Annotated in this window: 112 protein-coding genes (1 of these 112 running past the window's edge); 65 read left to right on the top strand and 47 right to left on the bottom strand. The window is 66.4% G+C overall.

The features are described from left to right. The 8 genes in view from BLV60_RS19305 to BLV60_RS19270 are tightly spaced (at most 43 nt apart) and all read left to right on the top strand, a layout consistent with a single transcriptional unit that may run on beyond the window. A protein-coding gene (locus tag BLV60_RS19305) for an acyl-CoA dehydrogenase (RefSeq protein ID WP_093056888.1) crosses the window boundary here: on the top strand, positions 1 to 1544 show its 3' portion. The gene continues 310 nt to the left of window position 1, outside the view; the window shows 1544 of its 1854 coding nt (coding positions 311–1854); its start codon lies off the left edge, out of view; it ends in the stop codon at positions 1542 to 1544. Then, entirely contained in the window at positions 1544 to 1801 is a 258-nt protein-coding gene (locus tag BLV60_RS19300) for a hypothetical protein (RefSeq protein WP_093056887.1), read from the top strand. Before BLV60_RS19305 ends, BLV60_RS19300 begins: the two co-directional genes overlap by 1 nt. An 11-nt stretch (positions 1802 to 1812) precedes the next feature. Further along, complete coding sequence (locus BLV60_RS19295) at positions 1813 to 2115, top strand: Dabb family protein (RefSeq protein WP_093056886.1); 303 nt, start codon at positions 1813 to 1815, stop codon at positions 2113 to 2115. Between the two features lie 28 nt (positions 2116 to 2143). Next, positions 2144 to 2941 carry an SDR family oxidoreductase gene (locus BLV60_RS19290; protein ID WP_093056885.1) on the top strand — a complete coding sequence of 266 codons (798 nt, stop codon included), beginning with the start codon at positions 2144 to 2146 and terminating at the stop codon, positions 2939 to 2941. Position 2942: 1 nt separating this feature from the next. Then, positions 2943 to 3407 carry a PaaI family thioesterase gene (locus tag BLV60_RS19285; RefSeq protein ID WP_093056884.1) on the top strand — a complete coding sequence of 155 codons (465 nt, stop codon included), beginning with the start codon at positions 2943 to 2945 and terminating at the stop codon, positions 3405 to 3407. 43 nt (positions 3408 to 3450) lie between these two features. Beyond that, on the top strand, positions 3451 to 4467 hold the full coding sequence (locus BLV60_RS19280; RefSeq protein WP_093056883.1) for an NADP-dependent oxidoreductase: 1017 nt from the start codon (positions 3451 to 3453) through the stop codon (positions 4465 to 4467). Between the two features lie 39 nt (positions 4468 to 4506). After that, positions 4507 to 6147, top strand: coding sequence for an isovaleryl-CoA dehydrogenase (locus BLV60_RS19275; RefSeq protein WP_093056882.1), 1641 nt, complete (start codon positions 4507 to 4509; stop codon positions 6145 to 6147). A 37-nt stretch (positions 6148 to 6184) separates the two neighbouring features. Next, the gene (locus tag BLV60_RS19270; RefSeq protein ID WP_093056881.1) at positions 6185 to 7123 is read left to right on the top strand and encodes a glutathione S-transferase family protein; all 939 of its coding nucleotides are present in this window, start codon (positions 6185 to 6187) and stop codon (positions 7121 to 7123) included. A 28-nt stretch (positions 7124 to 7151) separates the two neighbouring features. Here the strand turns inward: BLV60_RS19270 and BLV60_RS19265 are convergent, their stop codons facing one another. Further along, positions 7152 to 7619, bottom strand: a complete 468-nt coding sequence (locus BLV60_RS19265; RefSeq protein ID WP_093056880.1) for a hypothetical protein — start codon at positions 7617 to 7619, stop codon at positions 7152 to 7154. Continuing rightward, positions 7616 to 8596, bottom strand: a complete 981-nt coding sequence (locus tag BLV60_RS19260; RefSeq protein ID WP_093056879.1) for a M35 family metalloendopeptidase — start codon at positions 8594 to 8596, stop codon at positions 7616 to 7618. Before BLV60_RS19260 ends, BLV60_RS19265 begins: the two co-directional genes overlap by 4 nt. A gap of 237 nt (positions 8597 to 8833) precedes the next feature. On the opposite strand from BLV60_RS19260, the gene BLV60_RS19255 reads away from it, so the two are divergent. Beyond that, positions 8834 to 9739: an SDR family oxidoreductase gene (locus BLV60_RS19255; protein WP_093056878.1), complete on the top strand. Its 906-nt coding sequence runs from the start codon at positions 8834 to 8836 to the stop codon at positions 9737 to 9739. Positions 9740 to 9757: 18 nt separating this feature from the next. Here the strand turns inward: BLV60_RS19255 and BLV60_RS19250 are convergent, their stop codons facing one another. Next, entirely contained in the window at positions 9758 to 10426 is a 669-nt protein-coding gene (locus BLV60_RS19250) for an FMN-dependent NADH-azoreductase (protein WP_093056877.1), read from the bottom strand. Positions 10427 to 10561: 135 nt separating this feature from the next. On the opposite strand from BLV60_RS19250, the gene BLV60_RS19245 reads away from it, so the two are divergent. The 4 genes from BLV60_RS19245 to BLV60_RS19230 all read left to right on the top strand — a co-directional run bounded on the left by BLV60_RS19245 (position 10562) and on the right by BLV60_RS19230 (position 12540). Continuing rightward, entirely contained in the window at positions 10562 to 11458 is an 897-nt protein-coding gene (locus tag BLV60_RS19245) for a LysR substrate-binding domain-containing protein (protein WP_093056876.1), read from the top strand. A gap of 133 nt (positions 11459 to 11591) precedes the next feature. Continuing rightward, entirely contained in the window at positions 11592 to 11759 is a 168-nt protein-coding gene (locus BLV60_RS34440; RefSeq protein ID WP_176928836.1) for a hypothetical protein, read from the top strand. Positions 11760 to 12009: 250 nt separating this feature from the next. Next, positions 12010 to 12255 (top strand): hypothetical protein, encoded by a 246-nt coding sequence (locus tag BLV60_RS19235; RefSeq protein ID WP_093056874.1) that lies wholly within the window; start codon positions 12010 to 12012, stop codon positions 12253 to 12255. After that, on the top strand, positions 12256 to 12540 hold the full coding sequence (locus tag BLV60_RS19230) for a general secretion pathway protein GspL (protein ID WP_256329330.1): 285 nt from the start codon (positions 12256 to 12258) through the stop codon (positions 12538 to 12540). 7 nt (positions 12541 to 12547) lie between these two features. Here BLV60_RS19230 and BLV60_RS19225 read toward each other — a convergent pair whose 3' ends face one another. Next, positions 12548 to 13288 carry a hypothetical protein gene (locus tag BLV60_RS19225; RefSeq protein ID WP_093056873.1) on the bottom strand — a complete coding sequence of 247 codons (741 nt, stop codon included), beginning with the start codon at positions 13286 to 13288 and terminating at the stop codon, positions 12548 to 12550. Positions 13289 to 13352: 64 nt separating this feature from the next. Between BLV60_RS19225 and BLV60_RS19220 the strand changes: the two genes are divergently transcribed. Together BLV60_RS19220 and BLV60_RS19215 are read left to right on the top strand one after the other, a co-directional pair. Further along, positions 13353 to 13550: an alpha/beta fold hydrolase gene (locus BLV60_RS19220; protein WP_093056872.1), complete on the top strand. Its 198-nt coding sequence runs from the start codon at positions 13353 to 13355 to the stop codon at positions 13548 to 13550. Between the two features lie 78 nt (positions 13551 to 13628). Then, positions 13629 to 13832 (top strand): hypothetical protein, encoded by a 204-nt coding sequence (locus BLV60_RS19215; protein ID WP_093056871.1) that lies wholly within the window; start codon positions 13629 to 13631, stop codon positions 13830 to 13832. Between the two features lie 127 nt (positions 13833 to 13959). Here the strand turns inward: BLV60_RS19215 and BLV60_RS19210 are convergent, their stop codons facing one another. Next, positions 13960 to 14886 carry a LysR substrate-binding domain-containing protein gene (locus BLV60_RS19210; protein ID WP_093056870.1) on the bottom strand — a complete coding sequence of 309 codons (927 nt, stop codon included), beginning with the start codon at positions 14884 to 14886 and terminating at the stop codon, positions 13960 to 13962. Positions 14887 to 14994: 108 nt separating this feature from the next. Here BLV60_RS19210 and BLV60_RS19205 point away from each other — a divergent pair, with 108 nt between their 5' ends. Together BLV60_RS19205 and BLV60_RS19200 are read left to right on the top strand one after the other, a co-directional pair. Further along, positions 14995 to 15696, top strand: a complete 702-nt coding sequence (locus BLV60_RS19205) for an FMN-dependent NADH-azoreductase (RefSeq protein WP_093056869.1) — start codon at positions 14995 to 14997, stop codon at positions 15694 to 15696. A 30-nt stretch (positions 15697 to 15726) separates the two neighbouring features. Next, a complete protein-coding gene (locus BLV60_RS19200) occupies positions 15727 to 16134 on the top strand; it encodes a PaaI family thioesterase (RefSeq protein WP_093056868.1) in 408 nt (135 codons plus the stop codon). Between the two features lie 4 nt (positions 16135 to 16138). On the opposite strand, the gene ubiG is transcribed toward BLV60_RS19200, so the two are convergent. Next, positions 16139 to 16846, bottom strand: coding sequence for a bifunctional 2-polyprenyl-6-hydroxyphenol methylase/3-demethylubiquinol 3-O-methyltransferase UbiG (gene ubiG / locus BLV60_RS19195; protein WP_093056867.1), 708 nt, complete (start codon positions 16844 to 16846; stop codon positions 16139 to 16141). Positions 16847 to 16862: 16 nt separating this feature from the next. Next, complete coding sequence (locus tag BLV60_RS19190; protein WP_176928835.1) at positions 16863 to 17246, bottom strand: thiol-disulfide oxidoreductase DCC family protein; 384 nt, start codon at positions 17244 to 17246, stop codon at positions 16863 to 16865. Between the two features lie 96 nt (positions 17247 to 17342). On the opposite strand from BLV60_RS19190, the gene BLV60_RS19185 reads away from it, so the two are divergent. Both BLV60_RS19185 and BLV60_RS19180 read left to right on the top strand, forming a co-directional pair. Then, complete coding sequence (locus BLV60_RS19185) at positions 17343 to 17669, top strand: metalloregulator ArsR/SmtB family transcription factor (RefSeq protein WP_093056865.1); 327 nt, start codon at positions 17343 to 17345, stop codon at positions 17667 to 17669. Between the two features lie 181 nt (positions 17670 to 17850). Beyond that, complete coding sequence (locus tag BLV60_RS19180) at positions 17851 to 20628, top strand: sensor domain-containing diguanylate cyclase (RefSeq protein ID WP_093056864.1); 2778 nt, start codon at positions 17851 to 17853, stop codon at positions 20626 to 20628. Positions 20629 to 20644: 16 nt separating this feature from the next. Here BLV60_RS19180 and BLV60_RS19175 read toward each other — a convergent pair whose 3' ends face one another. Beyond that, positions 20645 to 21166, bottom strand: coding sequence for a GNAT family N-acetyltransferase (locus tag BLV60_RS19175; protein ID WP_256329325.1), 522 nt, complete (start codon positions 21164 to 21166; stop codon positions 20645 to 20647). A 44-nt stretch (positions 21167 to 21210) separates the two neighbouring features. Then, positions 21211 to 22401: an MFS transporter gene (locus BLV60_RS19170; RefSeq protein WP_093056863.1), complete on the bottom strand. Its 1191-nt coding sequence runs from the start codon at positions 22399 to 22401 to the stop codon at positions 21211 to 21213. Positions 22402 to 22495: 94 nt separating this feature from the next. Here BLV60_RS19170 and BLV60_RS19165 point away from each other — a divergent pair, with 94 nt between their 5' ends. Beyond that, positions 22496 to 23458, top strand: coding sequence for a LysR family transcriptional regulator (locus tag BLV60_RS19165; protein ID WP_093056862.1), 963 nt, complete (start codon positions 22496 to 22498; stop codon positions 23456 to 23458). Here BLV60_RS19165 and BLV60_RS19160 read toward each other — a convergent pair. The 3 genes from BLV60_RS19160 to BLV60_RS19150 form a co-directional block, all read right to left on the bottom strand. Further along, complete coding sequence (locus tag BLV60_RS19160; protein ID WP_093056861.1) at positions 23407 to 24177, bottom strand: fumarylacetoacetate hydrolase family protein; 771 nt, start codon at positions 24175 to 24177, stop codon at positions 23407 to 23409. The genes BLV60_RS19165 and BLV60_RS19160 overlap by 52 nt on opposite strands. A 151-nt stretch (positions 24178 to 24328) precedes the next feature. Continuing rightward, entirely contained in the window at positions 24329 to 25306 is a 978-nt protein-coding gene (locus tag BLV60_RS19155; protein ID WP_093056860.1) for a Bug family tripartite tricarboxylate transporter substrate binding protein, read from the bottom strand. A gap of 60 nt (positions 25307 to 25366) precedes the next feature. After that, a complete protein-coding gene (locus BLV60_RS19150) occupies positions 25367 to 26608 on the bottom strand; it encodes a pyridoxal-phosphate-dependent aminotransferase family protein (protein WP_093056859.1) in 1242 nt (413 codons plus the stop codon). Between the two features lie 121 nt (positions 26609 to 26729). On the opposite strand from BLV60_RS19150, the gene BLV60_RS19145 reads away from it, so the two are divergent. The 5 genes from BLV60_RS19145 (at position 26730) to BLV60_RS19125 (ending at position 34661) form a co-directional block, all read left to right on the top strand. Continuing rightward, positions 26730 to 27422, top strand: coding sequence for a GntR family transcriptional regulator (locus BLV60_RS19145; protein ID WP_093056858.1), 693 nt, complete (start codon positions 26730 to 26732; stop codon positions 27420 to 27422). Positions 27423 to 27455: 33 nt separating this feature from the next. Beyond that, positions 27456 to 30533 carry an FAD-binding and (Fe-S)-binding domain-containing protein gene (locus BLV60_RS19140; RefSeq protein ID WP_093056857.1) on the top strand — a complete coding sequence of 1026 codons (3078 nt, stop codon included), beginning with the start codon at positions 27456 to 27458 and terminating at the stop codon, positions 30531 to 30533. A gap of 59 nt (positions 30534 to 30592) precedes the next feature. Next, complete coding sequence (locus BLV60_RS19135) at positions 30593 to 31819, top strand: YbfB/YjiJ family MFS transporter (RefSeq protein ID WP_093056856.1); 1227 nt, start codon at positions 30593 to 30595, stop codon at positions 31817 to 31819. Further along, a complete protein-coding gene (locus BLV60_RS19130) occupies positions 31816 to 32352 on the top strand; it encodes a methylated-DNA--[protein]-cysteine S-methyltransferase (protein WP_093056855.1) in 537 nt (178 codons plus the stop codon). The genes BLV60_RS19135 and BLV60_RS19130 overlap by 4 nt, the downstream gene beginning before the upstream one ends. A gap of 86 nt (positions 32353 to 32438) precedes the next feature. Further along, positions 32439 to 34661 carry a DNA/RNA non-specific endonuclease gene (locus BLV60_RS19125; RefSeq protein WP_093056854.1) on the top strand — a complete coding sequence of 741 codons (2223 nt, stop codon included), beginning with the start codon at positions 32439 to 32441 and terminating at the stop codon, positions 34659 to 34661. 7 nt (positions 34662 to 34668) lie between these two features. Here the strand turns inward: BLV60_RS19125 and BLV60_RS19120 are convergent, their stop codons facing one another. After that, on the bottom strand, positions 34669 to 35913 hold the full coding sequence (locus BLV60_RS19120) for an MFS transporter (protein WP_093056853.1): 1245 nt from the start codon (positions 35911 to 35913) through the stop codon (positions 34669 to 34671). A 57-nt stretch (positions 35914 to 35970) separates the two neighbouring features. Further along, positions 35971 to 36903 carry a LysR family transcriptional regulator gene (locus tag BLV60_RS19115; RefSeq protein WP_093056852.1) on the bottom strand — a complete coding sequence of 311 codons (933 nt, stop codon included), beginning with the start codon at positions 36901 to 36903 and terminating at the stop codon, positions 35971 to 35973. 111 nt (positions 36904 to 37014) lie between these two features. On the opposite strand from BLV60_RS19115, the gene BLV60_RS19110 reads away from it, so the two are divergent. Then, positions 37015 to 37872 carry an NmrA family NAD(P)-binding protein gene (locus tag BLV60_RS19110; protein WP_093056851.1) on the top strand — a complete coding sequence of 286 codons (858 nt, stop codon included), beginning with the start codon at positions 37015 to 37017 and terminating at the stop codon, positions 37870 to 37872. A gap of 271 nt (positions 37873 to 38143) precedes the next feature. Here the strand turns inward: BLV60_RS19110 and BLV60_RS19105 are convergent, their stop codons facing one another. Then, complete coding sequence (locus BLV60_RS19105; protein WP_093056850.1) at positions 38144 to 39031, bottom strand: LysR substrate-binding domain-containing protein; 888 nt, start codon at positions 39029 to 39031, stop codon at positions 38144 to 38146. Positions 39032 to 39109: 78 nt separating this feature from the next. On the opposite strand from BLV60_RS19105, the gene BLV60_RS19100 reads away from it, so the two are divergent. Further along, positions 39110 to 40276 carry an MFS transporter gene (locus tag BLV60_RS19100; RefSeq protein WP_093056849.1) on the top strand — a complete coding sequence of 389 codons (1167 nt, stop codon included), beginning with the start codon at positions 39110 to 39112 and terminating at the stop codon, positions 40274 to 40276. A 32-nt stretch (positions 40277 to 40308) separates the two neighbouring features. Beyond that, complete coding sequence (locus BLV60_RS19095) at positions 40309 to 40932, top strand: pyridoxamine 5'-phosphate oxidase family protein (RefSeq protein WP_093056848.1); 624 nt, start codon at positions 40309 to 40311, stop codon at positions 40930 to 40932. Between the two features lie 76 nt (positions 40933 to 41008). On the opposite strand, the gene BLV60_RS34435 is transcribed toward BLV60_RS19095, so the two are convergent. From BLV60_RS34435 to BLV60_RS19085, 3 genes are all read right to left on the bottom strand, one after another. Beyond that, on the bottom strand, positions 41009 to 41170 hold the full coding sequence (locus tag BLV60_RS34435) for an HHHH-motif protein (RefSeq protein ID WP_165403270.1): 162 nt from the start codon (positions 41168 to 41170) through the stop codon (positions 41009 to 41011). Positions 41171 to 41329: 159 nt separating this feature from the next. Then, positions 41330 to 42625, bottom strand: a complete 1296-nt coding sequence (locus BLV60_RS19090; protein ID WP_093056847.1) for an MFS transporter — start codon at positions 42623 to 42625, stop codon at positions 41330 to 41332. A gap of 75 nt (positions 42626 to 42700) precedes the next feature. Further along, on the bottom strand, positions 42701 to 44563 hold the full coding sequence (locus tag BLV60_RS19085) for a M48 family metallopeptidase (RefSeq protein ID WP_093056846.1): 1863 nt from the start codon (positions 44561 to 44563) through the stop codon (positions 42701 to 42703). A 197-nt stretch (positions 44564 to 44760) separates the two neighbouring features. Between BLV60_RS19085 and BLV60_RS19080 the strand changes: the two genes are divergently transcribed. The 11 genes from BLV60_RS19080 (at position 44761) to BLV60_RS19030 (ending at position 56906) form a co-directional block, all read left to right on the top strand. Beyond that, a complete protein-coding gene (locus tag BLV60_RS19080) occupies positions 44761 to 45558 on the top strand; it encodes an SDR family NAD(P)-dependent oxidoreductase (RefSeq protein ID WP_093056845.1) in 798 nt (265 codons plus the stop codon). A gap of 13 nt (positions 45559 to 45571) precedes the next feature. Then, positions 45572 to 46432 carry a CmcJ/NvfI family oxidoreductase gene (locus tag BLV60_RS19075; RefSeq protein WP_093056844.1) on the top strand — a complete coding sequence of 287 codons (861 nt, stop codon included), beginning with the start codon at positions 45572 to 45574 and terminating at the stop codon, positions 46430 to 46432. A gap of 128 nt (positions 46433 to 46560) precedes the next feature. After that, the gene (locus BLV60_RS19070) at positions 46561 to 47784 is read left to right on the top strand and encodes a multidrug effflux MFS transporter (protein WP_176928834.1); all 1224 of its coding nucleotides are present in this window, start codon (positions 46561 to 46563) and stop codon (positions 47782 to 47784) included. Next, entirely contained in the window at positions 47784 to 49244 is a 1461-nt protein-coding gene (locus tag BLV60_RS19065) for an MFS transporter (RefSeq protein WP_176928833.1), read from the top strand. Before BLV60_RS19070 ends, BLV60_RS19065 begins: the two co-directional genes overlap by 1 nt. Positions 49245 to 49264: 20 nt before the next feature. Then, a complete protein-coding gene (locus BLV60_RS19060) occupies positions 49265 to 49909 on the top strand; it encodes a paraquat-inducible protein A (protein WP_093056842.1) in 645 nt (214 codons plus the stop codon). Beyond that, positions 49906 to 50628, top strand: a complete 723-nt coding sequence (locus BLV60_RS19055) for a paraquat-inducible protein A (protein WP_093056841.1) — start codon at positions 49906 to 49908, stop codon at positions 50626 to 50628. The genes BLV60_RS19060 and BLV60_RS19055 overlap by 4 nt, the downstream gene beginning before the upstream one ends. After that, entirely contained in the window at positions 50625 to 52274 is a 1650-nt protein-coding gene (locus BLV60_RS19050) for a PqiB family protein (RefSeq protein WP_093056840.1), read from the top strand. Before BLV60_RS19055 ends, BLV60_RS19050 begins: the two co-directional genes overlap by 4 nt. Next, positions 52271 to 52906, top strand: coding sequence for a PqiC family protein (locus BLV60_RS19045; RefSeq protein WP_093056839.1), 636 nt, complete (start codon positions 52271 to 52273; stop codon positions 52904 to 52906). Before BLV60_RS19050 ends, BLV60_RS19045 begins: the two co-directional genes overlap by 4 nt. A 57-nt stretch (positions 52907 to 52963) precedes the next feature. After that, on the top strand, positions 52964 to 54568 hold the full coding sequence (locus BLV60_RS19040; RefSeq protein WP_093056838.1) for an MFS transporter: 1605 nt from the start codon (positions 52964 to 52966) through the stop codon (positions 54566 to 54568). A 12-nt stretch (positions 54569 to 54580) separates the two neighbouring features. Continuing rightward, positions 54581 to 56065, top strand: coding sequence for a flavin-containing monooxygenase (locus BLV60_RS19035; protein WP_093056837.1), 1485 nt, complete (start codon positions 54581 to 54583; stop codon positions 56063 to 56065). A gap of 91 nt (positions 56066 to 56156) precedes the next feature. Beyond that, positions 56157 to 56906 carry a hypothetical protein gene (locus BLV60_RS19030; RefSeq protein ID WP_093056836.1) on the top strand — a complete coding sequence of 250 codons (750 nt, stop codon included), beginning with the start codon at positions 56157 to 56159 and terminating at the stop codon, positions 56904 to 56906. 33 nt (positions 56907 to 56939) lie between these two features. Here BLV60_RS19030 and BLV60_RS19025 read toward each other — a convergent pair whose 3' ends face one another. Then, positions 56940 to 57461 carry an HD domain-containing protein gene (locus BLV60_RS19025; RefSeq protein WP_093056835.1) on the bottom strand — a complete coding sequence of 174 codons (522 nt, stop codon included), beginning with the start codon at positions 57459 to 57461 and terminating at the stop codon, positions 56940 to 56942. A 166-nt stretch (positions 57462 to 57627) separates the two neighbouring features. Between BLV60_RS19025 and BLV60_RS19020 the strand changes: the two genes are divergently transcribed. Genes BLV60_RS19020 through BLV60_RS19000 form a run of 5 tightly spaced genes read left to right on the top strand, consistent with a single transcriptional unit; the run spans position 57628 to position 63535 of the window. Beyond that, on the top strand, positions 57628 to 58662 hold the full coding sequence (locus BLV60_RS19020; protein WP_093056834.1) for a TRAP transporter substrate-binding protein: 1035 nt from the start codon (positions 57628 to 57630) through the stop codon (positions 58660 to 58662). 15 nt (positions 58663 to 58677) lie between these two features. After that, entirely contained in the window at positions 58678 to 60549 is a 1872-nt protein-coding gene (locus tag BLV60_RS19015) for a TRAP transporter large permease (protein ID WP_371127385.1), read from the top strand. Between the two features lie 45 nt (positions 60550 to 60594). Then, the gene (locus BLV60_RS19010; RefSeq protein ID WP_093056832.1) at positions 60595 to 61644 is read left to right on the top strand and encodes a LacI family DNA-binding transcriptional regulator; all 1050 of its coding nucleotides are present in this window, start codon (positions 60595 to 60597) and stop codon (positions 61642 to 61644) included. A 33-nt stretch (positions 61645 to 61677) separates the two neighbouring features. After that, positions 61678 to 62679 carry an NAD(P)-dependent oxidoreductase gene (locus tag BLV60_RS19005; RefSeq protein WP_093056831.1) on the top strand — a complete coding sequence of 334 codons (1002 nt, stop codon included), beginning with the start codon at positions 61678 to 61680 and terminating at the stop codon, positions 62677 to 62679. A 34-nt stretch (positions 62680 to 62713) separates the two neighbouring features. Next, a complete protein-coding gene (locus BLV60_RS19000) occupies positions 62714 to 63535 on the top strand; it encodes an amidohydrolase family protein (RefSeq protein ID WP_093056830.1) in 822 nt (273 codons plus the stop codon). Here the strand turns inward: BLV60_RS19000 and soxR are convergent. After that, positions 63532 to 64005, bottom strand: a complete 474-nt coding sequence (soxR, locus tag BLV60_RS18995) for a redox-sensitive transcriptional activator SoxR (RefSeq protein WP_093056829.1) — start codon at positions 64003 to 64005, stop codon at positions 63532 to 63534. The genes BLV60_RS19000 and soxR overlap by 4 nt on opposite strands. A gap of 99 nt (positions 64006 to 64104) precedes the next feature. Between soxR and BLV60_RS18990 the strand changes: the two genes are divergently transcribed. Continuing rightward, positions 64105 to 64443, top strand: a complete 339-nt coding sequence (locus tag BLV60_RS18990; RefSeq protein WP_093056828.1) for an antibiotic biosynthesis monooxygenase — start codon at positions 64105 to 64107, stop codon at positions 64441 to 64443. Positions 64444 to 64561: 118 nt separating this feature from the next. Then, on the top strand, positions 64562 to 65038 hold the full coding sequence (locus BLV60_RS18985) for a VOC family protein (RefSeq protein WP_093056827.1): 477 nt from the start codon (positions 64562 to 64564) through the stop codon (positions 65036 to 65038). Between the two features lie 30 nt (positions 65039 to 65068). On the opposite strand, the gene BLV60_RS18980 is transcribed toward BLV60_RS18985, so the two are convergent. The 7 genes from BLV60_RS18980 to BLV60_RS18950 all read right to left on the bottom strand — a co-directional run bounded on the left by BLV60_RS18980 (position 65069) and on the right by BLV60_RS18950 (position 70099). Next, complete coding sequence (locus BLV60_RS18980) at positions 65069 to 66496, bottom strand: MATE family efflux transporter (protein ID WP_093056826.1); 1428 nt, start codon at positions 66494 to 66496, stop codon at positions 65069 to 65071. Then, a complete protein-coding gene (locus BLV60_RS18975; protein WP_093056825.1) occupies positions 66493 to 67062 on the bottom strand; it encodes a DUF2239 family protein in 570 nt (189 codons plus the stop codon). Before BLV60_RS18975 ends, BLV60_RS18980 begins: the two co-directional genes overlap by 4 nt. Positions 67063 to 67166: 104 nt before the next feature. Beyond that, positions 67167 to 67529: a GIY-YIG nuclease family protein gene (locus BLV60_RS18970; RefSeq protein ID WP_093056824.1), complete on the bottom strand. Its 363-nt coding sequence runs from the start codon at positions 67527 to 67529 to the stop codon at positions 67167 to 67169. Positions 67530 to 67590: 61 nt separating this feature from the next. After that, positions 67591 to 68106 carry a hypothetical protein gene (locus BLV60_RS18965; protein ID WP_093056823.1) on the bottom strand — a complete coding sequence of 172 codons (516 nt, stop codon included), beginning with the start codon at positions 68104 to 68106 and terminating at the stop codon, positions 67591 to 67593. Between the two features lie 58 nt (positions 68107 to 68164). Then, the gene (locus BLV60_RS18960; RefSeq protein WP_093056822.1) at positions 68165 to 68494 is read right to left on the bottom strand and encodes a hypothetical protein; all 330 of its coding nucleotides are present in this window, start codon (positions 68492 to 68494) and stop codon (positions 68165 to 68167) included. Positions 68495 to 68510: 16 nt separating this feature from the next. Further along, the gene (locus tag BLV60_RS18955) at positions 68511 to 69332 is read right to left on the bottom strand and encodes a hypothetical protein (RefSeq protein WP_093056821.1); all 822 of its coding nucleotides are present in this window, start codon (positions 69330 to 69332) and stop codon (positions 68511 to 68513) included. Between the two features lie 77 nt (positions 69333 to 69409). Then, positions 69410 to 70099 carry a hypothetical protein gene (locus tag BLV60_RS18950; protein WP_093056820.1) on the bottom strand — a complete coding sequence of 230 codons (690 nt, stop codon included), beginning with the start codon at positions 70097 to 70099 and terminating at the stop codon, positions 69410 to 69412. A 381-nt stretch (positions 70100 to 70480) separates the two neighbouring features. Here BLV60_RS18950 and BLV60_RS18945 point away from each other — a divergent pair, with 381 nt between their 5' ends. The 6 genes from BLV60_RS18945 to BLV60_RS18920 all read left to right on the top strand — a co-directional run bounded on the left by BLV60_RS18945 (position 70481) and on the right by BLV60_RS18920 (position 76517). Next, a complete protein-coding gene (locus BLV60_RS18945; protein ID WP_093056819.1) occupies positions 70481 to 71275 on the top strand; it encodes a LuxR C-terminal-related transcriptional regulator in 795 nt (264 codons plus the stop codon). An 8-nt stretch (positions 71276 to 71283) separates the two neighbouring features. Then, positions 71284 to 72258: a sensor histidine kinase gene (locus BLV60_RS18940; protein WP_093056818.1), complete on the top strand. Its 975-nt coding sequence runs from the start codon at positions 71284 to 71286 to the stop codon at positions 72256 to 72258. 80 nt (positions 72259 to 72338) lie between these two features. Continuing rightward, a complete protein-coding gene (locus tag BLV60_RS18935) occupies positions 72339 to 74714 on the top strand; it encodes a Tex family protein (RefSeq protein ID WP_093056817.1) in 2376 nt (791 codons plus the stop codon). 54 nt (positions 74715 to 74768) lie between these two features. After that, positions 74769 to 75026: a type II toxin-antitoxin system Phd/YefM family antitoxin gene (locus BLV60_RS18930; RefSeq protein ID WP_093056816.1), complete on the top strand. Its 258-nt coding sequence runs from the start codon at positions 74769 to 74771 to the stop codon at positions 75024 to 75026. Between the two features lie 7 nt (positions 75027 to 75033). Continuing rightward, a complete protein-coding gene (locus BLV60_RS18925) occupies positions 75034 to 75447 on the top strand; it encodes a type II toxin-antitoxin system VapC family toxin (protein WP_093056815.1) in 414 nt (137 codons plus the stop codon). Then, complete coding sequence (locus BLV60_RS18920; RefSeq protein ID WP_093056814.1) at positions 75444 to 76517, top strand: patatin-like phospholipase domain-containing protein; 1074 nt, start codon at positions 75444 to 75446, stop codon at positions 76515 to 76517. Before BLV60_RS18925 ends, BLV60_RS18920 begins: the two co-directional genes overlap by 4 nt. Here BLV60_RS18920 and BLV60_RS18915 read toward each other — a convergent pair. The 5 genes from BLV60_RS18915 to BLV60_RS18895 are packed head-to-tail and all read right to left on the bottom strand — an operon-like array spanning position 76481 to position 82985. Beyond that, positions 76481 to 76831 (bottom strand): hypothetical protein, encoded by a 351-nt coding sequence (locus BLV60_RS18915; RefSeq protein WP_256329311.1) that lies wholly within the window; start codon positions 76829 to 76831, stop codon positions 76481 to 76483. The genes BLV60_RS18920 and BLV60_RS18915 overlap by 37 nt on opposite strands. A gap of 14 nt (positions 76832 to 76845) precedes the next feature. Continuing rightward, positions 76846 to 77217, bottom strand: a complete 372-nt coding sequence (locus BLV60_RS18910; RefSeq protein WP_093056812.1) for a RidA family protein — start codon at positions 77215 to 77217, stop codon at positions 76846 to 76848. Then, the gene (locus BLV60_RS18905) at positions 77214 to 78722 is read right to left on the bottom strand and encodes an efflux transporter outer membrane subunit (protein ID WP_093056811.1); all 1509 of its coding nucleotides are present in this window, start codon (positions 78720 to 78722) and stop codon (positions 77214 to 77216) included. Before BLV60_RS18905 ends, BLV60_RS18910 begins: the two co-directional genes overlap by 4 nt. A 20-nt stretch (positions 78723 to 78742) precedes the next feature. Next, the gene (locus tag BLV60_RS18900; RefSeq protein WP_093056810.1) at positions 78743 to 81838 is read right to left on the bottom strand and encodes an efflux RND transporter permease subunit; all 3096 of its coding nucleotides are present in this window, start codon (positions 81836 to 81838) and stop codon (positions 78743 to 78745) included. Then, on the bottom strand, positions 81831 to 82985 hold the full coding sequence (locus tag BLV60_RS18895) for an efflux RND transporter periplasmic adaptor subunit (protein WP_093056978.1): 1155 nt from the start codon (positions 82983 to 82985) through the stop codon (positions 81831 to 81833). Before BLV60_RS18895 ends, BLV60_RS18900 begins: the two co-directional genes overlap by 8 nt. A gap of 208 nt (positions 82986 to 83193) precedes the next feature. On the opposite strand from BLV60_RS18895, the gene BLV60_RS18890 reads away from it, so the two are divergent. The 3 genes from BLV60_RS18890 to BLV60_RS18880 all read left to right on the top strand — a co-directional run bounded on the left by BLV60_RS18890 (position 83194) and on the right by BLV60_RS18880 (position 86364). Further along, on the top strand, positions 83194 to 83889 hold the full coding sequence (locus BLV60_RS18890; protein ID WP_093056809.1) for a response regulator transcription factor: 696 nt from the start codon (positions 83194 to 83196) through the stop codon (positions 83887 to 83889). Next, a complete protein-coding gene (locus tag BLV60_RS18885; protein ID WP_093056808.1) occupies positions 83882 to 85294 on the top strand; it encodes a sensor histidine kinase in 1413 nt (470 codons plus the stop codon). The genes BLV60_RS18890 and BLV60_RS18885 overlap by 8 nt, the downstream gene beginning before the upstream one ends. A gap of 89 nt (positions 85295 to 85383) precedes the next feature. Continuing rightward, a complete protein-coding gene (locus tag BLV60_RS18880; protein ID WP_093056807.1) occupies positions 85384 to 86364 on the top strand; it encodes a tripartite tricarboxylate transporter substrate binding protein in 981 nt (326 codons plus the stop codon). A gap of 9 nt (positions 86365 to 86373) precedes the next feature. Here BLV60_RS18880 and BLV60_RS18875 read toward each other — a convergent pair whose 3' ends face one another. The 7 genes from BLV60_RS18875 to BLV60_RS18845 form a co-directional block, all read right to left on the bottom strand. Further along, a complete protein-coding gene (locus tag BLV60_RS18875; RefSeq protein ID WP_093056806.1) occupies positions 86374 to 86760 on the bottom strand; it encodes a DUF4150 domain-containing protein in 387 nt (128 codons plus the stop codon). Between the two features lie 26 nt (positions 86761 to 86786). Next, positions 86787 to 87455: a DUF3540 domain-containing protein gene (locus tag BLV60_RS18870; RefSeq protein ID WP_093056805.1), complete on the bottom strand. Its 669-nt coding sequence runs from the start codon at positions 87453 to 87455 to the stop codon at positions 86787 to 86789. Next, entirely contained in the window at positions 87452 to 88453 is a 1002-nt protein-coding gene (locus tag BLV60_RS18865) for a pentapeptide repeat-containing protein (protein ID WP_176928832.1), read from the bottom strand. The genes BLV60_RS18870 and BLV60_RS18865 overlap by 4 nt, the downstream gene beginning before the upstream one ends. An 80-nt stretch (positions 88454 to 88533) precedes the next feature. Next, on the bottom strand, positions 88534 to 91197 hold the full coding sequence (locus BLV60_RS18860; protein ID WP_093056803.1) for a DUF2169 family type VI secretion system accessory protein: 2664 nt from the start codon (positions 91195 to 91197) through the stop codon (positions 88534 to 88536). A gap of 22 nt (positions 91198 to 91219) precedes the next feature. After that, positions 91220 to 91609 (bottom strand): hypothetical protein, encoded by a 390-nt coding sequence (locus BLV60_RS18855; protein ID WP_093056802.1) that lies wholly within the window; start codon positions 91607 to 91609, stop codon positions 91220 to 91222. A gap of 5 nt (positions 91610 to 91614) precedes the next feature. Beyond that, positions 91615 to 93951, bottom strand: coding sequence for a type VI secretion system Vgr family protein (locus BLV60_RS18850; protein ID WP_093056801.1), 2337 nt, complete (start codon positions 93949 to 93951; stop codon positions 91615 to 91617). A gap of 138 nt (positions 93952 to 94089) precedes the next feature. Further along, on the bottom strand, positions 94090 to 95226 hold the full coding sequence (locus BLV60_RS18845; protein WP_093056800.1) for an iron-containing alcohol dehydrogenase: 1137 nt from the start codon (positions 95224 to 95226) through the stop codon (positions 94090 to 94092). Positions 95227 to 95367: 141 nt separating this feature from the next. On the opposite strand from BLV60_RS18845, the gene BLV60_RS18840 reads away from it, so the two are divergent. Then, positions 95368 to 96282 (top strand): alpha/beta hydrolase, encoded by a 915-nt coding sequence (locus BLV60_RS18840; RefSeq protein WP_256329308.1) that lies wholly within the window; start codon positions 95368 to 95370, stop codon positions 96280 to 96282. After that, on the top strand, positions 96279 to 97169 hold the full coding sequence (locus tag BLV60_RS18835) for a YbgC/FadM family acyl-CoA thioesterase (protein ID WP_093056798.1): 891 nt from the start codon (positions 96279 to 96281) through the stop codon (positions 97167 to 97169). Before BLV60_RS18840 ends, BLV60_RS18835 begins: the two co-directional genes overlap by 4 nt. Positions 97170 to 97171: 2 nt before the next feature. Here the strand turns inward: BLV60_RS18835 and BLV60_RS18830 are convergent, their stop codons facing one another. Then, positions 97172 to 98089 carry a hypothetical protein gene (locus BLV60_RS18830; protein WP_093056797.1) on the bottom strand — a complete coding sequence of 306 codons (918 nt, stop codon included), beginning with the start codon at positions 98087 to 98089 and terminating at the stop codon, positions 97172 to 97174. 147 nt (positions 98090 to 98236) lie between these two features. Next, positions 98237 to 99163: a CAF17-like 4Fe-4S cluster assembly/insertion protein YgfZ gene (locus BLV60_RS18825; protein ID WP_371127382.1), complete on the bottom strand. Its 927-nt coding sequence runs from the start codon at positions 99161 to 99163 to the stop codon at positions 98237 to 98239. A gap of 125 nt (positions 99164 to 99288) precedes the next feature. On the opposite strand from BLV60_RS18825, the gene mltG reads away from it, so the two are divergent. From mltG to BLV60_RS18790, 7 genes are all read left to right on the top strand, one after another. Beyond that, on the top strand, positions 99289 to 100311 hold the full coding sequence (gene mltG / locus BLV60_RS18820) for an endolytic transglycosylase MltG (RefSeq protein WP_093056795.1): 1023 nt from the start codon (positions 99289 to 99291) through the stop codon (positions 100309 to 100311). Continuing rightward, complete coding sequence (gene tmk / locus BLV60_RS18815) at positions 100308 to 100964, top strand: dTMP kinase (protein ID WP_093056794.1); 657 nt, start codon at positions 100308 to 100310, stop codon at positions 100962 to 100964. The genes mltG and tmk overlap by 4 nt, the downstream gene beginning before the upstream one ends. After that, positions 100961 to 101974 carry a DNA polymerase III subunit delta' gene (locus tag BLV60_RS18810; RefSeq protein ID WP_093056793.1) on the top strand — a complete coding sequence of 338 codons (1014 nt, stop codon included), beginning with the start codon at positions 100961 to 100963 and terminating at the stop codon, positions 101972 to 101974. The genes tmk and BLV60_RS18810 overlap by 4 nt, the downstream gene beginning before the upstream one ends. Beyond that, entirely contained in the window at positions 101971 to 102348 is a 378-nt protein-coding gene (locus BLV60_RS18805; RefSeq protein ID WP_093056792.1) for a PilZ domain-containing protein, read from the top strand. The genes BLV60_RS18810 and BLV60_RS18805 overlap by 4 nt, the downstream gene beginning before the upstream one ends. A gap of 74 nt (positions 102349 to 102422) precedes the next feature. Further along, positions 102423 to 103229, top strand: coding sequence for a TatD family hydrolase (locus tag BLV60_RS18800; RefSeq protein WP_093056977.1), 807 nt, complete (start codon positions 102423 to 102425; stop codon positions 103227 to 103229). Further along, positions 103226 to 103906, top strand: coding sequence for an ankyrin repeat domain-containing protein (locus BLV60_RS18795; protein WP_093056791.1), 681 nt, complete (start codon positions 103226 to 103228; stop codon positions 103904 to 103906). The genes BLV60_RS18800 and BLV60_RS18795 overlap by 4 nt, the downstream gene beginning before the upstream one ends. Then, positions 103900 to 104115, top strand: a complete 216-nt coding sequence (locus BLV60_RS18790) for a DUF4124 domain-containing protein (protein ID WP_256329306.1) — start codon at positions 103900 to 103902, stop codon at positions 104113 to 104115. The genes BLV60_RS18795 and BLV60_RS18790 overlap by 7 nt, the downstream gene beginning before the upstream one ends. Positions 104116 to 105065: 950 nt before the next feature. Here BLV60_RS18790 and BLV60_RS18785 read toward each other — a convergent pair. Beyond that, on the bottom strand, positions 105066 to 105578 hold the full coding sequence (locus BLV60_RS18785) for a VC1465 family Xer recombination activation factor (RefSeq protein WP_093056790.1): 513 nt from the start codon (positions 105576 to 105578) through the stop codon (positions 105066 to 105068). Positions 105579 to 106593: 1015 nt separating this feature from the next. Next, complete coding sequence (locus BLV60_RS18780) at positions 106594 to 107106, bottom strand: VC1465 family Xer recombination activation factor (protein ID WP_093056790.1); 513 nt, start codon at positions 107104 to 107106, stop codon at positions 106594 to 106596. 220 nt (positions 107107 to 107326) lie between these two features. On the opposite strand from BLV60_RS18780, the gene BLV60_RS18775 reads away from it, so the two are divergent. Further along, positions 107327 to 107656: a tannase/feruloyl esterase family alpha/beta hydrolase gene (locus BLV60_RS18775; protein WP_176928831.1), complete on the top strand. Its 330-nt coding sequence runs from the start codon at positions 107327 to 107329 to the stop codon at positions 107654 to 107656. A 138-nt stretch (positions 107657 to 107794) separates the two neighbouring features. On the opposite strand, the gene BLV60_RS18770 is transcribed toward BLV60_RS18775, so the two are convergent. The 4 genes from BLV60_RS18770 to BLV60_RS18760 form a co-directional block, all read right to left on the bottom strand. Continuing rightward, positions 107795 to 108100 (bottom strand): high-potential iron-sulfur protein, encoded by a 306-nt coding sequence (locus tag BLV60_RS18770; protein WP_176928830.1) that lies wholly within the window; start codon positions 108098 to 108100, stop codon positions 107795 to 107797. After that, positions 108097 to 108255, bottom strand: coding sequence for a hypothetical protein (locus tag BLV60_RS34430; RefSeq protein ID WP_176928829.1), 159 nt, complete (start codon positions 108253 to 108255; stop codon positions 108097 to 108099). Before BLV60_RS34430 ends, BLV60_RS18770 begins: the two co-directional genes overlap by 4 nt. Before the next feature lie 84 nt (positions 108256 to 108339). Further along, positions 108340 to 109782 carry a trypsin-like peptidase domain-containing protein gene (locus BLV60_RS18765; protein ID WP_093056788.1) on the bottom strand — a complete coding sequence of 481 codons (1443 nt, stop codon included), beginning with the start codon at positions 109780 to 109782 and terminating at the stop codon, positions 108340 to 108342. Beyond that, positions 109783 to 109982: universal stress protein (locus BLV60_RS18760; RefSeq protein ID WP_143042605.1), on the bottom strand; the 200-nt coding region annotated here is incomplete at its 5' end.

The following is a 109982-nucleotide window of genomic DNA, read 5'->3' as shown; positions in this document are numbered from 1 at the left end:
TCTCTGCCGCGGCCAACAGCTTCTTCGCGATGGCCTCTGTGAGCATCGGCTCCAACATGCTCACGAGCGGCAACGCCAACCTGCTGATGGTGCACGGCACCGAGATGCAGAAAGAGGTGTTCGCCAAGAACGAGTTCTCGGGTCGCTGGGCCGGCACCATGTGCCTGTCGGAGCCGCAAGCCGGTTCGTCGCTGAGCGACGTGGCCACGCGCGCAGTGCCCGACGGCGTTGACTTTCAGGACGACCCGCTGGGCCCGCGCTATCGCCTCACGGGCAACAAGATGTGGATCTCGTCGGGCGACCACGAGCTGACCGAGAACATCGTGCACATCGTGCTCGCCAAGATCCCCGACGAGAACGGCAAGCTGGTGCCGGGCACGCGCGGCATTTCGCTGTTCATCGTGCCCAAGCGCATGGTCGATACCAAGGGCGAGCTGACGGGCCAGCGCAACGACGTTGCGCTCGCGGGCCTGAACCACAAGTTGGGCTGGCGCGGCACCACCAACACACTGCTGAACTTCGGCGAGGGCAAGTACCCGGTCGATGGCAAGGCCGGTGCCGTGGGCTACCTGGTCGGCGCGCCCGGCAAGGGCCTGCACTGCATGTTCCACATGATGAACGAGGCGCGCATCGGCGTCGGCACGGCTGCCACCATGCTCGGCATGGCGGGCTACCACGCCTCGCTCGAATACGCCAAGAGCCGCCCGCAGGGGCGGCTGGTGAAGAAGCCGGATGCAGCAGGGGCCGCAGTCGCCAAGGACTCGGCCGCGCCGCAGGTGCGCATCATCGAGCACGCCGACGTGCGGCGCATGCTGCTGGCCCAGAAAGCGTATTGCGAAGGCGCTCTGGCGCTGGAGCTGTACTGCGCCCGGCTGGTCGACGAGCAGAAGACCGGCGACGCGCAGGCCGCCGACGACGCGCGCCTGCTGCTCGAAGTGCTCACGCCCATCGCCAAGAGCTGGCCCAGCGAGTGGTGCCTGGAGGCCAATTCGCTGGCCATCCAGGTGCATGGCGGCTACGGCTACACGCGCGACTTTCCGGTGGAGCAGTACTGGCGCGACAACCGCCTGAACATGATTCACGAGGGCACCCACGGCATCCAGGCGGCCGACCTGCTGGGGCGCAAGGTGCTGATGGAAAAGGGCCGTGGCCTGCAACTGCTGGCCGGGCGCATGACCGACACCATCGGGCGCGCCGCCAAGGTGCCGGCATTGGCCGCTCATGCCAAGGCGCTGGGCGTCGCGCTGCAGCGCATCGGCAGCGCCACCGAGGCCGCATGGTCCACCGGCGACCCGGCCGACGCGCTGGCCAACGCCGTGCCGTACATGCAGGCCTTCGGCCACACGGTGCTGGCGTGGATCTGGCTCGACGTGGCCCAAAGGGCCCTGCAGACCGACGGTGAAAAGGCGAGGGCGGTAACAGCTGGCAAGATCGGCGCCACGGACTACTTCTTCCACTACGAGCTGCCGAAAATCGGCGCATGGCTCAACGTGGTCGAAACCCGCGACCCGACCTGTACAGCTTTGCCCGAGGACGCCTTCTGATGGCCACTACCGATTCGCCGAACGCCAACCCCAACAACACTCCCGCCGTCAAACCTCCCAAGCCGCACGCGCGGCTCGAGAAGTGGATCTGGATCCTGATCTACGGCGGCCTGTTCGTCGTGATCCTGGGCATTGCCACCGGCCGCACCGACGCCGCGCTGGGCTGGTCCCTCGCAGTGCCTGGCGGTGTCGTGGCGCTGGTCGGCTTCGTGCTGATCTACGTGCGCTCGCGGCTGCCCAACACCCCTACCAAGTAAAGAGGCCCGCCATGCTCAAGCACATCGTGATGTGGAAGTTCAAGGAACACGCCGAGGGCTCCGACAAGGCGACCAACCTGCTGAAGGCCAAGGCGCTGCTCGACGCCTGCGCCAAGCTGTCGCCCGGCACGCTGCGCTTCGAGGTGGCCATTGCCCAGCCCGGGCTGGAAGCCACCTACGACCTGGTCCTGTACTCGGAATTCACCGACTCCGCCGCGCTCGCGGCCTATTCGGACCACCCGCAACACGTGGCCCTGAAGCCTTTCATCGGCGCCGTGCGTGAAGCCCGCCAGTGCATGGACTACGAGATCTGAGCCTGACATTCAAAACCGGAGACACCTCATGACGCCCCGCAACATCAAGCAGCTGTTCGACCTCACCGGCAAGACCGCACTCATCACCGGCGGCTCGCGCGGCCTGGGCCTGCAGATGGCCCACGCGCTGGGCGAAGCCGGCGCGAAGATCATGCTGAGCTCGCGCAAGGCCGACGACCTGGAGCAGGCCGCCGCCGAGCTGCAAGCCGCCGGCATCGACGCGCGCTGGATCGCCGCCGACTGCTCGAAGGAAGAAGACACCCGCCGCCTGGCCGACGAGACGCTGCAGCGCATGGGCGCAGTCGACATCCTCATCAACAACGCGGGCGCCAGCTGGGGTTCGCCGGCCGAGAGCCACCCGGTCGAGGCCTGGGACAAGGTGATGAACCTCAACGTGCGCGGCTATTTCATCTTGTCGCAGCAGATCGCCAACGGCTACATGATTCCGAAGAAGACCGGCCGCATCATCAACATCGCCTCGATCGCCGGGCTGAACGGCAACCCGCCCGAAATGCAGACGCTGGCCTACAACACCTCCAAGACCGCGGTCATCGGCTTCACCCGCACGCTGGCCGCCGAATGGGGCCGCTACGGCATCAATGTGAACGCGATCTGTCCCGGCTTCTTCATGACGAAGATGGCCGCCGGCCTCATCAAGTCGCTGGGCGAGGAAAAGATGGCCGCGCAGGCCCCGCTCGGCCGCCTGGGCGACGAGGAAGACCTGAAGGGCCTGACGCTGCTCTTCGCGAGCGATGCAGGCAAGCACATCACCGGCCAGTGGCTGGCGGTGGACGGCGGCGTCAGCGTGGTGCTGGGTGCGGCCTGACATGTCTTCTTCAGATTCCAGCGACATCAACATCCGCTCGTACACGAGCCAGATCCCGTTCGCGCGCCACCTGGGCTTCGAGTTGACGAAGTTCGAGGGCGGCGAGTCGGAGATCATCTATACCGCGAAGCCCGAGCACCTGAACACCTTCGACGTGACGCACGGCGGCGCCTGCATGACGCTGCTCGACATCACCATGGCAGCAGCCGCGCGCAGCGTGGCGCCAGAGACGGGCGTGGTCACCATCGAGATGAAGACCAGCTTCATGCAGCCTTCGGTTGGCCCGCTGCACGCACGCGGCACGCTCATTCACAGGACGGCGACGCTGGCTTTCACCGAGGCCAAAATCTACGATGAACAGGAACGCGTGTGCGCCCACGCCACCGGCACCTTCAAGTACGTGAAGCGCCGGCTGCCGACCGGCCCCGCCAGCGCCAACGAGATGCGCCCGCCGTCGACCGACTGACTGACTGACTGACTGACTGACTGACACTTTCCTGGAGACATTCATGCCGATCAACAAGCAGATCCACCTCGACAATCGCCCCGACGGCGAGGCCGTGGCCGGCAACTTCAAGCTCGTGTCCGCCGAGACCCCCGCGCTCAAGGACAACCAGGTGCTCGTGCGCCACCACTACATGAGCCTCGACCCGTACATGCGCGGCCGCATGAACGACGCCAAGAGCTACGCGCAGCCCCAGCCGCTGGGCCAGACGATGCAGGGCGGCACGGTCGGCGAAGTGGTCGAGAGCAAGCACCCCAAGTACGCCGTGGGCGACAAGGTGGTCGGCTTCGGCGGCTGGCAGGAATACAGCGTGGTCGACGCCTCGCAGCCCGGAGCGCTGAAGAAGGTCGACACCACGCACGTGCCGCTGTCGCACTACCTCGGCGCGGTCGGCATGCCCGGCGTCACGGCCTGGTACGGGCTGGTGAAGATCATTGCGCCCAAGGCCGGTGAAACGGTGGTCATCACCGCCGCCAGCGGCGCCGTGGGCAGCGCCTTCGGTGCGCTGGCCAAGGCGCGCGGCTGCCGTGTGGTCGGCATTGCCGGTGGCCCCGACAAGTGCAAGTACGTGACCGACGAGCTGGGCTTCGACGCCTGCATCGACTATCGCGTGCACGCCGACGTCAAGTCGATGAGCGCGGCGCTGAAGGAAGCCTGCCCGAACGGCATCGACGGCTACTTCGAGAACGTCGGCGGCTACATCTTCGACGCGGTGCTGCTGCGCGCCAACGCCTTTGCCCGCGTGGCGCTGTGCGGAATGATCGCGGGCTACGACGGCCAGCCGCTGCCGCTGGCCAACCCGGCGCTGATCCTCATCAACCGCATGAAGATCGAAGGCTTCATCGTCAGCGAGCACATGGAAGTGTGGCCCGAGGCGCTGACCGAGCTGGGCACGCTGGTGGCCACGGGCAAGCTGAAGCCGCGCGAGTCGATTGCGCAAGGCATCGAAGCGGCGCCTGAAGCCTTCCTGGGCCTGCTCAAGGGCAGGAACTTCGGCAAGCAACTCGTCAAGCTGATCTGATGCACTGGATGAACTGAACGCACGGCAAGGAGGCCGGTCATGGAAACCACGCACGAGGTGTTCAACCAGCCCACGCCGCTGGTGGACTACAACCTCTTCGACACCAACCGGCCCTTGCGCGATGCGCTGAAGCTCAACGCGCCCGCGTTGCAGACGACGCAGCTGCACGAGCTCGGCGCCACCCTCGGCACGGCCGGCATGCAGGCGCATGCGCGGCTCGCCAACATCCACACGCCCGAGCTGCATACGCACGACCGCTTCGGGCGGCGCATCGACGAGGTGGAGTTCCATCCGAGCTACCACGCGCTGATGACCGCCGCCGTGGGGGCCGGGCTGCACGGCACGCCCTGGACGGGCACTTCGGCCTCGCCGCATGTGCTGCGCGCAGCAGGCTTCATGCTCTTCACCGAGCTGGAGCCATCCATTCTTTGCCCCATCTCCATGACCTACGCGGTCACGCCCGCGCTGCGCGGCAATGCGGCCGTATACGCCGACTGGGGCCCGAAGCTCGGCAGCCTCTGGTACGACCCGGCCCTGAAGCTTTTCAGCGGCAAGCCCGGCGTGACCATGGGCATGGGCATGACCGAGAAGCAGGGCGGCTCCGACGTGCGGGCCAACACCACGCAAGCCGTGCGCGACGGCAGCGATGCCTGGGGCGAGCGCTATGCCATCACCGGCCACAAGTGGTTCTTCTCGGCGCCGATGTGCGATGCATTCCTGGTGCTGGCACAGGCGCCCGCAGGGCTCTCGTGCTTCTTCCTGCCGCGTGTGCTGCCCGATGGTTCACGCAACGCCATCCAGATCCAGCGGCTGAAAGACAAGCTCGGCAACAAGGCCAACGCAAGTTCCGAGGTCGAGTTCCAGGGCGCCAGCGCGTGGCTCGTGGGCGAGGAGGGCCGCGGCATCCCGCAGATCCTCGAGATGGGCACGATGACGCGGCTCGACTGCGCACTGGGCACCAGCGGGCTGATGCGCCAGTCGCTGGGCATCGCGCTCAACCATGCGACGCAGCGCAAGGCCTTTGGCAAGCCGCTGATCGAACAGCCCTTGATGAAGAACGTGCTCGCCGATCTCGCGCTAGAAAGCGAAGCGGCCACCGCGCTCGCCATTCGCCTGGCCCGCGCCTTCGACAATCAGGCCGACGAGCACGAACGCCTGATGGCCCGCCTGCTCACGCCGGTCGCCAAGTTCTGGATCTGCAAGCGCGGCAGCGCCTTCGCGCAGGAGGCCATGGAATGCCTCGGCGGCAACGGCTACGTGGAAGAGGGCGGTGAGGGCGTCATGGCGCGCATCTACCGCGAGATGCCGCTCAACTCCATCTGGGAAGGCGCGGGCAACATCATGGCGCTCGACTTGCTGCGCGGCCTGCGCAAGGGCGATGCAGTGGCCGCGCTGACGAAGGAGCTGGCGCCTGCGCGTGGCCAGCACGCAGCGCTCGACCGGCTGGCCGACGCGCTGCCGGCTCGCATCGAGGCGATGGCCTCCGAGGCCGAGGCCCGTCGCCTCGCGCAGGACGTTGCGCTCGCCGTGCAGGCTGCACTGCTCGTACAGACCGCGCCGACCGCCATTGCTGGCGCGTTCTGCGCCTCGCGCCTGGGTGGCGACTGGGGCAATGCCTTTGGCACGCTGGCCGCGGGCACCGATTTCGATTCGATCATCCAGCGCGCGCAACCCCGTTGAAGCGCGCCGAACCCACCACAGAAGAAAGACCCCACCCATGGCCGACCTGATCCTTCACCACTACCTGACCTCCCCGTTCTCGGAGAAGGTGCGCCTGATCCTCGGTGCCAAGAAGCTGCCGTGGAAGTCGGTCTTCATCCCGCCGATCATGCCCAAGCCCGACGTGGAGGTGCTCACCGGCGGCTACCGCAAGACGCCGTTCCTGCAGATCGGCGCCGACATGTACTGCGACAGCGCGCTCATCGCCGACGTGCTCGAACACCTGCAGCCCGAACCCACGCTCTACCCCGAGCCTGAAAAGGGCATGTCGCGCATCCTCGCCCAGTGGGCCGACACCACGCTCTTCTGGGCCGCCATGGCCTGGAACCTGCAGCCCAGGGGCGCGGCCGAGGTATTCGCCAAGGCCCCGCCAGAAGCCGCAAAAGCCTTCGGCGAAGACCGCGGCAAGATGAGCGCCGGCAACATGACCCGCCTGCGCCCGGCCGACGCCACCAGCGCCTACAAGTCGTACCTGCGCCGCCTGTCGGACATGCTCGACGAGAAACCCTTCCTGCTCGGCGAGGTGCCCAGCATTGCAGACTTCTCGGCCTACCACCCGCTCTGGTACACGCGGCGCATCGAGTCGGTTCGCACCATCCTCGACCTGACGCCCGCGGTGATCGACTGGCTCGACCGCATGGCCGCCATCGGCCACGGCGTTCCCGAGAAGTTCACGAGCGACGAGGCCATTGCAGTAGCCAAGGCCGCGACGCCGCACACGCTGCTGACCGACAGCACCTTCCAGGACGACCACGGCATTCCGCTGGGTAGCGCCGTCACCGTGCGCGCCGAGAGCTTCGGCCTCGAAGAGACGCCCGGCACGCTGATCGCGGCTACGCGCACGCACTACACGCTGGAGCGCAGCAGCGAGCGGACGGGCACGGTGCATGTGCACTTTCCGCGGATCGGGTATGTGCTGAAGAAGGCTGAGGGTTGAGAGGGCTGCGGCCGGTGATCGCCGTGCATCAACGCTTGAACCCGGGGATCGGAACCGGGTTGCAGTCGGGCAACTTCAGCGCCTCGTAGTCGGGGTGAAACTGCACCACGACAAAATCGTTGCTCGCTTCCCTCGACATCTTGTTGTCTTCGTAGATGCTTGACGTCGTTTCCAGCTTGATCTCGGTCGGCTGGAGCTGCTTGTACGCTCGGGTCACGTTTTCGGCGCGCCGTCTTGCCAACTGTCTGGCTTCAGCAGGTGTTCTGCCTTGCACCTTGACGGCGGCGCCTCCGTCGATTGAAACCTCAAGGTACTTCGGAAACGCCGAGTTTGCCCGGTCAATGAACTCCGCCAGCTTCGCTATCTGTGTTGGCTCGAGGTTTGCGGCACCTTCGGCAAAGGTCAGCCTTGTTACCACGATGGGCTTGCAAGCCATGGCGCTGCAACCTGTCAGCGTGGCAGCAATGACGAGGAAGGCCCTGATCGTGCATTTCATTTGGATGCTTTCGCAACAACGCCAAGAATGTACGCAGCGATGCTGTCGGCGTTGACACGAGACCGAGGATCTTCTGCATGATCCCTCGCGTGCTTCGTTCCATACCAGGGATCGAATGAACTGAAGGTGTCGTCGAAGTGCGTGACCTCGTGAATCAATGTCAGGAGCTTCGAGTCCCCGTCGCGAATGATGTTCGTATCGTAGATGAGCATGTTCTCCGGGAGGTCACAAAAACTCAGCCCGATGGCAATGGTGCGGGTCGCAGTGTCTGGTTTGCAAACTGCCGCTACTGTCACGACCGGGTCGCTTGAGAAGATGCAGCCGAGATTCTTCTTGCTTGCTTCCGAGTACCGGATGAAGTTCTCGCATCCCAGTCCCTCGAGCACTCGCTTGCACGCAGCCAGTCCTTTCTGGAGATGCTCCCGCATAGATTGGTCGGCCACGCCAAACCATTCCCGCACTCGTGCCTGCGCATCTTTGTCCCAGCGCTCGAGTTCCGGGAGGCGCTGCTTCGCAATGAACACTACGGCCTGATCGCGCAGCTTGAGCACCATCGCGCAAAACTCCTTGTTCGTCATGTTCGGGCAGATCCTTTCGGTCAGTTCCGTCCCAGGTGGGTGGGTCACATTCTTGTCTACCGTTTTCTTGAATGCCGCCAATTCATCCTCGGCTCCAACGGCATGCCAAGCCTCGTCCTCGTATGTTGCCCATCGCTGCAGGGTGGAAAGTATGGGCTGTGGCACCGGGCAGTGGCAGACCACCACGTCTCCTTCCAGCGCTGCCTCCGATATGAATTGAGGGCGCCGTGGCCCTCCGGCCTTCGCGATGACACCCACGCTGTTGCAGCCTTCGCAGTAGGCCCTGCCGCCGATCAACGCGACTCGGTGTCCATACAAATCGAGCATGGGGCCGTCGTAAGGCAATACCTGTCCGCCAGACGCTGGCGGATCGCCGACTACAAGAATTTTTCGCTCCATTCGCTACGCTCCCCGTTGATGACGGGGCGTTGTATGCGGCAGCAATTGCTAACACTGTTGTCTATGGTCAACCGCTTGGTTCTTTATCACGAAGGAGTGGGTTTTCGGTCTGTAGTGTGTTGGGGGAGGTCGGTGCCAGCCTGAGCCGGCTGCAGGCACGCGTCACACGAACGACAGTCAACCATGCTGCAAAGCGTTCCAATAGACGGCGCAGAGCCAACCACAGGAAAGAATTCAATGATTCAAGACTTCAAGGGCAAGACCGCCGTACTCACCGGCGCGGGCTCGGGCTTCGGCCTGGAGTGCGCGCGCATCGGCGCCGCCCGCGGCATGAACCTCGTGCTGGTCGACGTGCAGCAGGACGCACTCGACAAGGCCCAGGCAGAAATGGAAGCAGCCGGTGCTCAGGTGCTGGCGCGCAAGGTCGACGTGTCGAACGCGGCGCAGATGGAAGCCCTGGCCGCTGCCGTGAAGGAACGCTTCGGCGCGCCGCACTTCGTGTTCAACAACGCGGGCGTGGGCGCCGGTGGACTGGTGTGGGAGAACACCGTGGCCGACTGGGAGTGGGTGCTGGGCGTAGACCTGTGGGGCGTGATTCACGGCGTGCGCCTCTTCACGCCGATGATGCTGGAGGCGGCCGCGAAAGACCCGGCCTACCGGGGCCACATCACCAACACCGCCAGCATGGCGGGCCTGCTCACGCCGCCCAACATGGGCATCTACAACGCCGCGAAGGCAGCGGTCGTGAGCCTCACCGAGACGATGTACCAGGACCTGAACCTCGTCACCGACCAGATCGGCGCGAGCCTGCTGTGCCCGTACTTCGTGCCCACCGGCATCACCAGCAGTGAGCGCAACCGACCGAATGCGCCGAAGGAAACCGAGCTCACCAAGAGCCAGCTCATCGGCCAGGCCATGAGCAACAAGGCTGTGAGCAGCGGCAAGATCACGGCCGCAGAAGTCGCGGCCAAGGTGTTCGACGCCATCACCGCCAACCAGTTCTACGTGTTCAGCCACCCGAAGGCGCTGGGCAACGTGCGCAGCCGCATGGAGAACATCGTCTCCATCACCAACCCGGCCGACCCCTTCCTGGAGCGGCCAGAGATCGGGCAGAAGCTGCGCGAGCAGCTGCGCTCGGCCTGAGCAGTTTTTTCCCAGTCATCAGGAGGCCTGCAGCTCGCCCACCAGCGCCTCGACGCGGGCGAGCGCGCTGGCGATGGAGCGGTCCAGCAGGTCCCCATGGTCTTCGGCGTGCTCGACGGCCACGCTGTGCACTTCGTTGAGACCGAGCAGGGCCAGCGGGCTCGTGATGCCGGGCGTGAGCAGGTCGAGATGTGCCTGGAACCCGCCCGGCCCGTAGCCGCTGCTGCCGCACGAGGTCAGCAGCACCGTGCGGCGGTTGCGCTCGGCCAGGAGTGGCACATACGGGTTCTCGCGGCTGCGGTCGAAGTCGAAGGTGGCTCCGACGCGCACGATGTTGTCGATCCATGACTTGAGCGGTGCCGGCATGCTGAAGTTGTACATCGGCACGCCGATCACCAGCACGTCGGCGCGGCGGATCTCGGCAATCAGCGCATCGCTTTCGGCCAGTACGGCGTGCATCCACGGTTCGCGTTCCGCGGCGGGCGTGTAGCCCGACGCGATCCATTCGCCAGTGACGTTGCTCGGCGGCGCGGTGCCGATGTCGCGATAGATCACCTCGGTGCCCGGCTGCGTCGCGAGCCAGCTCGACACGAAGTGATGGCTCAGCCGGCGCGAATGCGAGCCGTGAACGTGGGTGCCGGAACGGCCGGGGCGGGCGCTGGCGTCGATGTGGAGCAGTGTGGTCATGGCGTGGTCCTCGTTGACGTGAAAGGTGGGATGAAGAGAATTCAGCTGTCTGCTTGACATGGTTCTCAATTTATCCAGGTACCACTAGCGCGACAAACGACGATTTCTTTGCGCTGCTGAAAAATTAATTCATCCATGGCCAACCTTCGCCAACTCCCTCCGCTGGCGGCGCTGCGCGCCTTCGAGGCGGCCGCGCGGCATTGCAGCGCCAAGCTCGCGGCCAATGAGCTTTCGGTCACGCCTACCGCCATCAGCCACCAGGTGCGGCAGCTCGAAGACTCACTCGGCGTGCCGCTGTTCATCCGCCAACCGCGGCAACTGGTACTCACGCCGCAGGGCAGGGAACTGCAGGCGGTGCTGAGCGAATCGTTCAATGCCATGGCGAATGCGGTGGCGCGGCTGCGTGCGCCGCCCGAGCGCAGCGCCATCACCTTGTCGGCCACGCCGGCCGTCGCGGCGCGCTGGCTGCTGCCGCGCGTGAGCACTTTGCGCGCGCTGCACCCGAGGCTCGACCTGCGCATTCATGCATCGCACGAAGCGGTTGCGCTCGACGGTGTCACGGCTGACATCGCCATCCGCTACGGCAAGGGACGGTGGCCGGGCATGGTGGCCGAGAAGCTGTTCGACAACGTCTTCGCGCCGGCCTGCAGCCCCGCGCTCAAGCTGCGCCGGCGCAGTGACCTGACGCGGCACACGCTGCTGCACTTCGCGGTCCCCGGCAACAAGAGCCAGCCCGGCACCTGGGCCGAGTGGCAGCAGCAGGCGCAGGTGCCCGGCCTCGACGTATCGGCCGGGCCGGTGTTCTCGGACGAAACGCACACCGTGTCTGCCGCGCTGCAGGGGCAAGGCGTGGCGTTGATGGGCCTTGCGCTGATTGCCGACGAATTGCGCGCGGGCAATCTGGTGCAGCCCTTCGGTCCGGAGTTGCCTGGGCTGCCGTTCTATCTGGTGTGCCTCGAGTCGCGGCGTTCGGAGCCGGCCGTCGCTGCGGTGTTCGAGTGGGTGAGGGGGCTTCAGCCGCTGAGTGCCTGAGCGCGTGACTTTCGACACTGGTGGTCGCTCGTTCGCAGTCCTAGAGTCCGACCGTGAGTCGCTTGCGCGGCTCATCTCGGGTTGCAGGAGCGAGATGTCCTGCGTTCAGAAGTACCAATGGAGGGAAGAAATCATGAAACGTGCAACCGCAATCAAGGCTGGCGCCGTGGCCGCGATCTTGTCGTCGCTGGCTCTGGCTGCCCCGGCTGTCGCAGGGCCGTTCACCCAGTGCAGCGACCACTGGCTGTTCTGGAGTGGCTATCAGCTGATCATGGAAGCGATCTTCGACCTCTGCGGCTGAGAGGTGCCCGCGCTGCGCAATGTTTGACATTTGTCAAATATTGCGCAGGTTCACTGGCTTTCTGCACCGAACCCGCTCTCATGTGCGGTGCGCGCGAATTAATCCCTTAGCCCGATCGGCTGTTCTTCTTAACCTTCCCGTACTTTTTTGACGAAGGTCAGGAAAGGTTGCGCGCAGTCCATGCTGCCTCGCACCTGCCTGCACCGGCTACCGAATTACACGCGACATCTTGCGAAGAGGGAGGCTATTCATGCGCACACCGTTCCAACCCGAAACCAGCCCGGACGAGCCTTTGGCGGCCGGGCGCGGGCCAGCGTACATGGCATGGTTGTCCGTGCTCCTGTGCATCGTGGCAGCCGTGGCCTTTGTGGTCGTGGCCATCCTTGTTCCGAACATCATTGCGGCATCGATGTTCACGACGGCAGCCATCATGTTCCTGGGCGCTGGCCTGATCCTCGGCTTGAGCATGTGGGTCTTTCCGGACCTTCCCCGCTAGATGGCTTCGCAGGAACCCATGGCGGGCAAATCCGCAGCATCCATCTTTCGCGTTCAGGGCTGGCGGGTGACCTTGGTCGCAGCCTTGATCGGCTTGCTGATCGTACTGGCCATGCTCATGAAGTGGATCGTCGAATTCCAGGTCGAGGCCGCGCGGGAGCGGCGCTTGAGCGAAGCCGTTGCGCGCGAGGCGGTAGCGCGTTGCCACGAGAAGGCACCGCTCCAGGCGGTCAACGCCTGTCTGGGCGAACTGGCTGCTGCCAGGGCTCTTCCATCCAATCGCTGACGATCAGTCAGTCGGCGCTGCGCCATCGTCCGGACTCCGGGCACACGATGGCCCGTGCGCCGTTCAGCCAGACTTGCTCTTCATCCAGCTGCGGTGAGGTCGAAAGATCGATGTCGAAGGCGACTCCCAGTGCGTGCCCGACATGGACATCCTCGATGGGCAACTCCCAGGTCAGGAACACTTGGCTGCAATCCCGCCCGGGCGCGAAGTCGGCCGCATCGAAGCCGCTGCTGCCGTGTTGAATGACGGCGTGAGGCTGGCAGGTATCGAAGATCACTGCCGTGCCCCGGGTCAGCGGGATCCGGAGATCTGCAAAGGGGAAGTGCAGGTCCAGCCCCTTGTCCTCGCTCATGAAGAGATTGCAGAAGGCCGCGCCGCCGTACTGCGCACCGTCGTGGTGGTACTTCGCGCCGCGGCAGGCCATGAGGGCCACGTCGCTGGAGGCAAGCACATCGGACAGCCCAAGCGTGCGCATCCAGTCGGACACCGCCTGCACGCAGTGTTTGTAGTCAGGCCAGCGCGTACGCGCCCGGGCCAGGGGCAATGGTTCGACGTCTCCGGGTTCCAGGAACAGGCGCGAAGAAATCTCGCTCTCCCAATCTGCAAGCAGGCGCGCAGGGGGTGCAGGCACGTCGACCGTGGCAGACAACACGACATTGCTCACGCTTCGGCTGCGGATGACGTCGCCGCTCCAGAAGTAGGAAGCCAGGATGTCTCGCGCGCGCTGCGGTCGAGGAGGGGTGTTCATCGGAGGGCAGTGTAGTGAGCGTCACGGCGGCGTCGGCCTGCGCGCCATCCGCGCACCCACACTGTTGTTGATCGGCGACGCGGAAAAGCTTTACGAACCCCAGGCGATGCTGAAGCTGGCGCAGCGCCGGATGCCGGGCTTGGAGACTGCGATCGTGCCGGGCGCAGACCACATCGCGGCCATGTCGCAGCCTGAGGATGTCAATGGCCAGATCATCCGATTCCTGCAAAAGGGAGGGGCGGACAAGAATGGCGGCCGTTGACGCTCAGAAAATACCCTGAGGCATATTTGAGTACCAAAGAGTTAACATTTGGGCTGTCAGGCAGACAAGGAGGATCCCATGGAAACGTACCCAACCCTAAGACAGGCCACCGGCGTGGCCCGCACCCTCAGCAAGCACTCGTCGTGCACCATGGTGGTCTATCGCGTGACAGAGGAAAAATTCGTGGCTGCGCATGCCGCCGACCGCGTGCAGGGAAGCATCGAGGCCGTGTACCGCGACGGTTATCTCGTGCCGACTCTCCTGAGCAAGCGCGTCGAATGAAGAGAAAGCCCGGGCCCCGCCTGGAACCCGGTCAGCGCAGGCCTCCTTCGGGAGGCCTTTTCACTCCTAGGACGAACTGGGCACGGCCTGCATCAGCAGCGTCAGCGCCTTTCGCAGGCTCGTGGCCTTAGCCTGCGGCGGCCTGCGACGCAATCCACTCCCACACGGCACGGATGGCCGGCTCGTTCTCCCTCCCGTTCGCAACCGCAAGAAAGTAGCTGCCGGTTTCGAGCGCGGGCCCGAAGGGCTGCACCAGTGCACCACTGCGAAGCTCTTCGGCCGACAGCGTGAGGCTCAGCAATGCAACGCCGTGGCCCGCGAGCGCGGCCAGCATCGCATGCGTCTCGTCGGAAAACGACAGGCCCGAGGCCTTCATCGCACGCCCCCTCGGCGGTGCGATGCCGGCTTCACGAAACCAGCGCGGCCACACGGCGGGTGCGAGCGCCTGTGGCTGCCAGTCGCAATGGATCAGCTGATGCTTCGGCAGGTCTGCCGCGCGCTTCAAGCCCAGCATCGGGCTGCACAACGGCGCATAGCGCTCGGGCATCAGTTCGCGCGACACCAGCCCCGGCCAGTTGCCACGGCCTGAGCGCACAGCAATGTCGGCATCGCCGCGCGCCAGATCGACCAGGGTGTCGCTCGCATGCAGCCGCAGCTCCACCCCAGGGCTGGCCTTGCGGAACGCCTCCATGCGCGGCAGCACCCAGCGCGCGGCGAAGGCGGTGTTGGTGGTGAGGGTGACGGCCTGCGATGCGGCGGGGCGGCGCAGCTTGTCCACACCGGCTTCGAGCACGTCGAAGCCCATGCGCAGGTCGTCGAACAGTCGCTGGCCCGCGGGTGTCAGCGCGAGCTGCCGCGTGAGCCGGCGAAAGAGCGGCTGGCCCAGCGTGTCTTCGAGCGCGCGCACCTGGTGGCTGATGGCCGAGGGCGTAACCGAGAGTTCGAGCGCCGCGCGCTGAAAGCTCAGGTGTGCGGCCGCTGCCTCGAAGGCACGCAGCGACAGCAGCGGAGGCAGCCGTCGGGGAGGCCGGATAGATGAGCCAATCTCGTTCATAAGCGGAGAAATCGTCGTTTGTGATGGCAGGCCTGCATCCATAGATTCAAGGCCTGCGCGCCATTCTGGCAGCGCGGAATGAAAGACATCCATTCATCCATAAAGGCCATGACCATGAACCTCCTTCACATCGACGCCAGTGCCCGTCCGGGCCGTTCCGACACCGATCTCCACGGCTCGCACACGCGCCGTCTCTCCGCGCGTTTTGTCGAGCGCTGGCGCAAGGCGCGGCCCGACGACCGCATCGACTACCTCGACGTGGGACAGCGGCCGCCCGCGCACGTCGACAGCCGCTGGATCCATGCGGCCTTCACACCGTCGGCCGCGCGCGAGCCGTGGATGGCCGACGTGCTTGCCGAGAGCGACCGGCTGGTCGATCAGCTCATTGCGGCCGACGTGGTCGTGATCGGCCTGCCGATGTACAACTTCAGCGTGCCCGCGCAGTTCAAGGCCTGGATCGACAACATCGTGCGCGTGGGCCGCACCTTCGGCTTCGACCGTTCGCGCGGCGCGGTGCCGTACTGGCCGCTGCTGGCGGAAGCGGGCAAGCGCGTGGTGCTGCTCGGCGCGCGCGGCGACCACGGCTACGACGCGGGCGGGCGCATCGCGCATCTCAACCACACCGAGGGCAGCGTACGTTCGGTGCTCGGCTACATCGGCATCACCGATGTGTTCGAAGCGGCGGTGGAGTCCGACGAGTTCGGCGGGGAGCAGCTCGCGCAGTCGATGCGGCGTGCGGAGCAGCGCGTGGACGAGCTCGTCGATGTGTTGGCAGCTACTGACACCACGCTGTCAGCAGCGGCGGCATAGGATTTTTCGCTCCACTTCCTGAGCGAAAAAATGAAGCCCGACGTTTTGCTTGAGCGCTTTCCCCGCCCGCCCACCGCCGAGCTTTTCAGTCAGCGCGTGCTCGATTTCGACAAGGCCAAAGGGTCGATCCGCCTGAGCTTCATGGCCACCGATGCGTTTCTCAACCCCACGGGCGCGGTGCAGGGCGGCATCCTCGTCGCGATGCTCGACGACACGATGGGGCCGGCGTTGTGGGTCATGAATGGCGAAGAGACTTACTCCGTCACCATCGACCTCAGCGTGTCTTTTCTGGCGGCCGCGAAGCCCGGCCTGTTGTATGGCGAAGGCAGGGTCGTGCAGCGCGGCAAGACCATCGCTTTTCTCGAGGCACAACTGAGCGATCCGGACGGCCGCGTTGTGGCGCGCTCCACGGCCAGCGCGCGGGTCGTGAAGGCCTGACGACTCAATCCTTCTTCTGCATGGCAAGCAGGTAGCCCACGCTCAGCGAACGGTGGAGCCTGAAGTTGCGGGTGAGCAGGTTGTAGCCCAGGCCGCGCTGGTCCCGCAGCGCGAGGCCGGCATTGGCGGCCGCGCTCTTGAGTTCGTCAGGGCGGATGAGCTTGCGGTAGTCGTGCGTGCCGCGTGGCAGGATGCGCAGCACCTGCTCCGCGCCGAAGATCGCGATCAGCCATGCCCACGGCGTGCGGTTGATGGTGGAGAAAAAGACCCAGCCTCCGGGCTTCGCCATGCGGGCGCAGGCCTCGATCACAGCCGTTGGCGACGGTACGTGTTCGAGCATCTCCATGCATGTGACGACATCGAACTTCGCCTCGTTGTCAGCGGCCAGGTCTTCGGCGGAAATGGCCTGGTAGGTCACGTTCGCCGCGCTGCTGCGTGCATGAAGCGTTGCGACCTTCAGCGGCTTGTCGGCGAGGTCGATGCCGAGCACGTCCGCGCCGCGGTGCGCCATCGACTCGGCCAGGATGCCGCCGCCGCAACCGACGTCGAGCACCTTGCGGCCGTTCAGCGCGGCGAGCTTGTCGATCCAGTCCAGCCGCAGCGGATTGATCTCGTGCAGGGGGCGGAATTCGGACTGCGGGTCCCACCAGCGGTCGGCCAGGGCCTGGAATCTGGCCAGTTCGGCGGGGTCGAAGTTGGATGCTGCGCTCATGGTTCTTCTCCTTGGTTTACCAATGACCCCGCGACCGGTTCCAGCGGTAGAGCTGATGCGCGAAGAGGTTGTAGAGCCAGGCGCCGAGCGTTCGCAGCCCGGGCCACTGAAGCGGTCTTGCCAGCCAGCGCCATCGCGGAGCAAGGGCCAGCACGCCGGCGATGGCATCGGCACCGATGCGCGTGGCGCCCGAGGTGTCGACGAGGTGCAGGCGTTCGCGCACGTCCTCCAGTTGCAGGCCCAGCGGTTCGAGCACTTCCGGGCGGGTGTGCACGTCGATCCACTCGACGCTTGCGTCCGGTGTTTTCTCGCGCATGGCGCAGACGCCGGCATCACAGACGGGACAAGCGCTGTTGTAGTAGACAACCGTGCGCGGGGAGGGGGCGGTGGGTGCTTGCATGTCGTCGGCTCCTGTTCGGGCCATTCTGCCATTCATTTAGCTAAATGGCTAAATAACTAATTAGAGAATTGCCTACTCGCGAGCTAAACTGAACCGATGGAAAAAGTTTTCGAAGCGCTTGCCTCCACGCCGCGGCGCAAGATCCTGGCGTACCTGTCGGAGACCGAACTGTCGGCCGGCGACATCGCCTCGCGCTTCGACATGACCAAGCCTTCGCTCTCCAAGCACCTGAAGATCCTCGAAGGCGCGGGGCTGGTAAAGGCCGAGAAGCGCGGCCAGTTCGTGTTCTACAGCCTGCAGCGCGAGAGCCTGGCCAACACGCTGACCGGCTTCGTACAGGCGGTCTGCCCGGTGTCGAAGGCGCTGAAGAAAGAAAGCCGCGCCCTGGCCAGCAAGCGCTCGGCGGATTCCTCGGGCACCTGACGCAGCGCCCCGCGCTTTTTCCTTCCCGGAAGGCGAAAAGTACGGCAAAGGAATTCATTTTTCCGCCGTGCCACGCGGTTCACCGGAGCCTGTGTCCCTGAGTCTTTCTCCGCACGCGGAACGCACCGATACTCTGCCCGGAAACTCCCCGCCGGCAACGTACCGGCTCCGAACAAGTTCAATGACTCCAACAGGCTTCTCGAAAATCCGCTTCGGTTTGCACACGCGCCTGAGCCTCGGCGTGGCAGCAGTGGTTCTGCTGACCACTTTCGCAATCGCCACCTTCGCCCTGCATCTGGTCAAGAGCAACATGCGCGCCTCGATCGCGACCGAGGAGGTCGCCCGCGTGGGTGCCATCGCGGATGCGATCGACCAGAAATTCGGCAGCCGCCGGATCCTGCTGCAGACCTTTGGCGGCAGCGTGGAAGCGCAGGACCTCCAGGGCGCTGCGCTGCAGGCCTTTCTCGAGAAGCATGGCTCGCTGCGCAAGGCTTTCGACAACGTTGCATTCGTCGACATGGACGGCAACCTGGTAGCCAACCTGAACGGCGTGCAGGCGATCGGCAAGGTGAACGTGAAGGATCGCCCCTACTTCCAGCAGACGGTCGCTTCCAAGGCCGGCCTCGTGTCCGAGCCTTACCGCAACCGCCTCAACGGACTGGCGCAGGTGGCCATCACCGAGCCGGTGCTCGACAACGCGGGGCAGGTGAGGTTCGTGATCTCCGGCGCCATCAACCTGAAGGACCGGAACATCCTGGGCACGCTCGGCGACGTCAGGTTCGGTAAGACCGGCTACCTGTTCGTGACGACCGTGGACGGCATCGTGGTCGACCATCCGCAGACTTCGCGCATCCTGAACCAGGTCCAGGCGGATGGCCGCGGCAATGCCGAGATCCTGCGCGCGATGGCCGGTTTCCAGGGCTCGAGCGAGGGCATCAACGATGCCGGCGTGCCTGCCCTCTATGCCTTCGACCGCACCGAGCAGACCAACTGGATCGTCGGCGCCATGTATCCGCGCAGCGAGGCCTTCGCGAGCATCGACGCTATCGAGCGCGGTGCATTGTTCGGGGCGATGGCGCTCGCGCTGTTCGCGGGCGCACTGGCCCTGGGCGTGGCGCGCCGGCAGCTGAAGCCGCTGTCGGAGCTGCATCGGCACATGCAGTCCACGAAGGAGGCACCCGCAGCCGCCGCCGAGCCGCGCAGCAGTTACGCCCCCGACGAGATCGGCGACCTTTCGCGCACCTTCGACGAGCTGATGGCGCAGCGGCGTGCCATCGAGCTCAGCCTCGCGCGCAGCGAGGCGCAGGTGCGCACCATTGCCGACAACATTCCGGCGATGGTTTCGCATGTAGATGCATCGCTGCGCTACACCTTCGTCAATGCACACGTGCGGGCCCTGCACAACAACTCAGCGCTGGTGGGGCGCCTGATGCCCGAGGTGCGCGGCGCCGCAGACTTTGCGCTCGTGGAGCCGCACTTCATGCGCGCGCTGGCCGGCGAGACGGTGATCCTCGAGAAGTCGGGAGACCCGGCCCTGGGCATCGGCAACCGCACCTTCAAGGCCCACTACATTCCCGACGTCGATGCCGACGGCGTGGTGTGCGGCGTGTTCTCGATGACCTTCGACATCACCGAAGAAGTGAACATCCGCCGGGCCCTGACCGAGCAGGAAAAGCTGCTGCGCGACGTGACCGACAGCATTCCGGCGCTGGTCGGCTATTTCGACCGCGAGCAGAACTGCCTGTTCGCCAACATCCGGGCGCGGCAGATGGCGGGCCTGAGCGAAGGTGCACCGCTGCAGGGCACGACCATGCGCTCTGCCCTCGGCAGGGCGGTGTACGCGCAGCACAAGCCCTACCTTCCCGTGCTGTTCTCCGGCAAGAAAGTGCGCTTTCCGGTGCGTGCACCCATCCACGGCAGGGAGGGGTACTTCCAGGTCAACCTGATACCGGACAAGAACCTGCGCGGCGAGGTCGTGGGCTTCTACCTGATGTCCTTCAACATCACGGCGCTGAAAGAAGCAGAGCTGCGCCAGGCCGAGAGCGAACTGCGTCTGCGCGCCATCACCGACAACATGCCGGCGCTGATCACCTACATCGACCGCGAGGAGAAGATCACCTTCGCCAACGCCACCAGCCGCGAGTGGCTCGGGCTCGATCCGGTCCAGGTGCTGGGGCGCCACGTGCAGGAGGTGTCGGGCCGCGATGTGTACCTGTCGCGCCAGCCGATGCTCGCCCGGGCGCTGTCCGGCGAGCGTGTGGAGTTCGAGACCAGCACGCAGCGCGCGGGGTTCGACCGCGTCACGCAGGTGATCTACGTGCCCGACGTGCGCGCCGACGGGGCGACGCACGGCATCTTCTCGCTGGCGCTCGACATCACGGCGCTGAAGGTGGTGGAGCACAAGCTCATCGAGCTGGCGCGGCTCGACACGCTCACCGGCCTGCCCAACCGGCTGGCTTTCAACGAGTACCTGCCCGAAGCCGTGTTGCGCGGGCGGCTCACCGGCCATGCAATGGCGCTGATGTTCCTAGACATCGACCACTTCAAGGCCATCAACGACACCATGGGCCACGCGGTGGGCGATGCGGTGCTGGCCGAATACGCGCGGCGGCTGCTGGGTTGCGTGCGCGGCACCGACATGGTGGCCCGGCTGGCTGGCGACGAGTTCGTGCTGGTGCTCGAAGGCCTGAACGCGCCGGGCACCGCGGCCACGGTGGCGGCCAAGGTTGTGGAAAGCATCCGCACGCCGCCCTTCGTGGTGGACGGCCAGCGCATCGAGGTGACGACCAGCATCGGCATCGCGTATCACCGCGCGGCCGATTCCTCCGTGACAGCCGAAGAACTGCTGGCGCGGGCCGACGTCGCGCTCTACAACGCCAAGGCGGCGGGGCGCAACCGGTTCGAGTTCTTCATGCCGATGGAAGAGGCGCGTAGCGATTCGCCCACGCGGCAGCACTGATCATTCCGGCGGCCACTCATGGCCGGCCCAGCACGTGGTTCTCGTGGCGGCCTTCGCCCAGTGCGAACCAGGTCGTGCCTTTTCGGGCGAACCCGTGCTTCTCGTAGAAGCGGCACGCCCGCTGGTTCTGGACGTTGACCGTCAGCCACAGCGCATCGTTGCCTGTCCGGTCGCGGACCGTGGCACGGGCCTTGTCGAGTAGCGTGGAGCCCACGCCCGATCGGGTGAACGGCTCCTGCACGTAGAGCGTGCAGAGCTCGGTGCTGGCTGAGGGAACGAGGGCCTGCCGCGCACCGAAGCGCAGGCGCGCGTAGCCGACGAGATGGGCATCGGCCTCGGCGACGATCAAGGCGGTGTCTGCGTCGTTCGTCCACGCGATGAATGCGGCCGGCGTGAACTCGTCGAGCACGTAGCGCGCGAGCAGGTCGTTCACGCCCTCGGTCGCGTAGGTGGCGAGCCAGACCTGGATCGACAACGCCGCCAGCGCAGGAGCGTCGGCGGCGATGGCGGGGCGGGTGATGAGGGGAGCGTTGCGCATGCGGGATTCTGCAATCCCCAATCTCTTCACCCCCTGGAAGAGGATCAGACCCGCGCCGAAGCGCAATCCCCCAGCGCATTGCGCGGTTCGCGCCGGTCGAGCGAGCGGCTCCACAGCGCGATGGCCAGCCCCACCAGCGTGAGCAGCGCCGCCACCCAACCCAGTGCGCGCAGCCCCGGGCCATGGTCGATCACCACACCGCCAACCCAGGCGCCGAGCGCATTGCCAAGGTTGAAGGCCGCGATGTTCAGGCTCGACGCGAGGTTCTGGCCCGCGCCCGAGGCCTTCTCCAGCACCCGCAACTGCATGGGCGCCACGGTGGCGAACGAGGCCACGCCGAGCAGGCCGACGAAGACCACCGCGGTGAACGGCGTGCCGATGGTGAACTGCATCGCGCCGAGCACCACCGCCAGAGCCACCAGCGTGCCGAGCACGGCTGCCATCGGCGCACGGTCGGCCAGCTTGCCGCCGAGGATGTTGCCGACCGCAAGGCCGCCGCCGAACACCAGAAGGATCGGCGACACAGCCGACTCCGAAAGACCGGTGACCTGCGTGAGCAGCGGCTGGATGTAGGTGAACACCACGAACACGCCGGCAAAGCCGAGCACCGTCATCGCCAGGCCGAGCAGCACCTGCGGGCGCGCCAGCACAGCCAGTTCCTCGCGCAGCGGCGCAGGCTTTGCCTCGCCCTTTACGCGCGGCACGAACACCGCGAGCACCGTGAAGGCCAGCACGCCGATCAGCGTTACGGCCCAGAAGGCCGAGCGCCAGCCGAACTGCAGGCCCAGCCACGCGCCGGCCGGCACGCCGAGCAGCGTTGCGGCGGTCAGGCCGGTGAACATGATCGCGATGGCCGAGGCGCGGCGTTCGGGCGCCACCAGGCCGGTGGCCACCACCGAGCCGACGCCGAAGAAAGTGCCGTGCGCCAGCGAGGTGATGACGCGCGCGGCCATCAGCATTTCGTAGTTGGGCGCCACGGCACAGGCGAGGTTGCCGAGCGTGAAGATCGCCATGAGCGCCAGCAGCACGGTCTTGCGCGGCAGCTTGCGGGTGGCAATGGTGAGCACCGGCGCGCCGACCGCGACCCCGAGCGCGTAGCCCGAGATCAGCAGGCCGGCGGCCGTGATGGAGACATGAAGATCCGTCGATACCTGCAGCAGCAGGCCCATGATGACGAACTCGGTGGTGCCTATACCGAAGGCACCGGCGGTGAGGGCGAGTAGAGCGATTGGCATGATGCCCTGTACTGTGCGGACGAAAGCCTTCGATGACTAGAATGCCGCCGGTACACATACTTGTGAGTTGAACTCACAGATTGGAAGAAGAGCCATGCCGCGCATCGACGTCAACCGCTCCGGCGAAATGGAGGCCTTCGTGCAGGTGGTCGAGTCAGGCGGTTTCTCGGCGGCGGCGCGTCTGCTGGGCATGACGCCCTCGGCCGTGAGCAAGCTGGTGGCGCGGCTCGAATTGCGCCTGGGCATCCAGCTGGTGCACCGCTCCACGCGCAAGCTGCAGCTCACGCCCGAAGGCACGGAGTTCTACGAACGCAGCCTGCGCGTGCTGGCCGACATGGACGAGGCCGAGCGCTGCGCGGCGGCCGGCGCGGCGCCACGTGGGCGGGTGAGCATCAACGCCAGCGTCTCGTTCGGCCATCACAAGCTGGTGCCTCTGGTGCCGCGCCTGCTCGAACTACATCCGCAGATCACGCTCGACATTGCGCTGACCGACCGCATCGTCGACCTGATGGATGAACGCGCCGACATCGCGATCCGCTGGGGCCAGCTGCCATCGTCCGACCTCGTGGCGCGGCGGCTGGGCGAAACCAGCCAGGCCATCGTTGCCGCGCCGGACTACCTTGCGAAGTACGGTACGCCGCGCACTCCGCAGGAACTGGAGGCGCACAACCGCCTTGGCTGGAGTTACCGGCGCAACTCACCCGACTGGCCGCTGCGTGTGGACGGCCGCATGGTGTGGCTGCCCGTGGCCGGCCCGGTGCGCGCCGGCGACGGCGAAACGCTGCGGCAGTTGGCCATCGCGGGGGCGGGGGTGGCACGGCTGTCGCTGTATCACATACAGCACGACATCGACGCTGGCCGGCTGGTACCTCTGCTCGATGAATTCAACGCCGGTGAGATCGAGCCGATTCACGCGGTGTACATCGGCAAGGCGGGCACGCTGCCCGCGCGGGTGCGGGCGGTGCTCGACTTTCTGGTGGCTTGCTCGGGCGTGGGCGGCGGGCGCTACACGCTCAAGCGGACAGCGCCGATGCCGGGGAATTCCGCCGTCACCTGATCTCCGCGCCGGCAGGGCAGGATGCCGACCCACGAACCGGTGGTGACCACCGTGCCGGCGGGCACGGTCTGCCCGTGGCGCGTGAGGTGGCGCAGCCAGATCGGCAGCAGCCAGGTGGGGTCGGCCAGCGGATGCGTGCCTTCGCGCACCACCGTCTCAGCGTCGCCGATCTTCGCTTCGCAGTGCTGCGAGGCCCAGTCGATGGCGGCGTAGGGCTTCCACTCGCCGAGCACCAGTGCGCCGTGCACTTGCGAATCGGCCAAGCGGAGCAGGGCAGGTGTCGAGGCGAGGTCTTGCCAGCGCGTGTCGACTACCTCGACGGAGACGGTCATGGCATCGACGAGTGAGACGGCGCTTGCGTGATCGAGCTTCGCTGCCTGCGCGGGCGTGACGTCCTGGCCGAGCCGCAAGGCGATTTCGGCCTCGATGCCGGGCGTGTTGAACACGAGGTCGCTGAAGTTCGCGGGGCTCTGGCGCACGCCGGAAGGCGGCAGCGGCGCATGCGTGAGCGTCGCGCTGCGGGAGCCGCCACCGGACTTCCATGCGCCCGGTACTGGGCGACCGTCGAACCAGCCGAGTGCAGCCGCGACGGCGTCTTGCACCTCATAGGCTTGCGTGTCGGTTTCGAGCGTGCCGAGCCAGGGCGTGGCGTCGAGGGTGCGATTGCCGCGGCGTGCGGCCACGAGTGCGTCGGTGAGGGCAGTCTGGGATGGGGTCATTTTTCGGATCTTCTCAGCAAAACCTGGCTGGTGTCGGCGTCCTTTCGTGGAACACCGAGGAACCGGCTTTGCCGGGCCTCCGGTGTTGCCCCCGGAAGGGGGTTGGCGCAGCGACACGAAGTGCGCGAAGCCTGGGGGTGAGACTGGTTCTTCAGCTTTCGACGTGAACGTTGCCGTCCTTGACAACCTTCGCCCACTTCGCAATCTCGGTGCTGATGAACTGCCTGAACTTGTCCTGCGAACCACCGCCGTCTTCCGCGCCATAGGTGTCCATTCGCTCCTGCACATCAGGCATTGCCAGCACCGTATTCACGTCGCGATTCACCTTCTGCGCAATCGACGCCGGCAGCTTGCCCGGCCCGGCGAGCCCGTACCACGTGGTTGCCTCGAAGCCGGCAAAGCCTTGCTCCTGCATCGTCGGCACGTTGGGATGGCCCTTGGCGCGCTTGGTGCGTGTCTGCGCCACGGCGATGACGCGGCCGTTCTTCACGTGCGGCGTGGCGGCCGTCATGGTCTCGAAGCTGTACTGGATCTGCCCGCCCATGAGGTCGGCCAGCAGCGGGCCGCTGCCCTTGTAGGGCACGTGCAGCGCATCGACGCCGCCCTGCAGCTTGAACATCTCCAGCGCCAGGTGCTGCGCCGAGCCCGCGCCGGCCGAGCCGAAGCTGATGGTGCCGGGAGCGGCCTTGCAGGCGGACACGATGTCTTTCACCGTCAGCGCCTTCTGTCCCGGGTTGGCGATCAGCAGGTTGGGCGTGACGCCCACCAGCACGATCGGCACGAAGTCGCGCTCCACGTTGTAGCGCAGCTTGGGCTGCAGGCTGGGTGCGAGCGCATGGCTGTTGATGTGGGCCATCAGCAGCGTGCTGCCGTCGCTCGGCTGCTGCGCCACGTAGTCGGCCGCGAGCACGCCGGCCACGCCGCCCTTGTTCTCGACGATGACCTGCTGCCCCCACATGATGGTGAGCTTCTGCGCGACCACGCGGGCCAGCGCATCGGTGCCGCCGCCCGGCGGAAAGCCGACCACGATGCGCACCGGCCCCGAGGGCCATTCCTGCGCGAAGAGCCGGGGCACGCCCAGTGTGGCGGCCGCGGCGCCCGCGGCCTGGATCAACGAACGTCTCTGCATCTTCTTGGTCTCCGTCGTGGGTGGGAATGGTCCGATGCGCGCCGGGGCGGCCCCGTGTGCCTATGCGGCTTTTTGCAGCGCGGCCGGTGCCGTGTGGTTCGCGAAATGGTCCATCGCCGCATGCACGCCGCTGCCGGCCAGCTTGATGCCCGAGAGCTTCATGCCCATCTCGACGCCCGCGACCATCGCTACCAGCGTCAGGTCATTGCTGTCGCCCAGATGGCCCATGCGGAACATGCGGCCCTTGAGTTTGCCCAGGCCGGTGCCCAGCGAAAGATCGAAGCGCTGGTGGATCAGGCGGCGCAGCGCGTCGGCATCGATGCCTTCGGGCGTGATCACGCCGGTGAGCACGGGCGAGTACACGGCCGGGTCTGCGCACTGGATCGGCAGACCCCACGCATTGACCGCTGCACGCACGCCGGCGGCCCAGCGCTGGTGGCGCGCGAACACGTTGTCGAGCCCTTCGCCGAGCAGCATGTCCAGCGATTCGGAAAGGCCGTAGAGCAGGTTGGTATTGGGCGTATAGGGCCAATAGCCGTCCTTGTTCATCTCGACGATCTCGTCCCAGGCCCAGAAGGCGCGCGGCAGCTTCGCGCTCTTCGCGGCCTCGAGAGCGCGCGGCGAGAGCGCGTTGAAGCTGATGCCCGGCGGCAGCATCAGGCCCTTCTGCGAGCCGCTGATGGTCACGTCCACGCCCCATTCGTCATGACGGAAATCGGCGCTGGCCAGGCCCGAGATGCTGTCGACCATCAGCAGGGCGGGGTGGCCCGCAGCGTCGATGGCCTTGCGCACCGAGGCGATGTCGGAGGTGACGCCGGTGGAAGTCTCGTTGTGCACCACGCACACGGCCTTGATCTTCTTTTCGGTGTCCTTGCGCAGGCGGGCTTCGATGAGTTCGGCCTGCACGCCACGGCGCCAGCTGGGGGCGTTGGGCAATTGCGCATCGGTGCCCGACCACGAGAGGAACTCCGTCGATAGGCCGAGGCGCGTGGCCATCTTCTGCCACAGCGAGGCGAAGTGGCCGGTCTCGTACATGAGCACGTGGTCGCCGGGGCTGAGCGTGTTGGCGAGCGCGGCCTCCCAGGCGCCGGTGCCCGAGGCGGGGTAGATAGCGACCGGGTGCTTCGTCTTGAAGATCTGCTTGATGCCGCCGAGCACCTTCAGGCCCAGCGTGCCGAATTCGGGCCCGCGGTGGTCGATGGTGGGCAGGCTCATGGCCCGCAGGATGCGGTCGGGCACCGGGCTGGGGCCGGGAATCTGGAGGAAGTGGCGGCCGGTGGGATGGATGTCGAGTTGCAGCATGGACTGTCCTTTCGCATTCAGTTTTGCATTCAAAATGCTTTTTTGTTTGATGGTTTACCCTTATTCACTTAGGTTGTGAGCCTTCTTTTTTGCATTCAAAATGCAATCAAGAGGCAAAGCCATGACAGCCGACATCATCGAAATCTCCAGACTCTCCCTGCACGACCAGGTGGCCGCGCGCCTGCGCACCATGCTGGTCGAAGGGCTCATCGCACCTGGCGCCAAGCTCAACGAGCGCGAGCTGTGCCTGCAATTGCGCGTGTCGCGCACGCCGCTGCGCGAGGCCATCAAGCTGCTCGCGGCCGAAGGGCTGGTCGACCTGCTGCCCAACCGAGGCGCGGTGGCGGTGAAGCTCACCGAGGCCGACGTGCTCGACACCTTCGAGGTGCTGGCGATGCTCGAAGGCATGTCGGGCGAACTGGCCGCCAAGCGCATCACCGACGAAGAGCTGGCCGAAGTGCGCGCGCTGCACTACGAAATGCTGGCCTGCTTCTCGCGGCGCGACCTCTCGGGCTACTACCGCCTGAATGCACGCATCCACACCGCCATCAACGAGGCGGCCGCGAACCCGGTGCTGTCGAACACCTACCGCTCCATCAACGCCCGCGTGCAGTCGCTGCGCTTTCGCACCAACCAGAACGAGACGAAGTGGAAGCACGCCGTCGAAGAGCACGAACAGATGATCGATGCGCTGGCCAAACGCGACTCAGCGGCCATGCGCAAGGTGCTCGTGGCGCACGTGCTGCGCAAGCGCGACACCGTGCTGGAGTTGCTGCGCGCCGGCGAAATCTATCCCTCGGCCAAGTCGAGCTGAGCTTCTGACCTGCCAAAAGAAAAACGACCCACCATGCGCATCGATCCCGCCAGCCACATGCAGCCAGCCGGAACCGTTCTTCCGCCCAACGACACCTGCGAACTGCTTGCGCGCCGCCTGCGCTCCGACACGCAGGGCGAGGTGCTGTTCGACGACGGTTCGCGCGGGCGCTACGCCACCGACGCGTCGATCTACCAGATCACGCCCGTCGGCGCCTTCGTGCCGACGAACGAGGGCGACATTGCAACCGCCATCGACATCGCCCGCGACCTGAAGGTGCCGGTGCTCGCGCGCGGCGGCGGCACCAGCCAGTGCGGGCAGACGACCGGCGCGGCGCTGGTGATCGACAACAGCAAGCACTTTCGCCGCGTGCTCGAAGTGAACGTGGAAGAGGGCACGGCCACGGTCGAGCCCGGCCTCGTGCTCGACCACCTGAACGCGCAGCTGAAGCCGCACGGCCTGTGGTATCCGGTGGATGTGTCGACCAGTGCGCAGGCCACGCTGGGCGGCATGGCGGGCAACAACTCCTGCGGCTCGCGCTCCATCGCCTACGGCAACATGGTGCACAACGTGCTGGGTGCGAGTGCATGGTTGTCGAGTGGCGAACTGGTGGAGTTCGGAACGGTCGGCACGATGGGCGTGCGCGCGGCCGGCATCGCGCAGTTCTTGCGCGGGCTTGCACGCCAGCACCGCGAGCAGATCACCGAGCACTGGCCCAAGGTGATGCGCCGCGTGGCGGGCTACAACCTCGACATCTTCGACAACCAGAGCGAGCGGCCCTACACGGCAGACGGCAGCGTGAACCTCGCGCACCTGCTGATCGGCTCCGAAGGCACGCTGGCCTACACGAAGAACCTGAAGCTCAAGCTCGCGCCGCTGCCGCGCGCCAAGGTGCTGGGCATCGTCAACTTCCCGACCTTCCACGCGGCGATGGACGCGGCGCAGCACATCGTGAAGCTGGGGCCGACGGCGGTGGAGTTGGTCGACCGCACGATGATCGAGCTGAGCCTTGCCAACCCGGCCTTCAAGCCGACGGTCGAGACTGCGTTGATCGGCAAGCCGGCGGCCATCCTGCTGGTGGAGTTTTCCGGTTCGAACAAGGCCGCGTTGCTGCCGCAGCTCAAGCAGCTCGTCGAGCTGATGGGCGACCTCGGCCTGCCCGGCAGCGTGGTCGAGATGCCCGACGACGCGCGGCAGAAGAACCTGTGGGAAGTGCGCAAGGCCGGCCTCAACATCATGATGAGCCTCAAGGGCGACGGCAAACCCGTGAGCTTCATCGAAGACTGCGCCGTGCCGCTCGAACACCTGGCCGAATACACCGACGCGCTGACCGAGGTGTTCGCCCGGCACGGCAGCCGTGGCACCTGGTACGCGCATGCCTCGGTCGGCACGCTGCATGTGCGGCCGATTCTCGACATGCGCGCGGACGGCGCCGCCAAGATGCGCTCCATTGCCGAAGAGGCGAGCGCGCTGGTGCGCAAGTACAAGGGTGCGTTCAGCGGCGAGCACGGCGACGGCCTGTGCCGCGGCGAGTGGATTGAATGGCAGTTCGGCCCGGCCATCAACGAGGCGTTTCGCGCCATCAAGCGCAAGCTCGACCCGATCGGCCTGTTCAACCCCGGCAAGATCATCGACCCACCGCGCATGGACGATGGCGCGCTGTTCCGTTTCGCGCCGCCGACCGCGCCCAAGCCCTACCGCCGCATCGAACTGAAGCCCGTGCTCGACTGGTCGGGCTGGAACGTCAACGCCGACCCGGTGACCGAGGCGACGACCGCACCCGGCACCGGCGGCGACAGCACCGGCGGCCTCGCCAAGGCCGTGGAAATGTGCAACAACAACGGCCACTGCAGAAAGTTCGATGCCGGCACCATGTGCCCCAGCTACCGCGTGACGCGTGACGAGCAACACCTGACACGCGGCCGTGCCAACACGCTGCGACTGGCGCTGTCAGGGCAACTCGGCCCCGATGCCTTCACCAGCGAGGCCATGCACGACACCATGGACCTGTGCGTCGGCTGCAAGGGCTGCAAGCGCGATTGCCCCACGGGCGTGGACATGGCGAAGATGAAGGTCGAGTTTCTCGACCACTACAAGAAGCGCCACGGCCACACGCTGAAAGACAGGCTGGTAGCAAACCTGCCCGACTACGCGCACAAGGCCAGTCGCATGCCGTGGCTGCTGAACCTGCGCAACAGCGTGCCCGGCGCCGCATGGCTTGGTGAGAAGCTGCTGGGCTTCTCGGCCAAGCGCTCGCTGCCCGAATGGCGCAGCGACACCTTCTGGCGCGGCAAGGCCAACGAGCCCGGCCTGTTCGTCGAACGCGACGTGGCGCTGTCGATTGCGCGGCGCGGCGGCAAGGCGGCGGTGCTGTTCGTCGACACTTTCAACGGCACCTTCGAGAGCGAGAACGCCTTTGCAGCAGCGCGCGTGCTGCAGGCTGCGGGCTATGTGCTGCACACGGTCGAGAAGCGCGGCGGGCACCATTGCTGCGGACGCACCTTCCTGGCGAGCGGCATGGTCGCGCAGGCCAAGGAAAAGGCCGAGGCGCTGATCGACGCGCTGGTGCCGCTGGCGCGCGCCAGCGTGCCCATCGTCGGGCTGGAGCCATCGTGCCTGCTCACGCTGCGCGACGAAACGCTGGTGATGGGTTTCGGCGAAAAGGCCGAGATGGTGGCGAAGCGCGCGTTGCTGTTCGAGGAGTTCATCGCGCGCGAAATCAAGCTGGGCCGCTTCGAGCTGGCACTGAAGCCGGCCGAGGCGCCTATCCTGCTGCACGGACACTGCCACCAGAAAGCCTTCGGCGCGGTGAGCCCGGTGATGGAGGTGCTGAAGCTCATTCCTGGCGCGCAGCCCGAGCTCATCGAAAGCTCGTGCTGCGGCATGGCCGGCAGCTTCGGCTACGAGGCCAGCCATTTCGAGGTGTCGATGAAGATGGCCGAAGCCAGCCTGCTGCCGGCCATCCGCGCGAAGCCCGGCGCCATCGTGGTGGCCGACGGCACCAGCTGCCGCCACCAGATCGAGGACGGCGCGCAGCGCGAAGCGGTGCATGTGGCGGTGCTGCTGGAGCGGCATCTGCTGCACACCGACCCGGTGGTCGACGCGGGTTGACCGGGTGGGCGCGGGCAGGGCGGCGGCGCCTGCCGCAAAATGGCCAGCCGCCCGCTCCCATGTCGACAACGCTCACTTCTTCAGCCGCCCCTGCGCAGCCCACGCTGCGTCTTGCATTTGCGCTGTCGATGGGCGCGGCGGTTTCGCTCGGCATCACCCGCTTCGCATACGCATTGCTGCTACCGCCCATGCGCGCGGACCTTGGCTGGAGCTATGCGCTGGCCGGCGGCATGAACACGGCGAATGCGGTCGGCTACCTGGTCGGTGCGCTGATCACGCCGATGCTGATGCGGCGCTTCGGCACGACGCGGCTGCTGGTGGTCGGCGCGGTGTTGGCCAGCGTGTTCATGGCGGGCAGCGGTTTCGTGACCGACGCGCCGGCCTTGCTGCTTCAGCGCCTGCTGGCCGGGGTGGCCAGCGCATGGGTGTTCGTGGCGGGAGGGTTGCTTGCAGCGCGGCTCGGCGAGGCAGGTTCATCACGTGGCGGCCTGCTGCTTGGCATCTATTACGGCGGCACCGGCTTCGGCATCCTGCTGTCGGCGCTGCTCGTGCCGCAGGTGTTGCGGGCGGCATCGGGCGTGCCGCACGGATGGGCCTGGGCGTGGTGGGCGCTGGCGTTGGCGAGTGCAGCCGCCACCTGCCTGCTGGCCTGGGCTGGCCGCGCGATGCCTGACAGGCCAGCGCCAGCGGCAGCCGCCGCTTCGGCGGACGCTGCGCCGCCGGTCGCACTGCATCGCTTCGGCTGGGCGCTCGCCGGGTATGCCTTGTTCGGCATGGGCTACATCGGCTACATGACTTTCGTGATCGCGCTGCTGCGCGAGCAGGGGGCGAGCGCTTCTTTCGTCACGCTGTTCTATTCCTTGCTGGGCATTGCCTGCGTGGCGTCGTCGCGGCTGTGGGCCGGGCTGCTCGACCGTTACCGCGGCGGGCAGCCGCAGGCACTGCTGAACGGGCTGCTCGGCGTGGCGACGCTGCTGCCGGTGCTGAGTGCGTCGGCGCCGGTGGCGCTGGTTTCGGGCGTGCTGTTCGGTGGGGTGTTCCTGTCGGTGGTGGCTTCGACCACTGCGCTGGTGCGCCACAACCTGCCGCCGTCGCGCTGGGCGCAGGGCATCAGCATGTTCACCATCATCTTTGCGCTGGGGCAGATCGTCGGGCCGACTGTCACTGGATGGATTTCCGACGGCCCTGGTGGGCTGGCGCGGGGCCTGGTGGCTTCGGCAATGGCCCTTTGGCTCGGCGCTGTGCTTGCGTCGCGCCAGCATTCGCTGTCACAGGAGACGCCATGACGGGCTTTGCCTTGTTCGAAACTTCCATTGGCATGTGCGCCCTGGCATGGGGACCGCGCGGATTGGTCGGCGTGCAGCTGCCCGCCGACAACGGCGAGGCAGCCACGCGTGCGCGCATGAAGCAACGCTTTCCGGACCTGAATGAAAGCTCGCCGAGCGAAGCAGCGCAACGCGCCATCGCCGCTATCCAGGGCCTCCTGCAAGGCGTGCACGACGACCTGGGCCACATCGAGCTCGACATGCGTGGCGTGTCGGAATTTCACCAGCGCATCTACGCGATCGCGCGCCGCATTCCGCCGGGGCAGACGCGCACCTACGGCGAGATCGCCGAAGAGCTGGGCGACAAGGGCCTGTCGCGCGCCGTGGGTCAGGCCATGGGCCACAACCCGTTCGCGCCGGTGGTGCCTTGCCATCGCGTGCTGGCGGCGGGCAACAAGCCCGGCGGCTTCTCGGCCGGCGGCGGGGCGTTGACCAAGCTGCGCATGCTCGACATCGAGGACGCGCGGCCCAACGGAATGGCGTCGCTTTTCTAGTACGTACGGCATCCCTCGAATGGGGGATGTAGAAGCGTCGGCAAACACGCACAGTTGCAACCCTCACGGGACGAGGGAGGCGCGGCGTGCAACTCTGGCTTGAGCAAATCGAGAAGGCGCGGGAGCGAAGCGAAGGCATCGACCTGCGATCTCTTGCCGACTATGCGAGAGACAAGACCCCGCGCGAACTGAGCACGCCGAAGCAGCTCGATGACCGCAGGAGCTTCTTGCGCGAAAGCCTGGGCGACGATGAAAAATCTGCCGTCGCGTATGAGCGAATCATCTCCGGCAGCGAGATACAGGACGTCAACTACCTGGCTCGTGGCGCGCGAGCCGCAAAGGCGGTCAGTCGCATCCTGATCAGGGACACGGCAGGGCGGCTTGTGGCTTACGGCACCGGATTCCTGATAGCGCCGAACGTGCTCATCACGAACAACCACGTTCTGCCATCCATCGAGTCCTGTCGTCGCTCGGAAGCCCAGTTCGAATTCGAACTCGACATCGACGGTGCCGCACTCAACCCCACGACCTACAGCCTTCAGGCACAGGAACTCTTCTTCACTTCGAAAGACCTCGACTTCACCGTCGTGGCCGTCACCTCCAGTTCGACAGTGGGAGATGGCCAGCTCGAACACTATGGGTTCCTGCCGCTCGTAGGTGCCACCGGCAAGGCATCGGACGGTGAGTGGCTCACCATCATCCAGCACCCCAACGGCGACCGCAAACAGGTGTGCGTGCGCGAGAACAAGCTTCTCAAGCGCACGGACGACGTGCTCTGGTATTCGACCGACACGCTCGGGGGATCTTCAGGCTCCCCGGTTTTCAGCAACGACTGGTATGTCGTGGCACTTCACCACAGCGGCGTACCGGATGAAAGAGATGGCCGTACGCAAACCATCTCAGGCCGCGACTACGACCCCGCAAAAGACGGCGAGCAGGACATCAAGTGGATTGCCAACGAGGGCATCCGCGTCTCCCGCATCGTCGAGACGCTTCATGCAGCCCTTCCCGCGCATCCGTTGCTCCAGCCGGTCTTCGGCGCCACGCCGGAAAACTCGCGGCTGATGCTTCCTTCCGTCGACCTGCTGCAGTCAACGGCGACCCATGCTGCCGGGAGCTTGCCGCTTCCCGGTCCGCTCATTCAACAAACCCCAACCCGGAAGACGACCATGAACGACATGCAATCTGGTGGAAGAAGGACCCTCACGGTGACGCTCGGCATCGAATCGGATGGAAGCGTCTCCGTCCTCCGATCCGGTCCCGCTGCCCGCGAGTCGCAAAGCGTTTTCGAAGAAGCCGCACGTGCCAAGGCGAAGAAACCAGCCCCCGCCATCGACGTGCCCTTCAATGCGAAGTACGACGATCGCAAAGGCTTCGAAGCCGGGTTCCTCGCGCCGGGCAAGCCCGAGATGTCGGTGCATCTGCCGCTGCTTGGCAAGGCTCTTGCGAAGGAGACGGTAGAACTGGTCGACGGCCCCCCGGGCGAGAACGTGCTGAACTATCACGGCTACAGCCTCGTGATGCACAAGGCGAGGCGGCTGGCTCTCTACTCGGCAGCCAACGTCGACTTCAGCGGCCGGTTCGAACTGGCCCGGCCGGCGGACGTGTGGAGGCAGGACCCGCGGATTCCCGCAAGCGCACAGCTGACCAACTTCTACTACGAGAACAACCAGTTCGACCGTGGCCATCTGACGCGCCGTGAAGACATGGAATACGGAGCCACCCGCCTGGCTGCGCTCACCACTGCGGCAGATACCTGCCACTGGAGCAACTGCACGCCCCAGCATTCCAAGTTCAATCAGAACAAGGAGCTCTGGCAGGGCATCGAACGCCACATCTTCGAGGACGCGATCAAGCTCGACAAGTTCAGGGCGCAGGTCATCACGGGCCCCATCCTCGAAGAAAGCGACCCGGTCTGGGACAAGTACCCGAAGATCCAGTATCCGGTTCGCTTCTGGAAAGTCGTCGCGGCGATCACGGCTAGCGGCAAGCTGTTTGCCACGGCCTACATCCTCGATCAGTCGGGTGTGATCGAGGAATTTGGCATCGAGGCTGCACGCGAGATTCCTTTCGATGCCTACAAGACCTTCCAGGTCCAGATCAATGAAGTCGAGCGGCTCACCGGGCTCAGTTTCACGGGCGGTCCGGTCAGGAGGGTGTTCTCGCTTTCCACTGTCGATCCGCTGGCCAAGAAGCCTGTAAGAAAGCCCACCAGAGTTCGTGCGCAGGAGTCCGCTCTGGTTGACGTACCGGATGGCTGGCTGCCGCTCGATTCTCTGGAGTCGATGGTGCTTCCCGACCTGGAGTAAACGAAGCTCAGGTGGCCGGCACAGGCAACCGGTGCAGCCCCGCGATGCGCGACGCGAAGATGATCGCCGCCTGCAGAACGAACCCGGCCAGCGCCAGCAGCAGGCACGCCGGCTCGCCCCAGGCCGCACCAACCAGGCCGCCGAGCGCCGCGCCGATGGGGCGCGCTCCCGCATTGATCGTGAGGAACACGGCCGACACCCGGCCCAGCATGGTCGAAGCCGTCACGCTCTGGCGTAGCGTGGTCGAGGTGATGACCCAGACCATCGGCCCCGCGCCGAACAGGAAGAACGAGAGCGCGGCCAGCGCGGCGGTCGGCACCAGGAGCGTGGCTGCCATCGTCGCTGCTGCAACAACCGCGACCGCGGGGCCGACCTGGATCGCGCGGCCGAAGGGCAGGCGCGCCACAACGCGCGGCGTGAGCAGCGCGCCAACGACCATGCCCGCGCCGTACATCGCCAGCGTGAAGCCGACCGCCTGCGCGCCGAGGCCGAGCACCCGCACTGCATAGGGCACATACCCGGCCTGCAGCACGAACCATGAGATGTTGAACACCGCGCCGGTCATCAGCATCGGGCGCAGCATGTCGTGCTGCCAGACAAAGCGCGCGCCGTCGCGCACTTCGAGCAGCGGATGCCGTCCGGAGGCGGGTGCGCGCGGTGCTTCGGTCAATCGCAGCAGCAGGCCCACGGCCGCCACCGACAGCACTGCTGCCAGCACGAACGCAGCAGGAGCACCGGCCCACGCCACCAGTGCACCCGCGAGTGCGGGACCGGCGGTGAACGCGGCACTGCGCGCCAGTTCGAGTCGCCCGTTGGCCGTTGCCAGCGCTTCGCGCGGCACGAGCGCCGGCACCAGCGCGGGCGCCGCGACGCTGAAGCCCACGGTGCCGACAGCACCCAGGAAACCGAGTACCGCCAGCCAGCCGACGCTGAGCTTCGACGCGAACACCATCGCCAGCAGCACCAGCAGCGAGACCGCCCGCAGCCCCTCGGCCCAAACCATCAGCTGTCGCCGCGACATGCGGTCGGCGAGCAGGCCCATGGGCATCGAGACCAGCAGGAAGGGCAGCGTCTGCACCGCCGCGAGAAAACCGATTTCGCCCGGCCCTGCGCCGAGTGCCAGCACGGCGACCAGCGGCACGGCCGCAAGGCTCAGTTGCTCGGCGGACTGCGCGGCGAGGTTGGACCACGCGAGGTTCAGGAAGGAAGGGGGGAGCGGTGTTGTGAGTGTTGTGAGTGTTGTATGGGTCATGCCCTCATCGTGCGATCGGAGGGCTCATGTCGCTGGCCGTTTCCGGACGCGCGAGCATCAGCGCCGCGGCTTCGGCTTCGATGCAGGCGCAGGCGCGACGACCTCCATCACGAAATCGATGAACGCACGTACCTTCGCGGCCGGCAGGTGGCGCGACGGATAGAGCGCATAGAGCGGAAGCCGCTCATCGGGCCAATCAGGAAACAGATCGACCAGCTCGCCGCCGTCGAGCTGCGGCTGAATGCCCACGGCCTTGATCTGCGCCACACAGATGCCGGCGAGCACCGTCTCCAGCACGGTGCCCGGGTCGGTGAGCAGCAGTCGTCCGGTGGCTGGCACCTTCACGAGTTTGCGGCCGCGCTGGAACTCCCACGTATAGGGCTGCCCCGTGGCCGGGTTGCGTACCTGCAGGCAGGCATGGCCGACAAGGTCTGCTGGCTTGGCAGGGTGGCCGTGCCGCGCCAGGTAGGCCGGCGTGGCCACGGTAACCACGCGCGAGTCCATCAGCTTGCGGGCCACCAGCGACGACGACGGAGGCTCGCCGAAGCGCACGGCGATGTCGAAGCCCTCGGCCACCAGGTCGCCGAGCTGGTCGCGGGCGATCAGCTCCAGCGTGAGCTCGGGGTACAGCGCAAGAAAGCGCGGCAGGTGCCGCGCCAGCAGCAGGCGAGAGGTGAATGCGTCGGTGTTGACGCGCAGGCGCCCGCGCACCGCGCCGGATGCACCTGACGCGATCGTCACCGCGTCCTCGATGCCGAGCACCAGCGGATTGATGTTGGCGTAGAGCAGCCGGCCCTCGTCGGTGAGGTTCAGCGAGCGGGTCGTGCGGTCGAACAGCCGCACGCCGATGCGGCCCTCGAGCCGGGCAATGGCGCGGCTCACACCGGAGGGCGTGAGGCCGAGTGCGTTGGCGGCGCTGGCGAAGCTGCCGCCTTCGACCACGGCGGCCAGCACGCTGACGTTGGAGAGAAGGCGTCCGTCGAGAGTCATTTTTTATTCGTGATCAGTTGTCATGAATGATATGCCTTGAGGTCGCTTTACTCAAAGATGAGGCGTTTCTACGATTCGCTCCATCGCAATCAAGTGAAGAAAGAAAGTCTCATGTACGCAATTACCGGAATCACGGGCCAGGTCGGCGGCGCCGTCGCGCGCGCTTTGCTGGCCCAGGGCAAGCCCGTTCGCGCGGTCGTCCGCGACGAAGCCAAGGGCCGTGTCTGGGCGGAGCTCGGCTGCGAGGTCGCCATCGCAGCGATGGACGATGCCGCGGCATTGGCGCGGGCCTTCGCGGGTACGGCCGGCGTCTTCGTGCTGCCGCCGCCGAACTTCGACCCCGAGCCGGGTTTTCCAGAGGCCAGGGCCGAGAACGCCGCGGTGCGCCAGGCACTCGACACCGCCCGGCCGCCGCGCGTGGTGTGCCTGTCGACCGTCGGCGCACAGGCCGCGCAGCCCAATCTGCTGAGCCAGCGCACGTTGATGGAAGAAGCGCTGCGCACGCTGCCGTTTCCGGTCACGTTCCTGCGGCCGGCGTGGTTCCTTGAGAACCTGCGCTGGGACATTACTCAGGCCAGCGAGCAGGGTGTGCTGTCGAGCTACCTGCAGCCGCTGGAGCGGGCCGTGCCGATGGTGGCCACGGCCGATGTGGGTAGCGTTGCCGCCGAACTCCTTGTGCAAGAAGGCGAGGCGCCGCGCATCGTCGAACTCGAAGGCCCCGAGCGGCTGACGCAGCACGCGATTGCAGCTGCGCTCTCGCAGGTATTGGGCCGCCCGGTGCACGCGGAGGTGGTGCCGCGTGAGACCTGGGGCGCGATCTTCCGCGCGCAGGGCATGCGCGACCCGGTGCCGCGCATCCAGATGCTCGACGGCTTCAACGAAGGATGGATTCGCTTCGAGGGAAGCGATGCGAGCGTGCGCAGAGGCAAGGTGGGCGTGTCGGAGGTGATTCGCTCGCTCGTCGGCTGATTGGCTAGGGCCTGCTCACACTATTTCCGGGGTCGCGTTGGTGGGCCAAGGGGCTGGATGCAAGGCGCACGGGCGCAGCAAGGCTGAAGCCTTGCAAGCGCGGGCAACGCCGCAGACAGCCCCTTGGCCCGCCAACCCTGCGGGAAGGTCAGCCAGCGAGGGCCACTCGGCGTTGCGTTCCTTGCGCGTGCGCATGCACGCGCGGCGTCACGCGCCTTGATTGGCCCTCGCTGGCTGACCTTCGCGACCCCGGAAATAGTGTGAGCAGGCCCTAGGCGCTCCCGGCCTGCATTTCCTCGAACCACTCGGCCACGTACGCCGCCTCCGATGCGGCGTCGGGCGCCAGGCCGTAGTAATAGCGCTCCAGCGTCATGCGCAGCGCGGGCAGCGGCGATTGCAGGCGGCCCGAGGCCAGGTCGTGCGACACCAGCGAGGTCGGCGCCAGCGCAACGCCCAGTCCGTCGACCGCGGCCTGGAGTACGAAGTGCAGGTGGTCGAACTGCAGCCGGCCCGCCGGACGGGTGCGCGGGGCGCCGACCTGCTTCTTCCAGGCGTCCCAGTCGTCCTTGCGCGTCTTGGCCGACAGCAGCACGTGCGAGGCGAGGGCGCGCAGGTCGGGCAACGGATGCGTCTCGAACAACGCGGGCGCGCCGACCACCAGCACCTCGTCTTCGAGAAAGGGCTGCACTTCGATCGAAGGCGGCCAACCGTCGAGTCCGCGGCGCACCGCGATGTCGAAGCTGTCGATGGCCTGTTCAGGCATGACGGTACTGGTGACAACCTGCGGCTCGATGTCGGGATAGCGCTCGACGAAGGAAGGCAGGCGCGGAATGAGCCAGCGCACTGCGAAAGAAGGGCGCACGTTGATCCGCACCGCCCGGGCGGGCCCCTGCAATTGCAGCGAGCGCGCCGCCGCGCCGATCTGCGCAAGCGCCGGCTCCACCTCCGCGAAGAACTGCTGCCCCTCGGCAGTCAGCGCGACCTGGCGGATGCGTCGTTCGAACAGCGCGACGCCAAGGAACTCTTCCAGGCTCTTGATCTGCCGGCTCACCGCGCTGTGCGTGACATGCAGTTCGAGCGCTGCGCGAGTGAAACTGAGGTGGCGCGCCGCGGCGGCAAAGGCCCGCACGGCGTTGAGGGGAGGCTCTCGAAGCGGCATGCGTGCGATTTTCTCACGCATGGCGGGCGTTAATGTCGTTTGTCGGGGTGGCATGTGGCGGCGCACCATCAGGGCTCGATGTCACGAATACCCCTCGCTTCCAACCCCACCCCCACTGACCTGAATTCCCGCCACGCGGCGATGGCGCTCGGTCTTTCGCTGCCGGCCGACGTCGTGCTCTACCTGCTGCTGCCGATGTATGCCAGCGAGTTCGGCGTGACGCTGGCCGAAGCCGGCATGCTGCTCGCGGCCAACCGGCTGGTGCGCATTGCCGGCTATGGATTCGTTGCACGCTTCTACGCCCGCAACGGCGACCGGCTGACCTGCACGATCGCCGTCCTGGCAGCGGCAGTGTGCGGACTCGGCTACGCCACGCTCTCGGGCTTCTGGGCGCTGCTGCCGCTGCGGCTGATGTGGGGCCTGTGCTTCGCGGCGCTGAACCTGTCGACACAGGCGCTGGCCACGGCCGACCCGGTGGGTGCGGCTCGGCGCAACGGGCGCTCGCGCGCCTTCATCGCGGTAGGGCCGGTGCTGGCGCTGCCGCTGGGTGCGCTGCTGGCGCACTGGAGCGGGCCGCGCACGGTCTTCGGCATCCTCGCGGTGTTTTCGCTGCTTGCGTGGTTCGTTACTCGGCGGCTGCCGGCGGTGCCGCATCCTGGGGCCAAGCCGAGGCGGCGCTTCAGCCGGCCCAACAGCCTGGACAGCTGGTCGTTCATGGAAGGGCTGACGCTCGACGGGCTCTTCATCGTCGGCCTCTCGTACCTCGGCAAGGACCTGCTGCCGGGTGGCGCGGTGATCGTGGCCGGTGTGCTGATGGCGCTGCGCTACCTGGCGGAGATTTTGCTGAGCCCGGTCGGCGGCCACATGGCCGAGCGCTTCGGCGCTGAGCGTTTGCTGGTGGGCCTGTCGCTCGTCACGGCCATTGCGCTCGTGGGCTTCGGCCTTGGCTGGCTGTGGAGCTGCGCGGCGCTGATCGTGGTGCTGCGCGCCTTGCAACTGCCCTTGCTGCCGCCCATCGTGGCCCGGCGCACGCCCGGTCCGGAGCGCGTGCAGGCGCTGGCCGCGCGCTCGGTGTGGCGCGACATCGGCGCCGGCACCGGGCCGCTGATTGCGGGCCTGCTGCTGCCGGTTGCGTCACCGCCTTGGATCTACGGCGTGGCTGCAGCGCTTCTTGCGCTGGCGGCGCTGGCCTGCGGCTGGAGCGCGTCATCGCCCGCAGCCGATGCTGCGCGCACGGCCGGCTGAACCGTCACACTATTCACCCGGGAATCATCGCCATGACCACGACACCGCATGCCATCGACACCGTGACGAAGCTCGAAGCCCTGTTCGGCGAAGCCGGCGAGGCCTCGCTCAAGAAAGAGGTTCCGTACCTGCACCCGGCCTACCAGGCGCTGATTGCCGCGTCGCCCTTTGCCGTGCTCGCCACCACCGGCCCCGGCGGCCTCGACGCCTCGCCGCGCGGCGATCCGCCGGGCTTTGTCGTTGTGCAGGACGAGAAGACGCTGCTCATGCCCGAGCGCCGCGGCAACAACCGCATCGACAGCCTGCGCAACATCGTGGCCGACCCGCGCGTGGCGCTGCTGTTCCTCATTCCCGGGGTGGGCGAGACGCTGAGGGTGAACGGCAGGGCGCACATCACGGTCGAGCCAGCGCTGCTCGAACGCCTCGCAATGGACGGCAAGCCGCCGCAATGCGTGATCCGGATCACCGTCGACACGGTGTTCTTCCAGTGCGCCCGGGCGATCCAGCGGTCGAAGCTGTGGACGCCGGTGCCGGCGGATGCGAAGCGCGAGGTGCCGACGCCGGGGGCGATTCTTTCGGCGCTGACCGCGTCGGAGTTCGATGGGGAGACGTATGACCGGGAGCTGCCGGCGCGGCAGCGGGCGACGCTGTATTGACTTGAAAGCCTGTTTCAGTCGCCCATGAAAAAAGCCCGCATCAGCGGGCTTTTTCAAGCGGTTTGCACCGGGGGAATCAACGCACCCAGTGGCAAACACGGTGGTGATGACGCGCGTCCCACTTGCACACCTTGTGCTTCTTGGGGTGGTACGGCGCGGCCGAGGCGATGCTCGGTGCCAGCATGGCAAGGCCGGCGAACGCGAGGATGCTGGAGAGGATGAGCTGCTTGGTCTTCATGGGGTTCTTTCTAAGCAAAGACATCGATCAAAGGAATGCGTCGTTCAACGGGCGCCCTTGCAGAACGCCCTGGCGCCACATTTAGATGACATTTGGTAGCGGTTGTGGCGTGAAAAATTGCACGAGGCGCAGGGCCGGGGGCGTTGGGGCTAACCCGAATCAGGCCCGCCCAGGCGCAGCCTGCTCGGTGCGCGAGTCGTGCCCGATGATCAGCACCAGCCCGAACGCCACCGCCGACAGCAGCGCCAGGAAGATCACGGCGTAGATGTCGTTGCCCATCCGGTCCTTCAGCGCGCCGAAGATCGTCGGGCCGATGTAGCCGCCCAGGTTGCCGATGGAGTTGATCCACGCAATGCCCGCCGCGGCCGCGGTGCCGCTCAGGATGGCGGTGGGCAGCGTCCAGAAGGTGGGCAGCGCGCTGAAGATGCCGAAGGCGGCCAGCGTCACGGCGGCCATCTTCGGGATGGGCGCGCTGGTCTGGGCGGCCAGCACCAGGCCAACGAAGATGCAGGCCAGCGGAATCAGCAGGAACCACTTGCGCTCCTTGCGCGCGTCCGACGCTCGCGTCCAGAACAGCATCGCGATGGCGCCCACCAGGTAAGGAAAGGCGTTGATGAAGCCGATCTCCACGTTGCTCAGCCCACCGAAGCCCTTGATGATCTGCGGCAGGAAGAAGCTCAGGCCGTACAGCGGCACGGTGATGCCCATGTAGACAAAGCCCAGCCCGATCACGCGCGGGTTCAGCAGCGATTGCTTCCACGAGATCTTGTTGATCGACTCGCGGTTGCGGCGCTCCGAGTCGAGCGTCTGCTCCAGCCAACTGCGCTCTTCGGTGGTGAGCCACTTGGCGTCCTTCGGGCCGTCGGGCAGGTACATCAGCACGAAGAAGGTCAGGATCAGCGAGGGAATCGCCTCGAGGATGAACAGCCACTGCCAGCCGTGCATGCCGCCGACGCCGTCCATGTTGAGGATGTAGCCCGAGATCGGCGAGCCGATGACGGTCGAGATGGGAATGGCGAACATGAACCAGCCCACGATGCGCGCGCGGTACGCCGCCGGAAACCACAGCGTGATGTAGAAGATCACGCCCGGGAAGAATCCGGCCTCGGCAATGCCCAAGAGGAACCGCACTATGTTGAAGCTGGTCGAGCCGCCCACCCAGGCCTGGGCCGCCGAGAGGATGCCCCAGCTGAACATGATGCGAGCGATCCAGCGGCGCGCACCGAAGCGCTCCAGCGCCATGTTGCTCGGCACCTCGAACAGGAAGTAGGCAAGGAAGAAGATGCCGGCGGCGCTGCCGAACACGGCGGCGGTGAAGCCCAGGTCCTTGGACATGGCCGCGCCGGCAAAGCCGAGGTTCACGCGGTCGAGGTAGGCGATGAAGTAGCTGACCATGAGCAGCGGCAGGAGCCGCCAGCTGATCTTGGAGATGGTTCTTTGTTCGACGGGGTTCACGGTTGGTTGTCTCCGGTGTTGGATGGTTTTATGGAGCTTGTCGGGAAGGGGGAGGGGCGGCGGTGCCGCCGGGTGTCATGACTGCTGTTGTTGCCGTTGTTGTTGTGCCCTCATGATCTGGTGCCGTTGCCAGTAGTGCCCGACGGCGGCCTTGAAGTTTTCTTTCTGCTTGCCAAGGCCCGCGAGCTTCACCTTGGTGGTGCGCGCGCCCAGCATGCCCTTGTCGTGGTGGGTGACGATGAGGGTGTCGCCGAAGCTGCTGTCCTTGTAGGTCAGGCCCTTGACTTCGTCCCACCCGATCGTCGAGCCTCCATCGGCACCGGGGTGCAAGCCGGCGTAAGTGATGTCGATGCGCTCGCCGTTCTTCAGCGCGAAGCTCACCGGCGGAAAGTGCCGCAGCACCACTGCGCGCTCTTCCTCGGTGGCCGGCTCGTAGCGGTAGGCCAGGCTCAGCTCGTGGTTCTGCACGAAGCGCTGCTCGTACTCGCTCCACAGGCGCTGCTCGATGGCGGGGGCGGTTTCGATGTCGTCGGCCCATGAGGCCTCAGGTGCGGTCGCGACGATGGCGCCGTAGGCGCTCTCGGGCACGTGATGGCCGACGTTGCGCATGCGCTCCAGCAGCGGCGGATGACTGTCGTAGGGATGCGGCACGTCGGCCGTTTTCATCGCCTCGATGAAAACGTCTGAGTTTGCATAAGGCGGCAGGCCATCCGCGACGAAGCGGGCGATGCCCAGCGCGCCGTCATGCTCGCGGTTCTGCGCGAACAGCTTGCGCTCGACGTCGTTGCGGTAGCTCGCGTAGGCCGAGATCTTGATGAGCGATTGCACGATGGCGTGCGGCGCAGTGAGGCCGGCGGCCACGCGGTCGGCCTTGTATTCGCGCTCGCGGCTGTCGCGCGCCAGGGCGAACGAGAAGATCATGCGGTACAGCCGTAGCAGGTAGTGCGCAACGATGGTGAGGCCGCCACTGCGCATCTTCCAGGTGTACTGGTCGAACTGCAGCAGCTTGGGGCCGAGCGCCGCGCTGCTGCGGGTGTCGCCGCCGCCCAGGTGGGCCAGTTCGTGCGCGAGCACTGCATCAGCTTCGGTCTGGTCGAGCACGCGCAGCAGCGGAAGGCTGACGAACAGCGTGCGGCCTTGAAAGGTGCGGCCCTTGACTTCGCACGGTGCTTCGGTCACGAAGAAGTTGGTGTCGATGCCGGCCACGATCTGGTCTGGCGGCGTGGTCTTGACGCGGCCAGCCAATTGCCGGATGCGCTCCCACAGGCGCGGCGCGTCGGCCTGCGAGATCAGCTCGCCCTCGATCTCGTTGCCCCAGGGCAGCTTCTTGAACAGCGTGTAGATCGCATAGAACACCGCGGCCCCGGCCGCGATGCCCGCCAGCGCGATCAGCTTGACGTAGTAGCTCTGCCAGAAGTACGCCGTGAGCCAGAACGACAGCCACACCAGCATCGCGCTTTGCAGCACGACCTCGACCGCGCTCGACACCGTCATGAGCCGCCAGCCGGCGACGAAGCTGGCATAGCGCAGGCCGCGGTTGGCAAAGGCCAGCGCGCCCAGCACCAGTGCCGCCGCGAGCAGCGCGGCGCCGAGCACGATGGTCCAGATGGCGGCGCGGTCGGCCCAGTGGAACTGCCACTGCATGGAGTAGGGGCTGCACACCTTGTCGTGGAAGTTCCGGTCTTCCGGCGCAGTGGCGTCACAGGCCTTGGAGAGCGGATGGCTGCGGTAGAACTCGGTGGCCTCGGTCTTGTCCGCGGCCGACAGGCGGGCGTCGCCGGCGATGCGCTTTTCTATGGCCTGCAGGAATTCCGCATCCTGCGAACGCAGTGCGTATTCGGTGAAGACCAGTGTCGCCGCCGGAATGGCGAACAGCGACACGAGCGTGAGAAGAAACACGCGCAAGAGGTCGGCATGGATCGTGCGTGCGAGGGCCATGGGTGCTGCTCCTGGATAGCGATTGCTGTGAGTTGTTGTAGACGGTCCGGGAAGGCGATAGGGTAGCGGGCGCGGCGCGTGCAGTGAAGCCCGGTGCAACGTCAAGCAGCGCCGCGCACCGACCTGCTGCCGAATAAGGTTATCCCTTTTGCATCGTTCCGAGGCCCGGGGTGCAGGTATAGCCTTCGTGCTCATTCATGACTGTCACCTCCGTCACTCCATCTCCGTCGTCGTCTGGTTCAGGTCCATCGCCCGTTGCATGGATCGCCGGTGTCGGCGCCAGCGCGGGCCTGGGTGCGGCACTCGCGCGGCGTTTCGCGGCCGAAGGTTTCATCGTTGCGCTGACCGGCCGCACGCAGGCCCAGCTCGACGCGGTGGCCGGCGAAATCATTGCGGCCGGCGGTCGGGCTCATGCCTTTGCGGGCGACGTGGCGAGCGAGGCCGAGATGCACGGTATCGCGCAGAAGGCGAGGGCGCTGGGCCCGCTCACCGTGGCCATCTTCAATGCCGCGAGCGGGGTGCGCGCGCCAACGCTGGAGCTGTCGGTCGACCAGTTCACGCAGGCCTGGCGCACCAGCGCGCTGGGCGGCTTCATCTTCGGGCACGAGGCGCTGCGCGGCCTGCTGGCCAATTCCTTCGAGGCAGCTGGGGCGCACGCACGCGGCACCTTGTTGTTCACCGGCGCCACCGCGGCGCTGCGCGGCAAGCCGCCGTTCGCGGCCTTCGCTGCGGCCAAGGCTGCGTTGCGTTCTCTGAGCCAGAGCCTGGCGCGCGAATTCGGCCCGCAGGGCATTCATGTGGCGCATGTGGTGATCGATGGCGGCATTGACGGCGAGCGCCTGCGCAACAACGCGCCGCAGCGCGTGGAACAAGCCGGCGACGACGGCCTGTTGCAGCTCGAAGCCATCGCCGAAAGTTACTGGCAGCTGCATGTGCAGCACCGCAGCGCATGGACGCAGGAACTCGACCTGCGGCCGTTCAAGGAACCGTTTTGAGGAGTCACGCCACATGAGCGTCGGATCGAATGGACAGATGCTTGCCGCCACGCTGCCCTCGGTGGAGGCAGAACTCAACTACCTGAAGGCGGGCCAGGGCCGGCCCGTGAGCTACACCTTCGAGCCACCACCCGGCACGCCGTGGGTAACCGGCGAACTGGAGCCGCGCCGCGTGACGATCCGCGATGGCCGCCCGCTGGTGGCGCTGAACGAACTGACGCTCGACCGCAGCGGCTTCACGCAGATTTCGCATCGCAGCGTGCTCGCCGATTTTTCGCAGGACGCCACGATCCGCGACATCTACTACCGTGAAGCCGAAGCCCTGCTGCGCGACGTCACGGGCGCCGAGAAGATCGTGGTGTTCGACCACACGCTGCGCGACAGCGCGCAGGGCTCGCGCCGCACGGCCGAGCTGCGCGAGCCGGTGCGCCGCGTGCACAACGACCAGACTTTCGTCTCCGCGCCGCGCCGGGTGCACGCCCACCTGCCGCCCGAAGAAGCCGAGGAACGCTTGAAGCACCGCTTCGCGATCATCAACCTGTGGCGTCCGCTGGCCACCGTGGAGCGCCTGCCGCTCGCACTGTGCGATGCGCGTTCCATCTCGCCCAAGGACCTCGTGCCCAGCGACCTGGTCTACCCCGACAAGGTGGGCGAGACCTATTCGTTCACCTGGAACCCGGAGCACCGCTGGTACTGGTTCCCGCGGATGCGGCCCGACGAGGCCCTGCTGCTGAAGATCTACGACTCGCGCGAAGGCGGTGTGGCGCGCTACACCGCGCATACCGCGTTCGAAGACCCGACAGGTTCGCGCGAGGCGCCGCCACGGCGCAGCATCGAACTGCGCGCGCTGGTGTTCTGGCCCGCCGGCAAATAAGTTGAAACTGTTCTTCCGAACAAAGTTCTACAACCTCTCGCCCGCGCGATTCTTTGCCCTGAATTAGCACCAGCCGGGCGCTGACCCCACGCCTGCACCGATCACCGCCCTTGGCGACAATCGGTTCAATGCGTTCTTCCCCTTTCTTCAAGATGGCCCTGCTGCTGGGCCTGCTTTCGGCCATCGGGCCTTTCGCCATCGACATGTACCTGCCGGCGCTGCCGGCCATCGGACAGAGCCTGCACGCCGACATTGGTGCGGTGCAGATGAGCCTCACGGCGTTCTTCCTGTCGCTCGGTGCGGGTCAGCTGCTCTATGGGCCGATCGCCGACATGGTGGGCCGCAAGCCGCCGCTGTATGCGGGACTGCTGCTGTTCGCGCTCGCCAGCGTGGGCTGCGCGATGGCGACCGACATCCAGACGCTGATCGTGCTGCGCTTCGTCCAGGGCATGGGCGCAGCGGCCGGCATGGCGATTCCGCGCGCCGTGGTGCGCGACCTGCACACCGGCACCGATGCCGCGCGGCTGATGTCGCTGCTGATGCTGGTGTTCAGCGTGTCGCCGATCCTTGCGCCGCTTGCGGGCAGTGCGGTAATCGCGGTTGCCGGATGGCGCGGCGTGTTCTGGGCCGTGACCATCGCGGCCGTGGCGGGCCTGGCGATGATGGTCAGGCTGCTCGATGAAACGCGTCCGGCCTCGGAGCGCGTCGAAAGCAGCCTCGGCAGCGCGCTGTCGGCCTACTGGCTGCTGCTGCGCGACAAGCATTACCTCGGGCTGGTGTTCATCGGCAGCTTCGCAATGGCGGGCTTTTTCACCTACCTGGCGAATTCGTCGTTCGTGATGATCGACCACTATGGCCTGTCGCCCGCGCTCTACAGCGTGGCCTTCGGCGTGAACGCGGCCGCCTTCATCGCGGCCTCGCAGTTCACCGGCTCGCTGGGCGAACGTTACGGGCTGGTCAACCTCGTCAAGTTCGGCGTGGTGTGCTGCGGCGTGGCAATGGTCGCGATGTTCGTCTACTTCGCGATGGGTGGCGACAACATCTGGGTGCTCATCGTCCTGTACTTCATCGCGTCAGGCTTCATGGGCCTGGTGATTCCGACCACCGGCGTGCTGGCGCTCGAAATGCACGGCGCCATCGCGGGTACGGCCTCGGCGCTGCTGGGCACGCTGCAGATGCTGACGGGCGCATTGGCGATGGCGGTGGTGGGTCTCTTCACCGACGGCCGGCCGCTGCCAATGGTGGCCGGCATGGCCGGCGGCGCCCTCATTGCGCTGGTGCTGACCTGGCTCACGCTGGGCGGCGTGCGTTCCGGGCCCACTGAAAAGACAGGAAGGGCGCAGCAAGCCTGATGAATACGGTACACGCTGGCGCCGGGCTCCCGGTGACCGAAGACAACAACACAGTCCACAAGCCCATTGACGGGCTGGCCCAGCCGGAGCGCGGCTGGGCGATGCTGGTCATCATCCTCGGGCTGATCGTGGCGGTGCTCGACGGCACCATCGTCAACCTGGCGCTGCCGGGCATCGCCCGTGAGCTGCAGGCCAGCCCGTCGCAGGCGATCTGGGTGGTCAATGCGTACCAGATCGCCACGCTGGTGATGCTGCTGCCGCTGGCTTCGCTGGGCGATCTCGTGGGCTACCGGCGCGTGTACCTGGTCGGGATGGCGGTGTTCACGCTGTCGTCGCTGGCCGCCACCTTTGCGAATTCGCTCGGCACGCTGATCGCGGCGCGCGCCTTCCAGGGGCTGGGCGCGGCCGGCATCATGAGCGTGAACGCGGCGCTGGTGCGGCTGACGTATCCGTCGGCTCAGCTGGGCAAGGGCATGGCCATCAACTCGCTGGTGGTCGCGACTTCTTCGGTGGCCGGGCCTTCGGTGGCGGCGGCCATTTTGTCGGTGGCTTCGTGGCCCTGGCTCTTCGCCATCAACGTGCCGCTGGGCCTTGTCACCTTCGCGCTGGGCATGAAGGCGTTGCCGTTCAATCGCGTGGCACCGGCGGCCGGACTGCGCTTCTCGCCGATCGACGTGGCGCTCAACGTGCTGATGTTCTCGCTGGTGTTCCTTGGCGTCGACCGGCTCGGCGTGCGCGAAGGAGCGGTGCAGGGCGCCACTGGTTCACACGCTTCGGCGTGGGGCATCCTGCTGGCGGGCTTGGTCGTCGGCTTTATCTACCTGCAGCGCCAGCGCAAGCAGGCGGTGCCGTTGTTCCCCATCGACCTGCTGCGCATTCCGGTGTTCGCACTGTCGATGGGTACTTCGGTCGCCGCGTTCTGCGCGCAGATGCTGGCCTATATCGCGCTGCCTTTCCTGCTGCTGGACGTATACGGCCGCAGCCACATCGAGGCCGGGTTGCTGATCACGGCGTGGCCGCTGGCCATCGTGGTGATGGCGCCCATCGCAGGAAAGCTGATCGGCCGCTACCCCGACGGGCTGCTGGGCGGCATCGGGCTGGGCCTGCTGGCTACGGGCCTGGCGCTGCTGGCGGCGCTGCCGGCAAATCCGGGCAATGCCGACATCGCGTGGCGCATGGCGCTGTGCGGGCTGGGCTTCGGGCTGTTCCAGTCGCCCAATAACCACACCATCGTGACTTCGCCGCCGGCGCACCGCAGCGGTGCGGCCAGCGGCATGCTCGGCACGGCGCGGCTGACCGGCCAGACGCTGGGCGCAGTGGTGCTGGCCGGCGTCTTCAGTGTCTGGAGCCCGCACGGAGGCCACGGCCCCGTGGTGGCGCTGGTGCTGGCGGCCAGCTGTGCCGCGGTGGCAGCGGTTTTCAGCACGCTGCGGCTCAAGACGACAAGTCCTGGCGGCTGAATGAGTTAGGGTACTCACCTATGAAGGAAGTACCTGACACCGTGGTCTGCCCGGGTTGCGATGCGGTCTACAGCCGTGCGCCCCTGCATCCCCGCGACGTGGCGCACTGCCCGCGTTGCGGCACAGAGCTCGGCCGGCACCCCGGCCAGCAGGAGCGCCGCATCCTTCCGCTGACGGTGGCCTGCCTGATCATGTTCGCCATTGCGAACCTGTTTCCCATCGTCGAGATCGAGCTCCAGGGCCTGCGCAGCCAGACCACGCTGGCTGGCGCGGTGATAGCGCTCAGCGCCGAGGGCATGTCGGTGGTGGCGCTGCTGGTGCTGGCCACGACCATTCTTTTTCCCTTTCTGCAGCTGTGCATCCTCGCGTACCTGCTGATTCCGCTGAGCCGCGAGCACCGGCCCGTGGGCTTCGCGCTGCTGGTGCGGGCCATGCAGTCGCTGCGGCCATGGGGAATGATCGAAGTGTTCCTGCTCGGGGTGCTGGTGGCCATCGTCAAGCTGTCCAGCATGGCAAGCGTGGTGCCGGGGTCGGCGCTGTGGGCCTTCATGGCGCTGACGGTCATGCTGACGGCTGTGCTGTCGTTCAACCCGGGCGCGTTCTGGGAAATGACCTTCCGCCCGAAGGACGAACCCAAGACTGAAGAAGACGGGGCGTCGGCATGAAGCTGCCTGCCTTCCTCGAGCGGCACGAGCATCACGACGAAGACGCGCCGGTCCCCACCGCCGCCTCGCTCGGCCTCATGGCCTGCCCGCATTGCGCCGCCGTCTGGAAAGACGCCGAGGAAGGCGACGCCTGCGGCCGCTGTGGCACGCACCTGCACACCCGCAAGCGGCAGAGCCTGAACCGCACATGGGCCTTCCTCATAGCGGCCTGCATGATGTATATACCGGCCAACCTGCTGCCGGTGATGATCACGCGCACGCTGTTCGGCGCGCAGTACGACACCATCCTGAGCGGGGTGATCTATTTCTGGGTGTCGGGCGCCTACGGGCTGGCGGCCATCGTCTTCATTGCGAGCTTTCTGGTGCCGCTGTTCAAGCTGGCGGTGCTTTTCTTGCTCGTGGTGCTGGCGCAGCGCGGCAGCACCTGGCGCCGGCGGGAGCGGGCCAAGCTGTATCACATCATCGAAGTGATCGGCCGCTGGTCGATGCTCGACGTGTTCGTGGTGTCGCTGCTGACCGGGCTGGTGCAGATCCAGGGCTTCGCGGTCATCACCGCGGGCGTGGGCATCGCGGCCTTCGGGTCGGTGGTGGTGCTGACCATGCTGGCTTCGCTGAGCTTCGACCCGAAGCTCACGTGGGACAGCAGGGAGGCGCAGGCCACCCTGCAGGAGAACGAAGTTGCGCAGGGACATGAAAACAGGGACGAGAAACCAGCATGAGTGAAGAAGACCAACCCCAGGACAAACCGGCGCCGTCCGCACAGCCCCCGCTGCCGAAGCCGCGCGTGGTGCGCCGGCGCGAATGGCTGCCCTCGCTGATCTGGCTGATTCCCATCGTGGCAGCGCTGGTCGGCATTACGCTCGTGGCCCGCATCCTGCTGGAGCGCGGCCCCGAAGTGGTGCTGACCTTCAAGACCGCCGAAGGCCTGGAGGCAGGCAAGACCGCCGTCAAGTACAAGGACGTGCAGATCGGCCTCGTCACCCATCTTCGGCTGGCGCGCGACCGCTCGCACGTGCGCGTGCTGGTGCAGTTCAACAAGGAGGCCGAGAGCTTCACCGCCTCGGACTCGCGCTTCTGGGTGGTTCGGCCACGGCTCGACACATCGGGCATCTCGGGCCTCAACACCTTGCTGTCGGGCGCCTACATCGGCGCCGACGCGGGCGTGTCGAAGGACACCGCGGGCGAGTTCACCGGGCTCGAAACCCCGCCCATCGTCACGCGCGACGACTCCGGCAAGCAGTTCCTGCTGCGCGCCAACGACGTGGGCTCGCTCGACGTTGGCTCGCCGGTGTACTTCCGGCGCGTCAAGGTCGGGCAGGTGGCCGCCTACGAACTCGACGGCGACGGGCGCGGCGTGACCATGCGCGTCTTCGTCAATTCGCCCTACGACAAGTTCGTGGGCATGAACACGCGCTTCTGGCAGGCCAGCGGCATCGACGCGCAGTTGAGCGCCAGCGGCTTCACGCTGCGCACGCAGTCGCTGGCAACCATCCTGCTCGGCGGCATCGCCTTCCAGGCGCCCGACGATGCGATGGGCCCGGTCGCCAAGGAGAACGCTGCCTTCACGCTGGCACAGGACGAAGCTGCCGCCATGAAGGAGCCCGACGGGCCTTCGCAAACCTTGCTGATGTACTTCAACCAGTCGCTGCGCGGCCTCACACCGGGCGCGCCGGTGGACTTCCGCGGCGTGGTGATCGGCGAGGTCAAGTCGATCGGCGTCGAGTTCGATCGCGCCGAGCGCGAGTTCCGCATGCCGGTGCTGGTGCAGGTCTACCCCGATCGCCTGCGCCGCCGAGCCGGCGAAAGCGGCGTGGAATCGCGCGCCACTCAGCAGGAGCGGCTGCGCTTCCTGGCCGAGAAGGGCCTGCGCGCCCAGTTGCGCAACGGCAACCTGCTGACCGGCCAAGTGTATGTGGCGCTCGACTTCTTCCCGAAGGCGCCGCCGGCAAAGATTGACCTGAACAAGAGCCCGATCGAGCTGCCCACCGTGGCCAACAGCCTCGACGAGATCCAGTCGCAGGTGCAGGAAATCGCGACCAAGCTCAACAAGGTGCCGTACGAGCAGATTGCGGGCGACCTGCGCACCACGCTCGCCACGCTCAACAAGACGCTGACGGCCACCGAGCAGACGGTGACCCGCATCAACAGCGACGTCACCCCCGAGCTGGCCGCGGCCATGAAGGACGTGCGCAAGACCGTGAACAGTGCCGAGCGAACGCTGGCCGACGATTCGCCGCTGCAGCAGGACATGCGCCAGACGCTGCAGGAGCTGACGCGCGCCGCGGGCTCGGTGCGCGTGCTGACCGACTACCTCGAACGCCACCCCGAGTCGCTGCTGCGCGGCAAACCGGACGACAAGAAATGAAGAAGAACCACCACTTCGCATTCGTGGCGGCGGCAGCGCTGGCCGTGCTTGCAGCAGGCTGCGCGAGCAAGCCCGACAACTACTACACGCTGGCGAGCCCGGTGGCCGCCGCCGAAGCAGCACCTTCGACGCTCGGCAGTGCCGCGCCGCTGTACATCGAGCTCGCGCCCGTGGCCGTGCCCGAGCGCTTCGCGCGGCCGCAGATGGTGGTGCGCCAGCCCAACGGCAGCGTGCAGGTCGAGGTGCTGGAGCAGCACCGCTGGGCCGCGTCATTCGAGAACGAGTTGCGCGATGCGCTGGCCAGCGGCATCGCCGGGCGGCTGGGTGCGCTCGACGTGACCAAGGGCGGCCGGCAGAGCTCGCAGCCGGTGTGGCGCATCGCGGTGCAGCTGCAGCAGTTCGACGCGGTCGACGGCGGGCGTGTCGATGCGAGCTTCAACTGGACGCTGCGGCGCTCGGACGAGGCGCGCACGGTGGTGTGCCAGCTGAACCTCGGCGAGGCCGTGGGCAGCGGGATGGACGCGGTGGCGCAAGGGGCGCAGCGCGTGACCTCGGCGGCCGCCGCGGCGATGGCGCGCAGCGTGAGTGCGGCGCGTGCGAATCCCGCCGCGACCGCCTGCACGACGACCTGATCAATCTTCCCCCGGTGGGGAAGGAGCAAGACGGAATCCCATAAGAAGGAGACCCCCATGGCACAGATCGGCAAGGCGCCCAGCGACCACACGCTGATCCTGCATGGCGCCCGTGCGGAAGAGGGGGCCTGTCCCGAGGCCTCCAAGCCATGGGTGCTGGCCGCCGCCGTCGTGGGTTCGAGCATGGCCTTCATCGACGGCACGGTGGTCAACGTGGCACTGCCGGCCATCCAGGCCGACCTGCTCGCCACGGCCTTCCAGGCGCAATGGGTGGTCGAGTCCTACGCCTTGCTGCTGGCGGCGCTGTTGCTCGTGGGCGGCGCGCTGGGCGATCACTATGGCCGGCGGCGCATCTTCGCGATCGGCGTCGGCATCTTCGCCTTGTCGTCGGTGGCCTGCGGGCTTGCGGCCAACGTGCAGCAGCTCATTGCCGCGCGCGCGGTGCAGGGCATCGGCGGTGCGCTGCTGGTGCCGGGCAGCCTCGCGCTCATTAGCGCGGCCTTTCCCGAGAAAGAGCGTGGCAAGGCCATCGGCACGTGGTCGGGCTTCAGCGGCATCACCGCGGCCGTGGGGCCGGTGCTGGGCGGCTTCCTGGTCGATCACTTCTCGTGGACCTGGGCTTTTCTCATCAACGTGCCGATGGCACTGCTGGTGCTGTGGATCGTCTGGCGCCACGTGCCCGAGAGCCGAGGCGCATCGGCCAGCGGCGGGCTCGACGTGTGGGGCGCTCTGCTGGCGACGGCCGGTCTCGGCGGCATCGTCTATGCCTTCATCGAAGCGCCGACGCAGGGCTGGGGTTCGCCGGCCGTGATCGCGGCGCTGGTCATCGGCGTGCTGGGCAGCGCGGGCTTCATCGCAGTCGAGCGCAAGGTGCGAACGCCGATGCTGCCGCTGGGGCTGCTGCGCATCGGCAACTTCAGCGGAGCCAATCTGCTGACGCTGCTGCTCTATGCGGCACTGGGCGGCGGGCTGTATTTCTTTCCGCTCAACCTGATCCAGGTGCAGGGCTACTCGGCCACCGTGGCAGGCGCGGCGCTGCTGCCGTTCATCTTCATCATGTTCGCGCTTTCCGGCTGGGCCGGGCAACTGGTCGACCGCTTCGGGCCGCGCATGCCGCTCGTCATCGGGCCCTCGATTGCGGCGGTGGGCTTTGCGTTGTTCGCGCTACCGGGCGTGGGGGCGAGTTACTGGAGCGGCTTTCTGCCGGCCGTGGTGGTGCTGGGCTTCGGCATGACGGTGACGGTGGCGCCGCTGACGACCACGGTCATGAATGCGGTCGGACCCGACCTGGCGGGCGTGGCCTCTGGCGTGAACAACGCCGTGTCGCGCGCGGCGGCGGTGTTGGCGATTGCCGTGTTCGGCGCGATCATGGCCTGGGCCTTCGACGCGGCGCTGGCGAACAACCTGCGCGAGATGGGCGCCTCGGCGCAGGTGTCGGCTTTTCTGGAAGGCGAGCGCAGCAAGCTGGCCGGCGCGGCGCTGCCGCCGGGCGTGGATGCAGCCACGGCGGCAGCCGTCAAGCGGGCCGTGGCCGAATCTTTCGTCGCGGGCTTTCGCTGGGTGATGCTGCTGAGCGCCGGGCTGGCCGTACTGAGTGCGGTGAGCGCGTGGCTGATGATCCGGGGCACTCCTGCCGCAGGAGGTTCGGACCGCAAGAGCTAAGGAGACAAGTCGATGCAGGCAGAAGAGCGACAGCAGGTGCAGCACGTCGATGTCCTGATCGTCGGCGCCGGCCTCTCGGGCATCGGCGCCGGCTACCACCTGCAGGCGAACTGCCCGGGTCGAAGCTACGCCATCCTCGAAGGGCGTGATCGCAGCGGCGGCACGTGGGACCTGTTCCGCTATCCGGGCGTGCGTTCGGATTCCGACATGTACACGCTGGGCTATTCGTTCCGGCCGTGGACGCAGGCGAAGTCCATTGCCGATGGGCCCACGATCCTGAACTACCTGCGCGAGACGGCGGCGCAGCATGGCATCGGCCGAAAGGTCCGCTTCAACCATCGCGTGGTGCGCGCCTCCTGGTCGACGGCCGATGCGTGCTGGAGTGTCGACGTCGAGCATGGCCCCGAGCGCCTTCCGCTGCGCATGCGCTGCAGCTTCTTGTTCCTGTGCAGCGGCTACTACAGGTACGAGGCGGGCTACACGCCCGAATTCGCGGGCATCGGCGACTACACGGGCCGCGTCGTCCATCCGCAGCATTGGCCCGAAGACCTCGACTGCAGCGGCAAGCGGGTGGTCGTGATCGGCAGCGGCGCAACCGCGATGACGCTGGTGCCGGCCTTGGCAAAGACGGCTGCGCATGTCGTGCTGCTGCAGCGCTCGCCTACCTATGTTGTAGCGCGACCGGCACAGGACCCCATCGCGCACGGGCTGCGGCGCTTTCTGCCGGACAGGCTGGCCTATGGCCTCACGCGCTGGAAGAACGTGCTGCTGGCCATGTACTTCTTCAGCCTCGCGCGGCGCAAGCCGGAGCGCGCGAAGCGGATGATCCTCGGCGGCGTGCGGCAGGCTCTCGGCACGGACTACGACATCGCCACGCACTTCACGCCGCGCTACAACCCGTGGGACCAGCGCATCTGCCTCGTGCCCGACGGCGACCTGTTCGCGGCCCTCAACGCAGGGCGTGCCTCGATGGTCACGGACCAGATCGACACCTTCACGCCGCGCGGCATCCGGCTGAAGTCGGGCGCTGAACTGGAGGCCGACGTTGTCGTCACAGCCACCGGCCTCGAACTGCAGGTGCTCGGCGGCGTGCAGCTCGACGTGGACGGCCATCGCGTGGACCCGGCCGCGACCTTCAACTACAAGGGAATGATGTTCAGCGACGTGCCCAACCTGGCCTCGTCGTTCGGCTACACGAACGCATCGTGGACGCTCAAGAGCGACCTGACCTGCGCGTATGTCTGCCGGCTGCTCAATCACATGGAGAAGCACGGCTGCACCCAATGCACGCCGCGCAACGCTGACCCCACGCTGGCACCCGAGCCCTGGCTCGATTTCTCGTCGGGCTACGTGCAGCGCGCGGTGGGCAGGTTCCCGAAGCAGGGTTCGCGCGCGCCGTGGCGGGTGTATCAGAACTACGCGCGCGACCTCGTCAGCCTGCGCTTTGGGGCGGTGGACGATGGGGTGATGGAGTTCTCGAACCCTCGCCGCGCCTAGAAGATTGCGTGCGCAAGCAATCCTCTTTCCAGGGGATGCGGCGAAAAAACCTGCTTTCTAGAATGAAACACACCAAGGAGAGGGAACCGTCATGAAGCAACGAACCGGATGGGTCATGGTCCTGGCGTGCGGCATCGGAGTCTTTGCATCGGGCGCGGCAGCAACGCAGGCGGAGTATGCGATTCGCTGGGATCCATCTCAGGGCGGCCCCAAGACCGCGGCAGAGGCACTCGCTCGGTTGGCGCCGGGCGACACCGACATCGAAACAGACCTCTTCAGGGTGCGCTACGCCAGCGAGGTGAAGGCGCCCACGGACGTTGTCGGCGCAAGGGCCATCCTTCGCGAGCGGGAGCGCACGAGCAAGGCGCGCCACGAGCTGACCTACAAGCTGCGCAGCAACTCGCCGCTGCCTTCGGTGCCCAGCTTTGCAGGCGCCCAGTGCCCAGCGGGTCCGCTGGTCGGGCCAAAGGACGAGACGAAAGACGAAATCGACGTGTCGTTCACCGGCGCGGCAGATCCGGCGCGCGCGTTTTCGCGCAGTTGCACCGTGCAATCGACGAGCGCGCCGCCGCCGGTTCCCTATGCACTGCAAGCCCGCTTCGCGGCTTGCGAAAGCACAACGACACGACTCGGGCTCAAGCGGCGGGGGAATCTCAGGGTCGAGGAATGGCGCCTGCCGGGAGGGCGCATCGCCATCGAGGCCTCGCGCACGGGCCCCGACACGCCGAAGGCGCTGAAAGCGTTCCGCCGAGAGGTGGTCGAGCCCTTGACCACTGGGAGCAATGCCATCCGGCCGCTGTCGCGCAGCAAGACGGACCTGGGCAGCGATTGCGGCGCCTGATGAGCATGCCGCGCGAGTCTGGTGCGAACCTGGCTAGGGCGCGTGCGAAGGGGAGAGCAGGCTGTCGAGCTCCGTCCACAGCGGATCGCATTGCCCCGCCCTGAACGCGGCGGCCCTGAAGGTCGGGTGTTCGCCGTGGTACGTGTCCCAGAGCGTGCGATGGCCGTCCGCCACGCATGCCCGCACATTGGCCAGCCTGTCGGCTGCCTTCACCACCAGCGCCAGTTCTTCGTCGCCCGTTACCTTCGCCAGTGCCGCATAGGTCTTGGCCTTGCGCTCCTTGCGGTTGGCGCCGGGCGCGTCGGTCAGCAGCGCGACGCAGGCGGCCACCAGTTCGCCGAAGCGTGAGCGCACGTCGGCCACCGTGGCCTCGGTGTCCTCGACCACGTCGTGCAGGTAGCCGATGACGCGCGCCTTGTCGCCGTAAGGCCTGAGCAGGGCGACCACGGCGTCCAGGTGGTGGACGTACGGATGCGGGCCGTACTTCTGGTCGCCATGCATTTCGACGGCATAGGCGCGGGCGGCGTCGGGTGTCGATGAAGTGATGGTGGTCATGCGGCGTCCTGTGGTTTTTCCATTCTGCCTTTGCGGCGGTCTTTACCTCGTTTACGGAGGAAAACACCTATCGGGAGAGCGTTGCCGGCATTCTTGTGTATCGATACAGTAAATCGTTCCACCAAAAACGGGCGCACGACCCGACAACCCTCCAGGAGACAAGAAAATGACCTCGCTTTCACGCCGCCGGTTCGTCCAGTCATCGTCCGCCTTGTCGCTTGCCGCGGCGACGGCGGGTTTCTCGCAGCACGCCTTCGCACAGGAAAAAACCGTGGCGCTGCGGCTGTCGTCGTCCCACGTGGCTGACCTCAATTCGTCGCACTTCGCGTGGGTGCAGCTGATGCAGGCCAACCTGAAGAAGGCGGTGGGCGAGCAGATCCGCATCGACTACTTTCCGAACAACCAGCTGGGCAAGGAAAGCGACGTGGTGCAGCAGGTGAAGGTGGGCTCCATCGACATGATGCTCACGGGCTCTTCGATATGGGCCACGGTAACGCCGCAGCTGGGCATGCTCGACCTAGGCTACCTGTTCGACAGCTACGAGCACGTGGCGCGCGCCGTGGAGGCGGGCGTGGGGCCGAAGCTCAACGACATGCTGGTCAAGAGCACGGGCTGCCAGATCATCACCTGGGGTGCGCACTACGGCGCGCGCAACGTCTACACCAAGCAGCCGGTGAAGGGGCTGGCCGACATCAAGAACGTGAAGCTGCGGGTGCTGCCCACGCCGGCCTTCATCGAGACCTTCAAGATCATGGGCGCGATCCCCACGCCCATTTCCTTCGGCGAGCTCTACATGGCGGCGCAGACCGGCGTGGTCGACGGCTTCGAGCACGACGCGGGCACGGTGCTGGCCAACAAGCTCAACGAGGTGGTCAAGCATTGCTGGATGACCGAGCACCTGTTCAGCCCGATGGTCTGCGTGGCCGGCAAGCGCGCGATGGACCGCGTACCCGCCACGCTGCGCCCGGCCTTCCTGAAGGCCGCGGCCGACTCCACGCTGCAGCAGCGCCAGATCGGCAACGAGCGCACGCAGCAGGTGATGGAAGAGCTGAAGAAGCTCGGCATCACCTTCACGCCCATGGCAAAGAACGAGCGCGACCAGGTCCGCAAGGAAATGGAAACGAAGCTCTGGGCCGGCTTCGCCAAGCAGTACCCGGAGACCGGGCCGCTGTTTGCCGCCATCAACGGCGCCCGGGCCTGAAGCGCCATGTCGAGCATGTCGCTTCCGTTGCAACCCGCGCTTGGCTTCGATGCCAGCCACGCTGCGGGCCGCTGGCTGGCCTGGCTGATGCGCATGACCGAGTACGTGGCCGGCGCGGTGCTGGCCATCGACGTGGTGGTCGTCTTCGTCTCGGTCATCTTCCGGTACTTCCTGCACGACCCCTTCGACTGGGCGGAGGAGGTGGCGCGCGCGCTGATGGTGATCCAGGTGTTCTTTGGCGCGGCCACAGTGCTGGCGCGCAGCCAGCACGTGGGCGTGGACCTGTTTCGCGGCATGCTGCCGGCGCGCTGGCAGCCGGCACTGATCCAGTTCGGCAGCTGGATCATCGTGGGCGTGTCGGCGAGCCTCTTCGCCTCGTCGTGCGAGCTGCTGCTCGATTCGTACAACATGACGACCTCCATCGGCCTGCCGCAGTGGATCTACGTGTACCCGGTGGCCATCGGCAGCCTTTTCATGACGCTGTTCGGGCTTGCCAATGCGGTGAACGGGCCTTCGCGCATGGTGTGGTCCACGCTGGGCGTGGGGCTGGCGCTGACGGCGGCGGTGGTGGGCTGGAACATGCTGATGAGCGAGCACGCCATTCCGCCCTGGGCGCTGCTCGTGGCGGGCTTTCTCGGCGGCATGGCGCTGGGCATGCCGATTGCCTTCGTGCTCGCGCTGTCGTCGCTGGTGTTCTTCATGGCCGATCCGTCGCTGCCCATGCTGGTGTATTCGCAGCAGGTGATGGCGGGCACCGACCACTATGTGCTGCTGGCCATTCCGTTCTTCGTGTTGGCGGGCCTGCTGATGGAGGCCAACGGCATGTCGTCGCGGCTCATCGAGCTGCTGCTGCGCATGTTCGGGAGGCTGCGCGGCGGGCTGGGGCTCATCACCATCACGGCCACTGCGTTCTTCTCGGGCGTATCGGGCTCCAAGCTGGCCGACATCGCGGCGGTGGGCGGCATCATCATGCCGGCCGTGCGCAGGACGAAGCAGGACCCGAACGAAACCGCCGGCCTGCTGGCGTGCACAGCGGTGATGGCCGAGACCATTCCGCCGTGCATCAACATGATCATCATGGGCTTCGTGGCCAACATCTCGATTGCCGGGCTGTTCATGGCGGGGCTGATTCCGGCCGTGGTGCTGGCGGTGTCGCTGGCGGCGGTGACCATCTACGTGGGCACGAAGATCAACCCCGACGAGGCCTTCGACGTGCGCACGCCCATGTTCCGCCTGCTGGGCGGCGCGCTGGTGGCGCTGGTCATGGTGGCGATGATCGGCAAGGGCGTGACCTCGGGCATCGCGACCTCGACCGAGGTGTCTTCGTTCGCGGTGGTCTATGCGCTGGTGGTGGGGTGGCTGGCTTTTCGCGAGCTCACGGTGAAGTCGGTGGCGCGGCTGTTCGTGCGCTCGGCGTCGATGGCGGGCGGCATCCTGTTCATCGTGGCGGCGGCGTCGAGCTTGTCGTTCGCGCTCACGATCCAGCAGATTCCGCAGTACCTGTCGGAATTCATGATCGGCTTTGCGCACTCGTACGGCAGCACGATGTTCGTGATGCTGTCGGTGCTCATCATGATCGTGTTCGGCGCCATCCTCGAGGGCGCGCCGGCACTCATCATCTTCGGGCCGCTGCTCACGCCCATTGCCTCGCAGCTGGGCGTGAACCCGCTGCACTTCGGCACGGTGATGGTCATTGCCATGGGCTTCGGGCTGTTCGCGCCGCCGGTCGGGCTGGGCCTGTTCGCCACCTGCGCGATCACCGGCACGCAGGTGAAGGACGTGGCGCGGCCGATGATGAAATACCTGGCCGTCTTGTTCGTTACCCTCGTGGTGCTGGTGTTGGTGCCGGCCTTCTCCACGTGGCTGCCGCTGCGCATGGGGATGTGAGCGGACCGCAACAAGACGAAGACCAGAGACAACAGGAAGGATGCCGTGAGCAGAATCAGCGATGTCGCCCAGCGGGCGGGGGTGTCGACCAGCACCGTGTCGAACGTGTTGAACGGGCGCAGCGACCGCATGGCCAAGGAGACGCTGGCGCGCGTCGAAACCGCCATCCGCGAGCTCAAGTACCGGCCCAACACCTCGGCGCGGCAGCTCAAGACGGGGTACACGCCGCTGATCGGCCTGCTGGTGCCGTCGATGGCGAACCCGATGTACGGTTTCATCGCCCGCGAGGTGGAAACGCTGGCGCAGGAGCGCTACGGCTTTCGCATCATGATCGGCAACACCTACCGCGACGTCGCCAAGGAAGCGCATTTCTTCGAGGACCTGATGGCGCATGGCGTGCGCGGCGTGATCATCATCTCGTCGCTGGTCGACGAGCAGCACGTGGAGGCTGCCGCCGAGCGTGGGCTGGTGGTGGTGAGCTACGACCGGCGCGCCACGCCCGCCGCATCGGGTGGGGCCTCGGTGATCGACCACGTGACGGTCGACAGCTTCGAGTCGTCGCGCATCGCCACGCAGCACCTGATCGACCAGGGGCACCGCCGGCTGGCCTTCGTCACCCCGTCGGGCCGCACCATGAGCCGCAGCGAGAAGATCAACGGCTTCCTGGCTGCCGCGAAGAGCGCGGGCCTCGAGGGCAGCGCGCAGGTCATCGAAGGCATGCCGGTCGACGAATACGGCGATTCGATGATGAGCGAACTCGGCCGCATGCAGGCCGGCCTCATCGCGAAGTCGAAGAATCGCCCGACCGGCGTGATCGGCGTGAACGATCTGCTGGCCTTCGGCCTGATGGCGGGCTTTCGCGATGCGGGCCTGGAGGTGCCGCAGGACGTGTCCGTCATCGGCATCGACAACGTGTTTCTCTCGACGCTGATGCACCCCGCGATGACCTCGGTGCGCGTGCCGGTGCCCGAGATGGCACAGGTGATGGTCGAGCGGGTGATGAGCCGGCTGTCGGATCCGTCGATCTCGACGCAGGAGTTCGTTTTTGCGCCCACGCTGGTGGCGCGCGAATCGGTAGCGCCGCCGCGCGGCTAGTCTTTTTCTTCCCCTGAGCAGAAGTCTTTTTTCATGACCACGGTTTTCGTCAGCCACCCGCAAAGCAAGCTCGCCCACTACTTCGGCGACCGCGCCACGGCCGCCTTGCGAGCCATCGCGCAGGTGCGCTTCAACCCTACGGACACCGATCTCTCGTCGCGCGAACTGGCCGAACTGGCACGGGACTGCGACGCCATCATTTCCTACCGCCAGACGGTGGGCGACGAGGCGCTGTTCGCCGCGTTGCCGCAGCTCACGGCCTTCGTGCGCTGCGCCATCGACATCCGCAACATCGACGTGGCGTCCGCCAGCCGGCATGGCGTGCTGGTGACGCAGGCGAGCGCGGGGTTCATTCCCTCGGTGTCGGAGTGGATCGTGGGCGTGATGATCGACCTGGGTCGGCACATCAGCGCCTCGGCCGAGGGCTACCACGCGGGCCGGCCCGTGGTGCCGGCGATGGGGCGCGAGTTGCGCGGGAGCACGCTGGGCGTTATCGGCTATGGGCAGATCAGCCGCTACCTGTGCGACGTGGCGCTGGCGCTCGGCATGCGCATCGTTGTGCACGATCCGTACACCGCGACAGGCCGGCTCGAGTTCGCGCAGGTGGAGCTCGACGCGTTGCTGGCCCAGTCGGACTTCGTTGTCTGCCTCGCGGCGGCCACCGAGGCGACCGAAGACATGATGAATGCCACCACCTTCGCCGCGATGCGGCCGCATGCCTACTTCATCAATGCCTCGCGCGGCAATCTGGTGGATGAAGACGCACTGCTCGCCGCGCTCGATGCCGGCACGATCGCAGGGTGCGCTGTGGACGTGGGCCGCGCGCCTGACCAGATGCCGTCGCCGCGCGTGGCAGCGCATCCGCGCGTGATCGCCACGCCGCACATCGGCGGACTCACGCCGGCGGCTGTCGAGCACCAGGCAATGGAGACCGTGTCGCAGCTGGCCGAAATTTTCCAGGGCAGGGCACCGAAGGGCGCGGTGAACGCGGCCGAGGCCTACCGCTGGCAGCAGGCCTTTGGTGCGCGCGCCTGAACGTCCGACTCACACATCCCGCAAAGAGAGCTCCATGGAACCGACCCGGAATGCGCGCTATGCAGGCGCCTGCGATTGCCACGTCCATATCTACGAAGACCGCTTCCCGTTGATTCCGAACGTCGCATGGGTGCCGCCGCATTCGCCGGTGTCGGCTTACCGCGAGCAGGTGCAGCAGCCGCTGGGCATCGACCGCGCCGTGGTCGTGCAGCCCACGGGCTATGGCTTCGACAACAGCTGCACGCTCGATGCGCTGGCCCAGTTCGGCAATGCAGCGCGCGGCATCGCGCTGGTAGCGCCCGACGTGGCCGATGCCGAGATCGCGCGCCTGCACGCGGGCGGCATGCGCGGCGTGCGCTACATGATGATCGGCGGCGTGCTGAGCTGGGCATCGCTCGAACCAATGGCCGCGCGGCTGGCCAATGCCGACTGGATGGTCAACCTGCAGCTCGACGGCCGCACGATGCCCGAGCACGAGGCGGTGCTCAAGCGCCTGCCGTGCCGGCTGGTGCTGGACCACAACGGCAAGTTCCTGGAGCCGGTGGCGCCTGACCACCCGTCATTCCAGTCGCTGCTGCGCGTGCTCGATTCGGGGCGCGTGTGGATCAAGCTTTCGGCGCCCTACGAAACCTCGAAGACCGGCGCACCCGGCTATGACGACGTGAGCCTGCTGGCCCGCACGCTGGCCGAAAAGTTTCCCGAGCGCTGCCTCTGGGCCAGCAACTGGCCGCACCCGGGGCGCAACCCCAGGCCCGAAAGCGCGCCGCTGTACGACCTGCTGTTTTCCTGGGCGACCAGCGATGACACGCGGCGGCGCATCCTCGTGGACAACCCGGCGGCGCTCTACGGCTTCTAGGCGCCGCGCCTCACCAGCAGGCGTTGCGGCCCCTGGCCCTCGGCGCCCAGCCGGTCCAGCGGATTGCGCAGCTTGCACCGGTCGATCGACAGGCAGCCGCAGCCGATGCAGTCGTCGAGCGTGTCGCGCAGCTTCTGCAGCTGCGCCATGCGCTCGTCCAGCTCGGTGCGCCACGAGGCCGACAGGCGGGCCCAGTCTTCGCGGCTGGGCGCTGCGGATGCGGGGAGGGTAGCCAGCGCCGTGCCGATGTCGGCAAGCGAAATGCCTACCCTTTGCGCTACCCGCACGAAGGCCACGCGCCGCAGCACCGTGCGCGGATAGCGTCGCTGGTTGCCTGCAGTGCGGGTGCTGTCGATCAGGCCCTGTGCCTCGTAGAAATGCAGGGTGGACACCGTGACGCCGCTGCGGCGCGCGACTTCGCCGACGGTGAGCGCGGGTGAGATGCCGGCCTTTTGCAGTGCGTCGTTCATGTGGAGAAAAACCTCTTGACCTCAACTTTGCTTGAGGTTTGAGAATAACTTTCAGCGCGCAGGTCCTGTGCGCATTTTTCTCATCAAGGAACCCGCTTCATGTCGAACGATGCCATCCCCCTCCAATCCGGTCCTGTCTTCCGCATCGACAAGTTTGTCGTGCCCGCCGAAGCTCGCCCCGGGTTCATCGCCCAGATGCACCGCATCCAGCAGACGTTGCGCACCTGGCCGGGCTGCCAGCGCACCTACGTGCTGGACCAGACCGGCGGCAGCGGCGAATTCAACGTGGTGACGCTGGTCGAGTGGGCGAGCGAGCAGGCCGTGGCCTCGGCCGCCGAGTTCGTGAAGAAGAAGTTCGCCGAGGAAGGCTTCGATCCGGTTGCGTTCACGAAGAATGCGGGCGTGCGCAGCGACCAGGGCTTCTACCGCATCGCCTGATGGCCGGGAAGGACGAGCCTGTCAACTTCTCACTGACAGGCGTTGCACGGGTTGACAAGAGCCTCCTGTCGCTTTGATACTGAACCTCAAGGTTCATCATTCAAGCAAAGGAGATCCCATGCAGAAGATCGTTCCCTGCCTCTGGTTCGACGGCAACGGCGAAGACGCGCTGAAGTTCTACACCTCCATCTTTCCGAACTCGCGCGTGACCGACAAGCTGCTCTGGGGCGACGTCAACCCAGCCAAGAAGGGCTCGCTGCTCACCGCGACCTTCGAGCTCGAAGGGCAGGAGTTCATGGTGCTCAACGGCGGGCCTCAGTACAAGTTCAACCCGGCCATCTCGATGTTCGTGAAGTGCGAGACGCAGGCCGAGGTCGACAACTACTGGGACAAGCTGCTCGAAGGCGGCGGCGAGCCGGTGCAATGCGGCTGGCTCACCGACCGCTACGGCGTGTCGTGGCAAATTGCGCCCACGGCCATGATCCGCATGTTCCAGGACAAGGACCCGGCCAAGGCCGCCCGCGCGATGGAGGCGATGATGAAGATGGTCAAGCTCGATCTCGCCGCGGCGCAGAAAGCCTTCGACGGGGAGTGATCTGCCGTCGCCCCGGCCAAGGTGTAGCGGCTACACCAGCCGGTGGATTGCCTTCTTGCGCCACACCAGCTGGTAGTACGCGGTCTGCAGCAGCAGCATCGCGCCGAAGGTCACGGGGTAGGCGATCCAGATCCCGTCGAGCCCGATGCGGTGGCTCATGACCCAGGCGACCGGCACTTCCACGCCGAGGATGCAGACGATGGAAATCAGCGTGGGCACCAGCACCGAGCCGCTGGCGCGCATGATCCCCGACAGCGCAGCGGCCATGCCGAAGATCACCAGGCTCCACAGCATGATGTGCAGCAGCGTCTGGGCAATTTCGATCACCGGCGCGCTGGTGATGAAAAAGCCCATCAGCGGCCGCGAGAACAGGTAGCCCAGCAGCACGAGCCCGCCGGTCAGCACCAGGTTCATCAGCAGCGCCGTCTTCGCGATCGCGCCGAGCCGGTTGGCGCGGCCCGCACCGATGGCCTGCGCGCCGAGGATCGATGCGGTGATGGCAATGGAGATTGCCGGGAACTGCACGTACGCCACCACCTGGTTCACCGCGCCGTAGGCGGCCGTGGCATTCGAGCCGTAGCCGTTGACCATAGAAAGCAGCACCACCTCGGCCAGCGCCACGACGATCATCTGCACGCCCGTGGGCACGCCGATGCGCAGTACGGCCTTCAGCAATTGCGGCTGTATGCGCAAGTTGCGCATGAACGCCGCGTCAGGCGCAAGCGGGCTCTTTTTCTGGCGCAGCCGGAAGCCGAGCCAGGTGGTCGCCACGATGAAGGACAGCACCGACGCCCACGCACCGCTCGCCACGCCGAGCTGCGGAAGGCCGCCCCAGCCGCGAATGAGCGCGGGGGTAACCACCAGCCCGATGAGCGTCGAGATCACCAGCGTGAGAAGCGGCGTGACGGTGTCGCCTACGCCGCGCAGCATCGCGGTGGCCAGCAGGAACACGAAGACGCCAGGCATCGCGATCAGCATGATGCGGGCGTAGCGCGTGGAGTCGGCCAGCACGTCGGGCGGCGTGCCCAGCGCGGCCAGCATCGGCGTGGTGAACGCGCCGCCGAACACCGCGATCACCAGGCCCATCAGCACGCCGACGGTGAGCGTGGTGCCGGCCACGGCCTTGGCCTTGGCAACGTCGCGCGCGCCCCAGGCTTGGCCGATCAACACCGAAGCGCCGGCGCCCAGGCCGATGATGAAGGCGATGAAGAAGAACATCACCGGAAAGAAGCTCGACACGGCGGCCAGCGCGCCCACGCCGAGCATCTGCCCCACGTACACGTTGTTGAGCGTGCCCGAGAGCGATTGGAGGATGTTGCTGAGCAACATCGGCGCGAGGAAGAAGAGAAAGACCTTCCACAGCGGACGCGGCGCATTGACTGGCGCCACGGGCACGCCTTGCAGGCCGCTAGCGTCGGCGCCGCTGCCGGCGCCGGTTGTCTCGGGTGTTGTTCTCATTGGGGAGGCCAGCCTGCGGCCGACAGTTTCTGCAAATGGGCGCGCACGTCGGCGGGCCAGGGCTCGATCAGGTTGCCGAAGCGTTGCTCCTCGCCGGCGAACAGTGCGCGGGTGGCTTCCTCGAAGCCGGGCAGGTTGCCCGCGATGGCGGTCATGAAGCGGTAGGTGGCTTCGTGCGCGGCGCGCACGGTGTCGCGCTCGGCGTTCACGCGGCGGGCGTCGTCGACCAGCTTGCGCAGCGCGACCGAGGCGCCGCCGGGCTGGCGTCCGAGCCAGTCCCAGTGGCGCGGCAGCAGCGTGACTTCGCGTGCGACCACGCCGAGCTTGGGCCGGCCAACGCCGCGCGGGGCGTCGTCGCGGTGCTCGGCTTCGTGATCGCGCAACTCGGGCAGCAACTCGCGCAGGTCAAGGTCGAGTTGCGTGCCGGTCTGGTCGTCGAAAACAAGGTACGGCCCGGGGTCGTCGCGGCGGCGCAACTGGTCGAGCACTTCGGCCTTGCTGCCCTGTGCGATGCGCTGAAAGCCGAAGAACACGGTCAGGGTGGTGGGTGGGGTGTCAGATGACATTCGGGTGTTTTGTTCCTGGGGGTGCCAAGCGAAACGAGGTGCGTAATCTACTCGCTGAAGCGCTCCGGCGTGCGGCATCTCGCCGCCGTACGTTGCGTGGGCGCTCATGGCGTGTTGTAGCCGTTCGGGCCGAAGCATTGAAGCTCTTCCTGCCAGAGCGGCAGGAGCCTGTCGAGTTCGGCCTTGCGATCGAAATCGGGGTCTTCGCGTTCCTTGATCCGGTCGATCACTTCGAAGATGAAATTGCCGGCGCCGTGCGCGTTCCAGTCTTGCTGGAGCGCCTTGTTGCGGTGAGCGCGCATGTTCAGCTCGAAGCGCGCGCGGTTCATCGCGCCTTCGACATCGAGGCTGCCGGCCACGTAGACGCGGCCGCTCAGCTTGTTTCGGATGACGAAGACGCCGGCCGGGCGCGGGGTTTCCTTGTAATGGCGGGTGAGGGCGCGCCGGGTTTCTTCAGAGAGGTTCATGCATCAAATATTACCCGGGTTAAATTGAAATGACAATATACCCGGGTAAAAATGAACCAACTCAACCTTCCCTGAACCGCCGCCAGCCCCGCGAAATGCGCCGGTTCAGCGCCCGCACCAGGCGCCACGGGCGGCTGTGGCGAACGATGGTGAGCACATGGTCCTTCCAGGCCTTCCACCTGGGATACCAGCGGGCGAACCACGGAATGCGCATCAGCGGCCCTTCGACCAGCTGGAAGATCCGCGCGACGACGGCCGTGCCCGCCAGCTTGGCCAGCACGAGCACGGTGAGGCCCGTGGCTGCATGGCCGCGGCTGAAGAGAAAGAGAGCCAGCACCTTCACCGGAAGCAGCAGCAATACGGGCACGAAGAAGGCCAGCACCGCACCCCAGGGCGGCAGCCGGCGCAGCCGGTCTTCAAGCGCGGCCCAGAAGGGAAGGCGGGACAGCCGTGCCGCCAGCGCAGCCAGTGGCTCCCAGCCCCACTCCTCGAAGAGCAGCAGGGGAACGATGAGCGCGGTGCCAACGGCGCTGAACAGGGCACGCAAGACGCGCAGGACGCGCGCAAGGAATGTCATCCGCGAAGGGTAAGGCAGCGCGAGCCCGCGGCCGCCCGGCCGCGCGGGCCTGCGCTGCTTATTTCTTCTCCGGCACGAAGAAGAGGTATTCGCCGCGTCCCATTTCGGGAGTGATTTCGTAGCCGGAGCACAGGTCGCTCGCGCACTGCAGGATGATCACGCGCGGCCAGATCGTCGCGGCTGTCGGAAAGCCCGGCAGGTATTGCGGCACGTGCCACACGCCCAGGGTGCCGACCGGCTCGGCGTTCTCGGTGCCCCGTGCATTCTGCAAGCCGCTGCCCATGTTCATCCGCTCGATGCGCAGCACCGGCGGCGAGGGTGCGGCCGCTGCAGCCGCGACTGTCGCCGTGCAGCAGGCCGCCAGCCAGAGGATTACGGTCCTGGTCATGTCAGGCTCCACGCGGTCATTGCCGGACTGCCATCGATGCGGACGCAACGTCGCCGGCCGGCCGTGCCGCGCGAATGGCGGCCACTTCGCCCGGATCCATTGCCGTCACCGTAGCGCTGGCAACGGGCATCGACACCGCCGCCGGAGGCTCGTCCTGGGCCGTGGCCACAGGCTGCGCGGGGGGCGTGACTTCGGCGATGGGCGCTGGCGGCGCCGCCGCCGGTACCACTGCGACGGGCGCCACTGGCGCAGCCGCAGCCACCGGGCGCGCCGGTGCCGGGAGCGCACCGCTTGCCGACGCCTGCGGACCGTAGGCGGTTACGCGCTCGTCCGCAGTCATCGACTGCGGGCATTTCGTGCCCGTCATCTCCAGCGCCGCCAGGGCTGCGGGGTCCATGCAGTCCATGGCGAGCGAAGCGGCCTTCATGCCCTTGTTCCAGAGTTCGCGGCTCATCTTCAGGCGCTTGCAGTGCTCGTCCGTCCAGGTGGTGCCGAAGCTGAGTCCGACGCCCGGTCCGTTCGCGCTTGCGCTCGTGCTGCCCATGCAGGTGTCGTTGCTCGTCGTCAGGTTCGGGCCGTTGACCGACGGCACGTTCTTGATCGTGTAGCTGCCCCGGTAGTCGACGGTGCTCGTCGTGGCGCCCGTGTTGTTGACGTTCTGGTTCAGCGTCGCCCGGGTGTCTGCAGGGGTGTTGGTGTTGAAGTTCACGGCCTGGGTGTTGCCCTGGGCCGAGGTGGTGGCTGAGCTCGATGACTGGTTGTTGGCACCGCCCGCCGTGGTCTGCGCCATGGCGCCCGCGGACAAGCCCAGCAAGGTCAGGACAATAAGTTTTTTCATGTTCTCAACTCCTTTGGAAGCCGGGGAGGGGCTAGCCCCTCCCCATTTCTGAGTGCAACAACCGGTGCGAGAACGGCTCAGGGAGCCGATGCAGTTGCGCCGGAGCCAGCCAGGCCGCCGGTACCGCCACCATTGCTGAAGCCGGCGGCATTGCCGAAGCTGAGGTTGGTCACGCCGAAGGAGCCGCCGGTCGAGCCCGCCGTCGCCGAGGTGGTCGTGCCGTTGACGAAGCCGTTGACGGCGCCCGACGAGGCATTGAAGCTCGACGTCGTGCCGGAGGTGCGCGTTACCACGGCCAGACCACCGCCAGGACCCGCGGCCGTTGCGGCCGTGTTGTTGGTCGTGGAGCCAGCGGCTCCGCCTGCGCTGCCGCTCACGGAGTTCGGGCCACCCGCGCTGTAGTTGGCGTTGGCGGTCGCGCCTGCATTGGCCGAAGCGTTGGCGCCGCCGGTAGCCAGGCCGTTGCCGGTCGTTGCGGCCACGCTGGTCACGCGGCCCTGTGTGGTCGCCGTGCCGCCTGCCGTTGCGCCACCGATGCGCAGACCCGGAAAGCTGACTGCGCCGCCTGCAGCGTTGGCGCTGGCCGACGAGCTGGAATTGGCCGCGTTGTAGCTCAGTGCACTGCCCGTGCCCGAGCTGGCTGCAACGGATCCGGCGGAACTGGAAGAGCCGGTCGTCGTACTGGTGGCGGCGAGGGCCGTGGTGCTGGTTGCCGAGGCAACGCTTCCAACCAGAACCACTGCGATCGCGATGAGTGTCTTCTTCATGATGCTTCCTCGAAAGTTGTTGAAACGAACCCGATTGCCGGATCGATCCGGCCATCAGCTAGCGGTCAGTGGCACTGCTTGAAATGCTTCCGTCACGACCGAGGTGCAGTTTCTGCGTCGAGGAACCAGCGAAAAATGCCCAGTGCTGGGTAGAGCAAGGCTATGGCGAAAGGTGTGTTTTGCACCGTTTCGGGGGCCGCGGGTGGAGGCCCCCCCGATGCAATGTCCGAGAGAAAAACTACAACTTTCGATGGACATTGTTGACTAATGGAAACAAAATGCAACCAAAGTAATCAAAAAAACTGAAACCAAAAATTTGAGTAGAAATGAATTAACTTTTGGTCACGAACAAGATGTGCTATGTGTCACAAAGGGGCTGGAATGGAAAGCGATCTCGACATTTCATTGACAGATGTGGGCAGCGGGGGTAAGCAATACGCCAACCCCGGCCAGTTCGGCGGGCTCCTCTCGCCGTCCGCCGACACTCTCCCGTGGCCCGATTTCCTGACCGGGCAACAGACCAAACCCGTGCGCGTCCTGCTGGTGGACGACGACCCCTTCGTGCGTCGCGTCATCGCCCAGGAATTGCTGGGCGACCTGCGCATTCAGCTCGAAGGGCAGGCCGGCACGCTGCGCGAAGGCCGACGATTGCTGATGCAGCATGAGTTCGACGTGCTCATGGTCGACATCCGCCTGGGCGACGGCAGCGGATTCGAGCTCATCGAAGAGGCCAAGCGGCACCGCAGCGCAGCGGAAATCATCGTCATCTCGGCGCTCGAGGACGAACCCCAGGTGCTGCATGCCTTCGAGCTCGGCGCCTCCGGCTACCTGGTCAAGAACGCCTGGTTCCAGAGCTATGCCCAGGCCGTACTGCAGGTGGTGAACGGCGGTGCCGCCATCACGCCCCGGCTGGCGCGCCGGCTGCTCGTGCACCTCGATCACAAGCGCTCCAACGTCAATCCGGTGCGTCCGCCGGACACCAAGGCGACGTTATCCGCGCGGGAGCGCGAAGTGTTACGACTTGTAGCAACGGGCTACGTTACCGAGGAAATCGCGCTGCAGCTCACCATCAGCGCCCAGACGGTTAACGCGCACGTCAAGAACATCTACCGCAAGCTGCACGCCCACACCCGCGCGCAGGCCGTGAGCTTTGCCTCCCACCGGGGGCTTCTGTAGCCCATGCCATGCTGGCGCCGCAGGTCCTTTCTTTACCGCACTTCCTGGAAGACCAGTTCGTGTGGCTGTCGATCGGCTCGTGGTGCGTGCTGTTGACGTGGCTGCGCACGCGCGTCTCGCGCCGGCGGCTGCTGATGTGGGCCGGCCTGGCGGGTGCGCTGCACCTGACGCCCGTGACCGCGCAGGTCATTCGGGCCACTTCGGCCATCGGCGTGACGGCGGATGGCATGCCGTTCGCCTTCTGGGCGCTGCAGGCGCTGAACGTGGCGGTGCTTGCCGCGCTCATCGCGAGCGTCTGTTTTCTTGTCTTCCGGCGTCGTGCCGCAGACCATCGGCCGTCGCAGGCGGTGGTCGCCGAGCGACGGCGCATCGCCAACGATCTGCATGACGGCGTGGGCTCCCGGCTGGTGGCGCTGCTGGCCAGCCAGGACCCCCGGTCCGCCGGGCCCGGCAGCCTGTCGATGGCCCTGCAGGACTGCCTGCTCGAACTCCAGATGACGGTGGACGACCTCGACGAACAGACTTCCGCCACCGTCGTCGAGCGACTGGCCCACGTGCGCTACCGGCTGCAGCCCGCGTTCGACCGGCTCGGCATCGCACTGGAATGGCACATCGCCAGCGAGGCCCACACCCGCTGGGTGCCGCCGGAAACCGCGATGCAGATCTGCCGGGTGGCGCAGGAAGCCATGTCCAATGCGCTGCGGCATGCGCAGGCGACCCGTGTCGAACTGCGCTTCGGCCTTCGCGACCGGGGATTGCTGATGCTGGAGGTGCGCGACGACGGCCGCGGGCTGGGTACGCGAAGCGCGTCTTCCACCGATACGGGCAAGGGCCTGCGCAGCATGCGCTCCCGGGCCGACGCCATCGGCGGCGAGCTGACGATCGAAAATGCCGCGCCGCGCGGGCTGAGCGTGCTGCTGGTGGTCCCGAGCCAGGCGCAGGCGCCAGCCGGCACCCGGGCCGAAGCGGAAAGCATGCTGTAACACGCCCGCCGGGCCGCCCGGACGGACGCCATCCGCGCCTATGGCAAACTCCCGCGCTTTGCCAGGGACGCGCTCAAGACATGCAGAAAATCATTCGCCAGCTCGCCGCCGAAATCAAGGTCGGCGAGAACCAGGTGAAGGCCGCCGTCGAACTGCTCGACGGAGGCGCCACGGTTCCATTCATCGCCCGCTACCGCAAGGAAGCCACCGACGGCCTCGACGACACCCAGCTGCGTGAACTGGAAGCGCGTCTTTCCTACCTGCGCGAACTCGAAGACCGCCGCGTGGCGGTGCTCAAGGCCATCGATGAGCAGGGCAAGCTGACCCCCGAGCTCCGCGCCGCGATCGAATTCGCGCCGACCAAGCAGGAACTCGAAGACCTGTACCTGCCGTTCAAGCAAAAGCGCCGCACCAAGGGCCAGATCGCCCGCGAATTCGGCATCGAGCCGCTGGCCGACAAGCTGCTGGCCGACCCCACGCTCGACCCGGCCGTTGAAGCCAAGGCCTTCCTGCAGCCCGCCACCACGCTGGACGACGGCAAGCCGGGCCCCGATTTCTCCACCGTACCGCTCGTTCTCGACGGCGTGCGCGACATTCTTTCCGAGCGCTGGGCCGAAGACGCTGCACTGGTGCAGGGCCTGCGCGAATGGCTCTGGGCCGAGGGTCTGCTCAAGTCCAGCCTGATGGCCGGCAAGGACGAAAACAACGCCGACATCGCCAAGTTCCGCGACTACTTCGAGTACGACGAGCCCATCGGCCGCGTGCCCTCGCACCGTGCGCTGGCCGTGTTCCGCGGCCGCGCGCTCGACATCCTCGATGCCAAGCTGGTGCTGCCCGTGGAGCCCGAACCGGGCAAGCCCAGCATCGCCGAAGGCCGCATCGCGCTGCACCTGGGCTGGAGCCATGCGGCTCGTCCCTCGGACGACCTGATCCGCAAATGCGTGGCCTGGACCTGGCGCGTCAAGCTGGCGCTGTCGACCGAGCGCGACCTGTTCACCCGCCTGCGCGAAGACGCCGAGAAGGTCGCGATCAAGGTGTTCGCCGACAACCTGCGCGACCTGCTGCTGGCCGCGCCCGCCGGCCCGCGCGTCGTGATGGGCCTGGACCCGGGCATCCGCACCGGCGTGAAGGTGGCCGTGGTCGACTCCACCGGCAAGCTGGTCGAAACCGCCACCGTGTTCCCCCACGAGCCGCGCAAGGACTGGGAAGGCTCGCTGCACACGCTGGGCAAGCTGTGCGCCAAGCACGGCGTGAACCTCATCGCCATCGGCAACGGCACCGCCAGCCGCGAAACCGACAAGCTGGCCGCCGACCTCATCAAGCTGCTGGCCAAGATGGCCGCCCAGGCCGGCGCGCCCGAAATGAAGGTCGACAAGGTCGTCGTCAGCGAAGCCGGCGCTTCCGTGTACTCGGCCAGCGAATTCGCCTCGCAGGAAATGCCCGACGTGGACGTGAGCCTGCGCGGCGCCGCCTCCATTGCGCGCCGACTGCAAGATCCACTGGCCGAACTCGTGAAGATCGACCCCAAGAGCATTGGCGTGGGCCAGTACCAGCACGACGTGAACCAGAGCGAACTCGCGCGCACGCTGCAGGCCGTGGTCGAAGACTGCGTGAACTCGGTGGGCGTCGACCTGAATACCGCCAGCGTGCCGCTGCTCAGCCGCGTCTCGGGCCTGTCGGCCAGCGTGGCCAAGGCGGTGGTGCGCTGGCGCGAAGCGAACGGCGCGTTTTCCACCCGCAAGCAGTTGCTCGACGTGACCGGCTTCGGCCCCAAGGCCTTCGAGCAGAGCGCGGGCTTCCTGCGCATCCGCGACGGCGCCGACCCGCTGGACATCACCGGTGTGCACCCCGAAACCTACCCGCTGGTCGAGCAGATCATCGTGAAGACCGGCAAGCCCATCGCCGAACTGATGGGCCGCGCCGACATGCTCAAGACGCTGAAGCCCGAGCTGTTCGCCAACGAGAAGTTCGGCGTCATCACGGTCAAGGACATCCTGGGCGAACTCGAAAAGCCGGGCCGCGACCCGCGCCCCGACTTCAAGGTGGCGCGCTTCAACGACGGCGTGGACGACATCAAGGACCTGGTCGAGGGCATGATCCTCGAGGGTACCGTGAGCAACGTGGCCCAGTTCGGCGCTTTCGTCGACCTCGGCGTGCACCAGGACGGCCTGGTCCACGTGAGCCAGCTGAGCCACAAGTTCGTCAACGACGCACGCGAAGTCGTCAAGACCGGCGACATCGTCAAGGTCAAGGTGATGGAAGTGGACGTGGCGCGCAAGCGCATCGGCCTGTCGATGAAGCTCGATGCGGCGCCCGCGCGCCGCGACGGCCCGCGCGACAACCGCTTCGAAGGAGCGGGGCGCGGCCAGCAACAACAAGGCCGGCGCGACAACTCGCCGCAGCCGGCGGGGCAGATGGCGAGTGCTTTTGCCAAGCTGCAGGGGCTGCGCAAGTAAGCGGATTCCTCACCTGTTAAACTAGTCAGATAACTAGTTTGATGGGTGGTTGCAATGAAAACCTGGCCTGTGCAGGACGCCAAGGCGCGTTTCAGTGAGTTTCTCGAGGCCTCTCTCGTCGAAGGGCCGCAAATGGTGACGAAGCGTGGAGCCGAGGTGGCCGTGCTTGTTCCTGCAGCTGAATGGCGGCGCTTGCACGCCACGGCAAAGCCATCGCTCAAGGACCTGCTGCTCTCGACGGAAGCACGCACCGAATTCCTTGTTCCGCAGCGGGGTGCCGCACGCAGGCGCCGCATCACGCCAATGCGCTGAGGCCGGTATGTATCTGCTGGACACGAACGTCATTTCCGAACTTCGCAGGCCTCGTCCGCACGGCGCGGTCGTCGCGTGGCTCACGCCCATTGTGGACAGCGATCTTCATCTCTCGGCGGTGACGCTAGGAGAGATCCAGGCCGGCATCGAACTCACGCGCGAGCAAGACGCCGCCAAGGCCAGCGAGATCGAGCAATGGGCCGCATTGGTTGCAGCTTCCTACAACGTTCTCCCCATGGATGCAGAAACCTTCAGGCTCTGGGCGAAGCTGATGCATCGCAGTTCGAACACGCTGTATGAAGACGCGATGATTGCCGCCACTGCAAGGCAGCATGCGCTGACCGTAGTGACCCGCAACGTGAGCGATTTCGCAGGGTTTGGCGTCGAGGTGCTCAACCCCTTCGAGCACACACAGGCATGAAAGCCCTGCGCATCTACGCCGGCCCCGCGGCCCGCAAGCACATCGAACAGCACGGCCTGCGTCCGCAGGACGTGCGCACCATCCCCGGCGCGGCGGGCGGCCCCAAGGGGTTGATCCTCGGTGCGCTCGACCGCTTCATCTTCGGCCGCTGGCTCACGCAGTCGAGCCAGCAGGTGCATCTGGTGGGCGCCTCCATCGGCGCATGGCGGCTGTCGACGGCCTGCCTGGCCGACCCTGACGCCGCTTTCGAACGCTTCGAGCACGACTACGTGCACCAGCAGTTCGAAGTGCCGCCGGGGCAGAAGCGGCTCAGCCCGAGCCAGCTCAGCGAGCGTTTCGCCGAAAGCCTCGAAGCCTTCTACGGCGGGCGCATCGGCGAAGTGCTGAGCCATCCGCGCTATCGCCTGCACGTGGTGACATCGCGCGGGCGCCACATCCTCGGGCGCGAGGGCAGGGCGCGCACGCCGGTCGGCTACCTGGGCGCCTTTGCCACCAACAGCCTGCACCGCAAGAGCCTGGGTGCATGGCTGGAGCGCTGCGTGTTTTCCACGCCCGGCGCGGCCTTGCCCTTCGGCACGCGCGACTTCCGCACGCGTCAGCATGCGTTGAGCGAGGCCAACTTCAACATGGTGCTGCAGGCCTCGTGCTCCATTCCGTTCCTGCTGGCGGCGGTGCACGACATTCCGGGCGCGCCGCGCGGTGCCTACTGGGACGGCGGCATCACCGACTACCACCTGCACCTCGACTACCAGCCGGCCGATGAGGGCATCGTGCTGTACCCGCACTTCCAGCAGGCGGTGGTACCGGGCTGGCTCGACAAGGGCCTGCGCTGGCGCCACAAGGCCAGCGGCTTCCTCGACCGCATGGTGGTGCTCGCGCCCGACCCCGAATGGGTGCGGTCGCTGCCCAACGGCAAGCTGCCCGACCGCAAGGACTTCATCCACTTCGCCAACGACGCGCAGGCACGCATCTCCGCCTGGGGCCGGGCCACGCGGGAGGCGCAGCGGCTGTCGGATGAGTTCGAAGGCTGGCTTCAGCGCGACGGCGTGCCCGAGACGCTGCCGCTCTGACCGAGAAGCGCCAGCGGCGCGGCGCAGTCGAGGATGTTCACTTCCACCTCATCGCCGACCTTGAGCGAGGCGCCCGCGGGCCAGTGCCCTGTGCCGATCGAACGCGTATGCACGCCGCCGTTGTGGTAGCGCACGATGACGTAGGGCGCTGCGGCGCCGCCCTCGACGCCGCAATCATGGTCGGCCGTTTTGGCCAGATCGCCCGCGCGGCCCACGCTGACGACCTGCGCGGTCCGCCAGCCGGCCGAGTGATCGAACGAGTGCGCATCGAAGGCGGTGCAGCCACCGAGCGTCAATGCCCACAGAGCGACCATGCGACGCATACCTTTCATGGCACTGGCCCGACGGCCGCCGTGGCCTGGATCTCAACGCGGTATTCCGAGTCGATCAGCTTCGCCCCCACCGTGGCGCGCGCTGGCGTGTGGCCGGCAGGCACCCATTCGTCCCACACAGAGTTCATCGCGGCGTAGTCGCCCACGGTGCGCAGGTAGATCGTCACGCTGACCAGGTCTTTCTTCGTCGCGCCCTGCGTGGCGAGCATGTCGTCGATGTGATGCAAGATCTCGCGCATCTGCCCGGTGATGTCGAGCGACGGGTTCTCGGCCACCTGGCCGGAGAGGTAGAGCAGGCGCGCGGCGCCCAGGTCGACGGTCACCATCTCGCTGAAGCGGGGGCCCATCTCGTGGCGGATGATGTTCATGGCGATGCGGGGGAATGGGAAGAAGACGAGGCGGCTAACTGCGCCGGTGGAGCAGCAGTATTCCACCAGCCGCCGCCGAGCGCCTGGAAGAGGGCCGCCGCATTGGTCAGCCGCAGCGCGCGGGCCTGCACGAGATTTAGCAGCGCCTGCTGCTGAGCCTGCTGCGCAATGCGCAGAGACAACGCACTGGCGTCACCAAGGCGCACCTGCGCCCGCGTGCGCGCCAGGCTCTGCGAGGCCGTGCGCTCGGCCTTCAGGGCCGCCTGCAGCGTGCGGGTGTCGGCGTCGATTGCTTCGAGCGTGTTGGCGACGTCCTGGAAGGCGGCGAGCACCGTCGCTCGGTACTGCGCGGCCGCCTGGTCGAACGAAGCCCGCGCGGCAGCTTCGCGGTGCTTCAGCGCGCCGCCATCGAAGATGGGCTGGGTCACGCTGGCCGCGACGGTCCAGAACAGCGATGACGACTTGAACAGCTCCGACAGCGTGTAGGCCGACGAACCGTACGAGTTCACCCCCAGCGTCACGTTCGGCAGTCGTGCAGCGACCGCTACGCCGATGGCGGCGCTGGCCGCCTGCAGCTGCGCCTCGGCCGCACGCACGTCAGGCCGGTGCTCGACCAGGCTGGACGGCAAGGTCAGCGGCAGCTCCGCAGGCAGTTGCAGGGCATCGAGATCGAAATGCGCCGCCACGCCTTCGCTCGGGTAGCGGCCTGCCAGCGTGGCCAGCAGGTTGCGCTGCTGCGCGAGCTGCTTGTCGAGCGGCGGCAGCGTGGCCTCGGTTGCGGCAAGCGAGGCCTCTTGCGCATCGACGTCGGCCAGTGCCACTTGGCCCAACGCCTGTTGCTTCCGATAGGCCTGCAGCACTTCTTTCTGTCCCGCGACGATTTCCAGCGTGGCGCCTTGCTGCGCGCGCAGAGAGGCTTCGGTGATCGCGGCGGCCACCACGTTGCTGCTCAGCGTGAGCTTTGCGGCCAGGCTCTGGAAGCGCTGCAGCTCGGTCTGCGCCTGCGAGCCCTCGACCTGCCGGCGCGTGGCGCCGAACACGTCCGGCGTGTACGACACCGTTACCTGCGCGGTGTGCAGCGTGTACAGGTTCGCGTTGGAAGAAACCGGGCTCGCGACCGCGCTGGCCACGCGCTGCCGCGTGGGCGAGTAGCCCAGCGCCACGCTGGGCCAGAACGCGGCGCGATCGGCGGCTTCGTTCTCCTGCGCCGCGCGCAGGGCGGCATCTGCGGCCTCGATGGTCGGGTTGCCCGCCAGGCTCTGCGTTACCAGCGCGTTCAGCGGCTCGGAGCGAAAGGCCTGCCACCACTGCGCCGGCACGTCGAGCTCGGGCGACAGGCGCGCCAGTGGCACGCCTTCGGCCTCCTTGCTGGCGGGCGGCGAGGCTGTGTACTGCGCGGGCAGGTTCAGCGGTGGCCGCACATAGTCTGGCCCGACCGCGCAGCCACCCAGCAGCAGCACGATGCCGGCCGCCACGGGCGCCGCAAGGCTTGTTGTCTTCTTCATGTGTTGTGTCTCCAGCCTTCCTAACGGTCGCGGCGCGAGCGCGTGCCCCAGCCCTTGCGCTCGAACACCCGCTCCATCGCGAAATACAGCGTCGGCAGGATAAACAGCGTGAGCAGCGTCGACACCACCAGCCCGCCGACCACCACCGTTGCCAGCCCGCGCTGCACGTCGGTGCCCACGCCGGTGGCCAGCGCTGCCGGCAGCATGCCGACCGATGCCACCGTGGCCGTCATCAGCACCGGGCGCAACCGCTCGGCCGCGCCTTCGAGCACCGAGGCTTGCAGGGCAAGCCCTTCGCCGCGCACGCGCCGGAAGTTCGCGACCATGATGATCCCGTTCTGTATGGACACGCCGAACAGCGCGATGAAGCCCACGGCAGTGGCCACGTTGAGCGTTTCGCCCGCCACGTGCACCGCGATCAGCCCGCCCAGCGTGGCCATGGGCACCACGCCGAGAATCAGCGCCACCTGCCGGATCTTTCCGAACTGGAAGAACAGCAGCACCGCCATGATGCAGACCACGATGGCCAGCGACACGCCCAGGCGGGCCTGCGCGCGCTGCTGGTTCTCGAACTGGCCGGCCCATTGCAGCCTGAATTTGGCCGGGTCGAACTTCACTTCCTTCGCGATGCGGGCCCGTGCCTCATCGAGATACGAAGCCAGGTCGCGGTCGCGGTTGTCCACGCGCACCGTGATCTGCCGCTCGTTCATCTCGTGCGAGATGGTGCTTTCGCCGGTCTGCAGCCGGATGTCGGCCACCTGCGACAGCGGCACCTTCGCGCCGCTGGAGCTGTTGAGCAGCAGCGCACCGATGGCCTCGGTGTTGCCCTTGGCGCTCTTGGGCATCTTCACTGCCACGTTGTAGGTGCGGTTCTCCGCATACACCGTGATCACCGGCGCGCCGCCGATGCCGGTCTGGATCAGGCTGGCCACGTCGTTCGCGTTGACGCCGAAGCGCGCCGCCGCCTCGCGGTTCAGCTCGATCACCACCTGCGGAATCGGTGGCTCCTGGAACAGCGAGGCCGAGGCCGTGCCGCGCACCGTCTCCAGCAGATCGACGATCTGGTTGCCGATGCGCCTGCTTTCCTTCAGGTCGTCGCCGTAGATGCGCAACACCAGCGGGCTGTGCGCGCCGCCTACCGAATCGTTCACGCCGTCGATGATCGGCTGGCTGATACCCACGTCGAAGCCCGGCATGCGCGCGAAGCGCTCGGTCAGCGTGTGCACGAAGGCCGCTTTGTTCACCCCGGTCGGCCACTCGCTGTAGGGCTTGAGGCCCACGGGCACCTCCATGTGCGAAGGCGTCCACGGATCGGTGCCGTCGTCGTTGCGGCCCAGCTGCGTCACCACGTACGACACCTCCGGGTATTCGAGCAGCACATGCCGCAGTTCGGTGGCCATCTCGCTGGCCTTGTCGAGCGACAGGCCCGATGGCAGCTGCACCTGCAGCCACAGCGCGCCTTCGTCGATGTCTGGCAAGAACTCGCGTCCGGCCGTGGCGCCCAGCACCATCACCGCGGCCAGCGCCAGTGCGCTCAGGCCGTAGGCGATGGCGGGCACGTCCAGCAGCTTCGCCAGCACGCGGCGGTATGCGCGCGTGAGCCACTCCAGCGGCTTGTTGACGAAGGGCTTGCTCGGCTTGCGCAGCGCCACGTAGGCCAGACTGGGAATGAGCGTCAGCGCGCAGAGCAGGGCACCCACCAGCGCGTAGCCGACCGTGAAGGCCATCGGCTTGAACAGCTTGCCCTCGGCCCGCTCGAAGGCGAACAGCGGAAAGTACGCGGTGATGATGATCAGCGTGGCGAAGAAGATCGGCCCCGACACGTGACTTACGGTTTCGAGGATGTTTCCCTCGGTGAGCGTGGCTTCGGGTTCTTCCTCGCGCCGCCGCAATATCGCTTCCATCACCACGATGGCCCCGTCCACGATGATGCCGAAGTCGATCGCGCCCAGCGAGAACAGGTTGGCCGGCATGCGGGTGAAGTGCATCACGATGAACACCGTGACCAGCGACATCGGAATGGCCACCGCAGCAACCACCGCGCTGCGCGGGCTGCCCAGGAAAAGAATGAGCACGAAGCACACCAGCGCCATGCCTTCGAGCACCGTGTGCGTCACCTTGTCGACGGTGAGCTTCACCAGGTCGTCGCGGTCGATATAGGGCACGATCTTCACGCCCATGGGCGCGAGCTCGGCCTGCAGTTCGTCGATCTTGGCATGAACGCCTTCGAGCACGCGAGACGGGTTCTCATACTTGAGCATCAGCACGATGCCCTCGATGGTGTCGGGGTTGGTGTCCTTGCCGAGGATGCCGCCGCGCTCCTGGTGGCCGAACTGCAGCCGCCCCAGGTCGCGCACCAGCACCGGCGAGCCACCGTTCTGCGCCACAACCACGGTGCCCAGGTCGTCCAGCGTGTGGATCTGGCCGATGCCGCGCACCACATAGCTCTGGTCACCGCGCGCGATGCGCCCGCCGCCCGCGTTGGCGCTGTTGTTGTTGATGGCCGTGACCACGTCATTCAGCACCAGCCCGTACTTCTGCATGCGCGCCGGGTCGAGTTCGATCTGAAATTCGCGCGTGAAACCGCCGAAGTTGTTGATGTCCACCACGCCCGCCACCTGCTTGAGTGCGGGAATCACTTTCCAGCGCTGCAGCTCCGACAGCTCCATCAGGTTCTTCGTGTCCGATTCGAGCGTGTAGCGGTAGATCTCACCGGCCGGCCCTGCAACGGGCCCCAGGCCTGGCTGCGCCCCGGAAGGCAAGCTGACCTGCCCGATGCGCTCGGTGACGCGCTGGCGAGCGAAGTAGTCGTCGGTGCCGTCCTTGAAGCTCAGGTTGATGAGCGACAGCCCGAAGGTGCTGCTCGAGCGGATCGAGGCCAGCCCCGGCGTGTTGCTCAGCGCGCGTTCCAGCGGCGTGGTGATCTGCTGCTCGATTTCCTCGGCGGCCAGGCCGTTGACCTGCGTTGTTACCTGCACGGTCACGTCGCCGAGGTCGGGGTAGGCCTCGACCGTCATCTGCGTCCACGACCAGGCGCCGAACAGCACCAGCGCCACCGACATCGCCCAGGCCAGGTGCCTGCGGCGAAAGAACTGGGTGATGATGAGATTAATCATTCAGCAACACACCGCCACGCACCACAACGCGCTCGCCCGCGGACAGGCCGCTGCGGATGCGGACCTTGTCGCCGTCCTCGCGGCCCAGCTCGACCATGCGCCGCACGAAGGTCCAGGGCTCGGCCTCGACGAACACGCTCACGCTGTCGTTGTTCATCAGCAGGGCAGAGGCCGGCACCTGCGGCTGTGCGCCCTGCGGCACGCCCAGCACGGCCGTTGCGTACATGTTGGGCTTGAAGATGCCCTCGGGGTTGGCGAACACGATGCGCGCGCGGGCGCGGCGCGTGTCCGCGTCGAGCACCGCGCTCACGAAGCCGACCTTGCCGCTGAAGCTGCGGCCCGGGTAAGCGGCCAGCGTAACGACCGCGTTCTGCCCCGGGGTGATCGCACCCACGACGTTCTCGGGCACGTTGACCGTGACCCACACCGAGTCGAGGTTCGACACCGTCATCAGCGCCGCATTGGCGTCGTTCAGGTTGGCGCCCGCGGCTGCGTTCAGCGCAGTGACCGTGCCGGCCATGGGCGCGACGATCTTCAGCACCTGGCCCGCCTGCCCACCGCTGCCTTCAGCGCCCAGGCTGCGCAGGCGCGTTTCGCTGCGGTGCAGTTCGGCCGTCTGCTGCGCGACGCTGCTCTGGGCCGCTTCCACGTCTTTCGCGGCGTTGGAACCGGCCTCGTTCACGCCGCGTGCCCGCACCAGCGCGCGCTGCGCCAGGTCGAGTGCGTCGCGTGCCTTCTGCGCGTCGGCCACGGCCTGCGCGAGATCGGGCGAGGCCATCGTGGCGAGCACCTGGCCGCGCTTGACCGTGTCGCCCAGGCGCACCTTCAGTTCGAGCAGCTTGCCGGTCAGCGGGGGGAGGATGTTGACGGTGCCAGCCGGGTTGGCCTCCACCGTGGCGGGCAGGCTCACCTCGTGCGGCAGGGCGTCCTGGCCGACCGTGGCGACCAGCAGGCGCTCGCGCAGCGGCGAGCCGGCGGGCACGCTCAGGCGGTTGCCCTGGCGCACGAGCATCGGCGCGGGTGCGGCTGCCACGGCGGTGGCGGCATGGGCGGTGTTGTCGAAGGAGTCGACGCACAGCGCCGCGCAGGTCAGTACGCCGAACACGATGCGTGCCGGCGTCATCTGGTACAGGGATTTCTTTTTCATCTTCATCGTCGCAATGCGTCCGTTGCGAGGACGGGCGCGCTGCGCACGGGGTGCCTTCCCCATGCCCTCGATCCGCTCCCGTCTCCTCTCGGCGAGGGTACGAAAGGGCGACTTAAGAAGTTCTCAAGAAATCCTGAAGATGTCTTAAGGATTGGCCCTTGCGCACCCCTGCGGCCTGCAGTCAGGAAGCCGGGGCATGATTCGCGCCATGAGAATTCTGTTGATCGAAGACGACCGCAAGGCTGCCCGGCTGTTGGCCCGGGGCCTGCAGGAAGAGGGCTTTGTCGTCGACGTCGTGCACACGGCGGAGGAGGGTGACGAGGAAGCCTTCGTCGTCGCCTACGACCTGATCGTGCTCGACTGGATGCTGCCCGGTAAGGACGGCCTCACGCTGTGCCGCGACCTGCGCCAGCGCGGCTGCAAGACGCCCGTGCTCATGCTCACCGCCCGCGACGCGCTGAGCGACCGCGTGGCCGGCCTCAACACCGGCGCCGACGACTACCTGACCAAGCCCTTTGCCTTCGACGAGCTGCTGGCCCGTGTGCGCGCTCTGCTGCGCCGCTCCGAGATCATGCGGCCCGTGGTGCTTTCGCTGGCCGACCTGAGCCTCGACCCGCAGAGCCAGCGCGTGCTGCGCGGCGGCATGGTGCTGGACCTGACGCACAAGGAATTCGCGATCCTGCAGATACTGCTGCGCCATGCCGGCGAGGTGGTGAGCCGCTCGCGCCTGGCGGAGCAGGTGTGGAAGGACGACCTGATCGCCATCGACAACCTGATCGACGTGCACATCAGCAACCTGCGCCGCAAGGTCGACGCGCCGCCGGCCGCACCGTTGATACAGACCGTGCGCGGGCGCGGCTTCAGGCTGGCGCTGGCCGACGACGGCGTGGTTGGACATGCTTAGTTTCCGCAAACGACTGGCGCTGGCGCACGTCAGCGTGATCGTGGTTGTGATGGCGATCGCCGCCTTCGGCTCGTACCTCGTGTTCGCGCGCAACGTGCACCGCGAGCTCGATGCCGCGCTGCTCGCGCTGGCCGAGACCGAAATGGGCATGCTGCTGTCCGCCGGCGAGGGCGACACCGTGATCGTGCACGAGGCCCCGCCCGGCCCCGGCGCGCCTTCGTTCGTGCGACTCGACCGGCTGGTGCAGATCGTCGACGCCGAGGGCCGCGTGCTGGCGCGCAGCAGCAACCTCGGCGAGGCGCAACTGCCCATTCCGCCCGCACTGCGCGAGCGGCTCGCGGCGGGCGAGACCGTGTTCGAAACACTCGACGGATTCGGCGAGGAACCGACGCGCATGGTCTCGGTGCCCGTGCCGGGGCGCAGCTCTTCCTTGTTGGCAGTGCAGGTGGCCGGCTCGCTGGACGACGTGAACCGCACGGTGGCGATGGCCAGCGTGCTGTTCCTGATCCTCGGCGGCGCGCTGCTGCTGGCGCTGGGTGCGGCGGGCGCGCTGATCACCCGGCGCGCCTTCGGTGCTATCGACGACGTGGTGCAGCAGGCGCATCGCATCGGTGACGCGAACCTGGGCGAGAGGCTGCCGCACCCCGGAACGAACGACGAGATCGGCCGGCTGGTCGACACGCTCAACGCCATGCTGGCGCGCATCGAGCAGGGCATGGAGGCGCAGCGGCGATTCACGGCGGATGCGTCGCACGAGCTGCGCTCGCCGCTGTCGCGGTTGCGCACCGAGCTTGAACTCGCTTTGCGCAGGCCGCGCGAACCGGCGGCCTATGTGGAGACGCTGCATTCCTCGCTCGAAGAAGTCGAATCGCTCACGCTGCTGGTCGAAGAGCTGCTGGTGCTGGCCCGGCTCGACGCGGGCCAGGAGCGCGACGCGGCCGAGACGGTGTCGCTGAACGTGCTGGCGGAAGAGGCCGTGCGCCGGTTGGAGCCGATGGCGCGCGAAAGGCGGCTGGAGATTTCATTGGTACCCGCACTGCCCGTGGCTGCGCGGGTGGCGCGCGGCGCGGCGAGCCTGGCTCTGGCCAATCTGCTCGACAACGCGCTCAAGTTTTCGCCGGCCGGCACGACGGTGCGCGTGAGCCTGCGTGCGGACGTGGAGGCGAATGAAGCGGTCATCAGCGTGGCGGACAGCGGGCCGGGCATTCGCGGAGACGAACTGCCGCATCTGTTCGAGCGCTTCTATCGCGGTGCCACGGCGCGGTCGGACGAGAAGACGCCTGGGCTTGGATTGGGGCTGGCGCTGTCGCAGGCCGTGGTGCATGCGCATGGCGGGCGGATCGAGGCGGCGAACGAAGCAGGCGGCGGGGCACGGTTCGATATGCGGTTGCCGTTGGCGCGGTGAGGCTGACCCGCCGGGCAAACCCTGACCGTGCCGGCGTGCGGCGCTTCGAGAATGGCCCGGTCCATTCATTCCAAAGCAACGCCGCCACCATGCCCCACGCCACGCTGTCTCGCCGCCGGTTCACGCTCGCCACTGCCGCCGCAAGCCTCGCCTTGCCATCGTTCGCACAGGGCGCATGGCCGACCAAGCCGATCCGCATCATCGTGCCCTATACGCCCGGTGGGTTCACCGACCAGATGGCGCGGCTGGTGCAGATCGGGCTGCAGACGAAGCTCGGTCAGCCGGTGCTGATCGACAACAAGCCCGGCGCCAACAGCCTGATCGGCGTCGATGCCATCGCCAAGGCGGCGCCCGACGGCACGACCTTCGGTGTCGTCATCGCCGCCTACGCGGCCAACACCACGCTGTACCCCAAGCTGCCCTACGACCCGCGAAAGGATTTGACGGGCGTGTCGCTGATGGGTGTGTCGCCGCTGCTGGCCGCGGTGAATGTCGATGCGCCTTTCAAGACCGCGCGCGAGCTCATCGACTATGCGCGCGCCAACCCGGGCAAGGTGAGCTTCGGCTCATCGGGCAACGGCTCGGCCGCGCACCTCACCACCGAGCTGTGGAAGTCGCTGACGCAGACTTTCATGATCCACATCCCGTACCGGGGTGCGGTGCCGGCGCTGACCGACCTGATGGGCGGGCAGATCCAGCTTTTCTTCGATGCGCCCACGGGGCTCATCAATCAGGCCAAGGCAGGCAAGGTGCGACTGATTGGTGTGGCGGGCGACAAGCGACTGGCGGCGGCGCCCGAGGTACCGACCTTCATCGAGCAAGGCTTCGCGGGCTTCACCGGCAGCACCTGGGCCGGCATGTTGGCGCCAGCGGCTACGCCCCGCGATGTCGTCAAACGCATGTCGGAGGAGGTGGCGCGCATCATCAGGAGCGACGAGACGCGCGCGAAGCTCGACGCGATGGGCACCATTCCGGCGGGCAGCACGCCCGAGGAATTCGACGCCTTCATCACCGCGGAAACCGCCAAGTGGGGCAAGGTCATCCGTACTGCGGGGGTGAAGGCGGAGTAACGAACGGCCTCAGGCCGCGAGCATCAGCACCTTGCACTGGCTCGGCACGATGCGCATGCCCAGCGCGTTGCTGCGGTTCTGTACCGAGAGGCTCGTCATGCGCGTGGCCGGACTGCCCTTCAGCAGCACAGTGAACGAGCCGGTGATGTGGCGCGAAGGCCCCATCACCGAAGGCGAGATCACACCCAGCGTCACGCCGGGGTTGTCGCCGTTGGTGAGCGGCGTGACGGTCGCCAGGTTGTGCGCCGGCGCGAACATGAAGAGGATGTTCCACGCATTGGGAATCGCGGTCGGGCCGAGCGCGAAGTTGGGGTAGGGGATGGGAATGGCCGGCGGCGTCTTGCACACGTCGGGAAAGGCCAGGTCCATGCCCATCATCTGGCAGTTGGCAAACATGCTGTCGGCTCCTTGTGTTTCCGGGCTCAGCCCATGTGGATCTGCTTGGCGTCGACCTTCACGACCGCCTGCGCCGTGACCACCGTCTGCGTTGCGTGAATGCGGGCAAGGTCGGCGGCTTCGTAGTCGAGCTGGCCGCAACGCACCTGCTCCGTCTGCTCGGTCATGCGGAAGGCCGTGCGGCTGATGTGCACCAGGCGGTCCATCACGGTCTCGCACAGCCGGCCGACGACATGAATACTTGCGGCCATGGCCTTGACGGCGTTGCCGACGTAGTTCAGCCGGTCTACCTTGCAGTCGGCTTCGGTCGCGGTCAGGGCGAAACGCTCGCTGCTGACTTCCACCGCCTTGGCGGATTGCAGCCGGATGGCTTCGCTGCTCTCGATGTGCACGCCGCCCGCGGGCGTGGCCAGCGTGAGGTGGCCCTTCGTCTCGATGTGCGCGGTGGTGTCGTCGGCCTGGTCGATCACGGCGATCAGGTACACGTGGTAGCGGTCGGGCCCGGCAATCAGCACCGTGTCGCCGAGTTCGGGGCGCAGGAGGCAGCTGGCGGCGCGGCGGCATTGCCAGGCACCGTCGTCGCATTCCACGCGGTACAGCGATCCTTCGGGCAGGTGCTCGACCACCTTGCCCAGGCGCTGCACGGGCGCGTCGTCCGTGCCGGCCTGGGGACTGCGCAATGCTGCGATGTTCATGGGGTTTCGCCTTTCGTGAATGGGATGGAAGATGCATTCCGCTGCGCGGACCAGCGTTCCGCCTCGAACAGGTCGGGGTCGTTGGGCAGCACGCCGGCATGGCCGCGCAGGGCAGAGGGAACGTCGCGTGCGCCATGCAACTGGGTGCGGAAGAGCCGGGCATCGAAGTTCGCGCCTTCCAGTGCAGCCCCGGAAAAATCCGCGTAGGTGAGGTCCGCGCCGGCAAAGCTGGTGCCGGTGCAATCGGCCCCATGGAAGATGCACTGCTGCATGCTGGCCTCGCCGAAATCGGCGGCCGCAAGCTTCGCGTCGATCCACAGGCTCTGGTCGAAATGCGCGCCGCGTGCAACGACCCGGCTCAGGTCGGCTTCGGGAAACAACGCCTGCGGTGCATGAACGTTGCGCAGCACCGCATCGCGCAGCACTGCGCCCTTGAAGTTGCACTGCGCCATGTGGGCGCCCTCGAAATTGCAGCCTTCGAGATCAGCGTCGGTGAACTGGCACAGCTGGAAGTGGTGGTTCGAAAAGTCGTGCCCGGCAAGGCGTGACTCGACGAAGACGACGCGCTCGAAGCGTGCCCCCGCCAGCGCGGTCTCGCGCAGGTCGACCTGATAGAACACGGCCCGGTCGAGCTGTGCCTGCGACAGGTCGGCACCATCCAGCGGCGACTTGAAGAACAAGGTCCGGTCCAGCAGGCCGGCCGCAAAGCGGCTGCGTGAAAGGGCACTTTCCATGAACTTGGTGTCTGCCACGCTGGCCTGCGAAAAGTCGCTGCCTGGCAACTGGCAACGATGGAACACCGCATCGTCCAGCACGGCGCCCGTCAGGTTCGCCGACGGAAGCGTGCATTGCGAGAAGGCGGCTTTCTTGAGCTGCGCGTCGTTCAACTGCACGCCGTTGAGCGTGCAGCGGTCGAATTGGGCCTCTTCGAAGTGCGTGCCGATGCAGCTCACGCCGTCGAAGTCGACTTCCAGGAACACGCCTCCGGAGAGATCCATTCCGTCAAGGCGCCAGCCTCTGCAGCTTCGCTCCCTGATCGGTTCACCGCGCTGCACCATGGATTGCATTCGGTGCGGCGTCATGCGGCCGCGGCTTCCTGGCGCGCAGGGTAGACCTTGGCCAGGTGCGTGTAGGCGCCATCGAGCAGCGTGGTGTTGTCCATGAGGCTCTGGGACACGTCGGCGCGAAAGAGGTTGGCGCCGCGCAGGTCGCTGCCGCGCAAGTCGGCCTTCTGGAAGCTCGCGTCGATCAGGTCGGCGTTCAGCAGGCTGGCATGCCGCAGGTCGGTGCGCACGAAGCGTGAGTCGCGTGCGTTGGCGCGAGAGAGGTCGGCCCGAGACAGGTCGCATGCCGAGAAGTCGCTGTTCTCCAGCCGCGCATCGCTGAAATCGGCTTGCGACAGCGCGACCTCGCGCAGGCTGCATTCGCGCAGGTGCGCGCCCCGGAACTTCGCCTCGCGGAAACTGCTGGTGCCGACGACGCAGGTGGTGCGCAGGCTCGCACGCGTGAAATCCATCTGCCCATCGGCCTGCACGTCGACGAACACGCTGCTCTCGAGCCGGGCTGCCACGAAGCCGATTGCGCCGGGCTTGCAGCTCACGAGATGCAGCTTGAACAACACGGCCTCTTCGAAGTCGAGTTGCTCCAGCCGCACCTTCTCGAGAAACATGACCACCTTGAGGCTGGCTCCGTGAAAGCGGCAGCGCACGAACGCGGCCTCGATGACCGTGTTGTCTTCCCATTGCGAAGCGCTGAAGTCGCAGTCTTCGCAGAGGATGTTTTCCAGCACCGTGTTGTGCAGATGGGCGCCCGTGAACACGGTCTGCCTGCATTGAGCGAAACCCAGGTTGGCGTTGTCCAGCCGCGTGCCGCGCAGCGAAGCTCCGTCGAGGCAGGCACGGGCGAGCACGGCACGGGAAAAGTCGGCGTTGTCGAGTTGTGCGCCGCGCAGGTTGGCGCTCTCAAGCTGTGCCCCGCAGAAGCGGGCGCCACGCAGGTCCATGCCCGAGAGGTCGGCGCCGGTCAGGTCCATGTCCGAAAAATCGCGGCTGCCGGCGAGCAGCGTCGTTACCTGCTCGCGCACCTCGGCGGCGCGTGCCGGCGTCATCGGGTCGGCGGCGTCCTGGTGGTGGGCGCTGCTCAGGTACATCTTGCGTTGCGCCGCGGCAATCAACTCGCCGCGGCCCAGGAGGTCGGCGACGGGGGCCATGTCCGCTGCACGCGAGCCCGGCATTTCCGACATGGTTGCGGCCATGCTCTGGAGATGCTGCGCCATCGCCGCGGCGGGAGGCCCCTTGAGCCCGGAGCGCTCGCGGCCTTCGGTCAGCGCCAGCAATGGACTCAGGTCCGGCTCCGTCGGGCCGGCTTCGGCGGCGCGCGTGCGAAGTGTCTCGCTCAGCTCCTGCTGCTGCGTATGCAGCTTCTGCTTGGCTTCTTCCTGCATGCGCTTGGTGCGCGCGACGAACTCGGGCAGGGCGTCCAGCGTGGGCAGGTCGTCGGCCGGGTCCTGGGGCGGAAAGTAGCGCGCGGGGTCCTGGCCGTCGCCGATCATCTGCTGGCGCATTTGCTCGCGCATCCACTCGCCGTGCTTGTGCGCATTGCGGGCCAATGGGCCGAGTGGCCGGTCTTTCAGCGACACGGTGTCGAGCCAGGGGGCAATGGCCGCTGCGGGAACCAGTTCCCGATCGCGAAAGCTGTAGAGCGCGCCGCTTTCCGGATCCAGCCGCCGATGCAGGATGCCCTGGTAATAGCTGGCCGGAAGGGCTTCGGCGCCCGCTTCTTCGAGCGCTGGCATCAGGTGAATGACGTCGGCTGCGTCGTCTTCGCGGACGTCCGCCACACCGTGGTAGATCAGCACGATGCGCTCGCGGTGCGGGAAGAACCAGGCGGTCGTCATTCGCATCGGCACGTCGGTGAAGGTGGTCTCGCCGGTTTCGGAAGTCAGCGTCAGGAAGCAGCGCGCGCGCCAGTCCGGCAGGCAGCCTGCCTGATAGGGCTTGTGCGGGTGCATGTTCCAGATTTCGTAGGGCGCGGCATCGGGAATGCGATCGGCATCGCGCCACCACTGGTCTTCGGGCGCCGCATTGAAGAGGTGCCAGTCCATGTCGCCGGAGAAGGCCGGAAAGTCTTCCTTGGCCCATTGGGCGTCGTATTCCTTGCCGATGCGGGCAAAGCGCCGGGGCCACATCACGTCGATGGCGCCGAAGCCAGCGGGGGAGGGCTGCTGGTCGGCACGCTGGATCGGCGCGTCTGCAGACTCGACGTTCGGCAGCCGGCGCGTGCGCACGCCGTTGACCATCTCTTCCGCGGCGCCGATGCCGAGCGGGTTGTCCGCAAACGAGGCGCCGCCGTAGGCGTGCTGCCAGTCGAGCGGCATGCGCTCGAAGTCTTGCGGCGGCGTGGCGCGCTTGTCGAGCCAGTAGCGGTCGCCCGAGATGCGCAGGGTTTTTTCGAGCGTGCCGACGCGCATCTTTACCAGGCACTGGTTGCGGATCTGCTGGTGCGCGGTGTAGGCGTGGCCGGTGGCCAAAAACTCTGCGCTGCGCTTGGGCATGCCGAGATCGAGCACACCCTGCTCGCCGATTTCCTCGGCCACCAGGGGCCAGAGCTCGGCGTCCGGGTAGAGCATGGGCACGCCATCCATGCCTGTCATGGCGACCACTGTCAGCCCCAGGCGCTGGCGTCGCTGCCATGGAAACGGGCGGCTCAATACGCTGAGCCGGAGAGGCTTGATGACTTTCATGAAACAGGGAATGCGCGCGGGATCAGCGGGGAATGGTCGTGGTCGACTGGCGGCGGTCGATAGCCACGGCCGTCGAATCGGCCGGGTCGATCAGCACATGAATCGTCTGGCCGGGCATGAAATTGACCACCAGCTCGCGCGCGATGCGGGTCTTGAACATCTGCTCGAGCGGCGGACGGCCGGCCAACTCGGTGGTGCGCACGCGCAGTTCGACGTCGTTGTCGTAGGTGCCCTGTGCAAGCTCCCGCAGGGCAAGCACCTGGGCGCTGGCGGGCTGGCCTTGCTTCACCAGGCGCTCATAGCGCTGCGCTTCCTCGCGGTACGGCCTGTTGTTGCGCACGGTGTGCACGACCACGAACACCAGGAAGACAACGATCAGAACACCAGAGATTACGGGCAACCAGAATTGCATGTGCGCTAGCTGAAGATGCTCATGACCTTGGCCTGGATCGCCAGCCCGCCGCTGCGGATCTTGGCGCCTGCGGCCTTCACGTTGGCGCCCGAGGCTTCGAGGCTGAGCCCGTTGTCCTTGTTCTTGAAGGCCGAGATGTCGATCTTCACGGTTGCCAGCTGCAGGTTGAGGGCGGCGTAGATCTGAGCTCTTGCGCCCCAGACGTCGAAGGAGGTCGCCACCGCGCCGAAGCGGAAGACGCAGCCGCTTGCGCGCGCGATCCGCCAGTTGTTCTCCTGGGAGGAGCTGATGGTGTGTTGGGGCACGTTGAAGGTGACCTTCGGCGCGTTCACGATGATCTCGACGCTGACGTTCTCGGTCACCGTGCCGGTGATGTTGCGGGTCTCGCCTGCTGTGATGTTCTCCGTGCGTGGCCCCTTGGTGGTGAGCATCTCCGCGCCGTCCACCGTGGCCGTGAGGCCGCCGGTGATGGTCCACGTTGCGCCGCCGGTGGTGGTGCGGGTTTCGCCGCCCGCAATGGTTTCGCTCTGGCCGCCGGTGATGCTGCGGGTTTCTCCGCCGGAAATCGTCTCGGTGCGCCCGCCCGTCACGGTGCGCGTCTCGCCGCTGTGAATGGTCTCGTTTTCGCCGCCGTTGACCGTGCGGGTCTGCCCGCCGTTGATGGTCTCGACGCCGCCGCTGTTCACGAGCCGTTCTTCGCCGCCGTTGTAGGTGGCGGTTTCCTTGTCGGTGATGGTGGTGGTGCGCGTGCCGATGACGTCGAGCTTTTCGTTGACGTGGATGACGGAGGTGCGGTTGCCGCCCACGTCGCGCGTCTCGTCGGCTTCCACTTCCACATCGAGATTGCGCTCGGCGTGCAGCAGGATCTGCTCGGCGCCCGTGCGGTCTTCGAAGCGCAGCATGTTGGCCTGGTTGGCCGCGCCGCCGGTGCTGGAGCGCGTGAGGATGCCGCTGGCCGTGGCGTTGGCGGGCAGCTCCCAGGGCGGCATCTGGTCGCTGTTGTAGACGCGGCCGGTGATGATGGGGCGGTCGGGCTCGCCGCCGATGAAATCGACGATCACTTCCTGGCCCACGCGCGGCATGTGCATGGTGCCGTAGTTGGCGCCGGCCCAACTGCTCGACACCCGCACCCAGCAGGAGCTGTTTTCGTCGGACTGGCCATAGCGGTCCCAGCGGAACTGCAGCTTCACGCGGCCGAAGCGGTCGGTCCAGATTTCTTCGGGGCCGACCACGGTGGCGGTCTGCGGGCCGTTGGTGCGTGGGCGCGGCGTGTTGCGCGCGGGGCGATAGGCCACGGTCGAGGGCAGCACGGTGAAGTCGAATTCGCACACCGATTCGGTGCTGCCGCCCGTGGAGTATTCGGGCTCCTGCAGGTCGTAGCGGGTTTCGGTGACGAGGTATTCGCGGTTGTCCGATTCGCGCGGGCAGTGCGTCATCTCGAACAGGTAGCCCGGCGCCATGCCGACCACGTTGGTGTGACCCGATGCCAGCTCGTGCGCGCACTGCAGCTCTTGCAGGCGGATCTTGGCGTAGGCATCGCCCTGCTGGTGCTCGCTATAGCCGCCGAGCCATTCGTAGACCTCGTAGGTCGAATGCTCGTGGGCCTTCGGGTCCTGCTGCACGCTTTGCAGCGAGGCGCGTGACTTCTTGAAGTCGAAGTCGTCGAGCATTACGCGGCCGGAGGTGATCTGCTCGGACACGCGCCACTGGTCGATGCAGGGCTCCATCGCATTGAGCACGCGGTCGCGCGGGCGGTAGGTAATGCTGGCGTGGCCGGGCAGCGGCTTGTAGCTGCCTGCATCGTCGGCCAGCACCAGCAGGTGCGATCCGTTGCTGTGCTCGAAGTGGTAGGCGATGCCTTCGTGCTCCATGAGGCGGCTCACGAAGGCGAAGTCGCTTTCCTGATATTGCACGCAGTACTCCTGGGCGGAGTAGCTGCCTGTGAGGCGCTTCTCGAACTGGAAGCCGTACTTGCCCAGCACCTCGTCGAGCACCTCGGGCACGCTCTTGTTCTGGAAGATGCGGCAGTCGGTGGTGCGCGTGAGGTACCACAGCCAGGGCTGCACGAGCGCGCGATAGATGTAGTGGCGGCCGGTTTCGTTGGCGCGGCCCACCAGCTCGAAGCGCACCACGGTGCCGTTGAGAAAACGCGGCGCGCCTTCGTCGGCGAGTTCCAGCGTGAGCGAAGTGCCGAGCAGTTGCTTCAGGTCGAGGCTGAAGCTGGTGCTGACCATGTCCACTTCGAACTCGAAGAGTTGCGAGAGGCCTTCCTGTCCCCGCATGGAGCGGAACTTGAGCTGCTCGGCGCTCAGGACGGTGTGGACTTGGACGGTACGCGGCATTCGGAACTTCCCTGACCCTTGGGCTTCTGCGGCTGAGAAACCTTCGGTGACAGTCTAGAAATTCCTTATGTCACATAAATGACGCGAGGGGCGCAGAAGGGCGCCTTTCTCCTCTGAAACAACGCGTAGAAGAAGCCCTTACATCGAGGCTTCGAGCATGGCCTTGTAGTCGTCGCGCGTGGCCATGCGCGGGTTGGTCTTGTGGCAGTGGTCGGCCATTGCGCCGTCGATGATCTTCTCGAACAGCGCGGGCGTTACGCCCACCTCAGCCAGGCCCTTGGGCAGGCCGAGGCGTGCGTTCATGTCGCGGATCGCGTCGCCGAGATCACCGGCCGAATCGAGGTGCATGGCCTGCGCCATGCGCTGCAGGCGCTGCTCTTTCTGCACCGATTCCGCGCCCGAATTGAAGTGGATCACGGCAGGCAGGAAGAGGGCGTTGAGCGTGCCATGGTGCAGGCGCGGATCGACGCCGCCCAGGCTGTGGCTGAGCGAATGCACGCAGCCCAGGCCCTTCTGGAAGGCCATGGCGCCCTGCATCGAGGCACTCATGAGGTTCAGGCGCGCCTCGCGGTCGCTGCCGTCTTTTGTTGCGCGCTCGATGTGGCCCCAGGCGCGCTCGAGCCCGTCGAGGCCGATGCCGTCGGCCGGCGGATTGAATGCGGCCGACATGAAGGTCTCCATGCAGTGCGCAATGGCATCCATGCCGGTGGCGGCCGTGAGCCTGGGCGGCAGGCCCAGCGTGAGCTCGGGGTCGCAGATCGCGGCCTTGGGCATCAGGAACCAGCTGTGAAAGCCGAGCTTGCGATGGTCGTCGACGATGACGATGGCACCGCGAGCCACCTCGCTGCCGGTACCGCTGGTGGTGGGCACCGCAATCAGCGGCACCGCGCGATCGGTGATCTTCGGCGAGCCGCCCTCGATGGTCGCGTAGGTCTTGAGCGGGCCCTCATGCGTGGCCGCGATGGCGACGCCCTTGGCACAGTCGATGGCGGAGCCGCCGCCCACGGCGATAAGGCCGTCGCAGCGGCCGCTTCGGTACAGCTCGACGGCCGCGCGCACTGCGGCTTCGGTGGGGTTGGAAGGCGTCTGGTCGAACACCGAGACTTCCAGGTCGGCGATGGCGTCGAGCGCCTTCTGCAGCACGCCGGCTGCGCGTACGCCTGCATCGGTCACGATCAGCGGGCGGTTGATGCCGATGCGCGCGCATTCGCTGGACAACAGCTTGATCGCGCCGAACTCGAACTGGATCTGGGTGAGGTATTGGATGAGTGCCATGGGGATGAAGGCCTCCGGGAGTCCGGGGCAGTACGATTGCCGACCAGCCAAATCTAACAAGAGCGATCAGTCTTGCACACGAAAGAAACCCTTGCCGCTGTCGCGCCGGGAACACCTCCCGCCATACGACTTACCCCGAAGATGGCCAGCGTTGTCGAGCGCATGGCGCGCGCCGGCCACCCCACGCTCGACCAGCTCACGCCCGAGGAGGCCAAGGCTTCCTACGAAAAGGGCGCGGGCGTGCTCGAAGTGCCCAAGCCCGAACTGGCGCGGGTGGAAGACTTCACCATTCCCGCGCGCGACGACTTCGCGATCCCGGCAAGGTTGTATGCGCCGTCCACCGATGTGCTGCCTGCGCTGATGTACTTTCATGGCGGCGGCTTCACCGTCGGCAATATCCGCACGCATGACACGCTGTGCCGCGTGCTGAGCGCCAAGAGTGGATGCGCGGTGGTGTCGGTGGACTACCGCCTCGCGCCCGTGCACAAGTTTCCGACGGCGTCGAACGATGCATGGGACGCCTTCGCCTTCCTGGCCCACGAGGGTAGACGCGTCGGTGTCGACACGCGGCGCCTGGCGGTAGGCGGCGACAGCGCCGGCGGCACGCTCGCGGCCGTCTGCGCGATCCTTGCGCGAGATGCCGGCCTGCCGCTCGCGCTGCAGATGCTGATCTACCCCGGCATGACAGCCCATCAGGACACGGCCTCGCACCTTCGCCACGTCAACGGCCCGCTGCTGACCAAGGCGATGATCGATTTCTTCTTCGCGCAATACGTGCGCACGCCGGCCGACCGCGACGACTGGCGCTTTGCACCGCTGCTGGCCGACGACGTCGATGGCGTGGCGCCGGCCTGGATCGGTCTGGCCGAATGCGACCCGGTGGTTGATGACGGCATTGCCTATGCCGACAAGCTGCGCGCTGCCGGCGTGCCGGTCGACCTGGAAATCTACCGGGGCGTGATCCACGAATTCATCAAGATGGGCCGGGCGATACCGGAGGCGCTGCAGGCGCAGGACGATGCGGCCCGGGCACTCAAAGAAGCAATGACACCATGAGCGACACAACAGCTATCCAACGCAAGGATTTCCGTTTCTTCCACCGCCTGCGCGTGCGCTGGGCCGAAGTCGACATGCAGAAGATCGTCTTCAACGCGCACTACCTGATGTACTTCGACACCGCCATCGTGGACTACTGGCGCGCGCTGGCGCTGCCGTACGAAGAAGCCATGCACGAACTCGGCGGCGACCTCTACGTGCGCAAGGCCACGATCGACTTTCGGGCCTCGGCCCGCATGGACGACGTGCTCGACGTGGGCATGCGCTGCACGCGCATCGGCAATTCGTCGATGGTGTTCGAGGGCGGGCTGTTCCGGCAGGACCAGTTCCTGGTGGGCTGCGAACTGGTCTATGTGTTCGCCGACCCGGCCACGCAGACCTCGAAGCCGGTGCCGGCGCTGCTGCGCGAGGTGCTGACCGGTTATGAGGCCGGCGAGCGCATGAGCACCGTCGAGACGGGCGACTGGGCCACGCTGGGCGAAGGCGCGAGCGCTTTGCGGCGCGCGGTGTTCATCGAGGAGCAGAACATTCCCGAAGCGATGGAGTGGGACGAGCACGATGCCGTGGTGCTGCACGCGGTGGCGCGCAACCGCATCGGGCAGGTCATTGCTACGGGCCGGTTGCTGCCGGCCGAGAACGGCGTCTCGCACATCGGGCGCATGGCGGTGCATCGCAATCTGCGCAGCGGCGGGCACGGCGCTGCCGTGATGCAGGTGCTCGAAGAGGCCGCCAGGGCCCGCGGCGACAGCGTGGTGGCGCTGAACGCGCAGCGCAGCGCCGAGCGCTTCTATGCGCGGCTGGGCTATGTGCCGCATGGCGATGGCTTCGAAGAGGCCGGCATCCCGCATATCGAGATGCGTCGGTCTCTTCTTTCTTCTTCTCAATAGCTTCAATAGCGGCTGGGTGGGTCCGGCACGTAGCCCGGGTCCGAACCCGGGAACGGCGACGGGCCAGCCGGACGCGGCCAGCGCGGCGGAGGCGGCACCGGAATCACGCCCGCGGCGACGAGGTTCTCGCGGCTGTCGTAGCGGATGCGCACCACCTCGTCGGGCGAGGACTGCGCGCGCTCGAAGGTGGTCTTGCCTACGTACGAGGTCTCGCGGCGGCCGTGGGCGGTGCCCAGGCTCGGGCTTGGGGCTGCCTGGCGAGCCATGCTGCCCGAGGCGGATGCCTCCGCAGCGGGTGCGCTGTCTGCCGAGCCGGCCTTCGCACGCGCATCGCCTTGGTACGACGACGATGACTCGCTGCGGCGCTCGCGTTCGCCGTATTCGTCGCGGCGCGGGTATGGCGTGATGGGGGGCGGAAGCGGCTCGGGCATGCGCTCGCGGAACATTGCGACGCCGATCACGCCCACGTCGTCGGGCCGGCCGGTGCGGCTCGCGTAGGAGTTGCCGGCCGCGGCGAATTCGAAGGCCGCGATCTGCGAGTCGCTCTTGCGCCAGCCTGTGATGTCGCTGCGCTCGCTTGCGCTGAACACATAGCCGTTCTGCCCGACGCCCGCGGTTTCGCCGGTGACGACGTTGACGCCGTCCACCGACATCACGGCCATGATGCGTTCGCCCATCGCGTTGCGCGCCCGGATGGCGTAGCGCGCGCCGGGACGGCCGGCCACCCAGTATTCGCCGCGGTGGCGGTAGATCGGCAGTTCCGCGCCGGTACCGCGGTCGACCACGCTGATCTGCATCAGCGAGCCGATGCGGCTGGATGGCGTTGGCGGAGCGTAAGACCGCTCGGGGCTCTGCGCGCAGGCCGAGAACGAAGCCACGGCGCTCAGGGCCAGGGCGGTGGAGAAGAATCTGCGCTTCATGATGTGTCTTCCTTGCCAGGAGTTGATCGGTGCAGGCTTCTACGGCGCAGCATCGGCGACAGGGTTAAACAACGCGCAAAAAAATGGCGCTATCTGTTCGATAGCGCCGAGCGCCCCTTTTCTTCAAGGGCGTTGGGGGTAAGGGGCTCAGATGTCTTCGAGCAAGGGGTAGGGCAGCGGCTCGACGGTGAGGGCTGCGCCATCGGCCGATCCGACGCGCAAGCCACCGGCTTCGAGCGCGGCGATCTGCATGGAGATCAGCGCGGACCAGCCGCCATCGGGAGCCGGCGCAGCTTGCGCCACGGTACCCACGGGCTGCTCGGCGTCGCCGGCGGCGAACACTTCCTGCCCGGCGGACACGGGGGCATCGGCCTGCACGAGGTAGGTGCGGCGCTTGAGCGTGCCGCGGAACTGGCTGCGCGCGACCACTTCCTGGCCGGGGTAGCAGCCCTTCTTGAAGTTCACGCCGCCGACCGATTCGTAGTTGATCATCTGCGGCACGAAGGCCTCGATGACCGGCGTGGTCAGCGTCACGATGCCGCTGCGGACTTCGCTCCATTGCCACAGGCTAGCGTCGACTGCCGGGCCCACGGGGGCGGCATGGCCGGCCGGCGCGATCCAGAGCGCGCGCGGAACGCCGTCGGCGGGGTACAGCGACACGGCGCTGACCTCGTCGCCGACTGCCGTGCGCTTGCCGGGCAGCGCGCCGGCGTCAAGGCCGTTGCCAGTCAATGCCGTGCCGGCCAGGCCGTACAGCGCAAATTGTTCGGTGGCGTCGGTCAGCTTGACCTTGGCGCGCAGTACGAACATCGACAGGCGCTTGAGCGTGGCGGCCAGGATGTCGCGGCTGCACACCAGCAAGATCAGCTCGGGTTGCGGCTTGATGCCGATGAAACTTGCGATCACACGGCCCTTGGCGGTGCACAGCGCGGCCAGGCGGGCGTCGGAGGCGCCTTGCAGCGAGAAGTCTTGTGTCAGCTGGCCGTGCAGGAAGCTGGCGGCATCGGGGCCCTCTGCACGGATCACACCAAGGTGGGAGAGGGCGGTCACGCCATTGAGAACGACAGTGGTCATCGCTGAATTATCATGGCCGTGCCTGTTCCTTCGGGTCGGCAGGGGCTCCCACCCTGCAACCTGCAAGGCCACCGGTTTTTTCATCTCCTCCTCCGGCTTTTTCCCGTCATCCCCACATCGGATCCGTGCGCAGCTTCTTCCTCACGCTTTTCCTGCTCGCCGCCCTGATCGCGCTTGCGCTCGGCGGCGCCGGCCTCTGGTGGGTGCACCAGCCGCTCAAGCTGCCCGCGCCCACCGTCGATCTGTCGGTCGAGCCCGGCACCACGCCGCGCGGCATTGCGCAGGCCGTGGCCGACACGGGCGTCGACGTGCAGCCGCAGCTGCTCTACCTGTGGTTCCGCGTTTCGGGGCAAGACCGCCAGATGCGCGCCGGCAGCTACGAGCTGGAGCGCGGCATTACGCCCAAACTGCTGCTCAACATCCTGGTGCGCGGCGAGGAGGCCACTCGCAGCCTTGTGCTGGTCGAGGGCTGGAACATCCGCCAGGTGCGCGCCGCGCTCGCCAAGGCCGACCAGCTCAAGCCCGACAGCGTGGGCCTGACCGACGAAGCGTTGATGGCCAAGCTCGGCAAGCCGGGCATGCACCCGGAAGGGCGCTTCTTCCCGGACACGTACACCTACTCGAAAGGCTCGACCGACATCGCCCTGCTGCAGCGCGCAATGCGGGCCATGGACAAGAAGCTCGAAGCCGCCTGGGCCGCCCGCGCCTCCGATCTGCCGCTGAAATCGGCCGATGAGGCGCTTATTTTGGCCAGTATTGTCGAAAAGGAGACAGGCAAGGCCAACGACCGCGCGGAAATCGCGGCCGTCTTCACCAACCGCCTGCGCATCGGCATGCCGCTGCAGACCGACCCGACGGTGATCTACGGCATGGGCACGGCCTTCGAAGGCAACCTGCGCAAGAAAGACCTGCAGACCGATACGCCCTGGAACACCTACACCCGCGGCGGGCTGCCGCCCACGCCGATTGCCATGCCTGGCAAGGCCGCGCTGCTGGCGGCGGTGCAGCCGGCGCAGAGCAAGTCGCTGTACTTCGTGTCGCGCGGCGACGGCACCAGCCAGTTCAGCAGTTCGCTCGACGACCACAACCGCGCAGTCAATCAATATCAGCGCGGCGGCAGTCCCAACAAACCGAAGGCGACCCAATGAGTGACAACGGTCTGTTTCTGACGCTGGAAGGCATCGATGGCGCCGGCAAGTCAAGCCATCTCGATGCGCTGGAAGCGCTGTTCAGGGCGCAGGGCCGTGAAGTCGTGCGTACGCGCGAGCCCGGCGGTACGCCTCTGGCCGAGACGCTGCGTGGGCTGATCCTCGAAAAGCCGATGGACCCGCTGACCGAATCGCTGCTGGTGTTCGCGGCGCGGCGCGATCACATCGTGCAGGTCATCGGGCCGGCACTTGTGCGTGGCGACGTGGTGCTGTGCGACCGGTTCACCGATGCGACCTTCGCCTATCAGGGCGCGGGACGTGGCTTCGATGAAGCCGTGCTGTCGACGCTCGAGCGGTGGGTGCAGGCGGAGGCGGGCAGGGCGACGCTGCTGCAGCCGCACATCACGCTGTGGTTCGACCTTGCGCCCGAGATTGCTGCACAACGATTGGCCGGGGCCCGCGTGCCCGACAAGTTCGAAGCTCAGCCTGTCGAGTTTTTCAGCCGCGTCGCCCAGGGCTACGCGGCCCGTGCGGCTGCCGATGCGAAGCGCTTCGTGCGCATCGACGCCAGCCAGTCCCGCGACCAGGTCTGGCAGCAGGTTGAAACGGCGTTGGTGGCGCGTGGTGTGCTGAGCGGTGGTGTCACTCGATGAGCGCTCCGGCACTGACTCCCTGGCTGCGCCGGCCGCTCGCGGAACTGCTGCGCCAGCGCGGCCATGCCTGGCTGCTGCAAGGCCCCTCCGGCATCGGCCAGTACGAACTGGCGCTGGCGCTCGCGTCCGCGTGGCTGTGCGAGCAGCCGACCGAGGAGGGCACCGCCTGCGGCCACTGTGCCAGCTGCCATGCCATCGAGGTCCGCACCCACGCCGACCTGTGCGTGCTGATGCCCGAAGTCGCCATGCAGGAGCTGAACTGGCCGCTCGACGAGAAGGCGCAGGCCGACATCGACGACAAGAAGCGCAAGGCCAGCCGCGAAATCCGCGTCGAGGCGATGCGTGATGCGGTCGGCTTCGCCCAGCGCACCAGCGCGCGCGGCCGCGGCAAGGTGGTGCTGGTGTATCCGGCCGAGCGCATGAATACGATCACCGCGAATGCGCTGCTGAAGACGCTCGAGGAGCCGGTCGGCGACGTGCGCTTCGTGCTCGCCAGCGAGGCTGCGTGGCAACTGCTGCCGACCATCCGCAGCCGCTGCCTGGGCTTCACGCTGCCATGGCCCGAGACCGCCGAGGCCGAAGCCTGGCTGGCCGCGCAAGACGTGCCCGCCGCCGATGCGGCCGCCCTGCTGCGCGCTGCCGGCGGCCGGCCAAGCGACGCCTTGCGGCTTGCGCGCTCGGGACAGTCACCCAAGGCATGGGCCTTGCTTCCCAAGGCGATGACGCGCGGCGACGTGGGTGCTCTGGCCGATCACGCGCCAGCGCAGGCCGTCGGTGCGCTGCAGAAGCTTTGCCACGACCTGATGGCTGTCGGTAACGGTGCCGAACCCCGGTTTTTCGATGCTGCCGATTTGCCCGCGGCCCCGTCCCGGCTGGCGCTGGCGCGCTGGTCGAAGTCGCTTGCAAGTGCCGCAAGAACCGCGGAACACCCGTTCAATGCGGGCCTCATGCTGGAAGCGCTTGTGAGCGAAGCGCGAACCACCCTAAACTCTGCCGCTCGTCGCCCATGAATCAACCCACAGCCCCCGCCGCCAACGCCACGCCCGCCCGGCCGAGCGTCATCCAGCTCGCCATCAAGGAAAAGGGTGCCTTGTACGCGGCCTACATTCCGCTGTTCGCGGAGGGCGGCATCTTCATTCCAACCACCCGCGAATATCGGCTCGGCGACGACGTCTACGTGCTTTTGACACTGCCGGAAGACCCGCAGCGCTATCCGGTGGCCGGTAAGGTCGCCTGGATCACGCCATCGCGCGCGGCTGGCAACCGGGCGCCTGGCGTGGGCATCCGTTTTCCGTCCGACGAAAAGTCGCGCCAACTGAAGGCGCGCATCGAGGCAGCATTGGGTGGCTCGATGGCGTCCGACCGCCCCACGCAAACTATCTGATCGGCTTCTCCTCGCTGCGACCCGGCAAAGCCGGTGTTCGCGGTATTTCTGGCATGGGCCCGACAATCAGCGCCATGTTTACAGACTCTCACTGCCACCTCACGTTTCCCGAATTCGCGGGTCAAATGCCGCAGATCCGCGCCGCCATGGACGCCGCGCAGGTCGACCGGGCGCTTTGCATCTGCACCAAGCTCGAAGAGTTCGATGAAGTGCAGGCCCTTGCTGCCAGCTACGACAACTTCTGGGCCAGCGTGGGCGTGCACCCCGACAACGAGGACATCGCCGAACCCAGCGTCGAAGACCTGGTGCGGCTTTCAGCCCGGCCGCGCGTGGTTGCCATCGGCGAGACCGGCCTCGACTACTACCAGATGGAAGAACGCAAGGGAGGCCGCAGCATTGCCGACATGGAATGGCAGCGCGACCGTTTTCGCGTGCACATCCGCGCCGCGCAGCAGACCCGCAAGCCCTTGGTGATCCACACCCGCGAGGCCTCGGCCGACACGGTGGCGATCCTGAAGGAGGAGGGCGAGGACGGCGGCGGCAACGCGGCCGGCGGCGTGTTCCATTGCTTCACCGAAACCGCTGAGGTGGCGCGCGCGGCGCTCGACCTCGGTTTCTACATATCGTTCTCCGGCATCCTGACCTTCAAGAAGGCCCAGGACTTGCGCGACGTGGCCGCTTTCGTACCGCTGGATCGCATGCTGATCGAGACGGACAGCCCTTATCTCGCGCCCGTGCCGTACCGCGGCAAGACCAACAATCCGTCATATGTGCCATTCGTGGCGCAACAGATCGCCGAGCTGCGAAAAGTGCCCGTAGAGGCCATCGCCAAGGCGACGAGCGACAACTTCGAAACATTGTTCAGGGACGTCAAATCATGAAAAACTACATTAAGAAGTCGATTTATCTCATTGTCATTGCTGCATCTTTTGCAGCGCATGCAGGCTCGTTCGAGGATTTCTTCCGGGCCGTGCGCGGCGACAACGCCAGCAGCGTGCGCAGCCTGCTGCAGCGCGGGTTCGACCCGAACACGCGTGACGAATACGGCCAGACCGGCTTGCTGATCGCACTGCGCGAGCCGTCGCCGAAAGTCATCCAGGTGCTGATCGAGTCGCCGCAGACCAACGTGGACCTGGCCAACGCCAAGGATGAAACCCCGTTGATGCTGGCCGCGATCAAGGGCCAGCAGGACCTGGTCACGCAACTGCTGAAGCGCGATGCCGCGGTCAACAAGACGGGCTGGACGCCGCTGCATTACGCAGCCACCAGCGGCCAGTTGAGCATCATGAAGGTGCTGCTCGACAACTACGCTTTCATAGACGCGCAATCGCCCAATGGCACCACGCCGCTGATGATGGCGGCGATGTACGGTTCGAGCGAAGCGGTGAAGCTGCTGCTGGCCGAGGGCGCCGATACGACGATGAAGAACCAGCTGGGCATGACAGCCGTCGACTTCGCGAACAAGGTGAACCGATCGGACACCGCGGCGATGATCACCGCGGCTGCGGCGGCACGGGCCAATGCGCCTAAGGCAATACCCAAGGACGGAAAATGGTGAGACAGGCAGGCGCCAAGTTGGCGGTCGGCTTGACGATGATGGGCCTTGCATCCGGCGCGATGGCACAGCACGCGATCTACAAGTGCGTTCAGGGTGGCAAGGTCGTTTACTCGAATGAGCCTTGTCCGGATGCAAAGAAGATCGAGATCAAACAGACGAAGGGTGTGAATTACGAAGGCAGAGGCTCTGGGGGCGCGCCGAAGCGCTGAGTGTTTTCAAACACAATGTGCAATTGGGCTTTAGCTTTTTGCGCACTGAATTTCCTTCAATTAGACACCAATTGAAGACAGCTTGGCAAAACGCGAATTAGCTCCTGCGAAGCACAAGCAATTAGCCACGCGAGAACCAATAGGGGGAGGGCGTCGTCGCTCAATTCGGGCCCCGCTCTGCAGGGGCGCTTCGCCCCCTCCCTACGCTTCGCTCCGGCCCCAGAAGACCGAGGCCGGGACGCATCACTGCGTTGCCAGGTGGACGTAACAGAAGGGCATCGCGCAGCCAACGCTCGCGCTCAGTTAGCTCAGCACCATTGGCAATAAGCCACTGCCGGTAAACACGATCCACGAGGGTCATAGACGCCCCCGCACAAAGGCCGCTTGCCGGCCCTCAAGCCATACCTGCAAAGGATCAACACAGCGAACATAGACGCGCGCCAGACGACCACAACCAGCACGCTCAAGCAAGACCGCAGGACGATCCACAAGACGGCCACAACGCACCGACCAATGCCGCGCCAGCTGGGCACGGTCGACACGAGGAATAAACTCACCAACAGCCATTTCGACTCCTCATCAGTTGAATTTGGTTAGGCCCTCGGGACGTGCTCCAACACCCCCGGGGACCGACTTAATCAAGGCTTGGGAACCACCTCCTTTCCGTCAGGCCCCAGCGTCACGCCAGAACCATCCGTGACCTCAGCCCAGACCCGCGCCGCGAGATCGACAGCGCCAGCTGGCACCGAGACCGACACCGCATTCGCGGGCTTCGACGCCGCCTTAATCGGCAGCTCAACTACCCCAGGCTTGACACCAGCAGGGCGCAGAAGTCGGCCGAGATAGGACGGCGGAGCCAACACCACAACACGCTTGTGCCGCCCCTCGACCTTCGTCGGAACATCAGCTTTAACCGGTTGTCGATCACCCTTTGCCATAGCTACCGCCTTTCACATTGCAAAATCTGACGCCTGCCCAGGCACCTCGAACGACGAGCCTTCATAGGCATCTGTCGTAAAGTGAGTAAGTAATAAATTAAGGGCCGGCGCTGCGCGCCGACCCTCGGGCAGGCCCGAGGGCACGGGCGCTGCGAGCGCCGCTCCGGCCAGCGTCGTGACCTCCTCGGCCTGCGCCGCGCGCGCTGCACCCTCCGCCTGCATCAGCTGCTCGAGGGCATTTGCACGCGCGTAGGAGGCCCTGAAGGCCCTTGCCTGACGTACCAGGAGCGACCACCACGCGCCATCGGTTGGATCGAAGCCGAAGCCTTCAGGCGTCCACAGCTTGCCGCTGTGCATCTGCCATCCTGGCCAGCCCGGAAGCTCGAACCGATTCAAGATCCGCAGCAGCTTGTAGGCAGCGTACGGCACAGCCGTCTTGCCTGAAAACCACGCATAGACGGTGCGCTCTGTGACCTGAAGAGCGCGAGCGACATCTGGAGCTTTTAAACCGGCATCGAGGCACATGACTTTGAATCGAGCAGCAATAGAAGCGCGGGCCTCAGCGTCTTTTCGGCGTGGCCGACCTGAGGTACTTTTTGAACACAATGTGCAATTGGGCTTTAGCTTTTTGCGCACTGAATTTCCTTCAATTAGACACCAATTGAAGACAGCTTGGCAAAACGCGAATTAGCTCCTGCGAAGCACAAGCAATTAGCCACGCGAGAACCAATAGGGGGAGGGCGTCGTCGCTCAATTCGGGCCCCGCTCTGCAGGGGCGCTTCGCCCCCTCCCTACGCTTCGCTCCGGCCCCAGAAGACCGAGGCCGGGACGCATCACTGCGTTGCCAGGTGGACGTAACAGAAGGGCATCGCGCAGCCAACGCTCGCGCTCAGTTAGCTCAGCACCATTGGCAATAAGCCACTGCCGGTAAACACGATCCACGAGGGTCATAGACGCCCCCGCACAAAGGCCGCTTGCCGGCCCTCAAGCCATACCTGCAAAGGATCAACACAGCGAACATAGACGCGCGCCAGACGACCACAACCAGCACGCTCAAGCAAGACCGCAGGACGATCCACAAGACGGCCACAACGCACCGACCAATGCCGCGCCAGCTGGGCACGGTCGACACGAGGAATAAACTCACCAACAGCCATTTCGACTCCTCATCAGTTGAATTTGGTTAGGCCCTCGGGACGTGCTCCAACACCCCCGGGGACCGACTTAATCAAGGCTTGGGAACCACCTCCTTTCCGTCAGGCCCCAGCGTCACGCCAGAACCATCCGTGACCTCAGCCCAGACCCGCGCCGCGAGATCGACAGCGCCAGCTGGCACCGAGACCGACACCGCATTCGCGGGCTTCGACGCCGCCTTAATCGGCAGCTCAACTACCCCAGGCTTGACACCAGCAGGGCGCAGAAGTCGGCCGAGATAGGACGGCGGAGCCAACACCACAACACGCTTGTGCCGCCCCTCGACCTTCGTCGGAACATCAGCTTTAACCGGTTGTCGATCACCCTTTGCCATAGCTACCGCCTTTCACATTGCAAAATCTGACGCCTGCCCAGGCACCTCGAACGACGAGCCTTCATAGGCATCTGTCGTAAAGTGAGTAAGTAATAAATTAAGGGCCGGCGCTGCGCGCCGACCCTCGGGCAGGCCCGAGGGCACGGGCGCTGCGAGCGCCGCTCCGGCCAGCGTCGTGACCTCCTCGGCCTGCGCCGCGCGCGCTGCACCCTCCGCCTGCATCAGCTGCTCGAGGGCATTTGCACGCGCGTAGGAGGCCCTGAAGGCCCTTGCCTGACGTACCAGGAGCGACCACCACGCGCCATCGGTTGGATCGAAGCCGAAGCCTTCAGGCGTCCACAGCTTGCCGCTGTGCATCTGCCATCCTGGCCAGCCCGGAAGCTCGAACCGATTCAAGATCCGCAGCAGCTTGTAGGCAGCGTACGGCACAGCCGTCTTGCCTGAAAACCACGCATAGACGGTGCGCTCTGTGACCTGAAGAGCGCGAGCGACATCTGGAGCTTTTAAACCGGCATCGAGGCACATGACTTTGAATCGAGCAGCAATAGAAGCGCGGGCCTCAGCGTCTTTTCGGCGTGGCCGACCTGAGGTACTTTTTGAACACAATGTGCATTATGTTAAATGCTGAACGCGTCGAGTCCTGGCTGGAAGTTGCTACAGCGTTGGAACAAACCGTGGGCACAGAAGATGGCGTCATCGTGCCCGAAGGCAAAGTTCCTAGCCACCGGCATGAGCTTTGTGCAGCGTGCGCGACTGCGCCCTACTCCTGCTCGTCATCACCAGAAAGTCGAGCGCCACCCGCCGTGCTCAACCCAAGCCGTCCGTGCGCTGGTCGGGCGTTCAGCATTGCGCCGGCGGTGTCGGTCCTGACACCGTCGACCTTGTGGAAGCAGTCGCGAAGTGGCGAGAGGGCGGCACAAAGCCCTCCACGCAAAACATCGTGGCGACGAAGCTGGATTCGACGACCAAAGCTCCGGTACTTGCGCGCCCCTTGTGCAAGTACCCGACCTTTCCGAAATACAAGGGCAGCGGCGACGTGAATTCGGCGGACAGCTACAGCTGCCAAAGTTCTTGAGCGTCTTCATTTGCTGAGGCAGCCCTACCTTCCCGTGTGTCCGGCCGTCGCCTCGCGCAGCCGGTCCATGACGTGTGCGCGGACGCGCTCGACACGGAAGCGAAGGTACCCTTCGACAGCAACACTCAAGTTGCGCTGCTAGGCCTTCTTGGCCCAAGCGCTGCACCAGCCTTTGGCACTGACCTGTTTTCCAGCAAACAACGCGCAGTTACCTTGCGCGTCCGTCGGCTTGGATTGCCAGAGCGCGCAACCGCTGCATAACTGGGCGTTGTCGTGCTTGGGAAATTTCTTCGCGTCGGCCTTCGACGAATCGGCAACGTAGCCCAGAGCCGCGGCCTGCGGATCCTTTTCTTCAAGCCGGGCCTGCGCGAACGAGCTGGTGGCGGAAATGGCAGCGCCCGTCGCGGCAAGCGTGAGCATGAAGGTGCGGCGGCTGGAGTTCATCGTGAGTCTTTCGTTGTGTTGGAGACGGAAATCAGGTTGCCCGACGCAGAGTTGCGCTCGCTCAGACCCGCAAGCACGAGAACACCCGTGGCCAGGAGCGTGGCGATACAGAATCCCAGGATTTGCAGGGTTCCGCTCAATGTGATGTTGTTCATGGGACGACCTCGTTATGGGTGATTGGCATTGCCTGCGGCCATTCTTGGGCGAGCGGCCACGCGCGACCTTGCGCAGGATCAATCTCACGGCGTCCGCGCGGTGGAATCGCCCGCGCCTCGCGCCACAGGGGCACGTTGCGGACCGCGCGGGAGAATCGGCACATAGCTGCGGGTCGAGCCGCGCATGACCAGCAAAGCGACCGTGTCGCTCTCTTTGATGGACTGGATCGCTGCATCGAAATCCGCCAGGCCGGCCACTTGCACGTCGTTGACCGCGATCAGCATGTCGCCGTAGCGCAACCCCGCCCGCTGGGCCGAACCCGAGGCCGATTGCACAAAGAGGCCGGGATCCAGAAGGCTGATGCCCAGCACACCCTTTCGCTCCGAGAGTTCGAGCCCGAAGCGCGTCTCTTGCGGCAAGGCACGCGCGGCCAGCCGAGGCGCGAGGTCCGGTGGGATCTCGGCCACGCCTACCTGCATCGTCAACGGCGTCCTGTGGCGCCAGACTTTCAGTGCGAGCAGGCTGCCCTTGCGGGCTCCAGCTACACGACCCTGTATGTCGGCATAGGGCATTGCGGCAGCGCCATCGACCGCCAGCACGACGTCGCCGCTGCGAAGCCCAGCCTGCTCGGCGGGGCTGTCCGGGTCGACGCGCACCACCAGCGCTCCCAATGCGGTATCGAGCCCGAAGGCCGGCGCGAGTTCGACGGTCAGGGGCTGGATGCGGGCACCGATATGCCCCCGCATCACCCGCCCGGTGATACGAAGCTCGTCCGCAATGTGCATCGCCGTGTCGATCGGCAGGCTGAACGACATGCCGGAGTACCCACCGCCGGGCGAGTAGGCCATCGAGTTCATGCCGACCACCCTGCCCCGTTCGTCGAACAACGGCCCGCCCGAGTTGCCCGGGTTGAGCACGACGTCGGTCTGGATCAGCGGCACCCCGCTCCCACCTGGCACGTAACGCGGATTGGCGCTCACCACGCCGGCGGTCACGCTGCGCTCGAAGCCGAATGGGGCACCCATCGCGGCGACCCATTCGCCCGGGCAGAGCTCGCTGCTGCGGCCCACGGTGACGACCGGCAAATCGGACGCCGCGACCCGCAGCAGCGCCACGTCGGTGCGGCGGTCGATGCCAATCACTTCGGCATCGAAGCGGCGCTGGTCCTCGGTGACGATGGAGATCGCCTGGGCGCCGGTCACCGCGTGCGCACTGGTCAGGATGTAGCCGTCGCGGCGGAAGATGAACCCCGACGCGAAACCGCGCTCAACGCCGCGGCCCCATTGCGCCGGCGCGCGCTGATCGCTGTTGGCAACCCAGTCGTTGCCCGTGCCCGCGACTGTCACGCTCACCACCGCAGGCGACTGACGCGCTGCGGCCGCCACGAAATCAGAGCCTTGCAATCCCGACGACGTGCGCTCAAGGCACGACGATCGCGTCTGCGACCAGGCGCTCGTTCCGCCTGCCAGTGCGAATGCACCGAAGGCGGCCACGATCACGCCCCGTGCCAGGGTTGCGGCACTCATTCAACGCACCAGCAAGACCGGCACCGTGCACGCAGCCAGCACTTTGGTGGCAACCGACCCCAGTACCAGGTTGGTCAAGGTGCCATGGCCCCGCGAACCCATCACCACGAGGTCGAACTGCCCCTTCTGCGCGAACGAAGCTATCTCTTCGGCGGGATGACCGATGCGGTGCTCGAAGCGGGCTTCAATGCCGTTCCTGG

It is taken from the genome of Variovorax sp. YR634 (assembly GCF_900106655.1).
In the GTDB taxonomy this organism is placed as follows: domain Bacteria; phylum Pseudomonadota; class Gammaproteobacteria; order Burkholderiales; family Burkholderiaceae_C; genus Variovorax.
The sequence above is the reverse complement of the archived record's forward strand: the minus strand, read 5'-3'. Positions and strand labels throughout refer to the sequence as shown.

What these genes read in the sequence shown, in the direction of transcription:
- BLV60_RS19005 (WP_093056831.1), top strand. Translation starts at nt 61,678, where the DNA reads ATGACCACGGTTTTCGTCAGCCACCCGCAAAGCAAGCTCGCCCACTAC.
- BLV60_RS34430 (WP_176928829.1), bottom strand. Translation starts at nt 108,255, where the DNA reads ATGAACAACATCACATTGAGCGGAACCCTGCAAATCCTGGGATTCTGT.
- BLV60_RS18935 (WP_093056817.1), top strand. Translation starts at nt 72,339, where the DNA reads ATGCAGAAAATCATTCGCCAGCTCGCCGCCGAAATCAAGGTCGGCGAG.
- BLV60_RS18950 (WP_093056820.1), bottom strand. Translation starts at nt 70,099, where the DNA reads ATGAAGAAGACACTCATCGCGATCGCAGTGGTTCTGGTTGGAAGCGTT.
- BLV60_RS19235 (WP_093056874.1), top strand. Translation starts at nt 12,010, where the DNA reads ATGCGCACACCGTTCCAACCCGAAACCAGCCCGGACGAGCCTTTGGCG.
- BLV60_RS19180 (WP_093056864.1), top strand. Translation starts at nt 17,851, where the DNA reads ATGACTCCAACAGGCTTCTCGAAAATCCGCTTCGGTTTGCACACGCGC.
- BLV60_RS34440 (WP_176928836.1), top strand. Translation starts at nt 11,592, where the DNA reads ATGAAACGTGCAACCGCAATCAAGGCTGGCGCCGTGGCCGCGATCTTG.
- BLV60_RS19210 (WP_093056870.1), bottom strand. Translation starts at nt 14,886, where the DNA reads ATGAACGAGATTGGCTCATCTATCCGGCCTCCCCGACGGCTGCCTCCG.
- BLV60_RS19160 (WP_093056861.1), bottom strand. Translation starts at nt 24,177, where the DNA reads ATGACCCCATCCCAGACTGCCCTCACCGACGCACTCGTGGCCGCACGC.
- BLV60_RS19150 (WP_093056859.1), bottom strand. Translation starts at nt 26,608, where the DNA reads ATGCTGCAACTCGACATCCATCCCACCGGCCGCCACTTCCTCCAGATT.
- BLV60_RS19230 (WP_256329330.1), top strand. Translation starts at nt 12,256, where the DNA reads ATGGCTTCGCAGGAACCCATGGCGGGCAAATCCGCAGCATCCATCTTT.
- BLV60_RS18870 (WP_093056805.1), bottom strand. Translation starts at nt 87,455, where the DNA reads ATGAACATCGCAGCATTGCGCAGTCCCCAGGCCGGCACGGACGACGCG.
- BLV60_RS19170 (WP_093056863.1), bottom strand. Translation starts at nt 22,401, where the DNA reads ATGCCAATCGCTCTACTCGCCCTCACCGCCGGTGCCTTCGGTATAGGC.
- BLV60_RS18910 (WP_093056812.1), bottom strand. Translation starts at nt 77,217, where the DNA reads ATGAACATCATCCGCCACGAGATGGGCCCCCGCTTCAGCGAGATGGTG.
- BLV60_RS18765 (WP_093056788.1), bottom strand. Translation starts at nt 109,782, where the DNA reads ATGAGTGCCGCAACCCTGGCACGGGGCGTGATCGTGGCCGCCTTCGGT.
- BLV60_RS19015 (WP_371127385.1), top strand. Translation starts at nt 58,678, where the DNA reads ATGTCGCTTCCGTTGCAACCCGCGCTTGGCTTCGATGCCAGCCACGCT.
- BLV60_RS34435 (WP_165403270.1), bottom strand. Translation starts at nt 41,170, where the DNA reads ATGAAGACCAAGCAGCTCATCCTCTCCAGCATCCTCGCGTTCGCCGGC.
- BLV60_RS18900 (WP_093056810.1), bottom strand. Translation starts at nt 81,838, where the DNA reads ATGATTAATCTCATCATCACCCAGTTCTTTCGCCGCAGGCACCTGGCC.
- BLV60_RS19110 (WP_093056851.1), top strand. Translation starts at nt 37,015, where the DNA reads ATGTACGCAATTACCGGAATCACGGGCCAGGTCGGCGGCGCCGTCGCG.
- BLV60_RS19250 (WP_093056877.1), bottom strand. Translation starts at nt 10,426, where the DNA reads ATGACCACACTGCTCCACATCGACGCCAGCGCCCGCCCCGGCCGTTCC.
- BLV60_RS18975 (WP_093056825.1), bottom strand. Translation starts at nt 67,062, where the DNA reads ATGTCATCTGACACCCCACCCACCACCCTGACCGTGTTCTTCGGCTTT.
- BLV60_RS18895 (WP_093056978.1), bottom strand. Translation starts at nt 82,985, where the DNA reads ATGAAAAAGAAATCCCTGTACCAGATGACGCCGGCACGCATCGTGTTC.
- BLV60_RS19190 (WP_176928835.1), bottom strand. Translation starts at nt 17,246, where the DNA reads ATGCAAGCACCCACCGCCCCCTCCCCGCGCACGGTTGTCTACTACAAC.
- BLV60_RS19105 (WP_093056850.1), bottom strand. Translation starts at nt 39,031, where the DNA reads ATGCCGCTTCGAGAGCCTCCCCTCAACGCCGTGCGGGCCTTTGCCGCC.
- BLV60_RS19025 (WP_093056835.1), bottom strand. Translation starts at nt 57,461, where the DNA reads ATGACCACCATCACTTCATCGACACCCGACGCCGCCCGCGCCTATGCC.
- BLV60_RS18860 (WP_093056803.1), bottom strand. Translation starts at nt 91,197, where the DNA reads ATGAAAGTCATCAAGCCTCTCCGGCTCAGCGTATTGAGCCGCCCGTTT.
- BLV60_RS19080 (WP_093056845.1), top strand. Translation starts at nt 44,761, where the DNA reads ATGACTGTCACCTCCGTCACTCCATCTCCGTCGTCGTCTGGTTCAGGT.
- BLV60_RS19295 (WP_093056886.1), top strand. Translation starts at nt 1,813, where the DNA reads ATGCTCAAGCACATCGTGATGTGGAAGTTCAAGGAACACGCCGAGGGC.
- BLV60_RS18850 (WP_093056801.1), bottom strand. Translation starts at nt 93,951, where the DNA reads ATGCCGCGTACCGTCCAAGTCCACACCGTCCTGAGCGCCGAGCAGCTC.
- BLV60_RS18865 (WP_176928832.1), bottom strand. Translation starts at nt 88,453, where the DNA reads ATGGATCTCTCCGGAGGCGTGTTCCTGGAAGTCGACTTCGACGGCGTG.
- BLV60_RS18835 (WP_093056798.1), top strand. Translation starts at nt 96,279, where the DNA reads ATGAGCGACACAACAGCTATCCAACGCAAGGATTTCCGTTTCTTCCAC.
- BLV60_RS18770 (WP_176928830.1), bottom strand. Translation starts at nt 108,100, where the DNA reads ATGAACTCCAGCCGCCGCACCTTCATGCTCACGCTTGCCGCGACGGGC.
- BLV60_RS19205 (WP_093056869.1), top strand. Translation starts at nt 14,995, where the DNA reads ATGACCATGAACCTCCTTCACATCGACGCCAGTGCCCGTCCGGGCCGT.
- BLV60_RS19155 (WP_093056860.1), bottom strand. Translation starts at nt 25,306, where the DNA reads ATGCAGAGACGTTCGTTGATCCAGGCCGCGGGCGCCGCGGCCGCCACA.
- BLV60_RS18840 (WP_256329308.1), top strand. Translation starts at nt 95,368, where the DNA reads ATGGCCAGCGTTGTCGAGCGCATGGCGCGCGCCGGCCACCCCACGCTC.
- BLV60_RS18970 (WP_093056824.1), bottom strand. Translation starts at nt 67,529, where the DNA reads ATGAACCTCTCTGAAGAAACCCGGCGCGCCCTCACCCGCCATTACAAG.
- BLV60_RS18830 (WP_093056797.1), bottom strand. Translation starts at nt 98,089, where the DNA reads ATGAAGCGCAGATTCTTCTCCACCGCCCTGGCCCTGAGCGCCGTGGCT.
- BLV60_RS18785 (WP_093056790.1), bottom strand. Translation starts at nt 105,578, where the DNA reads ATGTGCCTCGATGCCGGTTTAAAAGCTCCAGATGTCGCTCGCGCTCTT.
- BLV60_RS19100 (WP_093056849.1), top strand. Translation starts at nt 39,110, where the DNA reads ATGTCACGAATACCCCTCGCTTCCAACCCCACCCCCACTGACCTGAAT.
- BLV60_RS19165 (WP_093056862.1), top strand. Translation starts at nt 22,496, where the DNA reads ATGCCGCGCATCGACGTCAACCGCTCCGGCGAAATGGAGGCCTTCGTG.
- BLV60_RS19045 (WP_093056839.1), top strand. Translation starts at nt 52,271, where the DNA reads ATGAAGAAGAACCACCACTTCGCATTCGTGGCGGCGGCAGCGCTGGCC.
- BLV60_RS18925 (WP_093056815.1), top strand. Translation starts at nt 75,034, where the DNA reads ATGTATCTGCTGGACACGAACGTCATTTCCGAACTTCGCAGGCCTCGT.
- BLV60_RS18825 (WP_371127382.1), bottom strand. Translation starts at nt 99,163, where the DNA reads ATGACCACTGTCGTTCTCAATGGCGTGACCGCCCTCTCCCACCTTGGT.
- BLV60_RS18855 (WP_093056802.1), bottom strand. Translation starts at nt 91,609, where the DNA reads ATGCAATTCTGGTTGCCCGTAATCTCTGGTGTTCTGATCGTTGTCTTC.
- BLV60_RS18790 (WP_256329306.1), top strand. Translation starts at nt 103,900, where the DNA reads ATGGTGAGACAGGCAGGCGCCAAGTTGGCGGTCGGCTTGACGATGATG.
- BLV60_RS19260 (WP_093056879.1), bottom strand. Translation starts at nt 8,596, where the DNA reads ATGGAGCGAAAAATTCTTGTAGTCGGCGATCCGCCAGCGTCTGGCGGA.
- BLV60_RS18890 (WP_093056809.1), top strand. Translation starts at nt 83,194, where the DNA reads ATGAGAATTCTGTTGATCGAAGACGACCGCAAGGCTGCCCGGCTGTTG.
- BLV60_RS19255 (WP_093056878.1), top strand. Translation starts at nt 8,834, where the DNA reads ATGATTCAAGACTTCAAGGGCAAGACCGCCGTACTCACCGGCGCGGGC.
- BLV60_RS19040 (WP_093056838.1), top strand. Translation starts at nt 52,964, where the DNA reads ATGGCACAGATCGGCAAGGCGCCCAGCGACCACACGCTGATCCTGCAT.
- BLV60_RS19280 (WP_093056883.1), top strand. Translation starts at nt 3,451, where the DNA reads ATGCCGATCAACAAGCAGATCCACCTCGACAATCGCCCCGACGGCGAG.
- BLV60_RS19130 (WP_093056855.1), top strand. Translation starts at nt 31,816, where the DNA reads ATGACGGGCTTTGCCTTGTTCGAAACTTCCATTGGCATGTGCGCCCTG.
- BLV60_RS19075 (WP_093056844.1), top strand. Translation starts at nt 45,572, where the DNA reads ATGAGCGTCGGATCGAATGGACAGATGCTTGCCGCCACGCTGCCCTCG.
- BLV60_RS18945 (WP_093056819.1), top strand. Translation starts at nt 70,481, where the DNA reads ATGGAAAGCGATCTCGACATTTCATTGACAGATGTGGGCAGCGGGGGT.
- BLV60_RS19225 (WP_093056873.1), bottom strand. Translation starts at nt 13,288, where the DNA reads ATGAACACCCCTCCTCGACCGCAGCGCGCGCGAGACATCCTGGCTTCC.
- BLV60_RS19265 (WP_093056880.1), bottom strand. Translation starts at nt 7,619, where the DNA reads ATGAAATGCACGATCAGGGCCTTCCTCGTCATTGCTGCCACGCTGACA.
- BLV60_RS18795 (WP_093056791.1), top strand. Translation starts at nt 103,226, where the DNA reads ATGAAAAACTACATTAAGAAGTCGATTTATCTCATTGTCATTGCTGCA.
- soxR (WP_093056829.1), bottom strand. Translation starts at nt 64,005, where the DNA reads ATGAACGACGCACTGCAAAAGGCCGGCATCTCACCCGCGCTCACCGTC.
- BLV60_RS18800 (WP_093056977.1), top strand. Translation starts at nt 102,423, where the DNA reads ATGTTTACAGACTCTCACTGCCACCTCACGTTTCCCGAATTCGCGGGT.
- BLV60_RS18805 (WP_093056792.1), top strand. Translation starts at nt 101,971, where the DNA reads ATGAATCAACCCACAGCCCCCGCCGCCAACGCCACGCCCGCCCGGCCG.
- BLV60_RS18920 (WP_093056814.1), top strand. Translation starts at nt 75,444, where the DNA reads ATGAAAGCCCTGCGCATCTACGCCGGCCCCGCGGCCCGCAAGCACATC.
- BLV60_RS19115 (WP_093056852.1), bottom strand. Translation starts at nt 36,903, where the DNA reads ATGACTCTCGACGGACGCCTTCTCTCCAACGTCAGCGTGCTGGCCGCC.
- BLV60_RS18880 (WP_093056807.1), top strand. Translation starts at nt 85,384, where the DNA reads ATGCCCCACGCCACGCTGTCTCGCCGCCGGTTCACGCTCGCCACTGCC.
- BLV60_RS19060 (WP_093056842.1), top strand. Translation starts at nt 49,265, where the DNA reads ATGAAGGAAGTACCTGACACCGTGGTCTGCCCGGGTTGCGATGCGGTC.
- BLV60_RS18810 (WP_093056793.1), top strand. Translation starts at nt 100,961, where the DNA reads ATGAGCGCTCCGGCACTGACTCCCTGGCTGCGCCGGCCGCTCGCGGAA.
- BLV60_RS19065 (WP_176928833.1), top strand. Translation starts at nt 47,784, where the DNA reads ATGAATACGGTACACGCTGGCGCCGGGCTCCCGGTGACCGAAGACAAC.
- BLV60_RS19215 (WP_093056871.1), top strand. Translation starts at nt 13,629, where the DNA reads ATGGAAACGTACCCAACCCTAAGACAGGCCACCGGCGTGGCCCGCACC.
- BLV60_RS19245 (WP_093056876.1), top strand. Translation starts at nt 10,562, where the DNA reads ATGGCCAACCTTCGCCAACTCCCTCCGCTGGCGGCGCTGCGCGCCTTC.
- BLV60_RS18955 (WP_093056821.1), bottom strand. Translation starts at nt 69,332, where the DNA reads ATGAAAAAACTTATTGTCCTGACCTTGCTGGGCTTGTCCGCGGGCGCC.
- BLV60_RS19135 (WP_093056856.1), top strand. Translation starts at nt 30,593, where the DNA reads ATGTCGACAACGCTCACTTCTTCAGCCGCCCCTGCGCAGCCCACGCTG.
- BLV60_RS19120 (WP_093056853.1), bottom strand. Translation starts at nt 35,913, where the DNA reads ATGACCCATACAACACTCACAACACTCACAACACCGCTCCCCCCTTCC.
- BLV60_RS19050 (WP_093056840.1), top strand. Translation starts at nt 50,625, where the DNA reads ATGAGTGAAGAAGACCAACCCCAGGACAAACCGGCGCCGTCCGCACAG.
- BLV60_RS19290 (WP_093056885.1), top strand. Translation starts at nt 2,144, where the DNA reads ATGACGCCCCGCAACATCAAGCAGCTGTTCGACCTCACCGGCAAGACC.
- BLV60_RS18930 (WP_093056816.1), top strand. Translation starts at nt 74,769, where the DNA reads ATGAAAACCTGGCCTGTGCAGGACGCCAAGGCGCGTTTCAGTGAGTTT.
- BLV60_RS19035 (WP_093056837.1), top strand. Translation starts at nt 54,581, where the DNA reads ATGCAGGCAGAAGAGCGACAGCAGGTGCAGCACGTCGATGTCCTGATC.
- BLV60_RS19055 (WP_093056841.1), top strand. Translation starts at nt 49,906, where the DNA reads ATGAAGCTGCCTGCCTTCCTCGAGCGGCACGAGCATCACGACGAAGAC.
- BLV60_RS18985 (WP_093056827.1), top strand. Translation starts at nt 64,562, where the DNA reads ATGCAGAAGATCGTTCCCTGCCTCTGGTTCGACGGCAACGGCGAAGAC.
- BLV60_RS18940 (WP_093056818.1), top strand. Translation starts at nt 71,284, where the DNA reads ATGCTGGCGCCGCAGGTCCTTTCTTTACCGCACTTCCTGGAAGACCAG.
- BLV60_RS19185 (WP_093056865.1), top strand. Translation starts at nt 17,343, where the DNA reads ATGGAAAAAGTTTTCGAAGCGCTTGCCTCCACGCCGCGGCGCAAGATC.
- BLV60_RS18905 (WP_093056811.1), bottom strand. Translation starts at nt 78,722, where the DNA reads ATGAAGAAGACAACAAGCCTTGCGGCGCCCGTGGCGGCCGGCATCGTG.
- BLV60_RS19175 (WP_256329325.1), bottom strand. Translation starts at nt 21,166, where the DNA reads ATGCGCAACGCTCCCCTCATCACCCGCCCCGCCATCGCCGCCGACGCT.
- BLV60_RS18915 (WP_256329311.1), bottom strand. Translation starts at nt 76,831, where the DNA reads ATGGTCGCTCTGTGGGCATTGACGCTCGGTGGCTGCACCGCCTTCGAT.
- ubiG (WP_093056867.1), bottom strand. Translation starts at nt 16,846, where the DNA reads ATGAGCGCAGCATCCAACTTCGACCCCGCCGAACTGGCCAGATTCCAG.
- BLV60_RS18960 (WP_093056822.1), bottom strand. Translation starts at nt 68,494, where the DNA reads ATGACCAGGACCGTAATCCTCTGGCTGGCGGCCTGCTGCACGGCGACA.
- BLV60_RS18965 (WP_093056823.1), bottom strand. Translation starts at nt 68,106, where the DNA reads ATGACATTCCTTGCGCGCGTCCTGCGCGTCTTGCGTGCCCTGTTCAGC.
- BLV60_RS19070 (WP_176928834.1), top strand. Translation starts at nt 46,561, where the DNA reads ATGCGTTCTTCCCCTTTCTTCAAGATGGCCCTGCTGCTGGGCCTGCTT.
- BLV60_RS19275 (WP_093056882.1), top strand. Translation starts at nt 4,507, where the DNA reads ATGGAAACCACGCACGAGGTGTTCAACCAGCCCACGCCGCTGGTGGAC.
- BLV60_RS19140 (WP_093056857.1), top strand. Translation starts at nt 27,456, where the DNA reads ATGCGCATCGATCCCGCCAGCCACATGCAGCCAGCCGGAACCGTTCTT.
- BLV60_RS19200 (WP_093056868.1), top strand. Translation starts at nt 15,727, where the DNA reads ATGAAGCCCGACGTTTTGCTTGAGCGCTTTCCCCGCCCGCCCACCGCC.
- BLV60_RS19145 (WP_093056858.1), top strand. Translation starts at nt 26,730, where the DNA reads ATGACAGCCGACATCATCGAAATCTCCAGACTCTCCCTGCACGACCAG.
- BLV60_RS19300 (WP_093056887.1), top strand. Translation starts at nt 1,544, where the DNA reads ATGGCCACTACCGATTCGCCGAACGCCAACCCCAACAACACTCCCGCC.
- BLV60_RS18885 (WP_093056808.1), top strand. Translation starts at nt 83,882, where the DNA reads ATGCTTAGTTTCCGCAAACGACTGGCGCTGGCGCACGTCAGCGTGATC.
- BLV60_RS19095 (WP_093056848.1), top strand. Translation starts at nt 40,309, where the DNA reads ATGACCACGACACCGCATGCCATCGACACCGTGACGAAGCTCGAAGCC.
- BLV60_RS19085 (WP_093056846.1), bottom strand. Translation starts at nt 44,563, where the DNA reads ATGGCCCTCGCACGCACGATCCATGCCGACCTCTTGCGCGTGTTTCTT.
- BLV60_RS18875 (WP_093056806.1), bottom strand. Translation starts at nt 86,760, where the DNA reads ATGTTTGCCAACTGCCAGATGATGGGCATGGACCTGGCCTTTCCCGAC.
- BLV60_RS19020 (WP_093056834.1), top strand. Translation starts at nt 57,628, where the DNA reads ATGACCTCGCTTTCACGCCGCCGGTTCGTCCAGTCATCGTCCGCCTTG.
- BLV60_RS18980 (WP_093056826.1), bottom strand. Translation starts at nt 66,496, where the DNA reads ATGAGAACAACACCCGAGACAACCGGCGCCGGCAGCGGCGCCGACGCT.
- tmk (WP_093056794.1), top strand. Translation starts at nt 100,308, where the DNA reads ATGAGTGACAACGGTCTGTTTCTGACGCTGGAAGGCATCGATGGCGCC.
- BLV60_RS19000 (WP_093056830.1), top strand. Translation starts at nt 62,714, where the DNA reads ATGGAACCGACCCGGAATGCGCGCTATGCAGGCGCCTGCGATTGCCAC.
- BLV60_RS19285 (WP_093056884.1), top strand. Translation starts at nt 2,943, where the DNA reads ATGTCTTCTTCAGATTCCAGCGACATCAACATCCGCTCGTACACGAGC.
- BLV60_RS19270 (WP_093056881.1), top strand. Translation starts at nt 6,185, where the DNA reads ATGGCCGACCTGATCCTTCACCACTACCTGACCTCCCCGTTCTCGGAG.
- BLV60_RS18780 (WP_093056790.1), bottom strand. Translation starts at nt 107,106, where the DNA reads ATGTGCCTCGATGCCGGTTTAAAAGCTCCAGATGTCGCTCGCGCTCTT.
- BLV60_RS19030 (WP_093056836.1), top strand. Translation starts at nt 56,157, where the DNA reads ATGAAGCAACGAACCGGATGGGTCATGGTCCTGGCGTGCGGCATCGGA.
- BLV60_RS18845 (WP_093056800.1), bottom strand. Translation starts at nt 95,226, where the DNA reads ATGGCACTCATCCAATACCTCACCCAGATCCAGTTCGAGTTCGGCGCG.
- BLV60_RS18990 (WP_093056828.1), top strand. Translation starts at nt 64,105, where the DNA reads ATGTCGAACGATGCCATCCCCCTCCAATCCGGTCCTGTCTTCCGCATC.